The sequence below is a fragment of the Anaerobacillus sp. QJM3NY_17 genome (assembly GCF_056173665.1).
Genome location: NZ_CM149685.1, coordinates 4,084,703 through 4,198,121 on the forward strand (window position 1 = coordinate 4,084,703; position 113,419 = coordinate 4,198,121).

126 protein-coding genes (2 of these 126 cut by a window edge) are annotated in these 113,419 nt (G+C 42.7%); 19 read left to right on the forward strand and 107 right to left on the reverse strand.

Going from position 1 to position 113,419, the window contains the following annotated elements; all coding sequences use genetic code 11:
* On the forward strand, positions 1-102 hold the end of the coding sequence (locus AC0VYV_RS20805; protein ID WP_194218416.1) for a helix-turn-helix domain-containing protein. 234 nt of this gene lie to the left of the window's left edge; only the last 102 of its 336 coding nucleotides appear in the window; its start codon lies off the left edge, out of view; it ends in the stop codon at positions 100-102.
* 194 nt (positions 103-296) lie between these two features.
* On the opposite strand, the gene AC0VYV_RS20810 is transcribed toward AC0VYV_RS20805, so the two are convergent.
* From AC0VYV_RS20810 to AC0VYV_RS20820, 3 genes are read right to left on the reverse strand one after another with little or no spacing between them, the layout of a single operon-like run.
* Entirely contained in the window at positions 297-434 is a 138-nt protein-coding gene (locus tag AC0VYV_RS20810; RefSeq protein WP_475367532.1) for a DUF5658 family protein, read from the reverse strand.
* Between the two features lie 28 nt (positions 435-462).
* Positions 463-726 carry a hypothetical protein gene (locus tag AC0VYV_RS20815; protein ID WP_475374250.1) on the reverse strand — a complete coding sequence of 88 codons (264 nt, stop codon included), beginning with the start codon at positions 724-726 and terminating at the stop codon, positions 463-465.
* A gap of 12 nt (positions 727-738) precedes the next feature.
* Positions 739-861 carry an anti-repressor SinI family protein gene (locus AC0VYV_RS20820; protein ID WP_226615716.1) on the reverse strand — a complete coding sequence of 41 codons (123 nt, stop codon included), beginning with the start codon at positions 859-861 and terminating at the stop codon, positions 739-741.
* 312 nt (positions 862-1,173) lie between these two features.
* Between AC0VYV_RS20820 and AC0VYV_RS20825 the strand changes: the two genes are divergently transcribed.
* On the forward strand, positions 1,174-1,506 hold the full coding sequence (locus AC0VYV_RS20825) for a helix-turn-helix domain-containing protein (protein WP_475374251.1): 333 nt from the start codon (positions 1,174-1,176) through the stop codon (positions 1,504-1,506).
* Between the two features lie 71 nt (positions 1,507-1,577).
* Here AC0VYV_RS20825 and AC0VYV_RS20830 read toward each other — a convergent pair whose 3' ends face one another.
* The 6 genes from AC0VYV_RS20830 to AC0VYV_RS20855 all read right to left on the reverse strand — a co-directional run bounded on the left by AC0VYV_RS20830 (position 1,578) and on the right by AC0VYV_RS20855 (position 5,562).
* Positions 1,578-1,751 carry a hypothetical protein gene (locus tag AC0VYV_RS20830; protein WP_475374252.1) on the reverse strand — a complete coding sequence of 58 codons (174 nt, stop codon included), beginning with the start codon at positions 1,749-1,751 and terminating at the stop codon, positions 1,578-1,580.
* 221 nt (positions 1,752-1,972) lie between these two features.
* Positions 1,973-2,395: a 3-hydroxyacyl-ACP dehydratase FabZ gene (gene fabZ / locus AC0VYV_RS20835; protein ID WP_194218411.1), complete on the reverse strand. Its 423-nt coding sequence runs from the start codon at positions 2,393-2,395 to the stop codon at positions 1,973-1,975.
* An 18-nt stretch (positions 2,396-2,413) separates the two neighbouring features.
* Positions 2,414-2,698 (reverse strand): DNA-directed RNA polymerase subunit beta, encoded by a 285-nt coding sequence (locus tag AC0VYV_RS20840; RefSeq protein WP_475374253.1) that lies wholly within the window; start codon positions 2,696-2,698, stop codon positions 2,414-2,416.
* A 36-nt stretch (positions 2,699-2,734) separates the two neighbouring features.
* Complete coding sequence (gene mreB, locus AC0VYV_RS20845) at positions 2,735-3,736, reverse strand: rod shape-determining protein (RefSeq protein WP_194218409.1); 1,002 nt, start codon at positions 3,734-3,736, stop codon at positions 2,735-2,737.
* A 139-nt stretch (positions 3,737-3,875) separates the two neighbouring features.
* Positions 3,876-4,148, reverse strand: coding sequence for a sporulation transcriptional regulator SpoIIID (gene spoIIID / locus AC0VYV_RS20850; protein ID WP_048311390.1), 273 nt, complete (start codon positions 4,146-4,148; stop codon positions 3,876-3,878).
* 502 nt (positions 4,149-4,650) lie between these two features.
* A complete protein-coding gene (locus tag AC0VYV_RS20855) occupies positions 4,651-5,562 on the reverse strand; it encodes a M23 family metallopeptidase (RefSeq protein WP_194218408.1) in 912 nt (303 codons plus the stop codon).
* Between the two features lie 301 nt (positions 5,563-5,863).
* Between AC0VYV_RS20855 and AC0VYV_RS20860 the strand changes: the two genes are divergently transcribed.
* Positions 5,864-7,351 (forward strand): glycosyltransferase, encoded by a 1,488-nt coding sequence (locus AC0VYV_RS20860; protein WP_475374254.1) that lies wholly within the window; start codon positions 5,864-5,866, stop codon positions 7,349-7,351.
* Between the two features lie 53 nt (positions 7,352-7,404).
* Here AC0VYV_RS20860 and spoIID read toward each other — a convergent pair whose 3' ends face one another.
* The 15 genes from spoIID to AC0VYV_RS20935 all read right to left on the reverse strand — a co-directional run bounded on the left by spoIID (position 7,405) and on the right by AC0VYV_RS20935 (position 21,803).
* On the reverse strand, positions 7,405-8,409 hold the full coding sequence (gene spoIID, locus AC0VYV_RS20865) for a stage II sporulation protein D (RefSeq protein ID WP_430245333.1): 1,005 nt from the start codon (positions 8,407-8,409) through the stop codon (positions 7,405-7,407).
* Between the two features lie 184 nt (positions 8,410-8,593).
* Entirely contained in the window at positions 8,594-9,922 is a 1,329-nt protein-coding gene (gene murA, locus AC0VYV_RS20870) for a UDP-N-acetylglucosamine 1-carboxyvinyltransferase (RefSeq protein ID WP_194218405.1), read from the reverse strand.
* A gap of 29 nt (positions 9,923-9,951) precedes the next feature.
* Positions 9,952-10,698, reverse strand: a complete 747-nt coding sequence (locus AC0VYV_RS20875) for a YwmB family TATA-box binding protein (protein ID WP_430245329.1) — start codon at positions 10,696-10,698, stop codon at positions 9,952-9,954.
* 492 nt (positions 10,699-11,190) lie between these two features.
* On the reverse strand, positions 11,191-11,424 hold the full coding sequence (locus AC0VYV_RS20880) for a DUF1146 family protein (protein ID WP_098445370.1): 234 nt from the start codon (positions 11,422-11,424) through the stop codon (positions 11,191-11,193).
* A gap of 205 nt (positions 11,425-11,629) precedes the next feature.
* A complete protein-coding gene (gene nuoN, locus AC0VYV_RS20885) occupies positions 11,630-13,156 on the reverse strand; it encodes an NADH-quinone oxidoreductase subunit NuoN (protein WP_475374255.1) in 1,527 nt (508 codons plus the stop codon).
* A gap of 3 nt (positions 13,157-13,159) precedes the next feature.
* Positions 13,160-14,659 (reverse strand): complex I subunit 4 family protein, encoded by a 1,500-nt coding sequence (locus tag AC0VYV_RS20890; RefSeq protein ID WP_475374256.1) that lies wholly within the window; start codon positions 14,657-14,659, stop codon positions 13,160-13,162.
* A complete protein-coding gene (gene nuoL, locus AC0VYV_RS20895; RefSeq protein WP_475374257.1) occupies positions 14,659-16,500 on the reverse strand; it encodes an NADH-quinone oxidoreductase subunit L in 1,842 nt (613 codons plus the stop codon). Before nuoL ends, AC0VYV_RS20890 begins: the two co-directional genes overlap by 1 nt.
* Before the next feature lie 16 nt (positions 16,501-16,516).
* Positions 16,517-16,831 carry an NADH-quinone oxidoreductase subunit NuoK gene (gene nuoK, locus AC0VYV_RS20900; RefSeq protein ID WP_475373071.1) on the reverse strand — a complete coding sequence of 105 codons (315 nt, stop codon included), beginning with the start codon at positions 16,829-16,831 and terminating at the stop codon, positions 16,517-16,519.
* Positions 16,828-17,346, reverse strand: a complete 519-nt coding sequence (locus AC0VYV_RS20905; protein WP_430245320.1) for an NADH-quinone oxidoreductase subunit J — start codon at positions 17,344-17,346, stop codon at positions 16,828-16,830. Before AC0VYV_RS20905 ends, nuoK begins: the two co-directional genes overlap by 4 nt.
* Positions 17,343-17,762 carry an NADH-quinone oxidoreductase subunit NuoI gene (nuoI, locus tag AC0VYV_RS20910; RefSeq protein WP_194218398.1) on the reverse strand — a complete coding sequence of 140 codons (420 nt, stop codon included), beginning with the start codon at positions 17,760-17,762 and terminating at the stop codon, positions 17,343-17,345. The genes AC0VYV_RS20905 and nuoI overlap by 4 nt, the downstream gene beginning before the upstream one ends.
* A gap of 19 nt (positions 17,763-17,781) precedes the next feature.
* A complete protein-coding gene (gene nuoH / locus AC0VYV_RS20915) occupies positions 17,782-18,789 on the reverse strand; it encodes an NADH-quinone oxidoreductase subunit NuoH (RefSeq protein ID WP_475373072.1) in 1,008 nt (335 codons plus the stop codon).
* A complete protein-coding gene (locus AC0VYV_RS20920) occupies positions 18,789-19,889 on the reverse strand; it encodes an NADH-quinone oxidoreductase subunit D (RefSeq protein WP_475373073.1) in 1,101 nt (366 codons plus the stop codon). The genes nuoH and AC0VYV_RS20920 overlap by 1 nt, the downstream gene beginning before the upstream one ends.
* Positions 19,890-19,891: 2 nt before the next feature.
* On the reverse strand, positions 19,892-20,920 hold the full coding sequence (locus AC0VYV_RS20925) for an NADH-quinone oxidoreductase subunit C (protein WP_475373074.1): 1,029 nt from the start codon (positions 20,918-20,920) through the stop codon (positions 19,892-19,894).
* Positions 20,917-21,435: a NuoB/complex I 20 kDa subunit family protein gene (locus AC0VYV_RS20930; protein WP_194218394.1), complete on the reverse strand. Its 519-nt coding sequence runs from the start codon at positions 21,433-21,435 to the stop codon at positions 20,917-20,919. The genes AC0VYV_RS20925 and AC0VYV_RS20930 overlap by 4 nt, the downstream gene beginning before the upstream one ends.
* The gene (locus AC0VYV_RS20935) at positions 21,426-21,803 is read right to left on the reverse strand and encodes an NADH-quinone oxidoreductase subunit A (protein WP_194218393.1); all 378 of its coding nucleotides are present in this window, start codon (positions 21,801-21,803) and stop codon (positions 21,426-21,428) included. Before AC0VYV_RS20935 ends, AC0VYV_RS20930 begins: the two co-directional genes overlap by 10 nt.
* Positions 21,804-21,923: 120 nt before the next feature.
* Here AC0VYV_RS20935 and AC0VYV_RS20940 point away from each other — a divergent pair, with 120 nt between their 5' ends.
* Together AC0VYV_RS20940 and AC0VYV_RS20945 are read left to right on the forward strand one after the other, a co-directional pair.
* Positions 21,924-22,397 carry a YbgA family protein gene (locus AC0VYV_RS20940; RefSeq protein WP_475368183.1) on the forward strand — a complete coding sequence of 158 codons (474 nt, stop codon included), beginning with the start codon at positions 21,924-21,926 and terminating at the stop codon, positions 22,395-22,397.
* A 103-nt stretch (positions 22,398-22,500) separates the two neighbouring features.
* Positions 22,501-23,061 carry a DUF1697 domain-containing protein gene (locus AC0VYV_RS20945; protein WP_475368184.1) on the forward strand — a complete coding sequence of 187 codons (561 nt, stop codon included), beginning with the start codon at positions 22,501-22,503 and terminating at the stop codon, positions 23,059-23,061.
* Positions 23,062-23,118: 57 nt separating this feature from the next.
* Here AC0VYV_RS20945 and AC0VYV_RS20950 read toward each other — a convergent pair whose 3' ends face one another.
* From AC0VYV_RS20950 to AC0VYV_RS21020, 15 genes are all read right to left on the reverse strand, one after another.
* On the reverse strand, positions 23,119-23,520 hold the full coding sequence (locus AC0VYV_RS20950; protein ID WP_194218390.1) for a F0F1 ATP synthase subunit epsilon: 402 nt from the start codon (positions 23,518-23,520) through the stop codon (positions 23,119-23,121).
* Between the two features lie 102 nt (positions 23,521-23,622).
* Positions 23,623-25,032 (reverse strand): F0F1 ATP synthase subunit beta, encoded by a 1,410-nt coding sequence (gene atpD, locus AC0VYV_RS20955; protein WP_194218389.1) that lies wholly within the window; start codon positions 25,030-25,032, stop codon positions 23,623-23,625.
* A gap of 311 nt (positions 25,033-25,343) precedes the next feature.
* Complete coding sequence (locus tag AC0VYV_RS20960) at positions 25,344-26,207, reverse strand: F0F1 ATP synthase subunit gamma (protein ID WP_194218388.1); 864 nt, start codon at positions 26,205-26,207, stop codon at positions 25,344-25,346.
* A gap of 49 nt (positions 26,208-26,256) precedes the next feature.
* Complete coding sequence (gene atpA, locus AC0VYV_RS20965) at positions 26,257-27,765, reverse strand: F0F1 ATP synthase subunit alpha (RefSeq protein ID WP_194218387.1); 1,509 nt, start codon at positions 27,763-27,765, stop codon at positions 26,257-26,259.
* Between the two features lie 19 nt (positions 27,766-27,784).
* On the reverse strand, positions 27,785-28,339 hold the full coding sequence (locus tag AC0VYV_RS20970; protein ID WP_194218386.1) for a F0F1 ATP synthase subunit delta: 555 nt from the start codon (positions 28,337-28,339) through the stop codon (positions 27,785-27,787).
* Positions 28,336-28,845, reverse strand: a complete 510-nt coding sequence (atpF, locus tag AC0VYV_RS20975; RefSeq protein WP_194218385.1) for a F0F1 ATP synthase subunit B — start codon at positions 28,843-28,845, stop codon at positions 28,336-28,338. Before atpF ends, AC0VYV_RS20970 begins: the two co-directional genes overlap by 4 nt.
* Positions 28,846-28,951: 106 nt before the next feature.
* Positions 28,952-29,164, reverse strand: coding sequence for a F0F1 ATP synthase subunit C (gene atpE / locus AC0VYV_RS20980; RefSeq protein WP_121681967.1), 213 nt, complete (start codon positions 29,162-29,164; stop codon positions 28,952-28,954).
* Positions 29,165-29,231: 67 nt separating this feature from the next.
* The gene (gene atpB / locus AC0VYV_RS20985; RefSeq protein ID WP_194218384.1) at positions 29,232-29,942 is read right to left on the reverse strand and encodes a F0F1 ATP synthase subunit A; all 711 of its coding nucleotides are present in this window, start codon (positions 29,940-29,942) and stop codon (positions 29,232-29,234) included.
* 19 nt (positions 29,943-29,961) lie between these two features.
* Positions 29,962-30,330: an ATP synthase subunit I gene (locus AC0VYV_RS20990; protein WP_194218383.1), complete on the reverse strand. Its 369-nt coding sequence runs from the start codon at positions 30,328-30,330 to the stop codon at positions 29,962-29,964.
* Entirely contained in the window at positions 30,331-30,561 is a 231-nt protein-coding gene (locus tag AC0VYV_RS20995; RefSeq protein ID WP_475366149.1) for an AtpZ/AtpI family protein, read from the reverse strand.
* Between the two features lie 378 nt (positions 30,562-30,939).
* Positions 30,940-31,569 (reverse strand): uracil phosphoribosyltransferase, encoded by a 630-nt coding sequence (upp, locus tag AC0VYV_RS21000; RefSeq protein WP_159786319.1) that lies wholly within the window; start codon positions 31,567-31,569, stop codon positions 30,940-30,942.
* A gap of 209 nt (positions 31,570-31,778) precedes the next feature.
* Positions 31,779-33,026 carry a serine hydroxymethyltransferase gene (gene glyA, locus AC0VYV_RS21005; protein WP_194218381.1) on the reverse strand — a complete coding sequence of 416 codons (1,248 nt, stop codon included), beginning with the start codon at positions 33,024-33,026 and terminating at the stop codon, positions 31,779-31,781.
* 137 nt (positions 33,027-33,163) lie between these two features.
* On the reverse strand, positions 33,164-33,736 hold the full coding sequence (locus AC0VYV_RS21010) for a TIGR01440 family protein (protein WP_276511787.1): 573 nt from the start codon (positions 33,734-33,736) through the stop codon (positions 33,164-33,166).
* A 14-nt stretch (positions 33,737-33,750) separates the two neighbouring features.
* Complete coding sequence (gene rpiB / locus AC0VYV_RS21015) at positions 33,751-34,194, reverse strand: ribose 5-phosphate isomerase B (RefSeq protein WP_283153341.1); 444 nt, start codon at positions 34,192-34,194, stop codon at positions 33,751-33,753.
* A 2-nt stretch (positions 34,195-34,196) separates the two neighbouring features.
* Entirely contained in the window at positions 34,197-34,826 is a 630-nt protein-coding gene (locus AC0VYV_RS21020; protein WP_242057271.1) for a low molecular weight protein arginine phosphatase, read from the reverse strand.
* Positions 34,827-34,980: 154 nt separating this feature from the next.
* On the opposite strand from AC0VYV_RS21020, the gene hflK reads away from it, so the two are divergent.
* A complete protein-coding gene (hflK, locus tag AC0VYV_RS21025) occupies positions 34,981-35,946 on the forward strand; it encodes an FtsH protease activity modulator HflK (protein WP_194218378.1) in 966 nt (321 codons plus the stop codon).
* A complete protein-coding gene (hflC, locus tag AC0VYV_RS21030) occupies positions 35,939-36,868 on the forward strand; it encodes a protease modulator HflC (protein WP_194218377.1) in 930 nt (309 codons plus the stop codon). Before hflK ends, hflC begins: the two co-directional genes overlap by 8 nt.
* A 110-nt stretch (positions 36,869-36,978) precedes the next feature.
* Here hflC and AC0VYV_RS21035 read toward each other — a convergent pair whose 3' ends face one another.
* The gene (locus AC0VYV_RS21035) at positions 36,979-37,536 is read right to left on the reverse strand and encodes a manganese efflux pump MntP (protein ID WP_475366150.1); all 558 of its coding nucleotides are present in this window, start codon (positions 37,534-37,536) and stop codon (positions 36,979-36,981) included.
* Between the two features lie 143 nt (positions 37,537-37,679).
* Here AC0VYV_RS21035 and AC0VYV_RS21040 point away from each other — a divergent pair, with 143 nt between their 5' ends.
* A complete protein-coding gene (locus AC0VYV_RS21040; RefSeq protein WP_194218375.1) occupies positions 37,680-37,946 on the forward strand; it encodes a DUF2533 family protein in 267 nt (88 codons plus the stop codon).
* Positions 37,947-37,984: 38 nt separating this feature from the next.
* Here AC0VYV_RS21040 and AC0VYV_RS21045 read toward each other — a convergent pair whose 3' ends face one another.
* The 5 genes from AC0VYV_RS21045 to prfA form a co-directional block, all read right to left on the reverse strand.
* A complete protein-coding gene (locus tag AC0VYV_RS21045; RefSeq protein WP_475367533.1) occupies positions 37,985-39,025 on the reverse strand; it encodes an L-threonylcarbamoyladenylate synthase in 1,041 nt (346 codons plus the stop codon).
* 188 nt (positions 39,026-39,213) lie between these two features.
* Positions 39,214-39,645, reverse strand: a complete 432-nt coding sequence (locus AC0VYV_RS21050) for a GNAT family N-acetyltransferase (protein WP_226615742.1) — start codon at positions 39,643-39,645, stop codon at positions 39,214-39,216.
* 84 nt (positions 39,646-39,729) lie between these two features.
* Entirely contained in the window at positions 39,730-40,335 is a 606-nt protein-coding gene (gene spoIIR, locus AC0VYV_RS21055; protein WP_194218373.1) for a stage II sporulation protein R, read from the reverse strand.
* 93 nt (positions 40,336-40,428) lie between these two features.
* Positions 40,429-41,277, reverse strand: a complete 849-nt coding sequence (gene prmC, locus AC0VYV_RS21060; RefSeq protein WP_475366152.1) for a peptide chain release factor N(5)-glutamine methyltransferase — start codon at positions 41,275-41,277, stop codon at positions 40,429-40,431.
* A gap of 4 nt (positions 41,278-41,281) precedes the next feature.
* Complete coding sequence (prfA, locus tag AC0VYV_RS21065; protein WP_194218371.1) at positions 41,282-42,352, reverse strand: peptide chain release factor 1; 1,071 nt, start codon at positions 42,350-42,352, stop codon at positions 41,282-41,284.
* A gap of 148 nt (positions 42,353-42,500) precedes the next feature.
* On the opposite strand from prfA, the gene AC0VYV_RS21070 reads away from it, so the two are divergent.
* Positions 42,501-43,835 (forward strand): CoA-disulfide reductase, encoded by a 1,335-nt coding sequence (locus tag AC0VYV_RS21070; protein WP_475366153.1) that lies wholly within the window; start codon positions 42,501-42,503, stop codon positions 43,833-43,835.
* A 32-nt stretch (positions 43,836-43,867) separates the two neighbouring features.
* On the opposite strand, the gene AC0VYV_RS21075 is transcribed toward AC0VYV_RS21070, so the two are convergent.
* The 9 genes from AC0VYV_RS21075 to AC0VYV_RS21115 all read right to left on the reverse strand — a co-directional run bounded on the left by AC0VYV_RS21075 (position 43,868) and on the right by AC0VYV_RS21115 (position 52,245).
* Positions 43,868-44,242: a hypothetical protein gene (locus AC0VYV_RS21075; RefSeq protein ID WP_475366154.1), complete on the reverse strand. Its 375-nt coding sequence runs from the start codon at positions 44,240-44,242 to the stop codon at positions 43,868-43,870.
* Positions 44,243-44,362: 120 nt separating this feature from the next.
* Positions 44,363-44,980, reverse strand: a complete 618-nt coding sequence (locus AC0VYV_RS21080; protein ID WP_194218368.1) for a thymidine kinase — start codon at positions 44,978-44,980, stop codon at positions 44,363-44,365.
* Positions 44,981-45,288: 308 nt separating this feature from the next.
* Positions 45,289-45,495 (reverse strand): 50S ribosomal protein L31, encoded by a 207-nt coding sequence (gene rpmE / locus AC0VYV_RS21085; protein WP_303532428.1) that lies wholly within the window; start codon positions 45,493-45,495, stop codon positions 45,289-45,291.
* 150 nt (positions 45,496-45,645) lie between these two features.
* Complete coding sequence (gene rho, locus AC0VYV_RS21090; protein ID WP_194218366.1) at positions 45,646-46,911, reverse strand: transcription termination factor Rho; 1,266 nt, start codon at positions 46,909-46,911, stop codon at positions 45,646-45,648.
* A 504-nt stretch (positions 46,912-47,415) separates the two neighbouring features.
* Positions 47,416-48,384, reverse strand: a complete 969-nt coding sequence (glpX, locus tag AC0VYV_RS21095; protein ID WP_194218365.1) for a class II fructose-bisphosphatase — start codon at positions 48,382-48,384, stop codon at positions 47,416-47,418.
* A gap of 93 nt (positions 48,385-48,477) precedes the next feature.
* Positions 48,478-49,767 carry a UDP-N-acetylglucosamine 1-carboxyvinyltransferase gene (locus tag AC0VYV_RS21100; protein ID WP_194218364.1) on the reverse strand — a complete coding sequence of 430 codons (1,290 nt, stop codon included), beginning with the start codon at positions 49,765-49,767 and terminating at the stop codon, positions 48,478-48,480.
* Positions 49,768-49,880: 113 nt separating this feature from the next.
* Positions 49,881-50,534 carry a fructose-6-phosphate aldolase gene (gene fsa, locus AC0VYV_RS21105; RefSeq protein ID WP_475366155.1) on the reverse strand — a complete coding sequence of 218 codons (654 nt, stop codon included), beginning with the start codon at positions 50,532-50,534 and terminating at the stop codon, positions 49,881-49,883.
* 188 nt (positions 50,535-50,722) lie between these two features.
* A complete protein-coding gene (gene fba, locus AC0VYV_RS21110) occupies positions 50,723-51,586 on the reverse strand; it encodes a class II fructose-1,6-bisphosphate aldolase (RefSeq protein ID WP_159786369.1) in 864 nt (287 codons plus the stop codon).
* Between the two features lie 290 nt (positions 51,587-51,876).
* Positions 51,877-52,245 carry a response regulator gene (locus tag AC0VYV_RS21115; protein ID WP_194218362.1) on the reverse strand — a complete coding sequence of 123 codons (369 nt, stop codon included), beginning with the start codon at positions 52,243-52,245 and terminating at the stop codon, positions 51,877-51,879.
* Positions 52,246-52,496: 251 nt separating this feature from the next.
* Between AC0VYV_RS21115 and AC0VYV_RS21120 the strand changes: the two genes are divergently transcribed.
* Complete coding sequence (locus AC0VYV_RS21120; RefSeq protein WP_475366156.1) at positions 52,497-53,027, forward strand: DUF2529 family protein; 531 nt, start codon at positions 52,497-52,499, stop codon at positions 53,025-53,027.
* A 55-nt stretch (positions 53,028-53,082) separates the two neighbouring features.
* Here the strand turns inward: AC0VYV_RS21120 and AC0VYV_RS21125 are convergent, their stop codons facing one another.
* The 10 genes from AC0VYV_RS21125 to AC0VYV_RS21170 form a co-directional block, all read right to left on the reverse strand.
* Positions 53,083-54,696, reverse strand: a complete 1,614-nt coding sequence (locus AC0VYV_RS21125) for a CTP synthase (RefSeq protein ID WP_194218360.1) — start codon at positions 54,694-54,696, stop codon at positions 53,083-53,085.
* A gap of 420 nt (positions 54,697-55,116) precedes the next feature.
* On the reverse strand, positions 55,117-55,608 hold the full coding sequence (rpoE, locus tag AC0VYV_RS21130; protein WP_430245258.1) for a DNA-directed RNA polymerase subunit delta: 492 nt from the start codon (positions 55,606-55,608) through the stop codon (positions 55,117-55,119).
* A gap of 296 nt (positions 55,609-55,904) precedes the next feature.
* Positions 55,905-59,168 carry a fused isobutyryl-CoA mutase/GTPase IcmF gene (icmF, locus tag AC0VYV_RS21135; protein WP_475366158.1) on the reverse strand — a complete coding sequence of 1,088 codons (3,264 nt, stop codon included), beginning with the start codon at positions 59,166-59,168 and terminating at the stop codon, positions 55,905-55,907.
* 13 nt (positions 59,169-59,181) lie between these two features.
* Positions 59,182-59,796 (reverse strand): TetR/AcrR family transcriptional regulator, encoded by a 615-nt coding sequence (locus tag AC0VYV_RS21140; protein ID WP_430245337.1) that lies wholly within the window; start codon positions 59,794-59,796, stop codon positions 59,182-59,184.
* Between the two features lie 17 nt (positions 59,797-59,813).
* Entirely contained in the window at positions 59,814-60,773 is a 960-nt protein-coding gene (gene meaB, locus AC0VYV_RS21145) for a methylmalonyl Co-A mutase-associated GTPase MeaB (RefSeq protein WP_475366159.1), read from the reverse strand.
* Between the two features lie 8 nt (positions 60,774-60,781).
* Complete coding sequence (locus AC0VYV_RS21150; RefSeq protein ID WP_475366160.1) at positions 60,782-61,924, reverse strand: acyl-CoA dehydrogenase; 1,143 nt, start codon at positions 61,922-61,924, stop codon at positions 60,782-60,784.
* A 101-nt stretch (positions 61,925-62,025) separates the two neighbouring features.
* Positions 62,026-63,168 (reverse strand): acyl-CoA dehydrogenase, encoded by a 1,143-nt coding sequence (locus AC0VYV_RS21155; RefSeq protein WP_194218355.1) that lies wholly within the window; start codon positions 63,166-63,168, stop codon positions 62,026-62,028.
* Between the two features lie 20 nt (positions 63,169-63,188).
* Positions 63,189-64,043 (reverse strand): 3-hydroxybutyryl-CoA dehydrogenase, encoded by an 855-nt coding sequence (locus AC0VYV_RS21160; protein ID WP_475366161.1) that lies wholly within the window; start codon positions 64,041-64,043, stop codon positions 63,189-63,191.
* A gap of 14 nt (positions 64,044-64,057) precedes the next feature.
* Entirely contained in the window at positions 64,058-65,236 is a 1,179-nt protein-coding gene (locus tag AC0VYV_RS21165; protein ID WP_475374258.1) for an acetyl-CoA C-acetyltransferase, read from the reverse strand.
* 146 nt (positions 65,237-65,382) lie between these two features.
* Positions 65,383-67,491 carry a (Fe-S)-binding protein gene (locus AC0VYV_RS21170; RefSeq protein ID WP_283153329.1) on the reverse strand — a complete coding sequence of 703 codons (2,109 nt, stop codon included), beginning with the start codon at positions 67,489-67,491 and terminating at the stop codon, positions 65,383-65,385.
* Between the two features lie 241 nt (positions 67,492-67,732).
* Between AC0VYV_RS21170 and cls the strand changes: the two genes are divergently transcribed.
* Complete coding sequence (cls, locus tag AC0VYV_RS21175) at positions 67,733-68,920, forward strand: cardiolipin synthase (protein ID WP_475366163.1); 1,188 nt, start codon at positions 67,733-67,735, stop codon at positions 68,918-68,920.
* Positions 68,921-69,006: 86 nt separating this feature from the next.
* Positions 69,007-69,963, forward strand: coding sequence for a UV DNA damage repair endonuclease UvsE (gene uvsE, locus AC0VYV_RS21180; protein WP_283153327.1), 957 nt, complete (start codon positions 69,007-69,009; stop codon positions 69,961-69,963).
* Positions 69,964-70,004: 41 nt separating this feature from the next.
* Here the strand turns inward: uvsE and AC0VYV_RS21185 are convergent, their stop codons facing one another.
* From AC0VYV_RS21185 to bacA, 6 genes are all read right to left on the reverse strand, one after another.
* On the reverse strand, positions 70,005-70,175 hold the full coding sequence (locus AC0VYV_RS21185) for a XapX domain-containing protein (protein ID WP_194218349.1): 171 nt from the start codon (positions 70,173-70,175) through the stop codon (positions 70,005-70,007).
* A 158-nt stretch (positions 70,176-70,333) separates the two neighbouring features.
* A complete protein-coding gene (argS, locus tag AC0VYV_RS21190) occupies positions 70,334-71,995 on the reverse strand; it encodes an arginine--tRNA ligase (protein WP_475366165.1) in 1,662 nt (553 codons plus the stop codon).
* Positions 71,992-72,420: a YwiB family protein gene (locus AC0VYV_RS21195; protein ID WP_194218347.1), complete on the reverse strand. Its 429-nt coding sequence runs from the start codon at positions 72,418-72,420 to the stop codon at positions 71,992-71,994. The genes argS and AC0VYV_RS21195 overlap by 4 nt, the downstream gene beginning before the upstream one ends.
* A 332-nt stretch (positions 72,421-72,752) precedes the next feature.
* Entirely contained in the window at positions 72,753-73,631 is an 879-nt protein-coding gene (gene speB, locus AC0VYV_RS21200) for an agmatinase (RefSeq protein WP_475374909.1), read from the reverse strand.
* 2 nt (positions 73,632-73,633) lie between these two features.
* On the reverse strand, positions 73,634-74,461 hold the full coding sequence (gene speE / locus AC0VYV_RS21205) for a polyamine aminopropyltransferase (RefSeq protein ID WP_226615764.1): 828 nt from the start codon (positions 74,459-74,461) through the stop codon (positions 73,634-73,636).
* A gap of 205 nt (positions 74,462-74,666) precedes the next feature.
* Positions 74,667-75,449 (reverse strand): undecaprenyl-diphosphate phosphatase, encoded by a 783-nt coding sequence (gene bacA / locus AC0VYV_RS21210; protein WP_475373083.1) that lies wholly within the window; start codon positions 75,447-75,449, stop codon positions 74,667-74,669.
* Positions 75,450-75,658: 209 nt separating this feature from the next.
* On the opposite strand from bacA, the gene AC0VYV_RS21215 reads away from it, so the two are divergent.
* Positions 75,659-77,716, forward strand: a complete 2,058-nt coding sequence (locus AC0VYV_RS21215; protein ID WP_475374259.1) for a transglycosylase domain-containing protein — start codon at positions 75,659-75,661, stop codon at positions 77,714-77,716.
* 38 nt (positions 77,717-77,754) lie between these two features.
* Here AC0VYV_RS21215 and AC0VYV_RS21220 read toward each other — a convergent pair whose 3' ends face one another.
* Positions 77,755-78,000 carry a DUF2164 domain-containing protein gene (locus tag AC0VYV_RS21220; RefSeq protein ID WP_194218343.1) on the reverse strand — a complete coding sequence of 82 codons (246 nt, stop codon included), beginning with the start codon at positions 77,998-78,000 and terminating at the stop codon, positions 77,755-77,757.
* 196 nt (positions 78,001-78,196) lie between these two features.
* On the reverse strand, positions 78,197-78,724 hold the full coding sequence (locus AC0VYV_RS21225) for a YwhD family protein (RefSeq protein ID WP_303532471.1): 528 nt from the start codon (positions 78,722-78,724) through the stop codon (positions 78,197-78,199).
* Between the two features lie 186 nt (positions 78,725-78,910).
* Between AC0VYV_RS21225 and AC0VYV_RS21230 the strand changes: the two genes are divergently transcribed.
* Entirely contained in the window at positions 78,911-80,227 is a 1,317-nt protein-coding gene (locus AC0VYV_RS21230; RefSeq protein ID WP_303532473.1) for an NCS2 family permease, read from the forward strand.
* 34 nt (positions 80,228-80,261) lie between these two features.
* Here AC0VYV_RS21230 and AC0VYV_RS21235 read toward each other — a convergent pair whose 3' ends face one another.
* Complete coding sequence (locus AC0VYV_RS21235; RefSeq protein WP_475374261.1) at positions 80,262-81,293, reverse strand: oxidoreductase; 1,032 nt, start codon at positions 81,291-81,293, stop codon at positions 80,262-80,264.
* A gap of 175 nt (positions 81,294-81,468) precedes the next feature.
* Between AC0VYV_RS21235 and AC0VYV_RS21240 the strand changes: the two genes are divergently transcribed.
* Positions 81,469-81,900 (forward strand): hypothetical protein, encoded by a 432-nt coding sequence (locus AC0VYV_RS21240; protein WP_430245224.1) that lies wholly within the window; start codon positions 81,469-81,471, stop codon positions 81,898-81,900.
* Between the two features lie 81 nt (positions 81,901-81,981).
* On the opposite strand, the gene AC0VYV_RS21245 is transcribed toward AC0VYV_RS21240, so the two are convergent.
* From AC0VYV_RS21245 to AC0VYV_RS21255, 3 genes are all read right to left on the reverse strand, one after another.
* Positions 81,982-82,476, reverse strand: coding sequence for a YwgA family protein (locus tag AC0VYV_RS21245; protein WP_194218338.1), 495 nt, complete (start codon positions 82,474-82,476; stop codon positions 81,982-81,984).
* Between the two features lie 188 nt (positions 82,477-82,664).
* The gene (locus AC0VYV_RS21250) at positions 82,665-83,948 is read right to left on the reverse strand and encodes an HD domain-containing protein (protein ID WP_194219552.1); all 1,284 of its coding nucleotides are present in this window, start codon (positions 83,946-83,948) and stop codon (positions 82,665-82,667) included.
* Positions 83,949-84,163: 215 nt separating this feature from the next.
* The gene (locus AC0VYV_RS21255) at positions 84,164-85,396 is read right to left on the reverse strand and encodes a dicarboxylate/amino acid:cation symporter (protein ID WP_475368196.1); all 1,233 of its coding nucleotides are present in this window, start codon (positions 85,394-85,396) and stop codon (positions 84,164-84,166) included.
* A 409-nt stretch (positions 85,397-85,805) separates the two neighbouring features.
* On the opposite strand from AC0VYV_RS21255, the gene lipL reads away from it, so the two are divergent.
* Positions 85,806-86,642, forward strand: a complete 837-nt coding sequence (gene lipL / locus AC0VYV_RS21260; RefSeq protein ID WP_475373087.1) for an octanoyl-[GcvH]:protein N-octanoyltransferase — start codon at positions 85,806-85,808, stop codon at positions 86,640-86,642.
* 43 nt (positions 86,643-86,685) lie between these two features.
* On the opposite strand, the gene pta is transcribed toward lipL, so the two are convergent.
* On the reverse strand, positions 86,686-87,660 hold the full coding sequence (gene pta, locus AC0VYV_RS21265; RefSeq protein ID WP_194218335.1) for a phosphate acetyltransferase: 975 nt from the start codon (positions 87,658-87,660) through the stop codon (positions 86,686-86,688).
* Positions 87,661-88,090: 430 nt separating this feature from the next.
* Here pta and hemQ point away from each other — a divergent pair, with 430 nt between their 5' ends.
* The 3 genes from hemQ (at position 88,091) to gerQ (ending at position 89,906) form a co-directional block, all read left to right on the forward strand.
* The gene (gene hemQ, locus AC0VYV_RS21270; RefSeq protein WP_283153320.1) at positions 88,091-88,837 is read left to right on the forward strand and encodes a hydrogen peroxide-dependent heme synthase; all 747 of its coding nucleotides are present in this window, start codon (positions 88,091-88,093) and stop codon (positions 88,835-88,837) included.
* Between the two features lie 167 nt (positions 88,838-89,004).
* A complete protein-coding gene (locus tag AC0VYV_RS21275) occupies positions 89,005-89,436 on the forward strand; it encodes a cell wall hydrolase (protein WP_283153319.1) in 432 nt (143 codons plus the stop codon).
* Between the two features lie 20 nt (positions 89,437-89,456).
* Positions 89,457-89,906 (forward strand): spore coat protein GerQ, encoded by a 450-nt coding sequence (gene gerQ, locus AC0VYV_RS21280; RefSeq protein ID WP_283153318.1) that lies wholly within the window; start codon positions 89,457-89,459, stop codon positions 89,904-89,906.
* A 126-nt stretch (positions 89,907-90,032) separates the two neighbouring features.
* On the opposite strand, the gene AC0VYV_RS21285 is transcribed toward gerQ, so the two are convergent.
* The 30 genes from AC0VYV_RS21285 to fliF form a co-directional block, all read right to left on the reverse strand.
* Complete coding sequence (locus AC0VYV_RS21285) at positions 90,033-90,401, reverse strand: DUF423 domain-containing protein (protein ID WP_194219551.1); 369 nt, start codon at positions 90,399-90,401, stop codon at positions 90,033-90,035.
* A 115-nt stretch (positions 90,402-90,516) separates the two neighbouring features.
* Positions 90,517-91,746, reverse strand: coding sequence for an ABC transporter permease (locus tag AC0VYV_RS21290; RefSeq protein ID WP_475374262.1), 1,230 nt, complete (start codon positions 91,744-91,746; stop codon positions 90,517-90,519).
* Positions 91,743-92,441: an ABC transporter ATP-binding protein gene (locus AC0VYV_RS21295; RefSeq protein ID WP_475366172.1), complete on the reverse strand. Its 699-nt coding sequence runs from the start codon at positions 92,439-92,441 to the stop codon at positions 91,743-91,745. Before AC0VYV_RS21295 ends, AC0VYV_RS21290 begins: the two co-directional genes overlap by 4 nt.
* A gap of 48 nt (positions 92,442-92,489) precedes the next feature.
* Entirely contained in the window at positions 92,490-92,732 is a 243-nt protein-coding gene (locus AC0VYV_RS21300; RefSeq protein ID WP_430245210.1) for a helix-turn-helix domain-containing protein, read from the reverse strand.
* A 2-nt stretch (positions 92,733-92,734) separates the two neighbouring features.
* Positions 92,735-92,881 carry a YvrJ family protein gene (locus AC0VYV_RS21305; RefSeq protein WP_475374263.1) on the reverse strand — a complete coding sequence of 49 codons (147 nt, stop codon included), beginning with the start codon at positions 92,879-92,881 and terminating at the stop codon, positions 92,735-92,737.
* On the reverse strand, positions 92,878-93,441 hold the full coding sequence (locus AC0VYV_RS21310; protein WP_430245207.1) for a sigma-70 family RNA polymerase sigma factor: 564 nt from the start codon (positions 93,439-93,441) through the stop codon (positions 92,878-92,880). The genes AC0VYV_RS21305 and AC0VYV_RS21310 overlap by 4 nt, the downstream gene beginning before the upstream one ends.
* A gap of 156 nt (positions 93,442-93,597) precedes the next feature.
* Positions 93,598-94,035 (reverse strand): YaaR family protein, encoded by a 438-nt coding sequence (locus AC0VYV_RS21315; RefSeq protein ID WP_194218327.1) that lies wholly within the window; start codon positions 94,033-94,035, stop codon positions 93,598-93,600.
* Positions 94,032-94,469, reverse strand: a complete 438-nt coding sequence (locus AC0VYV_RS21320) for a DUF6115 domain-containing protein (RefSeq protein WP_475374264.1) — start codon at positions 94,467-94,469, stop codon at positions 94,032-94,034. The genes AC0VYV_RS21315 and AC0VYV_RS21320 overlap by 4 nt, the downstream gene beginning before the upstream one ends.
* A gap of 14 nt (positions 94,470-94,483) precedes the next feature.
* The gene (locus AC0VYV_RS21325) at positions 94,484-95,269 is read right to left on the reverse strand and encodes a FliA/WhiG family RNA polymerase sigma factor (protein WP_371017854.1); all 786 of its coding nucleotides are present in this window, start codon (positions 95,267-95,269) and stop codon (positions 94,484-94,486) included.
* Positions 95,270-95,299: 30 nt separating this feature from the next.
* On the reverse strand, positions 95,300-96,163 hold the full coding sequence (locus AC0VYV_RS21330; protein WP_475374265.1) for a MinD/ParA family protein: 864 nt from the start codon (positions 96,161-96,163) through the stop codon (positions 95,300-95,302).
* Positions 96,156-97,325 (reverse strand): flagellar biosynthesis protein FlhF, encoded by a 1,170-nt coding sequence (gene flhF / locus AC0VYV_RS21335; protein ID WP_475368203.1) that lies wholly within the window; start codon positions 97,323-97,325, stop codon positions 96,156-96,158. Before flhF ends, AC0VYV_RS21330 begins: the two co-directional genes overlap by 8 nt.
* Complete coding sequence (flhA, locus tag AC0VYV_RS21340) at positions 97,322-99,355, reverse strand: flagellar biosynthesis protein FlhA (RefSeq protein WP_303532516.1); 2,034 nt, start codon at positions 99,353-99,355, stop codon at positions 97,322-97,324. The genes flhF and flhA overlap by 4 nt, the downstream gene beginning before the upstream one ends.
* A 2-nt stretch (positions 99,356-99,357) precedes the next feature.
* Positions 99,358-100,458, reverse strand: coding sequence for a flagellar biosynthesis protein FlhB (gene flhB / locus AC0VYV_RS21345; protein ID WP_475374266.1), 1,101 nt, complete (start codon positions 100,456-100,458; stop codon positions 99,358-99,360).
* Between the two features lie 4 nt (positions 100,459-100,462).
* Positions 100,463-101,239 (reverse strand): flagellar biosynthetic protein FliR, encoded by a 777-nt coding sequence (fliR, locus tag AC0VYV_RS21350; protein ID WP_475374267.1) that lies wholly within the window; start codon positions 101,237-101,239, stop codon positions 100,463-100,465.
* 2 nt (positions 101,240-101,241) lie between these two features.
* Entirely contained in the window at positions 101,242-101,511 is a 270-nt protein-coding gene (gene fliQ, locus AC0VYV_RS21355) for a flagellar biosynthesis protein FliQ (protein ID WP_098445458.1), read from the reverse strand.
* Between the two features lie 11 nt (positions 101,512-101,522).
* Entirely contained in the window at positions 101,523-102,206 is a 684-nt protein-coding gene (gene fliP / locus AC0VYV_RS21360) for a flagellar type III secretion system pore protein FliP (RefSeq protein ID WP_475374268.1), read from the reverse strand.
* Positions 102,206-102,784 (reverse strand): flagellar biosynthetic protein FliO, encoded by a 579-nt coding sequence (locus AC0VYV_RS21365; protein WP_475373093.1) that lies wholly within the window; start codon positions 102,782-102,784, stop codon positions 102,206-102,208. Before AC0VYV_RS21365 ends, fliP begins: the two co-directional genes overlap by 1 nt.
* Positions 102,785-102,799: 15 nt before the next feature.
* Positions 102,800-103,930 (reverse strand): flagellar motor switch phosphatase FliY, encoded by a 1,131-nt coding sequence (gene fliY / locus AC0VYV_RS21370; protein ID WP_475373094.1) that lies wholly within the window; start codon positions 103,928-103,930, stop codon positions 102,800-102,802.
* Complete coding sequence (gene fliM, locus AC0VYV_RS21375) at positions 103,920-104,903, reverse strand: flagellar motor switch protein FliM (protein WP_475373095.1); 984 nt, start codon at positions 104,901-104,903, stop codon at positions 103,920-103,922. Before fliM ends, fliY begins: the two co-directional genes overlap by 11 nt.
* A 22-nt stretch (positions 104,904-104,925) precedes the next feature.
* Positions 104,926-105,117 (reverse strand): flagellar FlbD family protein, encoded by a 192-nt coding sequence (locus AC0VYV_RS21380; RefSeq protein ID WP_303532536.1) that lies wholly within the window; start codon positions 105,115-105,117, stop codon positions 104,926-104,928.
* A gap of 41 nt (positions 105,118-105,158) precedes the next feature.
* Positions 105,159-105,911, reverse strand: a complete 753-nt coding sequence (locus AC0VYV_RS21385; protein WP_226615797.1) for a flagellar hook-basal body complex protein — start codon at positions 105,909-105,911, stop codon at positions 105,159-105,161.
* Positions 105,912-105,984: 73 nt separating this feature from the next.
* Entirely contained in the window at positions 105,985-106,347 is a 363-nt protein-coding gene (locus AC0VYV_RS21390; protein WP_303532542.1) for a TIGR02530 family flagellar biosynthesis protein, read from the reverse strand.
* Position 106,348: 1 nt separating this feature from the next.
* Positions 106,349-106,765: a flagellar hook assembly protein FlgD gene (gene flgD, locus AC0VYV_RS21395; RefSeq protein WP_475373096.1), complete on the reverse strand. Its 417-nt coding sequence runs from the start codon at positions 106,763-106,765 to the stop codon at positions 106,349-106,351.
* 10 nt (positions 106,766-106,775) lie between these two features.
* Positions 106,776-108,050, reverse strand: coding sequence for a flagellar hook-length control protein FliK (locus AC0VYV_RS21400; protein ID WP_475374269.1), 1,275 nt, complete (start codon positions 108,048-108,050; stop codon positions 106,776-106,778).
* A gap of 14 nt (positions 108,051-108,064) precedes the next feature.
* On the reverse strand, positions 108,065-108,910 hold the full coding sequence (locus AC0VYV_RS21405; protein WP_475366183.1) for a MotE family protein: 846 nt from the start codon (positions 108,908-108,910) through the stop codon (positions 108,065-108,067).
* A 12-nt stretch (positions 108,911-108,922) separates the two neighbouring features.
* Complete coding sequence (fliJ, locus tag AC0VYV_RS21410) at positions 108,923-109,375, reverse strand: flagellar export protein FliJ (protein ID WP_475367535.1); 453 nt, start codon at positions 109,373-109,375, stop codon at positions 108,923-108,925.
* Between the two features lie 2 nt (positions 109,376-109,377).
* Positions 109,378-110,697 (reverse strand): flagellar protein export ATPase FliI, encoded by a 1,320-nt coding sequence (fliI, locus tag AC0VYV_RS21415; protein WP_475366184.1) that lies wholly within the window; start codon positions 110,695-110,697, stop codon positions 109,378-109,380.
* The gene (locus AC0VYV_RS21420; protein WP_430245162.1) at positions 110,687-111,484 is read right to left on the reverse strand and encodes a FliH/SctL family protein; all 798 of its coding nucleotides are present in this window, start codon (positions 111,482-111,484) and stop codon (positions 110,687-110,689) included. The genes fliI and AC0VYV_RS21420 overlap by 11 nt, the downstream gene beginning before the upstream one ends.
* Complete coding sequence (gene fliG / locus AC0VYV_RS21425) at positions 111,477-112,490, reverse strand: flagellar motor switch protein FliG (RefSeq protein WP_430245159.1); 1,014 nt, start codon at positions 112,488-112,490, stop codon at positions 111,477-111,479. Before fliG ends, AC0VYV_RS21420 begins: the two co-directional genes overlap by 8 nt.
* Positions 112,491-112,499: 9 nt before the next feature.
* On the reverse strand, positions 112,500-113,419 hold the 3' portion of the coding sequence (fliF, locus tag AC0VYV_RS21430; protein WP_475374270.1) for a flagellar basal-body MS-ring/collar protein FliF. It continues 721 nt past the right edge of the window; the window shows 920 of its 1,641 coding nt (coding positions 722-1,641); its start codon lies beyond the right edge, outside the window; the stop codon is at positions 112,500-112,502.

Genomic DNA, 113,419 nt, shown 5'->3' on the forward strand with positions numbered 1-113,419 from the left:
AAGATCGTTAAAGAAGCAATGGAGTCTGGTATAAGTAAGGACCAGTTCAGGGAGTTTCTGGAGTTTAATAAGTGGCGTGCCAAACAGGGGTCTGATCAATAAATTGTTTTTTTTAAGAGCCGACATCTTCCAGTAGGCTCTTATCTATTTAGTTAACAGGATATATACCCAATAGCCGTGGATACACAATATGAAAGAATATAATGTTGAAGCCACCACGATTAATAAAATCCGTATTAAACCGGATTTAAAGTGATGAAATTTTAAAAGTAAGGCGATCAAAAAAAGAGACAAACCTATTTATACATTAGGATAACAAGTGGATCCATTTGAAATAGCATTCGCATTAATGGATTCACTTCTCCGATCCATCCATTTTGAACTCCACAATATGTGATAAATCCATCAAGAGCGTTAATCCATGCTAAATAAATAACAAAAAACTGCTCCTACGTTTTCCCTTTATTCATAATGAGACGATATATTTTGGTTTTGTATAACCTCCCTAAGTTCATCGTACATTTTCTGTTCATCTCGGATTATTCCTTTGATGTCTTGTTCTTTATTTTCAAGTCCGTGGATTTTCTCTAGAATAAAAGATAAATCGCACTTCCCTTTATATTCGTCATTGATGTAGAGTTTGGCGATCTGTTTATCAACCGCAATGATTTTAATCCTCTTCCCTAAAATATAAGAGACAAAAGTCCCTTCCCCTAATTTGATCACCATCATTCCTCCTTATTTTTTTGAGGAATTGATTAGAAAATCCTTCACTTCCTCCTTAGATAATCCCATTCTTCTTGCAATTGAAATAAGGGTCACCCATTCCTGATCCAATTTTTCGTCAGTATACGTTTTCATTCCCCATCCCCCTTATATAATTCAGCAATAAACGACATTAATAAAGAACGTTTTGTTCTTTATTTAGAATGTACATCTAATATAGTCTTATTTTGGAAGATTAAAAAGACTGAAAATTCTTTATATAAGGCTGTTACCAGCTTATAATCTTCTATATCCTACCAAATACTCTCTCGTTCTTAAATTTTAATTATTTTGTTCAAAGAGACTTTTAGAAAATTAATATAAAAACACGACATTTGTTCTGTTTACAGAACAAATTGTTCTTGATAAAATTAACACAATAAATAATGATAAAGTCGAGGTAAAGGGATGATAGGGGAAAAAATTAAACTTTATCGGAATCGTATGGGACTGTCTTTAACTGAACTCGCTAAACGGGCAGGGGTTGCCAAATCTTATTTAAGTTCGATTGAACGAAATCAACAGGCTAATCCTTCTATTCAATTTCTTGAAAAAATAGCGGCAGAATTAAAGGTTCCTATTGAAGTGTTCATATTAGAAGAAGATCACGAGGAGCCGGCACTCGACACGGAGTGGAAAGAATTAATCGAAGAAGCGATGCGCTCAGGTATTACAAAAAAAGATTTCGCAGACTATTTAGAGTTTAAGAAGTGGCAACTCCATCATGGCAATGATGAATAAAACAACTACTTAAAATCGAATTGCTATTGAAATAAGAAACTCCTGTCCACGAAGGACAGGAGAGAAAGTTCTTATTCAGCAGAGTTCTCAGAGTTTTCGTTAGCCGCTGGCTCTTCGGTGTTGGCTCCATTGTTCATAGAGTTATTGCCGTTCTCAGAATCATTTTCACCGCTGTTACACGCTGTGATTAACATTACAGCTACTAACGAAGTTGCAATTTTGAGCATGAATTTCTTGTTATTCATTTCCAAAATTCCTCCCTGAACTCGATAAGTTTTACCGCTATGGAGCGGTTGAGTAAATCATAGCAGGTAAAAAAGGGTATTTGTTAGAATTTACATAGTCTCTATGATCGTTTAACATTACATCAACATTTGAGTCATCATCGAGCCTCTACTAAAGTGAACTTCACACTCCAAAAAACCCCTATTTCCGTATAAATTACGGAAATAGGGGTTTGCTTGTCCTACTTCAATGCAAACATAATCTCGGCTTCAGCTGCAACTTCGCCGTCCACTGTTGCTGTTGCTTTACCTTTGCCGATCGGTCCTTTGATACGAATGATTTCAACTTCGAGACGAAGCTGATCTCCCGGTTTAACCTGTTTTTTAAAGCGACATTTGTCAATACCAGTAAAGAAAGCTAGCTTGCCTTGATTATCTTCCTTCTTCAGCATCGCGACAGCACCTACCTGAGCAAGTGCTTCAACGATTAACACACCTGGCATAACAGGGTAATCTGGAAAATGTCCATTAAAGAACTCTTCATTCGCTGTTACGTTCTTAATACCAACTGCTCTTACTTCTTCTTCTACTTCAAGAATTCGATCAACGAGCAGAAAAGGGTAACGATGCGGGATAATCTTCTTAATGTCCTGACTATCTAACATAATTCATTCTCCTAACTGTTACTCTTCTTTTTTGACGATATCACTAATCTTTACCCATGTACTCTTCTTAAAGACGTCTGCAGGGCTTCCGTCTCCAATGACACCGTAACCGATCATCGCACCTGCTACAAGTGAAGCGACGAGCAATAGGGCAACGAGAAGAAGGCGTAGCCAGATTGGAATTAACCGGATCCTTGGCTTACGCTCTTTCATTTCTTTATTCTTATTCGTTTTTATGGCCTCTTCATTAGGAAGTTCCTTATGCTCTGAGGTCTGGTTCACCTTTTCATGGTTGTTCGCCATTATGATTACACCCTTACGAATAGTTTCCGTTCTAATTTAGACTAATTTTTTCTTTGCAATTTTGTCAATATGCTCAAGCATGAGGCCTGTCCCTTTTGCAACGCAGCTCATTGGCTCTTCGGCAATGAGTACAGGTACCATTAGCTCTTCAGCGAATAGCTGATCAATACCGTGAAGCAAAGCACCCCCGCCTGTCATGATGACACCACGGTCAATAATATCTGCTGAAAGCTCTGGAGGAGTTCTTTCAAGTACGCTCTTCGCGGCCATTACCATATGTGTAATTGGCTCCTGAAGGGCCTGCTGAATTTCATCAGATTTCACTGTGATCGTGCGTGGAAGTCCTGAAACCATATCTCGTCCACGAATATCAAGTTCTTCTTTCCGGCCGCCTGGAAATACCGTTGCTACGTTAATCTTAATTTGTTCTGCTGTCCGCTCCCCTATGAGAAGCTTATACGTTTTCTTGATGTAATCCAGGATTTCGTAATCGAACTTGTCCCCTGCCATTTTAATGGAAGAGGCGGTGACAATATCGCCCATTGAAAGAACTGCGATATCCGTCGTTCCACCGCCAATGTCCACAACCATATTACCGCTTGGCTGAAATATATCCATGCCAGCGCCAATCGCTGCTACTTTTGGTTCTTCTTCAAGGAAAATTTGTTTTCCACCGCTTTTTTCAGCAGCTTCTTTAATCGCTTTCTTTTCAACAGACGTAATGTTTGTTGGCGTACAAATTAGAATACGCGGTTTAGATAGAAAGCTTTTTACATTAATTTTGTTCAAGAAATGTCTCAGCATAACTTCTGTAATATCGAAGTCTGCAATAACGCCATCTTTCAATGGACGTGTTGCAACGATGTTTCCAGGAGTCCGGCCAACCATTTGTCTTGCTTCTTCACCTACAGCAAGTGCTCTTCCAGTACCAGTGTCTAATGCCACGACAGAAGGTTCATCCAACACTATGCCTCTGCCTTTCACATAAATCAGTACGTTCGCGGTACCTAAATCAATCCCAATATCACGTGAAAACATGACTTATCCTCCCTGTATTCTTTCACTCATCTATTGTCTCAGTCCTAGTATGTTTAAACTACTTATCCATTAGTATATTGTACCACAAATAAAGAACCAGGAAGAAAGTATTTAGAAAAAAATGTCGTTTTTAGGCGTATTATTTGACAGCTTCTTCTTTTTCCGTATCCTTTCTATATTTTATTCTCGTCGCTTCGCCGCCGCGGAGATGGCGTATCGATTTATGATACTCGAGAATCCCCTTCACCTCATTGGCGAGGTCCGGATTAATTTCGGGAAGCCGTTCTGTTAAATCCTTATGAACGGTACTTTTGGACACTCCAAACTCTTTGGCGATCACCCTCACCGTTTTCTTAGTCTCCACGATGTAATTTCCAATCTTGATGGTTCGCTCTTTGATGTAATCGTGCACACCACTCGCCTCCCTAAATTGGATGTGAGAGATGCGAAATGAGACTGATAAAGTGATCATGCTACGAAGCTCTAGTCATCAGGTCGACCTACATGATGTCAGGAGTATTGCATGCAAGAATACTTCGAAGCCTTACCACAACTTCTCACCTCTGCCCCTCATTTACTAAGTTTTGTAACATTTTATTAAGGCAAAGGTGGTTATATACCAAAAAGTCAAGAGGGACAAGGGATTTTATTTAAATTTTCTTATAATGAGCGATTTTTGCCTTTTTTGTATGCTAAATCATTTCCTAAAAGAACCTCTTCTATAGAATTTCTCTTCGCATCTTTGCATGCGATTATTTACTAATTGATTTCTTTAATCCTCAAGATTCAGAGCAATTTCAATGCTTTTTTAAGCAATAAAACTGGAATTAGCATGCTATTTCCCGGGAAAGGTCGAACGATGTCATGTTGAATTGTAAACAAATAAAAAAACCCCGATTGCTCGGGGATTTCTGTTACTCTGAATCCTTTGTATCTGATTTTTGATCATCCGATTTCTGCTCATTGTTATTTTGCTCGTCGGATTTATCCTCGTCAGCACTCTTTGCATCATCTTCGGCGTCTTTCTCAGCATCCATTTCGGATTCTGTACTGTTGTCTTTGTTCTCAACATCAGTACCTTCTGAGGCTGATGGGTTGGAAACTTCATTTCCAGCTTTTTCTGGACCTTCAATTGCTGAAGAAGGTTGATTAAAAACATCAAGTGGGTTAACTGGAGTACCATCTTTACGAACTTCAAAGTGTACGTGTACACCAGCGTCTGTATCAAATGTGTTTGTTCCAGCCTTACCAAGCTTATCGCCTTGCTTCACTTTATCGCCTTCTGCCACTTCAACTGCTTCAAGCGATTCATAGACAGTAACAACCCCATCTGCATGTTCTAAATGAACTACATTTCCTAGCAGCTGGTCGTCTGATACTTTAACAACCTTTCCACTCATAGCAGCTTTAACTTCAAAGCTTGCTCCATCTTCACTAGCGTAGTCAATTCCTGCATTTTGGTAGTAGGTATTATTATAGAAAACAAGGGCTGCTTGTTGTTCTTGCGTGCTAGCTGATGTGTCATAGAATTGTTTCTGCACAAATACACCACTATCTTCGGATGCAGGTACTTTAAAGACTTCTGAATCACCAAGGACTGGAACGGACTCGTCATTAGTGTCAAAGGCACTTCTTTCTTCATCAATTCCGCTTAAATCTTTCGGGCCAGCATTTTCTTGCCCACCTTGCATCCAAAGAACGGCTGCAAGAACAATTGCTGCAAAACCAAGATAGACTGCCGGATAGATCCAGCGTTTCCTTGCTAGCTTCTGCCATTTAGAAGCGCTTTTTTCAACAGGATGAGATCGTTGTTTTTCGTCTCCCATTTGTTCATCACCTCAGCAACATTGTGGTCAGGTTGCGAGATTTATATACATGTTCCTAAAAAAATGTCTATTTATTTTTTGATAAGGGGGATGTTTTTATTCATGAATTCGGTTTTCCCAGTATTTACTTACGATTTTAGGCGTATTTTTCTATATATGCCATTATTTCTTGTTTTATATTTTGTTATCTGTTTGTAAGAATGATTACTTGAATATGAGGGTATATAACCTTTAACAACACTTTTGGCACTAAAATCCGTTTTGATTTATTCAAGACGAGAATGAAGGGGATTACTCTATTATGAATTACGTCATTACATCAACACTGCCCGAGCAATTTGGAGGCAGAACAAAGTCCCTCCTCGATCGTACTAAGAAATTAGTAGAACAGGCTGACCTAAACTATACCATTATTACAACAAATTATAATCCTTACTATGGGGACATATATGAGCAATATTATAGTGAAAACAAAGTACCGCGTTCGGTGAAAATGATGAACATCTACGACTATCTTGCCGATCGTTCTTATTCTGGTGATAGAGTCGAACAACCACTTGAGGAAGAAGGACTTACGTATCGTGAAATTAAAAAGAATAAAGCCTATCGCTATTTTGAAAACGGCGAATACGTTCTTTATAAGAGTTACGATTCGGAAGATGGATCACTTAAATTCATTGATTTTATGGATCCTTATAATCGCAAACGTGCGTGTCGAAAGGAATTTAATAAACGAGGAAAATGCCATCGGAAGATCAATTACAAACAAGGGACGACAAATAAGCTTGAAGAAATCTATTATGATGATCGCGGACATGCTTATGTTAACCAAACATACAATGGGACGAGTGACAACAAGATTATCCGTATCCATCATTTCACTGAAAAAGGCATCCTTGAATTTAAAACAGAAAAAGATTTCTTCCGCTATTGCCTGGAGCAGATGATTGAGGATTCTTCTACCATTATCAATGACGCTCGTCTTCTTGATAAACCTATGTGTGAGCTGAAAGGTAACGATCTTACGAAAATCGCAATTCTTCATAATACACACTTACAAAGTGAAGATATCAATGATATCAAATCATCTTATCAATATATTATCGACCATGCAGATGAAGTTGATCATATCGTCGCGTTAACCCAAGAGCAAAAAAACGATCTCTCTCATTTAATTTTTAACAATGAAAAGATTTGCATTATCCCGCATTCTATCGCGCCATCAACCTTAAATCTGAAGGGAGAGCGTGAAAATAAATTTGTTTTCATCGGTCGCTTAACTGATGTGAAGCAACCTGACCATTTAATCGAAGCCTTCCAATTGGCTAGAGAACAGCTGTCTACTTTCACTCTTGATATATATGGTGAAGGCCCGATGAAAGAAAAGCTCGAAGAAAAAATCAAAGAATATCAGCTTGAAAAGCACATTTTCTTAAAAGGGCTAACAGATGACCCAGAAAGCGTATTTGCTACTGCAAAAGCATCTTTCCTGCCAAGTCAGTACGAAGGGTTTGGACTCGTTATCATGGAAAGCCTAAACAATGGTTGCCCAGTTGTAGCTTATGATATTAAATACGGACCAAGAGATTTAATAAAAGACCAGGAAAACGGACTTATGGTTGAAAAAAATAATATTGAGGCTTTGTCTGAAGCAATGGTACAAGTTAAGGATAAATTATTTGGCAAGATCGAAGTAGATAAGGAGTACCGTGAGCCAGCTTTCGTAAAAAATTGGACAACACTTATCGGAAAACAAGAGAAAAAATTTAAGTTACCCTTCTTCAAATAATAGCTATTCACAAAACTTACCCAAAGATAAAAGGCCGCATTAAATGCGGCCTTTTATCTTTGGGCTGTAAAATTCGTCACGTATTTTTCCATTTCACTAATGGCAACACCTTGATAATAATATTTAACGATATCAGAGTAAGCACTGCCGTCCTCAGCCATTCCATTAGCTCCATATTGACTCATGCCTACGCCGTGCCCAAATCCTTTCGTGGAAACAGTAATCGTATCGCCGCTCCGGTCCCATGTGAAGTCAGAAGAACGAAGGCCAAGAAGGTCCCTGACTTCTCTTCCTGTAAACTGCTTCCCATTTATTGAAACTTCCGCAACTCTTTTACCTTCCGTCAAGTTTTTGATCGTTCCAATCGATTGGTCATTAGTGAGCGTGACTCCTAACTTCTTTTCGAAGTCGGCTACTGTAAACGTCGCTTTGTCTTCATACTTTGGAGAATCAACGTCCCAAGGACTTTCGACACTTCTTAAGTACGGAGCTTTATTTTCCCAATAATCTTCCGAATTCTCGGTATAGCCGTTGCTTGTTGAGAAAAAGGAAGCATAAATCGGATTCCCATCATACGTTAAAATTTGCCCTGCCGTGGCTTGAACTGCTTCTTCTATTCTTGCATATTTCTCTTCAAAGTCTTTGCCCCATGCTTTCTTAAGCTCGGCTTCATCTCTATATACCTGATCCTGAACCGTATCCGTTACAACCGCTTGATCGGGAAGGTCCGCAGGAGGGTTTGTGAGCTTTGTTACGACAAATGTTCTCGCTGTGAGAGCTTGAGCCTTTAAAGCTTCCATATTGAAATCTGTAGGCATCTCAGCAGCAACAACGCCTTTTACATAATCTTCGATCGGTATGCTCGTCGTCACAGTCTTTGCTGAACGATAGACCGGAACTTCCACTTCCACCACTTCTGCCACCTTCTTCTCAGCCATCTGATTTCCTTCACTTACTGGTTGCTTCATCTCCGTTGTTCCAAAAGGTAAAACCAGGATAGATGGAAGAAGGATTAGAATCGCTGCAAATAGAATAAGTGAACCTACCATTCGCTTCATCCGCATGCCTCCTTCTCGATTGTTTACCCCTATCATCGTATGGAGTTGGACAACCATTTAGAACAGAAATGCTAGCAGCCAAAACGTTTTTTCCCAATAATCTGTCAGTCATTAAATATAGTATTTATTTTGGTTGCATACAAAAAAGGAGGCCAGTGGCCTCCTTTTTTTCTTTATTATTAGATTATGCAAATTTTGGTTTCATGTTAACTGATTGCTCTTCAGTTGATTCTGTTGCAGGCTTTGCATCTTCATCAACTGTTACGCGTTCAACGTCAGCTCCAAGACTTGCAAGCTTTCCGGAGAAGTTCACGTAACCGCGATCCAAGTGCTTAAGCTCATCAACGCGAGTGTAGCCATCAGCTACAAGGCCAGCAAGAATCAAAGCAGCTCCAGCACGCAAATCAGTAGCGGATACTTCTGCACCTTGAAGTGTAGAAGGCCCTTCGATAATAGCAGCGCGTCCTTCAATCTTAATGTTACCATTCATGCGGCGGAATTCTTCCACGTGCATGAACCGATTTTCAAATACTGTTTCAGTAATCACACTTGTACCCTTCGCTTGAAGTAGCAACGCCATCATCTGGGATTGCATATCCGTCGGGAATCCAGGGTGAGGCATTGTTTTCAAATCAACAGGCTTGAGCGTTTCAGGTCCAACAATACGAAGTCCCTGACCTTCTTCTGTAATTTCTACGCCCATTTCTTCCATTTTCGCAATAAGTGGACGAAGATGTTCAGATACAGCATTCTCGATCAGAACGTTACCACCAGTAATTGCAGCAGCTACCATGAATGTTCCTGCTTCAATACGGTCTGGAATGACAGCATGCTCTGCTCCAACTAGTTTCTCTACGCCTTCAATGCGGATTGTAGCAGTACCTGCACCGCGAACTTTCGCACCCATAGCGTTCAAATAATTTGCAAGACAAACGATCTCAGGCTCTTGAGCAACGTTTTCCATTACTGTTGTACCTTCAGCAAGTACAGCAGCCATCATAATGTTCTCAGTGGCGCCTACACTTGGGAAATCAAGATAAATCTTTGCTCCTTGAAGTCTTCCTTTGATGCCTGCTTCAATAAAGCCGTTACCAATCGTAACTTCTGCACCCATCGCTTCAAACCCTTTAAGGTGTTGATCAATTGGTCTTGAACCAATTGCGCAACCCCCAGGTAGTGCAATACGAGCATGACCCACACGGGCCAAAAGTGGTCCCATTACAAGAAACGAAGCTCGCATTTTACGAACTGCTTCAAATGGTGCCTCTGTTTCCAAAGGTTTTGTTGCGTCTACTTTAATCGTGTTGCCTTCTATTTGCGTCTCAACATTAAGATAGCTTAATACTTCACTTATCGTGTGTACATCTGAAAGGGCAGGCACATCTTTTAACGTGCTCGTGCCTTCTCCTGCTAAAATAGATGCTGTGATGACGGGCAAGACTGCATTTTTAGCTCCTTCAACTTTCACAGAGCCAGACAATCTCCTGCCACCTCGGACGATGATTTTTTCCAACGTATTCCCCTCCGCGTCCTATTTGTATATTAATATTCAGTCGTAATTATTGGTGTGCCAATTGTTGCGGTTATTCCGCCGCCTATTCCTGTATTGCGTAATGCTATTTGTATGTTCATTCTCTTGTTGTTCGTTACAAGATCTTCTTCCCACTCTTCATGGTATGCGGAAAGAGATACAAACGTCTCTTCATTGATTTCTTCTACTTTTGAAGCGGAAAAAGCTCCTAACAGCTTGTCTGCTTCATTGTACAAAACAATGTTCATTGTATCATTTTTCTCGCCTACAAAACAAGTGAAAACTGGTGATTCTTGCGGATATAATTGTGTCTTTTGTGCCTTAAAACGTTCGTACGTTGTTCGCCATTCCTCCTGAGAAAATCCTGTTATTTCCATTTTGTAAATAAGATAAGAGCTAATGCGATTGTTTTCTGGATAAGACACGAGTGTCAGTGTTTCTTTCGTACCTAGCTTAGAATCAATTCTTGTCCCACTTACTTTTACATTTCCATCGTTTTTTACCAGATCACCCCATGAAAAACCGGGTGCTCTTTCTGTAAGCTTAGACGTAATACCTTTGTACCCTAAGGACTCCTTGATGAAACTCACTTTTTCTCGTGTGTAAAGAGACCAGCCCTCAATTGAATAATTGTGGGTTAATAAAACATTCGCCATTTCGGTTACTTTTACTTCCGTGTCATCTTCAATTGAGACCGATGTACCATTTGAAAAACTCGCTAAAAGTAAAATAGATAATACTCCGATTAGAAGCTTCATCTTAACCCTCTCCCCGTTCAGGTCTTCTTATCTTTCAGTGTGACCACGAGGAGGGAGTGCATACATGGAAGTTGTAGTCAGTTCCCGACAAATTCCGTACGAAGCTTCTGTATGTTAACGCTGGTGTGTTTGTTTAGCTGCTGCGCCCACAGTCCCTTAAGTCGCTTTGGGCTTTCAGATTGAACGCATGTGTTCATGCTGAATGGTTCCAGCGCTTGTCGGGTTGAAACGGGCGCATTCGCTTTTCATTGTCTAGCTACAACCCCCAGTCCCTCGATCGCTTCACCATTTAGATTGAACACAAAGACCGTGTTCATTCTAAATGGCTCCAGCGCTTGTCGGGCCTAAACGGGGGTTTTCGCTTTTCTTTGTCTAGCTACAACCCCCAGTCCCTCGATCGCTTCACCATTCAGAATGAACACAAAGAACGTGTTCATTCTGAATGGTTCCAGCGCTTGTCGGGCCTAAACGGGGGTTTTCGCTTTTCATTTTTCAAAAGAAATATTGTAGACGGAGTGACCAGTTGTAGTAATCTAGGAAGAAACTGCTTGCGAGGGAGCCGATGCTTAGGGTTAGTAAAATCATGAGGACTTTCGCCTGTGGACTGTTCGGCTTTTTAAAGAATACATCGAACCGAACGGTTTGTAGCGCCCACCAGGTGATCATAATGAAAACCAGGTTAATGACAATCGTTAAAATCGATTGTTGCGCCAGTGCTTCTGTCATCTTCTCTACCCCCCATCTGCAAGTGCACCATTCGACAAACGTACATTTTTCCATCTAAGAGCCTATTATAAAAGATTTCCACTCAAATGAATACCCTACTTTCCCACTATAAAAGGGATTATTTCAATTCAAAATAAGTCATTTTCGTCATAATCTGGTAGGAATGCACTCATTCATGAAAAAAACAGCAGAATGATCTGCTGTTCTAAGGATTAAAAATCTCTAGAAATTGAAAATGATCATGTATAAAGGATAACGCAATGGAAGGGAAAACCCCAAGCAAAACGGTTCCAGCTGCCGTTATGGCTAGCACGGTGACGATGCCATTTGATGCCAAAACCGGCCTTTTTGTTTGGGAAGGTCGAAAGTACATTTGAATAAACAGCCCAAAATAATAAACATAGGAAAGCACTGTGCCCGCTAGCATAGCCACCACTAAAAAATATCGCTTCGGTTCGGTACCAAGAGCACTCATGAAAATCTCAAACTTACCGATGAAACCAGCTGTGAGCGGGATACCAGCGAGAGATAGAAGATAGATCGTCATAGCAATGGTTACATACGGCGCTCGCTGAAATAGTCCTGCAAACGAAGCCACCGTGACCTCCTCGTCATTTTCCGCCAAGGCATGGATGACAGCGAAAGCCCCCAGATTCATCAACAGATAAGCGGCGAGATAAAACCACACAGCATCAAAGACTAACTCAGAAAGAGCGGCAAACGGTACGAGAAGATACCCTGCGTGCGCAATGCTGGAATAAGCCAAAAGTCGTTTTGCGTTCAGCTGTCTGAGTGCCATCACATTTCCTATAAGAATCGTTAGAACAGCTAATAGAACAAGATAAGGTCGAACCGATACAAGTAGCGTTTCATAGCTGATTCCCTCTGGCGTAATCACTTTTCCTGTACCAGGTGCAAAGACAAACGGTACCATTAGCAGTCTAAGTGTGATTGCAAATCCAGCTATTTTAGAAACAACACTAAGATAAGCTGTAATCGGTGTTTCGGCTCCCTGGTATACATCTGGTGCCCACATATGAAACGGAGCAGCCGTAATTTTAAAGGCTAGACCAACGAATATCATGAGAAAAGCAAAAACGGCAAGATAACGATTTTCCGTTACTACTTCGCTTCCCATTAGCGCTTGAATTTCATATATATTCGTTTCTCCAGTAAGTCCAAATAAATAGCTCATCCCAAACAGCGTGATCGCAGTCGCTATACCGCCATTAACGACATATTTAAACGCCGCTGCATTTGCGAGCTTATCTTTCTTTCGAATTCCCACTAGAACATATGAAGATAAGCTTAATAATTCTAGACCTACAAAAAGCGTAATCAGATCTGCACTCGAAGCCATCATCATACCACCTAGTAAACCCGTTAGAAGAAGGTAGTGGTACTCACCTTTCACTTCGCTTAGATCATTCGTTTTCAAGCCTAGAAGCATAACGAAACCAGTTCCAATTAGCATAAGAAGCTTAAACGCTTTCGCAAAAGAATCCAGTCGGTAAGTTTGATTTAGAATCGTGACAACTCCATTATCAAACTGAAAAATAAGAAAGACAATGGCCAGTGCGATGCCGACGATTGCGAGCCAAACGAGAATAGACCTATCTCGCTTTTTATCCATAAAGAGATCGATCAACGAGAGTGCAACTGCTGTTACTAGTATAGTGAATTCCGGCATCATACTGCTCCATTGGTACGCTAGCAACGTATCGATATCCATTCGTTAACCTCCGATCCCGAGTGTACGAGCGATTTGAAGTGTGTTAGATAACACTGCAGGATAGACACCAATCCAAATAATCATACTGAGTAGAATAGCTGATGGAACAAGCTCAACGGCAGATAGATCTCTTTCCTTATCAAACGTTGGGCGTCTTTCACCAAAGGTAACCGCAAGAACGGCGCGAAGCATATAAACCGCTGTTAAAATGAGACCAATTACGCCAATGCTTCCGATTACAGGCATCGTTTCAAATAAGCCTAAAAAAGCTAGAAATTCACTGATGAAACCGCTCATTCCAGGTAATCCAAGTGATGCCAGCCCGGCTGCCAGGAAAAAACCTGCAAAAAGGGGCGTCTGACTTGCAATACCACCTAATTCTCCAAGTTTTGTCGTGTGAAAACGGTCGATCAGTACACCAACAAGCAGGAACAGCAGCGCTGCAATAAGACCATGAGAAATTGTTTGGAACACTGCCCCTTGAAGACCCGCGGTATTAAATGAAGCAACGCCCAGAATGACGATTCCCATATGCGAAATCGAGGAATAGGCTAGAATAGCGCGAAGTTCTGTTTGAACTAGGGCAATAAAAGCACCATACAGCAAATTAATGACGCCAAGAATAGCTAGAAGAACTGCCGTTTCTTTTAGCTGCTCTGGAAAGAATCCCGCTCCGAAACGTATGAGCCCATATGCGCCTATTTTAAGTAATACACCGGCGTGAATCATCACAATGGCGATTGGAGCCTCCACGTGTACTCGTACCATCCACGTATGTAGCGGTACGATTGGAAGCTTTGTACCAAATGCCAGTAACAGCAGGGCAAACAGCCACATTCTAGTGTTTCCAGATAAAATTTCATAGGACTCTGTCTCTTGTAAGAGCGAGGTTAGCTCACTAATATTCGTCGTTCTCGTCTCAACAAAGAGAACGATAATGGCAATCAACAATAGGATCGAGCCTATCCCGTTGTAAACTAAGAAAGAGAAGGCTGCTTTTTCCCGCTCATATCCGCCCCATTTCCCTACAAGTAGAAACATCGCAACAAGAGTCATTTCAAAGAATAAGAAAAACAAAAACAAGTTTTCGCTTGAAAAAACGCCGAGAATGCCAAGTTCCAGTATCAAAAACAGGATATAAAAGCCTTTCACACCTTCTTGAATGCGAAGGGCTGCAAGTGAGGCGAGAAACGTAATCAATGAAGATAGCATTAGAAAAAGAAGCGATAGCCCTGTCACCCCAAGGTCATAAGTCACTGGGTAAGGCTCGTTGGGACTAATCGCGGTCATTAACTCAAACCATTGATGTGTTTCCGCAAATTGAACGCCTGATAATGTTCGATCGTATAAGCTAAATACAAAAATCGTTAACGTTAGTGGTAGCACTGTGCCAAGAATACCAACTGTTTTGATTGATTGATGCTGTGAGGGCATCATAGCAAGAACGATGACACCAAGTAGTGGGGAGAAAATCAAGATCGTTAGCAAGTAAGACTCATCCATTAGAAATACCCCCCAAATACTGCAATTAATAGGAGCACGACCACTAAACCAGAGAATGCTACGGTGCCGTATGTTTGAACTTGACCGGATTGAATTCTTGCTCCTACTTTTCCTAAGTGCTTTACAATTCCCGTTATGCCTTGAGCGCCTCCTTCAATAATAAAGCGATCAAAATACAACCAGAAATAACCGATCACGCGGGTTCCTTTTATAAAGGTAGCTTCGTATATTTCGTCGATATAATATTGATGCGTTAACAGCTTATGCACTTCGCTCCCTCCAACTGGAGCCATGCCTTTTCTTACATACATGAACCAGGCGAGTCCAATTCCTGCAATGGCTAACAAACTCGCACTGACCGGAATCCACGAGGGTGCTGAATGATGATTGGCTAATATCGGATACGGGCTCGTTTCTAGCCAGTCACCAAGAAACGAACCGAACCACGTTGTCTGAATATACCCTGCAACAATAGCCAAAGCCGAAAGGACAATCATTGGAATCAACATCACCCGAGAAGACTCTTTCGCTTCACTCGAACCTGTGCCAGAAAAGACGAGGAAGTAAAGGCGAAACATATAAAACGCTGTCAGAAAAGCGGTTACTAAAGCAATCGCAAATAAAATGTAGCGCCCATCCGCATAAGTCGAGACAAGTATCTCATCCTTACTAAAAAAACCTGCAAATAGCGGAAACCCAGAAATGGATAAGCAACCTATTAAGAAGAGAACTGCTGTGATAGGCAGTTTTTTTCGAAGTCCCCCCATTTTATGGATGTTTTGTTCATGGACCGCATGGATCACACTTCCTGCAGCAAGAAAGAGTAAGGCTTTAAAGAACGCATGAGTTGTCAGGTGGAAAATTCCTGCTGTGTAGCCCGCTGCACCTAGGGCAAGCATCATATACCCTAGTTGACTAATGGTTGAGTAGGCAAGTATGCGTTTAATGTCTTTCTGGACAAGGGCGATTGTCGCTGCAAAAATGGCGGTGAATCCACCTGTTATGGCAACGGTTGTCATAGCCGTTTCTGTACTTGCGAAGAGTGGATACATGGCAGCAACTAGATAAACACCCGCAGCAACCATTGTCGCTGCATGGATTAGAGCCGAGACTGGAGTTGGACCTTCCATCGCATCAGGAAGCCATGTGTGGAGCGGGAACTGACCAGATTTCCCTATCGCCCCTACGAAAATAAGGATCGCTATGAGCGTGACCATTGAAGGGGCAATATCACCTGCCTGAGCCGCTTCAAAAATGACATCGAGTTCAAAGCTTCCTGTTTGCCAAAAGAGAAGAAAAATCGCAACAAGCAGACCAATATCTCCAATCCTTGTGACGATAAAAGCTTTTTTTGCAGCTGCCTTTGCTTCTGGTTTATAGAAATAAAAACCTACTAGTAGAAAGGAACAAACACCAACAAGCTCCCAGAAAACATAAAGTTGAAGAAGGTTTGGTGAGAGAACGAGAGCCGTCATTGCAAAAGTGAACAGACCAAGATAACTAAAGAACGTTGCATAGCGCTCGTCATTCGCCATATAACCGATCGAATACATATGTACGAGAAAGCTGACAAGCGTGACGATCACGAGCATCAAAGCATTTAGCGGATTCACTTCAAGGCCCACCGTAATCACCACTAAATCGATGGAGAGCCAGTTGTGTTCTACGAGATAGTTCCCTTGAACGAAATGACTGTAAAGCACGAGAAGGGAACAAATAAAGGCAGCACCAGCGAGAACGGTGCCCACAACGCCGGCTTTTCGATAAAGAATCGGCCTAGTGAATAGAATGATGAGAAACGATAGAAGCGGCAACATTGGTATAAGCCAGACATAGTCCACTTTTATACCCCCTTCGCTACTTTTTGAGTGTATTCATTTCATCTACATTGACGGTAGCCCTGTTCCGATAAAGCGCCATAAGAATGGCAAGGCCGACAGCGGCTTCCGCTGCAGCGACTGTAATGGTAAAAAGAGAAAATACCTGACCCCGAATCGAAGCACCTACGCCATATTTTGCAAAAGCTACAAGATTTAAGTTCACTGCATTCAGCATTAACTCGATCGAGATGAGGACGATGACGGCGCTCCGCTTCGTTAACGCCCCGTAGAGACCGATACAAAAAAGAATCAACGCCGTTAATAGAAAAGCCGAAAGCGGGATTGAGCTCATGACTGCTCACCTTCTTTATCATCGGGATCATCTTTCTTTGCAATAATGATTGCTCCGACAAGAGCGACGAGTAGGAGCACAGATACAAGTTCAAATGGAATAACGTAATCTGTGAACAACATCATACCTATTTGCTCCGTATTATTTTCGTGCAAGCTCTCTGCTTGTGGCCCGAGAGAAACAGTACGAATGCCTTTAAAGACGATCAGAAAGAATACGGTGATCCCAGTTAAAACGAGCCCTTTCTTTGCCCAGCTTGTTTTCGTTTCTTCTTCAGAATGTTTCGTCAGCATGATGCCAAATAACATGATGATCGTAATAGCGCCAGAATAAATCAGAACTTGCACAACAGCCACGAATTCTGCTGAAAGCATCACGTAAAGTCCAGCAATGCCGAGAAAAGTTAGCACTAACGCCATCATCATATGAATCACTTTCGTTAGATTAATCATCAGCAAGCCGCCAGTAATCGTCACAAGAAATAGGAAAAGAAAGACGAGCAGCTCTCCGGTCATACTTTATTTTCCTTTCGAAGGTTCGTGTCATTTTCATCGAGCCATTCTAAATTCTTAAAAAGATCATCCCGGCTATATTCGGCAAGCTCGAAATTATTCGTCATAATGATCGCTTCGGTCGGGCATACCTCTGTGCAAAGGTCGCAAAGAATGCAAATTTCGAAGTTAATATCATACGTGTCGATGATTTTTCCTTTCTTGCTTGGGTCTGGATGCTTCTTACCTGATAAGGTGATGCAGTCAGTTGGACATATGGCGACGCATTGATTACAGACAATACACTTTTCAGGATAAAACTTCTGAATGCCACGAAATCGATCTGGTAAGGCTAGTGGCTGATCCGGATAGTTATAGGTTACTTTCTCTTTCGTCATATTTTTGAGGGTGTAAGCTAAACCTTTCGCAAGTCCTCGCATGTTGGGCTTCCTCCCTTATCTAGAATGAACGAATGATTTCAATGACAACGGTCGTTAGAAAAATGTTCAATAGTGCGAGTGGCAATAGTACTTTCCAGCCAAAGGACATGAGTTGATCCGCTCTTAGTCGAGGGAATGTACCGCGAATCCAGATCATCACGAAGACGACTAGGATAAATTTCAGTGCAAACCAGACTGGTCCTGGAATAAAAGATAAGTAAGGAATCGCCTGCCAGCCGCCAAGAAATAGAATCGTCGTTAGCGAAGCCATAGCGAATAAATATACGTATTCTGCAAGCATGAAGAACGCCCAGCGGAAGCCAGAATATTCAACATGATATCCGGCTACGAGCTCGGATTCCGCCTCGGGTAAATCAAACGGCGTACGGTTCAATTCAGCAACAGAAGCGATTAGAAAAATCACAAAGGCGAGCGGTTGCTTAAAAAGAAATGCCACACTCTCCTGCTCGGCAATAATCGTGTTTAAATTAAGCGAACCTGTCAAAAGCACGATGCCGATCACACTCATGACAAGTGGAATTTCATAGGAAATCATTTGAGCCGCTGAGCGCATGCTACCAAGAAGAGCGTACTTATTGTTTGATGCCCATCCACCTGCCAGGATTCCGATCGTAGAAATGCCAGAAATCGCAATATAATAAAGCAAGCCAACGCCAATGTTCGCAAACGAAACCCGTTCTGTTAATGGAAGGGCGGCAATCACAATGAAGGCTGGGGCAAACGCGACAACCGGTGCAATGATAAACAATGGACGATCTGCATCCCTCGGGATGGTATCTTCTTTAAGTAACAGCTTCAGCACATCCGCTACCGTTTGCAGTAAACCGAACCTTCCCCCTACTCTGTTTGGACCATGGCGGAGCTGCATGAAGCCAAGTACTTTTCGCTCTGCCAAAATAGCGTACGTTACAAAACCGAGTACGACCATCAACATCGCAGCACCTACAAGGAAAAATCCAAGTGTCTGCCAGTAGCTCGGTGTAGATCCAAGCATGTCGTTGATCATTACCCATCCACCTCCCCGAGCACAATATCAATACCCCCGAGGATCGCAATCAAGTTCGAGATGTTTTCCCCTTCTAACAACTCAGGTAGTATTTGTAAGTTATAAAAGGAGGGACGGCGGAACTTTAGTCGATAAGGCTCCTTCTTTCCTTTTGATGCGATATAGCACCCGATTTCGCCACGTGGTGATTCAATTCGAACGTAAGTCTCTCCTGCAGGCGGTTTAATAATCCGCGGTACTTTTGCCATAACAGGACCTTCAGTTGGAATTTGCTCTACCGCTTGTTCTACAATCTTCAATGCTTCTTCGATCTCAGCCATGCGACAATGGTAACGCGCTAGCGCATCGCCTTCACGGAAGACTGGAACATCAAATTCAAAGCGGTTATAAAGCGAATACGATTCGTTTTTTCTAAGGTCCCATTTCACACCCGTACACCGAAGGTTCGCCCCACTCAAGGAATACGAAAATGCTTTTTCTTTCGAATAAGCACCTACTCCTTTGATTCTTGCCATAAAAATTTCATTCCCCGTCACAAGATCGTGATAGCCAGCAAGCTGTTCTCTCATATAAGGAACAAAAGCACGAACTTTATCAAGCCATCCATCTGGCGCATCCCACTTCACTCCGCCTACGCGCATATAATTAAAGGTAAGACGACCACCTGAAATTTCGGTTAGTAGGTTAATGATGACTTCTCTCTCTCTGAACGCATATAGAAATGGGCTCATCGCACCAATATCGAGAAGGTATGTTCCGAACCAAACGAGATGACTCGCTACTCGTCCAAGCTCCATGACAATAATGCGAAGATAATCTGCCCGCTCTGGAAGCTCCATTGCCATCATCGTCTCAACGGCATGACAGAGGATGTAATTATTCGTCATCGCAGCCAAATAGTCCATCCGGTCGGTATATGGGATGATCTGCGTATATTGAAGGTTCTCCGCAATTTTTTCTGTTCCCCTGTGCAGATAACCAATAACCGGCTTAGCTTCCTTAATGATTTCTCCATCAATTTTGAGAACAATGCGAAAGACACCATGAGTGCTCGGATGCTGAGGTCCTACATTCAAAAGCATTTCCTCTGTCCGTATCATTGCTACACCTCCACATCATACGGCTCATAATCTTTTCGAAGGGGATGCCCTACCCAGTCATCAGGCATCATAATTCGTGTTAAATTGGGATGCCCTTTAAACACGATGCCAAGTAAATCAAATCCCTCACGTTCGGGCCAGTCCGCCCCTACCCAGAGGGACGTGAGGGAATCAATAACTGGTTCGTCTCGATCTATCTTCACCTTGAGCGCTACGCTCTGGCTGTTCTGATAGGAGTAAAGATGATTGTAAATTTCCATATGCGATTCAAAATCTGTTCCATGTGTTTCTGAAAGATAGTCAAAAGCGAGAAGCTCATTGTGTTTAAGAAATTGGGCGAGCTTCAAGTACGTGTGTTTTTTAGCAACGAGCGTCGGAACGTCTTTTGCAAGACGATTAATATAAGCGTCTTCTAAAAGATCGTCACCAAGATTTTGTTGAATGATGTGAAGATAGCGGTCAAGGACAGGTTGATTCGGTGAAGGGGTCTCTTCTACAGGCTCTTCGTTTTCTTCAGATGCTTTTGCTTTCGCCTTTGCAGCCGCTACTGCTTTCTTTTTTGCTAGATCGGCATCGGTATCCCCATCTTTGCTTATTGCTTCATTCTGCTGCATTTCTTTTTGCTTTTTGATAGCCGCCGCTTTCGCCTTTGCGGCTGCTACTGCTTTCTTTTTCGCTAGATCAGCGGCTCCATCTTCGCTAGTTGTTTCATCCTTCTTCAATTCTTTTTGCTTCTTGAGAGCTGCTGCTTTGGCTTTTGCTGCTGCGACAGCCTTCTTTTTCGCTAACGCTAGGTCGTCTGACTCTTCACTTACTGATTCATTTTTTTCCAGTTCTTTTTTCTTCTTGAGGGCAGCTGCTTTGGCCTTTGCAGCAGCCACTGCTTTTTTCTTCTGAAGCTCTAGGTCGTCTGCAGGTTTCTCAGCTTCAGCAGCCTTCTTTTGTCGTAACTCAGCGGCTTTCCGTTTTGCCTCTTCGACCGCTATCCGCTTTTCTTCTGCTAGCTCTTCAGGTGTTTTGCCATCTGTCATCGATTGGTCACCCGCTTTCCGGTTCGAGCTTCATAGCGAATTTTTTCCTGTAATTTATTAATTCCATAGATAAGTGCTGCTGGATTAGGTGGACATCCAGGTATATATACGTCGACAGGTACGATTTGATCGACCCCTTTGACGACCGCGTAGGAATGAATATAAGGGCCACCAGCTGTGGCACACGAACCCATGGCGATAACCCATTTAGGTTCAGGCATTTGGTCATAGAGACGCTTTAGCACAGGAGCCATTTTCTTCGTTACGGTTCCTGATACAATCATGACATCAGACTGTCTTGGCGATGTTCGAAAAAATGTTCCAAAGCGATCAAGGTCGTAATGGGAAGCCCCTGAACCCATCATTTCAATTGCACAGCATGCGAGACCAAAAGTAAGCGGCCAAAGCGAATTACTCCTGGCCCAGGCCTTTACGTTTTCAAGCGTTGCCAGGAACACATTCTGCTTCATTTCTTCATATTCTTCCGGTGTAATATTCTCTAAATTTATATCCATTTCAGCACCTTCTTTTTCCATGCGTATAGTAAGCCAATTAAGAGCATGACAATAAAGATCATCATTTCGATGAACGCAAAGAAACCAAGCTTTTGATAAGCTACCGCCCACGGATATAAGAAAACGGTTTCGACATCAAATATCACAAAAAGCAGTCCGAATAAATAATAGCGAACGTTATACTGGATCCAGCTTTGGTGAAACGGCTCTATGCCGCTTTCATAGGTTGTTTGTTTCTCAGGTGTTGGTTTTGAAGGACGAAGGAATCTTCCTGCTGTTAGGGCAACAGCTGGAAGGAGAAGGCCAAGTAAAAGAAACATCATTACGAAGAGATAACTATTTTGGTACACGTTAAGCGATTCACCCATTCAGGTCTCTCCTCTCATCGTGCTGTAAAGTTGCTAGTCTTGTATACTAATTCAACATCCCAACTCTTATTCTTGCTTTTATTTGTAAGTTTTTTTAAAATTTCGAACAGAGGTGATCGTATGCCAGACAAAAGAATCAGAACGCTTACAGAGAAACTGTGGGCAAAAAACAAATATACCGTGATGGCAAAGGGATATGAACATTATCAAAAGGTGGGAGAAGCATTAAAAAACGCTCAGTCTCATGAAGAGCTAGTTGATGTTTATGATCTCATCAGTGAAAGCTTAACTCTCCCCTATACTAAAAAAGGTATGCGGACAACACTCCAACATATGTGGGGCTATTTCAAAAAACAGGCAACAAGTGAGGAAAAAGAAGATTTTTTTATAACGTTGAATCTACGAATCACTCCATCATCGCCCCTAACCGATCAAGACATTGAAAGCATTCGTAGCCATCTTGCCGTATTACTTAAAAAGTACCCATCCGATTACTTGTTACAAAGCAGCTTTGTGCAAACGAGCAGGAAGTGGAATGAAGTATATGATCAAAAACAACTAAAAACAATTTCTAGAAATGATTATTCTGAATGAAATAATTGAAATTGTGGAGGATTATCGCTTTAGCACATCGTAATTAAATCATGACTAGTTTCAAATCTGAGGCATATCAAAGTGAATAAAGGGTGGGACAAGAATGACGAGCTATATTGGATTATTAAGAGGGGTTAACGTTGGTGGAAAAAACAAACTAAAGATGGCTGAGTTACGAGATGCCCTGACAAAGGAAGGCTTTCTACATGTGAAAACGTATATACAAAGTGGAAATGTCTTTTTTGATTCAGAAGAATCGGAAGATGGTTCAAGGAGAAGAATGGAACAAATCATCAGCACCGAGTTCGGATTGAAAGTGCCTGTATTAATAAGATCTGCAACAGAGTGGCAAAGCATGATCGAGAGTTGTCCGTTTCACGAGGAACAAATTGCAAAAGCGCAAGAAAAGGCTGTTGGAGAAAGCCTTTATGTAGCTATGTTAGCGGAACCACTCCGGGCAGATGCTAAAGAAAAACTTGTTTCATATGCTTCTGAGAAAGAAGAATGTGAGCTGATCGGAAGAGACGTTTTCCTTCTGTTTCATGATAGTATTCGAAATTCAAAGCTTGCGACCTACTTAACTCGAGTCAATGAGTATGCAACAATTCGAAATTGGAAAACCATTAATAAGATAGCTGACATGCTCCCTAATAATGTAACTTAACACCTATATTTCCGCGAAAAAAAGCACCAGAGGAACGTCTCCTCTGGTGCTTTTTCCTTATTTACCTGCCAAATCCAGGCGGTTGATTGCACGCTTAAGCGCTAGCTCAGCACGCTTGAAATCAACATTATCCTGCTTCGCTTGATTTAAGCGTTCTTCTGCTCGTTCCTTCGCAGCACGTGCACGTTCCACGTCAATATCGGAAGGTAGCTCTGCAGACTCAGCAAGGATCGTTACCTGCTTTGGTCTTACTTCAACAAACCCACCGCTAACGGCCAGTACATGCGTGTCAGCTCCATTTTTGAAGCGAACTGCATTGATTGTAAGAGGGGTAACTAGTGGAATGTGTCCTGGTAAAATTCCTAGCTCACCGCTAGTTCCTTTTACGCTGACCATTTCAGCTTCCCCTTCGTATACCGGGCCGTCAGGGGTGACTACACTGACATCCAATGTATTCATTGTACCCCTCCCTGGGTGTGATCGTAATTAGAAAAGCTGGCTTATCGCCCAAATAGCCAAAAGTGGGAGCGAAGGCCCATAGGTCTCCACCCTACTTTTTATTTACGCCATTTGTTTCGCTTTCTCAACTACTTCTTCAATTGTTCCAACAAGACGGAATGCGTCCTCTGGAATATCATCGTGTTTACCATCAAGGATTTCTTTGAATCCTTTGATCGTTTCTTTAACTGGTACGTAAGAGCCTTTTTGTCCAGTAAACTGTTCAGCTACGTGGAAGTTCTGAGAAAGGAAGAACTGAATGCGACGAGCGCGGGAAACAGTTAGCTTATCTTCGTCAGAAAGCTCATCCATACCAAGGATAGCGATGATATCTTGAAGTTCTTTGTAGCGCTGAAGTGTTTGTTGCACTTCACGCGCAGTATTATAGTGCTCGTCCCCAACGATTTCCGGAGAAAGCGCACGGGAAGTTGAAGCAAGTGGATCCACCGCTGGGTAGATACCTTGCTCAGAAAGTTTACGTTCAAGGTTAGTTGTTGCATCAAGGTGAGCAAACGTCGTTGCCGGAGCCGGGTCAGTATAATCATCGGCTGGTACGTAGATTGCCTGAATTGAAGTAACAGAACCTTTGTTAGTTGAAGTAATACGCTCTTGAAGTTGACCCATCTCAGTAGCAAGTGTAGGCTGGTAACCTACTGCTGATGGCATACGTCCAAGCAATGCCGATACCTCTGAACCAGCTTGTGTAAAGCGGTAGATGTTATCGATAAAGAGAAGAACGTCTTGTCCTTGCTCATCACGGAAGTACTCTGCCATTGTAAGACCTGAAAGGGCAACACGCATACGTGCACCTGGTGGTTCGTTCATCTGACCGAATACCATTGCTGTTTTCTTAATAACGCCAGAATCAGTCATCTCGTAGTAAAGGTCATTACCTTCACGCGTACGTTCACCAACACCTGCGAATACCGAGATACCGCCGTGCTCTTGGGCGATGTTGTTGATCAGTTCCTGGATAAGTACCGTTTTACCTACACCGGCACCACCAAATAGACCGATCTTACCACCTTTAACGTATGGTGCAAGAAGATCTACTACTTTGATTCCTGTTTCAAGGATATCAGTAGTTGTTGAAAGTTCATCAAATACTGGTGCTAGACGATGAATCGGATCGCGGCGAACTTCGCCAAGTTCTTCATTAAGGTCAATTTTCTCACCTAGTACGTTAAATACACGTCCTAGTGTAATATCCCCAACTGGAACGGAGATTGGTGCACCTGTATCTAGAGCATCAACTCCACGTACAAGACCGTCTGTTGAACCCATTGCTACGGTACGAACAGAGTTATCGCCAAGGTGAAGCGCGACTTCAAGCGTCAATTCGATGCTCTCTTCGGCACCAGTTTGAGCGATATAGTTAACTTTAAGGGCGTTGTAGATTTCTGGAAGCTTTCCGCTCTCAAACTTAACGTCTACAACCGGACCCATAACCTGGGTAATGTATCCCTTGTTCATCCTGTTCCCTCCTAACTTGCTTTAAGCTGCCTTTGAAAGTAAGTCTTTCAAATAGCATTTATGGTTTATCGTAGTATTGTCCAGCTACACGAGCCAAATCCTCCGGCTGTTTCACCCATTCGATTGAGACATAAACCGTCTCATTCTCATGGCTTCCAACAACCTGCGGATTTAAACGGGCTCGTTCCGCTTTTCGTCTGTCCAGCTACAGTGGCCAGGCCCTCGAGTCGCTTCACCTTTTCGATTGAACACAAAGTGCGTGTTCATTCCAAAAGCCTCCAGCGCTTGTCGGGCCTAAACGGCCACTTCCGCTATTCTAACGCTGCCGCTCCACTTACAATCTCAGTAAGTTCCTGAGTGATTGAAGCCTGACGAGCACGGTTGTAAGAAAGTGTAAGATCGCCGATAAGATCGTCCGCATTGTCCGTCGCACTTCTCATCGCTGTCATACGAGATGCATGCTCGGCTGCTTTCGCATCAAGAAGCGCTCCGTAGATCAAGCTTTCGGCATATTGAGGAAGTAGTACTTCAAGAATTTCTTCTTCAGATGGCTCATACTCATAGCTTGCGAGTGATTTGCCTTCGCCCGTCTCAATATCCGTTAACGGAAGAAGTTTCTTCTCCGTTAAATCCTGCTGAATGGCACTTACATAGTGGTTGTAATAAAGATAAAGCTCATCGAAAGCTCCGTCTTCAAACATACCTACTGTTCGAGATGCAATATCCTTAATGTCTGCGAAGGCAGGCTGATCTGAAAGACCAACAATGCTTTCTACGACAGGCATTCCGCGCTTTTTAAAGAAGGAAAGTCCTACTTTACCAGCTACGATAATTGCGTACTCATCTGTAGAGTTGTGACGCTCATTAATTGTTCTATACACATGACGTAGTACCGAGCTATTGTACGCTCCAGCAAGTCCACGGTCTGATGTGATAACCACATAGCCCGTTTTCTTCACTTCACGGCTTTCTAGCATCGGATGACGTACGCCACTTGATCCATTTGCAATGCTTCCGACAACCTCTTGAATTTTCTCCATGTATGGAACGAATGACTTCGCATTCATTTCAGCACGGTTCAATTTCGCAGCGGAAACCATCTGCATCGCTTTTGTAATCTGCTTTGTTTTCTTAGTCGACGTAATTCTCGACTTAATATCGCGTAAAGATGCCACTCATTTCACCACCTTTTAAGCTGGCCACGGCGTTTCCGCCGCATCCCTCTTATTCAGATACTGCGAAGCTCTTTTTGAATTCTTCGATTGCACCGTTGAATTCTTTTTCATCAGGAAGAGCTTTTGTTTCACGAATTGTATTGAAAATGTCTTTCTTATTGTGTTCGATCCATGTCATCATTTCAGATTCAAAACGCTGAATGTCGCCAACTGGGATATCATCAAGGAATCCACGAGTTAGTGCGTAAAGAATAGCAACTTGCTTCTCAACTGCAAGTGGCTTGTTTAGTCCTTGCTTTAGAACTTCAACCGTACGAGCACCACGGTTCAGCTTCGCTTGAGTTGCTTTATCAAGGTCAGATCCGAACTGAGCGAATGCTTCTAGCTCACGGTATGATGCAAGGTCAAGACGTAGTGTACCCGCAACCTTCTTCATCGCTTTAATCTGAGCGGAACCACCTACACGGGATACAGAAAGACCGGCGTTAACCGCTGGACGTACACCCGAGAAGAAGAGATCAGATTGAAGGAAGATCTGTCCATCTGTGATGGAGATTACGTTAGTTGGGATATAAGCTGATACGTCACCAGCTTGTGTTTCGATAAACGGAAGGGCAGTTAGTGAACCTGCTCCTTTTGCATCACTAAGCTTCGCTGCACGCTCAAGAAGACGTGAGTGAAGATAGAATACATCCCCTGGATATGCTTCACGACCTGGAGGACGACGAAGTAGTAGGGAAAGTTCACGGTAAGCAGAAGCCTGCTTTGTTAAGTCATCGTATACAACAAGAACGTGCTTGCCGTTATACATGAATTCTTCACCCATTGTTACACCAGCATATGGTGCTAGGAAAAGAAGCGGAGATGGCTGAGATGCACCAGCTGTTACAACGATTGTGTAATCAAGGGCACCCTGCTTACGAAGCGTTTCAACAACGCCACGTACCGTAGATTCTTTCTGACCAATCGCAACGTAGATACAAATCATATCTTCGTCTTTTTGGTTCAAAATTGTATCGATCGCAATTGAAGTCTTACCAGTCTGACGGTCACCGATGATAAGCTCACGCTGTCCGCGTCCGATTGGAATAAGAGAGTCAATTGCTTTGATTCCTGTTTGAAGTGGCTCATGTACTGATTTACGATCCATAACCCCTGGTGCTGGGCTTTCGATCGGACGAGTTTTTGTTGTTCCAAGTGGGCCCTGTCCATCAACAGGTTGTCCAAGTGGGTTTACAACACGGCCAAGAAGCTCTTCACCGACTGGAACTTCCATGATGCGTCCAGTACGACGTACTTCATCGCCTTCACGAATTTCAGTGTATGGTCCAAGGATAATGATACCAACGTTGCTCTCCTCTAGGTTCTGAGCCATACCCATAACACCGTTTGAAAATTCAACAAGCTCTCCTGCCATCACGTTATCGAGACCGTGGGCACGAGCAATACCATCACCAATTTGGATAACGGTACCAACATCATCAACTTTAACATCAGTTTGATAATTTGCGATTTGCTGCTTGATCAGCGCACTGATTTCTTCAGCATTGATGCTCATGCATATTCACCCCTATCTTCTAGCTCTTCGCTGAAACTAATTCTCGTTCCATGCGTTTAAGTTTTCCGCTAATGCTACCGTCAAAGATGCGATTGCCAATACGTACTTTAATACCACCGATTAAAGTAGGATCGATCACATTCTCGATCAGAAGCGTTGTTTTGCCTACTCGTTTCGCAAATACTGCAGAGACCTTCATCTGCTCCTCTTCCGTTAGAGGCTTCACAGAATAAACTTTCGCTGCCGCTTTTTGCTGCTGCTCATAAGTAAATCTTTCAAATTGACTAACAAGATCAAAAACGATTGCAACACGCTTTCGTTCGATCAATGTAAGAAGCGTATTCATAACAGGTGCTGATAGAGAAGATCCAAAGCTTGTTTGGATAAGCTCTTTCTTCTGTGCTTCTGTAAATTTCGGATGTTCAAACACGTTCATTAGGTTCGGTGTTTGATGAAAAACATCCTTTACTACGACAAGCTCATTCTTGACTTGCTCGACGTTATCGTTCTCACGAGCGATGTCAAAAAGAGCACCGGCATAACGCTTTGCGATTACTTCAAGATCTCTACTCATTTCTGATCGCCTGCCTGATCAAGGTACTCATCGATCAGCTGCTTTTGAGCGCGCTCATCCAGTTCCTTCTCGACAACTTTTGAAGCGATCATAACGGATAGTGATGCAACCTGCTCACGTAGAGAGGCAACTGCACTTTCACGCTCACGCTTGATTTCAGCAGTAGCTGCTTCTTTCAAACGCTCAGACTCAATACGAGCCGCTTCGATCAATTCCTGACCTTTTTGGTCAGCCATTTGCTTTTGGTTCTCAAGCATAGCTTTTGCTTCCTGACGAACACGCTTCATTTCGTCGCGCTGCTCATTCAAGAATGCTTCCGCTTCTTTGCGGTTCTTCTCAGCCGCATCAATTTCGTTCGCAACGTGCTGCTCACGCTCTTTCATGATGCCCATAAGAGGTCCCCATGCAAACTTCTTTAATAATGCAAGAAGCACTAAAAATGCAAAAAGTTGGAAAATAATATCTCCTGCAGCAAATCCTGCTCCTAGAATTAAACTATTGAACACCGTGTTCACTCCCTTCAGAGGTCATACAAAACGAATGGCGAAGGTTTCATTTCGAAACTTTCTCCGCCATCATGAAACGATCCAAAATTACTATAAAGTTCTTAAATTATTGACCTAGTACGATGAAGGCAATAACAACACCGATGATCGGCAATGCTTCAACTAGTGCGATACCGATGAACATTGTTGTTTGAAGAGTTCCGCGAAGTTCTGGTTGACGAGCGATTCCCTCTACTGTACGTCCTACGATAAGACCGTTACCAATACCGGCACCTACTGCCGCTAAACCTACTGCAATTGCAGCTGCAATTAAACCCATGCTAAACTTCCTCCTTATAATTCATAAAATAGTTTTTTATATAATGAAAACTCATTGATACCTTTTTTTAATGGTCATCTGCCACTTTGTGTGCCATGTAAACCATCGTTAGCATTGTAAAGATAAACGCTTGAATTGTACCGACAAAGATACTGAATCCTTGCCATGCGAGCATAGGAAGAAAGGCTCCAAGCGCTCCAGCGAATGATGCTCCACCAAGTCCTGCGAGAAGTCCAAGCAGAATTTCACCGGCGTAAATGTTTCCGTAAAGACGTAGACCAAGTGTTAATGTATTGGAGAATTCCTCAATTAACTTAAACGGGAATAAGAATTTAAGAGGACTGAAAAATCCTTTTCCATATTCCTTAGGTCCTTTCATTTTCACACCGTAATAGTGTGTAAGAACCACGACCATCGTTGCTAGTGTTAGCGTGATTGTCGGATCTGCAGTTGGAGACTTCCACCAGAGTTCTGAATCGACTGCAATGGCGAATGGAAGACCAAGCATATTTGATACAAAAATGTACATGAGTAGCGTCATCCCAAGAAACAGGAAGCGCCCACCGGTTTTCCAGTCCATCGTACTTCCAATAAGTCCTTTAACAAAGTCCATCACCCACTCAATGAAGTTCTGCAATCCCGTAGGACGCATTGCTAACGAGCGAGTTGCTACAACAGCAAGGATAAATACAATAGCAGAAGCAATTGTAATCATAAGAACATTGGAAAGATTGAAAGTAAGTCCTAGAAAGTCATGTGTAGGTGCATGATGTTCCAACAGCTTTTCACCTCTCTTCCTACTTAAAGCGTATTTTGGATATTGAATCTATGAGAATGATAATGTAGGTGATCATTAACCCAATTACCACACCTAGCAAGCTGAAGTGTTCCGGATATCTTGTTGCAATTGCAACGGCTAGTCCAGCAACGGCCAGTCTCGTTAAAAAACCGAGTGACTTTGCCTTCTTACCCTCTGCAGCCGCTTCACCAAGACGATTAATCTTTCGGAACATATTGAATAGGTTGTAAATACTGAAAATAGTGCCAAGAATTAACCCGAGGAATAATGCTTTATATGAGGTAATTCCCCAACCCATCACGAAAATGGCGAGCAAATACAGGGTGAGTTGCATGTAACGGCGGAAACTTTGAGTATATTCTGTCATCTAATCTTCCCCTGTAAACTTATGTAGAAGACGAACCAATCCATAAATCCCTCCGCCCAAACCGAGCAAAAGGCCAATAATAAGAAAAAGTGGAAAGGTGTCGAATAGGCTGTCCATCCACTTGCCTAGGAACACCCCAGTAAGGATCGATCCAACTAGATAAGATAGAATGGTTGTATAGAGTGCCATCGCCTTCAAATCAAGCGCCCCTTTGCTATAAAGGTGAGTCATTGAAAAGCATATTTTGAGCAAATGAAAACCTTATCACTATACCCTTTGTAAGTCTACAATAGGGTGTACTTGATGTCAATGCGTTTAGGGGAAATGGTGTGATCAAATTCACAAATAGAAAAACACTCAAAAAACCCAGTAATACCAAGGATAGTAACGCTTACACGAGCAGAGATGTGTTATTTAGACGAAACAGGGAATCATTCCCTATTAAATACAGCGGAATTTGTCACCTTTTTTTCACATTTGTCGTCATCCGCACATTATTTCACCGATTCATTGAACCATTCTTGACCTTTCAGACACTCCTCTTAAATCGTGTTTCCTTACTTCCAATCAAAAAACCCCTTCCGTTTAGGGAAGAGGTTTTGGAATCCTTTATTTCGTTCCGTATAAGCGGTCTCCTGCATCACCAAGACCTGGAACAATGTATCCTTTTTCGTTTAGCTTCTCATCAAGACCAGCAATGTAAATATCAACGTCAGGGTGAGCTTCGTTCAGAAGTTCCACGCCTTCAGGTGCTGCGATCAGACACATCATTTTGATGTTTTTAGCTCCGCGCTTTTTAAGGGAGTTGATGGCTTCAACAGCTGAACCGCCTGTTGCAAGCATTGGGTCGATCACGATAAATTCGCGCTCTTCAATGTCAGCAGGAAGTTTCACGTAGTATTCTACAGGCTGAAGCGTTTCAGGGTCGCGATATAGCCCTACGTGTCCAACTTTTGCAGCTGGGATTAGTTTCAGAATGCCGTCTGTCATGCCAAGACCGGCTCTTAGAATTGGAACAAGTCCAAGCTTCTTACCAGAGAGAACTTTTGATTTCGCTTCTGTTACAGGTGTTTTCACCATCACTTCTTCAGTCGGAAGTTCTCTTGTAATTTCATAAGCCATAAGTGCTGCCACTTCGTCTACAAGTTCACGGAACTCCTTCGTTCCTGTTTTCTCATCACGAATGTATGTAAGCTTATGCTGAATCAACGGATGATCGAACACGTATACTTTACCCATCGTATGCACTCCCCTTTTCGTTTTGGTTTCGTTCCTAAATCTTCTTCGCAATTCTACATAAAAACACGGTTTGATTCAAGGCTTTATAAGATGATGAAATATTCACGCTCTTCCTATTAAGTTAGCAAGACTCTTTCTTGGTGTCGATTCGTCGTTTTTTCTCTATAAAAACGCCGGAAGTTCATAGGCTCCCGGCGTGTACATCTATATTAGTAGGAAATACTTTCGTACATTGGAAATTTATCCGTAAGTTCCTGAACACGTTTCTCTGCTTTTTGAAGCTCGTCTTCGTTCTCATGATGCTTCAATACGTCACCAATAATACTAGCGATTTCTTCCATCTCTGCTTCACCAAAGCCGCGTGAGGTAACAGCTGCTGTTCCAATACGGAGACCGCTCGTTACGAAAGGACTTTGTGGATCAAAAGGAATCGTATTCTTGTTTGTTGTAATCCCGATATCATCAAGTGCTTTTTCAGCTACTTTCCCTGTCATATCAAGACTCTGTAGATCTAGAAGAACAAGGTGATTATCGGTACCATTAGAAACAAGATTAATCCCCTCTTTTTCAAGTGCTGAAGCGAGTTTCTTCGCATTCGCAATCACTTTTTCGGAGTAAGTTTTAAACTCTTCAGAAAGTGCTTCACCAAATGCTACGGCTTTCGCTGCAATCACATGCATCAACGGACCGCCTTGAATTCCTGGGAAAATAGACTTATCAATTTTCTTCGCGAATTCTTCTTTACAAAGAATCATTCCTCCACGAGGTCCACGAAGGGTTTTATGTGTTGTTGTTGTAACGAAATGAGCATGTGGTACAGGGTTTGGATGATGACCTGTCGCCACAAGACCAGCGATATGAGCCATGTCGACCATAAGGTAAGCATCCACTTCATCCGCAATTTCACGGAAACGTTTGAAATCAATTTCGCGTGGATAAGCACTTGCACCTGCTACAATTAATTTCGGACGATGGGTTTTGGCTTTCTCAAGAACGTCATCATAGTCAATACGCTGTGATTCTTTATCTACACCATACTCGACGAAGTTATATTGCACGCCACTGAAATTAACAGGGCTTCCGTGTGTAAGATGGCCACCATGAGAAAGGTTCATTCCGAGAACAGTATCTCCCTGCTCAAGAATCGTGAAATAAACAGCCATGTTCGCCTGTGCCCCTGAGTGAGGTTGAACATTCACATGCTCCGCGCCAAAGAGCTGCTTCGCACGGTCTCTTGCAATATTTTCAGCGACATCGACATATTCACAGCCACCATAGTAACGACGACCGGGATAGCCTTCCGCGTACTTGTTCGTTAGTACTGATCCTTGCGCCTCCATAACGGCTTCTGATACAAAATTCTCTGATGCGATAAGTTCAATCTTGCTGCGCTGTCTACCAAGCTCGTCTTTCATTGCCTGTAAAAGTTCTTGATCCTGCTTTGCTAGGTTTTGCATTGATATCCCCTTTCCATCCCACACATATTTCCATTCGTCAACACGAACAGTTGTGATGCAATCTCGATTGCATTGTACCACAGAAGTTTGGATCCGTATATTACTTAAACGAACTAATTTATTGTTCGGTTTTGAGGCTAAAAGCAATGCTCATTTTTCCCAAGATATGAGGCGCGTTCTCCCCCAATGAGCTTCGGTCTTGAGCGAACCATTGTTAAGTGAGCTTCACCTATTGACGTGTGCCTACCTCGAACTGGTACTGCCACATGCCTGATGTGCATACCAATAAACGTATCGCCAATATCGATTCCTGCGTCCGCTGAAATAAACTCAACGAGAACTGGATCATTCATTTGAGCATAAGCATGCGTCGCCATCGAACCGCCTGCTCTCGCAGTCGGGATAGCCGCTACAATTTCATAACCCTTGTCATAAGCCGTTTCTCGCTCAACGACAAGCGCTCGATTTAAATGCTCACAACATTGAAAAGCAAGCTGAACACCTGTTTCTTTTTGAAACACATCAATACTTTCATAAATAGCCTCCGCTGCCGAAACGGTCCCAGCAGTCCCAATGCGCTGACCGATCACTTCGCTAGAGCTCATCCCAATGACGAGCAAGTGACGATCTGTCAGACGGGCATCTTTCTGAAGGTCTGAGAGCGCTTCAAGCGTATGCCGAGTAATTTGACGCGCTGTTTGTTCATCCACAGGTAACGCCCCCCTTATTCTTTTACTTCGTATTCTGTAATTTTGCCGACTCTTCTAGCATGGCGTCCTGCTTCATAGTCGGTTTCAAGCCAGACCTTGGCAATCTCCGTGGCAAGGCCAGGGCCAATGATACGTTCGCCCATCGCAAGAACATTGGAATCGTTGTGTAGTCTAGTCGCTTTCGCACTAAAAAGATCATGTACGAGCGCACATCGGATACCATTGACTTTATTTGCTGCAATCGACATTCCAATCCCTGTTCCGCAAATCAATATGCCGCGATCCGCTTCTCCTGAAGCTACTTTTTCTGCGACAGGAATCGCATAATCGGGGTAGTCCACGGAATCGTGACAATCACACCCAAGATCGATGACCTCCATACCAAGCTCCTGAATTACTTTGATGATGTCACCCTTAATGTTAACGCCCGCATGATCTGCACCTATGGCTACTTTCATTCTTACCCCTCCATGTCTTCTTGACGGATCCGTTCCATCATTTGCTCAATCGCTGTCTCAATTTCTGTATAAGTTGTTCGATACTGTTCTATTGTACCGCCAAATGGATCGGATATATCCATTGAAGGCAAACCTTGTTCAAGCGCTTGCAATTCTCCAAGATCTTTTTTCATTTCCGCTTCGAATTGATTGCGCTTCTGCTGTTCATCTTCTCCTGTAACGTTTTGAATCTCATGATGAAAAGCCGCTCGCTTCATTTCAATCTCAGCCGCTTTCTCTTGATAAGAATCGTATTTCTTCTCATCTTCTGTTGCTGCATATTCTTTTAATGTATAAACCTTATCAGCTAGCTCTGGAAAATCACGAAGTACAAGTGCTTTGTGACTACTAGTCATCGTAAGAAGGAGATCGCTCCATTCTGCTAACTGTCGATCTAGCATTTTTGCCGTATGGGCAAATGGAACATTTTTCTCTTCTAGAAGTATTTCAACCTGACGACTCGCAGGAGCACCGTTCGCTGCAAAAACACCTGCTGATTTCGCTTCAACTTCTTTGCTTTTATTTTTTAGAATCACTTCCGCCATTGGACTGCGGCATGTGTTACCTGTGCATACAAATAAAACTCTCACCATGTCCACTTCCCTTCTCCTCCTATTATGAGAGATGAAGGGGGATAAATCCACCCTCTATCGCCCAACCGTTATTGTGAAAAAATATGGGAATTACGAAACCTTTTTGTTATCTGCACGTAATACTTGTTATAAGAAAATCGAGGGGGGAAGTTAGATGTCACAAAGAAAAATTGTCATCCTGTCAGGTGCGGTTGTTCTATTTCTTATCCTGGGGGTCATTCTAGTTACAAGCTGGTATACAGTGGATGAATCAGAGCAAGCTGTCATTATGACATTTGGGAAAGTAGATGAAGAAATAAGCGAGGCTGGTCTTCATTTTAAACTGCCATGGCCGATCCAACAGGTGGATATTTTACCAAGAGAGACGTTCAGCTTAACGTTTGGATATGATGAGGAAGATGGAGAAATTGTGGATTTTCCAGAGGAAACAAAAATGGTAACTGGAGATGAAAACATCGTACTCGCCGACCTGGTTGTGCAATGGCGAATTACGAATCCTAAACAATATTTGTACTACTCTGATGAACCGAAAGAAATTCTCTATAATGCTACATCCGCTTCATTAAGAGGTGTGATCGGTAGCTCAGAAATAGACGAAGCCCTTACGTCAGGTAAAGCGGAAATCGAAGGAAATGTTCGCGATATTCTCACCCAATTAATTGATCGTTACGAAATAGGAATTTCCATTCTTGATGTGAAGCTTCAAGACGTTGAACTGCCAAATGATGAAGTACGTAAAGCGTTCACAAACGTCGTCGATGCCCGTGAACAAAAAGAAACGACAATCTACGGTGCGAAGAAATACAAAAACCAGGAGCTCAATGTTGTAGAAGGTCAAAAGGATGCTCGTATTTCGAAAGCTGAGGGTGAAAAGGCTCAGCGAATCGAGCAAGCCCGTGGTGACGTTGCTACCTTCAATGCTCTTTATAATGAATATAAAACCAATCCTGATATTACAAGACAGCGCCTTGTGTTAGAGACGTTAGAAGAAGTTCTTCCTGATACGAAAATTTACATTACCGACGAAGGTGGAGACACCGTCAAATACTTACCGATTCAGCCAGCAAAAGAAAAAACAGCTGAAACCCCAAAGCCAAAGGAGAGTGAAAAGAATGAGTGAGAACGTTTTTAATATGGATGAACACCGGCGTAAGATGAGTCCTAGAAAAATTGTAAAAACCGCAATACTTATCGTTCTCCTTCTCATTATGATTGGCGGGCTTTTCAGCACACTATTTGTTGTAAAGGAAGGCGAGTACAAGGTCATTCGTCAATTTGGTGACGTCGTTAAAATCGAAACAGAACCCGGACTAAAATTTAAAGTACCGTTCATTCAGTCAGTTACGACGCTACCAAAGTATCAAATGCTTTACGATGTCAATCCAGAGGAAATTACAACGAAAGATAAAAAGAGGATGACTGTGGATAACTACGCCGTTTGGTCTGTCAGCGATCCACAAGATATGATCACTAATGCACGAACAATTGAAAATGCCGAAGCGAAAATGGGTGAATTTATTTTCTCAGTCATCCGATCTGAGCTCGGTCAGCTTGAATATGAGGAAATCATAAACGAAGAGAAATCTAACCGTGGTAGCTTCAACGATAACGTTCGGGAGCGAGTAAATGAACTCCTCGATCGCGATGCGTACGGCATTCAGGTAACGGATGTGCGCATGAAGCGCACCGACCTCCCTGACGCAAACGAACAGTCCGTTTTCCAGCGAATGATTTCAGAGCGTGAATCCAAAGCACAGGAGTATTTATCTCAAGGTGACGCGGATTCCGATCGAATCAAGGCGGAAACAGATAAAGAGGTCGATACCATAATTGCTAAAGCAGATGCCGATGCGGAAGAAATTCGCGCAGAGGGAGAATCTGAAGCGGCTAAAATCTACAACAAAGCATTTAGTAAAGATCCTGAATTCTACGAGCTTTATCGCACGCTTGAGTCGTATAAAACGACTTTGAACGACGAAACAGTGATCATGCTCCCAGCAAACTCTCCTTATGCGAGGCTTTTACAGGGGATAACGGAGTAATTCAGCTTATCTTAAGCTTCAGGGAGGGTGTCCGCAAGTACCTTAGCCTTCCCTGGAGCTTTTTATTGGCTGAAATTTGGATTTATTGGCCAAACACACTTAACTGCACATTACAAAATCAAAAGCTTCAGCCCAAACCCAAATAGTATGCAACCGCCGAGAAGTTCGCTGTACGAGCCGATCCAGCTCTGAAATTTCCGACCCATCATTAAGCCTGACCACGTTAAGAGCATGCTAATAAGCCCAAATAATAAGATCGTGATAACCACTCTTGCACCGTAAATGCCAAGACTTAGCCCAACGGAAAAGCTATCAAGACTAACGCTTAAAGAAAAAATAAGTAAACCAAACCCCACTGGAGTGACAAATGGTTTATCGCTCGATGAAAGTGATGATAGTCCCATTTGAATACCTAGTAAAAGCAATAGACCGCCGCCGATCATTGTTGCAATCGTGCCAAAATGCTCGGAAAGCACGCGCCCGATGATCATGCCGGCAAGTGGCATCCCCATATGAAATAGTCCGATCACAACGCCGATTTTGGCAATTTGGCGAAGCCGGAGCGGGATCATACCCATGCCTAGTCCAACTGAAAAAGCATCCATGCCGAGAGCAAATGCCATTATACTTAACGTTGCGAGCTCACCAATTAATGCAGTGGAAAACATTTCATCTCCTCCCGGGACGTGCTATTCAACTTTTATGCACGTCCTCTTGAAAATAGAAGGGAAAGGAGGAATAATAGGTTAAGAAGGGCTCGTTAAGGGTAATGTTCTAGTATGGAATGAGCCGAAATGGAGGAACTAATTAGATGAGCGTTCACAAAGGTATTTCAAATCAGCTTAATGAAAAAAATCGTGAAATTAAATTGTTTATTCAGTTAGATAAAGAGCGCGAAGCAGCGATTGCTCATGCTGTTGAACAATGTGAAGCGAACAAATCTTATACAACTGAACGGATCAATGAACTTTCACTTCAAATTAATGAACTTGCTAAACAAGGAAGTATCCCTACACGAACTTACGTAACAACGAAAATGGTAGAAGAGTTTGTGGAAAAGAAACGCAATAATAATTAGCCTCGATGAAAAAACCCGCTCAAATGAGCGGGTTTTTACTATTCTTTCATCACACGATTGTTTGCAGCTTTTGATAGCCGGTTCATAACCGCTGCTCCTACTCCCTCATGTGTGAATATTTCGCTATAAATTTCATCCACATCGGATTCATCGAACTGCCTCAATACATCATAAAGACGATTCGCTACAGAAATAAGGTCATCTCTTGATCCACATGGAATGATGATATCTGCTTGATATAATGACTTTGATTCCTCTGTTGCGAGGATGCCTATTTTCAATCCTTCTGCTCTACGCTTGTCCACGATCGTTTGCAAATGCTTTTCTGAGCCATCCACAAGCGTAACAGGAGCTGTCGGTGCATAGTGTTTGTACTTTACACCAGGAGACTTTGGCTTTTGGCCATCATCACTTAATGCTGGATCAACCTTCACTTCGCCGACCACTTCTTCTAACTGCTCCTTCGTGACACCACCTGGACGGAGAATTGTCACGACATCTCCAGAACAGTCCACAACAGTAGACTCAAGACCAACACCAGTTGACCCTCCATCCACAATGCCAGCGATCCTTCCGCTCAAATCATGAATGACATGATCGGCTGACGTCGGACTTGGTTTGCCTGATAGATTCGCGCTTGGCGCTGCAAGAGGTAAGTTCGCAGCTTTTAATATGGCCAGTGCTACAGGGTGATTTGGCATGCGAATGGCTACCGTATCGAGTCCTGCTGTTACATTTCTAGCCACACTCTGTCCACCAGGTAAAACAATTGTTAGAGGTCCCGGCCAAAATGCATTCATCAGATCATCCGCTTGCTTCGGAATACTCGTTACTAACTTTTCCACATGTGGACGAGAGGCAACGTGCACAATAAGCGGATTATCTGCAGGTCGTCCCTTCGCTTGGAAAATTTTTGCGACGGCTTCTTCAGATAAAGCATTCCCACCAAGCCCATAGACCGTCTCAGTAGGAAAAGCAACGACTTCATTTTGTTTTAAACATTCTGCTGCTTCCGCAATTTGTGGATAACTTTTTTCGCTATCCACATTTTCATCCACATACCAAACATTTGTGTGGATACCTTCCATGTTATACACCTTCTTATATCATAAATACTAATAAGCCCGGTTATTTCGGGGAGATATGTGATCTTTCCACAGGATTCTACACGATTCGTAAAAACGCTTCCTTCGTCTTATTACGCTAATATCCACATTGTGTGGATAAGGAATGCTTATTTTGTGTATAACCTTGTTGATGAGATCCCCTACGTTAACCGTTTTCTCATAATCACTCGCTGATCTGAATGATTTGTAAATAACTCATTTGTCTTCAACGTTGTTGGGATATTTTCTACAGGAATTGTCGAGAAACCGAAAACTTGAAAGAAAAAGGATTCTTCTTTTGACGTAAGGTATAACTCGTCCAATTGGTTTTTCTTCGCCAATTGAATCACCTGATCAAAGAAACGTAGCAAACGCTCTGAGGTGGATTCGGAGCTGTTTAAGACGAGAGCTCTAAGTAAACCTGCATTACCAAACGTTTCAAGGGCAATGACACCGAATAGCTCCTTCTCTTCTGATTCTGCGATAAGGAAGGACTCAATCTTAGGTAGCCCGTCCACTTCGAGTCCAGAGCGTTTCACAAAATCCCAAACTGCGGCGACATCTTCAGTAGTTGCTTTTCTAACTAGAAACAATTGAATCTTCCTCCTTCAAATTCTTTTTTGAGCACAATACCGTTCTGTTATGGTCTTATGCTTTGAAGGAGGAAAATAGACCTTTTAACTGAAAATCCCTTTAAACCATTCAACAATCGTATCAATAATTTTGACGAGGAAGAATTCAACTTCTACTTCTTCAGATGGTTCTTCCACTACATCACTTTCAGCTTGGACGGCATCACCATTTGAGAAATCAAGAAAGCAAAGCGGTGGAAACAATACGCACCACCAGTTATCCCCAAGTCCTTCCCCAATCGTAATGAGCACAGCTTCATAATCACCTGCTGGATACACGAAGTCGCCATAAAGCTTCGTTGGAAAAGCCACTTCTCCGAACGTAACGGAAAAAGATTCACGACTACCGATCATTTCTAATTGCTTGCTTACGATGGCTTCAATCTCGGCTAGACGACTTTTAATCACATGACGAGATTCTTCAATAGAAGTTAGATCAGCAACCCATTCATTAATCGATTCATTGACTTCATCACGAATGCTGCGTTTCACGGTTTGATCTTCATTGCTATTGCTATTGGCTAAAATGCGAAGACGAATCGCTTCGTCTGGAATAACCTGTTGATTTGCTGTTACTATTCCCGAACTCTGGAGACTTGAAGCAAGAATAAAAAATGAGATTAATAGATTAATAAGTCCTCTTTGATTCATCTTGTATCCCGTCCCTTCTAGCTCTCATTCTGGCCAGAATCGAACGTTTTAAACGTAGAACTCTTCACCAGAATGCGAGTAGAATCGACAGGGTTATTTTACAACACCAAATACCATCCGTTCTTTCCCACTAATATCTTTCACAACTTCCACTTCAATGTCCTCACCAAAAGAGGATTCAAGCATTGTAGCAACGGTTCTCGCCTGCTTTTCTCCTACTTCAAATCCAATTAATCCTGGAGACGAGATCAAACTAGGGAGACCTTCCGCAAGTCTTCGATAAAGCTCATATCCATCTTCTCCTCCAACGAGTGCCTGAATAGGTTCATGATCTCGAACCAACGGGTCAAGAGTTGCGTATTCTTCTTCAGAAATATACGGAGGATTTGAGACAACGATATCAAGCTTACGTCCTGCTAACGGCTGAAGTAGATCGCCATGAAGAAACGAGATTGGCGCCTTAAGCTGTCGCGCATTTTCCTTCGCAACTTCTAGAGCATCTTCAGAAATATCGACCGCAGTGACTTCTCGATTTTGAAGTTCAAGCGCTAGACTAATTGCAATTGCCCCACTTCCCGTTCCAATGTCAGCAATCGTTGCCTTTGTCGGATCAAGAAATAGCTTCTTCGCTCTTGTAAGGATGCCTTCCACAAGCTCTTCTGTTTCAGGTCTTGGAACGAGAACATGATGGTTGACCCGATACGTTCTACCATAGAACTCTTCCTTTTCGACAATGTGCTGAACAGGAATGCCGCTTGCATGCTCCTGGATTTTTGCTTCAAAACTTTCATAATCAGGCATTTCGTCTTGCATTCGAAGGAGCAATTCCGTTCTTGTTACATTTAACTCATGCTTAATCAGCCATTCAGCTGCTGACGCTTCACGTCCATGCTTCTCTAAAAAAGAAGAAGCCCATTTAAGGGCTTCGAATACAGTCTTCATAAGGTCACTCTCCAGCTTCTGCCATTAAGCGCGTTTGCTCTTCTGTAATTAGCGCATCAATGAACTCATCAAGCTTCCCTTGAAGAATCTGGTCAAGTTTCTGAATCGTTAAGTTAATTCTATGATCCGTCACGCGGTTTTGAGGGAAGTTATACGTACGGATTCGTTCAGAACGGTCGCCCGTTCCAACAGCGGATTTACGGTTATCGTCATACTCTTTCTGTGCTTCTTGTTGGAACTTATCATACACACGAGCACGAAGAACCTTCATCGCTTTTTCTTTGTTCTTAATTTGTGACTTCTCATCCTGACACGATACAACAACACCTGTTGGCGTATGGGTTAAGCGAACAGCTGACATCGTTGTATTAACACTTTGTCCACCTGGTCCACTTGAAGTAAATGTATCAACACGAATGTCTTTGTCATGGATTTCAACTTCCACTTCTTCCGCTTCAGGAAGCACGGCTACTGTGGCCGTAGACGTGTGAATACGTCCACCTGATTCTGTTGAAGGAACACGCTGCACTCGGTGTGCGCCGTTTTCATACTTCATTTTGGAATATGCGCCGGCACCGTTGATCATAAAGATAATTTCTTTATAACCACCTAGTTCTGTTGAACTATATTCGATGACTTCAGACTTCCAACCTTGCATTTCAGCAAAGCGGCTGTACATTTTGTACAAGTCACCAGCAAATAATGCGGCTTCGTCTCCACCCGCTGCTCCTCGAACTTCGATAATTACGTTCTTCTCATCGTTCGGATCTTTAGGAAGAAGTAGCACTCGTAAGCGCTCTGCATACTCTTCTTCTTGTGGTGTAAGCTCTGAAAGCTCTGCCTTCACCATTTCACGCATTTCTGCATCTTTTTCTTCCTCAAGCATCGCCTTCGCGTCTTGAATGCCTTCGAGAATTTCCTTATATTCACGATACACCTGAACGGTTTCCTCAAGGCTAGCTTGCTCTTTGGAATATTCGCGGAGTTTCGTCGTGTCATTAATGACTTCTGGATCACTCAACAACTGATTTAACTTATCATAACGTTCTTCTACAATTTCTAAACGGTCTAACAAGATCTTTCACCTCGTTTTCGTTGCATAACATTCTAATTATAGTATAGGACATTTCGCCAGTCAAAAGCAAAAATAGCTTTAACATCATTTTTTAAGGGTAAACTGAAAGTAGGCTAGACTGAACGATTAGGAAAGGGGCTGCTTATAGATGAAGTTTGTTATTATTGGCGGAGATGCGGCTGGTATGAGTGCAGCAATGCAAATTATTAGAAACGATGAGGAAGCGGAAGTTGTGACGCTCGAAAAGGGAGATATTTATTCGTATGGCCAATGCGGGCTACCTTATGTCATTAGCGGAAAAATTGAATCTACGGATAAACTGATTGCAAGATCCGTCGATACATTTCGAGAAAAGTATGGAATTGACGCACGTGTCTACCATGAGGTTACAAACGTTGATACTGAAAACAAAATTGTAAAAGGAATCAATTTAAAAACGAATGATCACTTTGAAGAAAATTACGATAAGCTCCTGATCGCTACAGGAGTAAGTCCTGTTAAACCAAACTGGGAAGGCATCGACCTTAACGGCATACATACATTAAAGACCATTCCCGATGCTGAAAAAGTGATAAAAGATCTTGATGATTCCGTACAAAATGTGGCGGTCATTGGCGGTGGATACATTGGACTTGAAATGGCCGAAACGTTCCGTGAACTCGGTAAAAATGTACGCATCATTGAGTTAGGACCGCACCTTGCCAGTATTTTTGATGACGATATGGCTAAGCTTATACACGAAGAAGCCAAGCAAAACAATGTTTCGGTTCATACAAATGAAGGCGTTCAGTCTTTCAAAGGGGATAAGCGCGTCAAAAAAATCGTGACTGACAAAGGAGAATATGATGCAGACCTTGTTCTCGTCTCAGTCGGCGTCAAACCGAATACTGGTTTCCTCAAAGAATGCGGTCTTCATACAACTTCTAACGGTGCTATTCAGGTGAACCGCTACATGCAAACAAGTAAAGAGGACGTATATGCAGCTGGAGACTGTGCAACCCATTATCATCGCATTAAAGAACGAGATGACTTTGTTCCTCTTGGCACAACGGCAAATAAGCAGGGGCGCATTGCTGGCCTTAACATGATTGGGCAACCAAATACATTTAAGGGGATTGTCGGCACTTCTGTTATTAAATTTTTCGGATTAACTCTTGGCCGCACAGGCCTTTCTACTAACGAAGCAAAAGAATTAAATTTACCATTCTCAAGCTGCTCAACCGAGGCAACTGACATTGCGGGTTACTACCCAGAAGCTCGTGAACTTTGCGTGAAAATTATTTTCCGAGATGATAACGAACGAATTATCGGTGGACAGTTTATTGGAAAGTACGGCGTTGATAAGCGAGTTGATGTGCTTGCAACGGCTCTTTACCACCAGATGACGCTTCATGACATTGAGGATCTTGATCTCGCATATGCTCCCCCTTACAATAGCGTTTGGGATCCATTGCAACAGGCAGCGCGACGCGCCCAGCACTAATAAAACAAAACAACCCTCTCGCATGAGAGGGTTTATCTTGCTCGTACATGAATTTTGTACCTCGGTACGGCTTGATAAATTTTAGCAGCGAGGTTTTTTTTCTGTTCATTTAAACTCGCTTCATTTTTATTGCTAAATTTCACATTGACCCACGCGTGATTTCCTGTAATTGAAACGACTCCAGCATCGAAACCTTCTGTCTCGACGACTTCACGAATCTTATCTTGATCGTCACTAATTGTTGGCTTATCAACACTCATATTGCGATAGGACTGAGGATTCAAGTTAATATCTGTGTTTAAATTCTGGCCTTCTCCCGCTTGTCCATCCGCCTCTGGTGGCTTTAATGGCGAACAAGCAGCTACAAGTAAAAGGAATGCAATCATCATAGTTGAAACCTTTCTCATCAGTCAGTCACCTCCTCGTTTTAAGGTGCCCAAAGATGACTGGTTAGATTCTCGTTCTCCTCTTCTATGGAAATGAAACCAGATGTTTTCGCGCATTAAAAAAAGCCCGGTTTCCCGGACTTATTTTGATATTTGCTGCTCTTTATTGTCTCGCGCCGTTGGTTTCCCTGGTACTTTGTGACAATGACGACAGCGTGGTTCATAGGATTCTGACGCACCAACAAGGATAATCGGATCCTCATAATGCGCGGGCTTCCCATCAATTAAACGCTGGGTACGGCTTGCTGGAGAACCACATACAACACAGATTGCTTGTAGCTTCGTAACTGATTCAGCAACCGTAAGAAGCTTAGGAACTTGCCCGAATGCTTCGCCACGAAAATCCTGGTCGAGTCCTGCGACGATTACACGAACGCCTTCATCAGCAAGCTGCTGAGCCACATCTACGATTTCTTCATCAAAAAACTGTACTTCATCTACCGCAACCATATCTGTATCCTCTGAGACGCGGTCCAGGATCGCTTGTGAATGATCAACTGGGACAGCGATAACGGACATTCCATTATGAGACACAACAGATTCTTCGCTGTATCTATCATCAATTTTAGGCTTGAACACCTGGACTTTTTGCTTTGCATAAGTCGCTCGCTTCACTCGACGAATCAATTCTTCCGACTTTCCGGAAAACATACTTCCGCAAACAACCTCAATCCAGCCGCTGTGCTTCATGACATGCATTCAACCGCTTCTCCTTTCTCCAGCATAAGCATTAAAAAATGACTGATCAGCACAGTCTTTATTTTGCGTATACTTTCATCCAATTATTGATTTTAAACGTTTATAATTTCATCGGGTATGATCTCACTCATTGACTTACTCACTTGTAGGAAGAAACGAGTGAGCAAATTTATTTGCTCGAGCCGTTTCTTCCTACAAGTGCGGAGGTGAGTCAAAAATCTTCCCCTACCTTATAAAAAGTGCGTTGTTTCCACTAAGAATATTGAGTAAAAAAACAGGCAAGGAGTAAAAACTTGCCTGTTCTATCATTAACCTTTTAGGTTGTATTTTCTTCTAAACTTATCTACGCGTCCACCAGCGTCATTAAACTTCTGACGTCCAGTATAGAACGGGTGACATTCAGAGCAAACCTCTACGCTGACGCCGTCCTGTTTTGTAGATCCAGTTTCGAATTCGTTACCGCAAGCACATCTAACTTTGATGTTTTCATAACCAGGATGAATTGCTTGTTTCATGAATTTCATCTCCTTCCGCCCTGATTCCTGAGGAACCAGAGTTAAATGAAGCTAAAAGGCATTACCTTTTAGCTTCTGCACACATAGAAGTATTATAGCAGGGAGGTAGAGACAATGCAATTGATCATCCTGTGACGAAACAATCCCTAATTAGCGAGATGAACCGCTTTTTTCTTTCTCAAATAGATCGAAAAATTCTTTGTTTTCCTTTGTTTTCTTAAGGCGTTTCAAGAAATTATCAACGAATTCAAATGAGTCATCCATGCTCTTACGGATTGTCCAAAGCATTTCAAGCTGTTCTTTTGGAAGAAGTAGCTCTTCTTTACGCGTGCCAGAGCGACGAATATCAATCGCTGGGAAAACACGTCGTTCTGCAAGACGTCGATCAAGATGCAATTCCATGTTGCCTGTTCCTTTGAATTCTTCATAAATAACGTCATCCATACGAGAGCCTGTTTCCACAAGAGCTGTCGCTAAGATCGTCAAGCTTCCACCTTCTTCGATGTTTCTTGCCGCACCAAAGAATCGTTTTGGACGATGGAAAGCAGCAGGATCAATACCACCTGAAAGTGTACGTCCACTTGGAGGAATAACAAGGTTATAAGCACGAGCAAGACGTGTAATACTATCAAGAAGAATCACAACGTCTTTCTTATGCTCAACAAGACGCATAGCTCGCTCTAGCACAAGCTCAGCTACTTTTATGTGATTATCCGGTGTTTCATCAAAAGTTGAATGAACAACATCCCCATCAACAGAACGCTCGATATCCGTTACTTCCTCAGGACGCTCATCAATGAGAAGCACGATAAGTTCTGTGTCAGGATGATTCGTTGTAATGCTGTTAGCAATTTCTTTCAGCAACATTGTTTTCCCTGCTTTTGGGGGAGCTACGATTAAACCACGCTGTCCAAACCCGACAGGCGAGATCATATCAATGATACGCGTTGAAAGATTGCCTGATTTGTTCTCAAAGTTCATTCTCTTCTCAGGATACAGCGGCGTAAGCGCTGGGAAATGCACGCGTTCTTTAGAAGAATCAGGGTCTTCTCCATTTACTGCGGCTACGTGTAAGAGACCGTAGTAGCGCTCATTTTCTTTAGGGGGTCTTACTTTACCCGATACGCGATCACCGTTACGTAAATCGAATCGACGAATTTGTGAAGCGGAAATATAAATGTCTTCTGCACTAGCTGAGTAGTTAATCGGTCGTAGGAATCCAAATCCTTCAGAGGAAATAATCTCTAGAATACCTTCCATGAAAAGAAGGCCTGATTGTTCAGCCTGCGCTTTCAATATGGCAAATACAAGTTCTCGCTTATTCAACTTGCTATAATATGAGACTTTGTATAGTCTTGCCTGTTCGTATAGATCTTTTAACGTCATTTGTTCTAATTCTGATATATTTACTGCCATGTTGACACCACACTTTTTATATAATAATAGGTTTGACCCTAACGGCTGGAAAATGATATGAGTGCGCAAAGAGGTTTGCTTTCACAACGTAAGTACGTTGTATAGAGTTGACCAATTTGACGGTTGAGAAAATAAATAAAGAGAGAAAGAGTTTGTTGAGATCCTGTGAGAGGCTATCCATTCAGGCATCTCTTAAGTGAGAGTAGAGGAAGTGCACAACGAAGGTGTTGCTTAGCAATCGTTACTCTGATAATTCTCGGCTTGTTCGAGCGTCATCTTTGGCTCATGATCAACTTGCAAAAGAAAGCACGGCGAGTATAAGTACCTCTTCTCCACAGATCGAATGAGCCAGGATTAGTTTACTATCTATTTCGTTCACATTATAGTTTCGGTAACTAAACATACTAACAATAATACAGCACCTTATAGTTTTACCAGATTCCTTAGGAATATTCAACATGTAAAAACCAATGTTGCATGAGATCTCGCTTCCTTTATAGTGATTTAAGGTCGAATGACCAGATCAGGCTTCTTTTGTAAACTATGTTTTCCGTCGATGAAACGAACTGTTCCTGACTTTGCACGCATGACAACGGATTGCGTTGTACCAGAAGTTCCCTGGAACCTAACTCCCTTTAACAATTCACCATCAGTAACACCTGTCGCTGCAAAAATGGCGTCATCGCCCTTCACAAGATCTTCCATATGAAGAACGCGGGAGACGTCTTCAATTCCCATTTCTTTACACCTGTTTAATTCTTCCTCATTTTGCGGTAGCAGCTTACCCTGTATTTCTCCACCAAGGCATTTCAGTGCTACTGCAGCAAGGACACCCTCTGGTGCTCCACCAGATCCAAACAAAATATCGACGCCCGTATCATCAAACGCTGTGTTAATTGCTGCTGCTACATCTCCATCAGAAATAAGCTTAATTCTAGCTCCGGCAGAACGCACTTCTTCTATAATCTTTTCGTGGCGCTTACGGTCTAATATGACCGCCACGCAGTCTTCAATATTTTTTCCTTTTGCTTCAGCTACTGCTTTTAGATTCTCGTGTACGGAGGCATTAATATCGATTTTCCCTACTGCTTTTGGTCCAACTGCGATTTTGTCCATATACATGTCAGGAGCATGAAGAAGATTTCCGTGATCGGCTACCGCTAGAACAGCGAGGGCATTCCATGTTCCTGCCGCAACAATATTTGTTCCTTCTAAAGGATCGACAGCAACATCGACACGCGGACCATATCCAGTTCCAAGCTTTTCACCGATATAAAGCATTGGTGCTTCATCCATCTCGCCTTCCCCGATGACAACTGTTCCTTTCATCGGAACCGTATCAAAAACGTCACGCATAGCAGTCGTTGCAGCATCATCTGCTTCTTCTTTCTTGCCTCTTCCCATCCAACGCGCTGAAGCAAGCGCAGCTGCCTCGGTCACTCTAACAAGTTCCATCGATAAACTTCTTTCCATCATGCTTCCCCCTAAGTTTACACGATCTCTATTTTTTAAACGCTTACACGAAAAGATGACAGAATGGCGGTTTTCACCGCCTGTTCTGCATTCTTAAGAGCTTTCCACTTCTTTAAGCTCTTCTTGATCTAATTTCTCACGCCAGACTCTCGCGCCAAGATTGCTCAGCTTTTCTACAAGTCGTTCATACCCACGATCGATGTGCTCAAGTCCTGAAACTTCCGTAACGCCTTCTGCCATTAATCCAGCAACGACAAGGGCCGCACCAGCTCTCAGATCAGAAGCACGTACCTTCGCACCTTGAAGCTTAACAGCTCCATTAATGATGGCAGAACGTCCTTCCACCTTCACATTCGCACCCATTCGGCGAAGTTCATCAATGTGCTTAAATCTTGCACCATAAATTGTATCGGTCACAATGCTACTACCCTCTGCGTTTGTTAAGAGCGATGTAAACGGCTGCTGTAAGTCTGTTGGGAAACCAGGATAGACGAGTGTCTTGAGGTCAACGCCTTTCCAGCCTTCGCGTGGTGAACGAATATAAACCTGGTCTTCATTCGTCTCTACCTTTACACCCATCTCACGCAGCTTTGCGATAAGTGACTCAAGATGTTGCGAGATGACATTATCGATGACGACTTCGTCTCCCATCGCCGCTGCCATAATCATGTAAGTGCCCGCCTCTATGCGGTCAGGTATGATCGAGTGGTAACAGCCACTTAGCTCGTCAACACCATCGATACGAATGACGTCTGTCCCTGCTCCTTTGATCTTCGCTCCCATACTAGATAACAGTGTGGCAACATCAATAATTTCTGGTTCTTTCGCTGCATTTTCAATGACTGTCCGTCCTTTTGCACGAACGGCTGCAAGCATAATATTAATCGTAGCTCCTACACTTACAACGTCAAGGTAAATACGGGCCCCTCTCAGTTCATCAGCACGAAGGTAAATCGCACCTTGCTCATTTGTTACTTTTGCACCAAGAGCTTCAAAGCCTTTAATATGCTGATCAATCGGACGCGGTCCAAGGTTACAACCGCCTGGAAGTCCGATAACCGCTTTATTAAAACGACCCAACATCGCACCCATCAAGTAATAAGAAGCACGAAGCTTCTTTACTTTTCCATTCGGCAGTGGCATGGCAATCATGTCCTGTGGATTCACAGTTAATGTATTTCCATCGAGCTCAGCTTGTCCTCCGATTTCCTCTAGTAAATCACGGAGAATTCCCACGTCAGAAATGTTCGGCAAATGATCAATTGTGACAGTGGAATCTGCTAGAATAGCCGCCGGAATTAATGCAACCGCACTATTTTTGGCGCCGCTCACTTGAACTGTACCGCTTAATCGGTGGCCTCCAGCGATCATCAACTTTTCCATAACGGTCTCCCTTCTTCGTCCGCATCTCATTCCTGTTCATGTTTCTGTCGAATTTTGATACTTCTTAAGAATAGTATGGGCAAAAACAGGAAGTTCATGCCAATTTAATAAGACTATTTATTTGCTTTCTTCGCTTCTTCCCAGTCAGAAAGGAATTGATCAATTCCTTTATCAGTTAGCGGGTGTTCTAGCATCTGAAGAACGACCTTAAGTGGCATTGTGCCAATGTCAGCGCCACGAAGAGCCGCTTCTGTTACATGCATTGGGTGACGAATGGACGCAGCAATAATTTCAGTCTCAATTCCATGTACCGCAAACAGTTCGGAGATTTCAGAGATGAGATCAAGACCATTTTGACCAATATCATCAAGACGTCCAAGGAATGGCGAAACGTAAGACGCACCAGCACGTGCTGCAAGCAAAGCCTGGTTAGCAGAGAAAACAAGCGTTACGTTTGTTTTAATTCCTGCTTCGTAGAATGCTTTGACCGCCTTCATCCCTTCACGATTCATTGGAACCTTTACGGTAATGTTTGGTGCGATTTCAGCTAGTTGTTTTCCTTCTTCAATCATTTCTTCAGCAGTTGTTGAAACAACCTCTGCACTAACAGAGCCAGTTACTAGGCTTGTAATTTCACGAAGACGATCATGGAAATTCACCTTTTCTTTCATAACAAGAGATGGATTCGTAGTTACTCCAGCTACTACTCCCATATCGTGTGCTTCTTTAATATCATTCAGGTTTGCAGAATCTATGAAAATTTTCATTATGTTCGTCCTCCTTTGATTTTAGAAAGCGGTTACGAGAAAGATTTTAACATATTTTGTTTTAAGTTAGCTGATTTGATTGTAAATAAATGAAAAATAGTCGCAAGGTAGTAGTTAGGGGATTAAAAAACGGAAATCAGAAACCGCTCATAATAGAGCGGTTTTGATGATCCGATTTTAAGAAGTTATTACGCTTTGTTAGAAGAACCAAACTCACGCATTTTGCCGATTACTGTTTCTTTAATCGCGTCACGTGCTGGTCCCATGTATTTACGAGGATCGTAAAGATCTGGCTTTTCTTCAAGTACAGAACGAACTGCTTTAGCAGAAGAAAGTTGGCTCTCAGTGTTCACGTTGATTTTAGCATGTCCAAATTTGATCGCTTTTTTAACGTCAGCAGTTGGAATACCAGTACCACCGTGAAGTACTAGAGGAACACCAGTCATTTTGCTGATTGTTTCCATGCGGTCGAATCCTAGGTTAGGCTCGCCTTTGTAAGGGCCGTGAACAGAACCAAGTGCAGGTGCGAAGCAATCTACACCAGTTTCGTTGATAAGGCGCTCACACTCTTCAGGGATTGCGTATGCAGCTTCAGCATCGTCAACGATAAGATCGTCTTCTTGTCCGCCAATGCGTCCAAGCTCAGCTTCAACAGAAACACCAACTGCATGTGCAGCTTCTACTACTTTTGTAGTTAGAGCGATGTTTTCGTCTAGTGGGTAATGAGAACCGTCGATCATAACAGAAGTGAATCCAGCGTTGATCGCTTGCATACACTTCTCGAAGCTAGAACCGTGGTCAAGGTGAATAGCAACTGGTACTGTAACCTTGTACTCTTCCATAAGCGCTTCTACAATTGTAACAATTGTTTTGAATCCGCCCATGTAACGAGCAGCACCTTCAGAAACACCAAGGATAACTGGTGATTGTTCTTCTTGTGCAGCTTGTAGGATAGCTTGAGTAAACTCAAGGTTGTTAAGGTTAAATTGGCCAACTGCGTAGCCTTCTGCTTTACCTTTTTCGAGCATTTCTTTCATAGAAACTAAAGGCATGGTAAATCCTCCTCAATATAATTTAAAATTGCCAGGATGATACCTGGAACATCTTAATAACGAATACTTGTCATTGAAGCATGCAGATGTATCCAGAAAAACTGTCTTCTTCAAGATGGCACAAACGCGATGTTTTTATGTATGCCGTCGTCCAAGAACTTCCCGCTAAACTGAATTCATTTGCTCTACAATTTCTCCAAAAACACGGTTCTATTATAGCATATCACTTTCATAAAAGAAGGGGAAAAGCTTGATTTAATGGGATTTGTTTATGTAAGCGTTACCTTTCTTTATGAAAGCGACGCTAATTCTTTTTTTACTGCTGCTCGTATCTCGTCAATGTCAAAAGGCTTCGCAAAATGGGTAATTGCTCCTAGATCCATCGCTTCGTGGATCATATCTAGTTCACCGTAGGCAGTCATAATAATGACAAGCGCCCTTGCTTCCATTTTTTTGATTCTCTTTAGAATTTCAAGTCCGTCCATTCCTGGTATTTTCATATCGAGAATGACTAAGTCGGGATCCTCACTTTTTACGATCGATAGTGCTTGAACGCCATTCGCTGCCTGGAATGTTTGATATCCTTCTTTTTGGAAGATTTCATTTAGAAGAATTCGGATTCCATATTGATCATCTACGATTAAAATTTTTTCATTCATGTGAGAGCACCTTCTTTTCAGTTAGTCTTACTGTTTATGTTCGCTTCAAATTGTTGAATCCCTTCCTGATTATACATCGAGGGCTGTAATTCGCAAGTGTCATGTAGTTTCGTTATAATAGGAACCTGCAATGAGCAAAAAAATTGTTCATCTCCTCTTTAGATATAATGAGATTTATTCATATATTTATATCAAAATACAACCAAAAATCAGTTCTCTTTTTTATAAAAACTTTGAAAGGCAGTGATAAGATGCTTAAGATTTTTACGACTCAGCTGATGGGGAAGTTTAAGATTATTCAAGATCAGCATGAGATGGTGATTGAAGATATATCCCGATTGTTCGCACAGACGATAACAGGAGGCGGGACGGTTTATTTTTTTGGCGAGCATGAGCTCCAGGGTACTGCTCTTGAAGCAGTGTACGGATCTGAGAAGCTTCCTTCAAGTGCGATTCTCCATGACCATGCCACATTAACTGAAAATGACTGCGTGATATTATTTTCACGGTTTAACGATGACAAACTAGCGGCTGAGCATGCTGAGAAATTCAAAGCAACAGGAGCTCAGGTTGTAGGCATATCAGCAACAAAGAAAGAAACTGATCCTCTGCTTGAGCAAAGCGTTCATTTTCACATTAACACCGGGCTTACTTCCGGTCTCGTGCCAAATGATGATGGGGAACGAATCGGTTACCCTTCTCTACTCACTTCTTTATACATTTATCATGCTCTTTATTTAACTACGAGGGAAATATTAGAAGAGCATGGCTACGAATTCTAATGCTACTTTCTCCTAAAAAAGCCTCTTCTCCGAACGGAGAAGAGGCTTTTTGTAATTATTTGCTGTTAGCGATAGAAGCGCCAATAAATTCTTTGAATAACGGCTGTGGACGAGTTGGACGTGATGTGAATTCAGGGTGGAATTGTGATGCAACAAACCACGGGTGATCCTTCACTTCTACGACTTCTACAAGACGGCCATCAGGGCTAGTTCCAGAGAAGATGAAGCCTGCTTCTTCCATTTCAGTACGATACTGATTGCTGAACTCATAGCGATGACGGTGACGCTCATAAATTACTTCATCGTTATAAGCTGCATATGCTTTCGTACCTTCCGTTAGCTTACATGGATAAAGACCGAGACGGAGTGTACCACCAAGATCTTCAACATCCTTCTGTTCAGGGAGAAGGTCAATGACTGGATATTTCGTTGTTGGCTTAATTTCAGCTGAATGAGCACCTTCTAGATTCAGAACGTTACGTGCAAATTCAACAGAAGCAAGCTGCATACCAAGACAGATTCCTAAGAAAGGTACTTTGCTTTCACGCGCGTACTGAATCGCAGTGATTTTACCTTCAATTCCACGATCGCCGAATCCACCTGGAACGAGGATGCCATCTACGTCAGAAAGAAGTTCCTCAACGTTTTCCTGCGTAACTGTTTCAGAATTAATCCACTTAATGTCAATGTCAGCATCAAATGCATAGCCTGCGTGCTTGAGCGACTCTACAACGGAAATATAAGCATCTTGAAGAGCGACATACTTCCCAACAAGCGCAATTTTTGTTTTGCCTGAGAGGTTTTGAACTTTCTCAACAAGCTCATTCCATTCAGTCATATCCGCTTCTTGACAGTTCAATTTCAAATGTTGACAAGTGATCTCATCAAGCTTTTGTGCTTGTAGAGCAAGAGGAACTTTATAAAGCGTATCAGCATCTTGCGCTTCAATTACCGCATGCTCATCAATATCACAGAACAAAGCGATTTTGTCTTTCATTTCTTGTGGAACTGGCTGTTCCGCACGAACAACAATAACATTTGGCTGGATACCAAGGCTGCGAAGCTCTTTCACACTATGCTGTGTTGGCTTTGTTTTCATTTCACCAGCTGCTTTAAGATAAGGAAGAAGCGTACAGTGAATGTACATAACGTTCTCCTTGCCGATGTCACTCTTGATCTGACGAATCGCTTCTAGGAATGGAAGACTCTCGATGTCTCCAACCGTTCCACCGATTTCAGTAATAACTACATCAGCGCTTGTTTCGTTACCTGCGCGGAAGATGCGCTCTTTGATTTCATTCGTAATGTGAGGAATTACCTGTACTGTTCCTCCAAGATAGTCGCCACGACGCTCTTTACGAAGAACCGTAGAGTAGACTTTACCTGTTGTTACGTTTGAATTTTTAGAAAGGTTAATGTCAATAAAGCGCTCGTAGTGTCCAAGGTCAAGATCCGTCTCAGCGCCATCATCTGTTACGAATACTTCACCGTGCTGATAAGGACTCATTGTCCCTGGGTCAACGTTAATGTATGGGTCGAACTTTTGAATCGTTACGCTCACGCCGCGATTTTTCAAAAGTCGTCCTAATGAAGCTGCTGTAATTCCTTTACCAAGCGAAGAAACAACACCGCCTGTTACAAAGATGTACTTCTTATGTTTTGCTGTCATCTTTCTGCCCCCTCATGGTTTGTATTCTGCCCTTCAAGAAAGGAAGGGGATTCATCTGAAACGAGAGATTTTATGTTTTTTAATAAAATCAATGCAGATGGTTACATTTTTCTTAACTTAATCGGAAGGTCCACTCGTACTGGCTAAATTCCAGCTTCTCAATGCATTTCATCAATGAGCTCATTAGAAGAACTTGCCCTCAGGTTCTAACAGAAGCCATCGTTCTTCTTATACTTTAGCCCTTTAAAAAGCTTAAAATCCTTAAAGTATAAAAAACAAAAAAAACAAAAGTGGCACCTATCCCATAAATGAGGGGGCACTTTTGTTTTCATATCGTATCTATAAATTAGTTTAGTATTTTGGTGAAGCCCAAAAATGATTCTACCGATTTCACTACCGAAAGTCAAGAAGCGACAGAAATTATTTCTTTTCTTCTTCGTCGTCTTCCACGTCGTCATCATCGTCATCATCAATGTCTTCATCGTCCAAATCTTCTGTATCATCATCGAAGTCATCATCGTCAAAGTCGTCAAGATCATCTACTTCTAGATCTTCAAGATCGTCTTCATCATCTTCATCGAAACCAAGCTCATCGTCAGTTGATTTCTTGCGTTTCTTTGGTTTAATTGTCGTTGCAAGCTCTTCTTGAGATTGCTCAACAGGATACCAGCCCTTAAGGCCCCACTGGTTATCTCCAAGCGTTACGAAACGACCGTCTGTGTTCAAGTTTGTATAAACTTCTGCAAGCATGTCCTGAAGCTGAGAAGAAGTTAGACCTTTCATTTTTCCAATTCGTTCCATTAACGTATAGAAAGAAACAGGTTTTTTCTCGTCCTGCAGGATGAAATACATAATATCAATCATGGATGTTTCTTGGATGTCTTCAGCAGACAGCTGCTTTAAGCTATTCACGATATCGGCACTCCCTTTCAATTATCTCCTATGAATAATAGCTGCTAATTTGAGAAACTAGCTTATCACTATTTTTAAACGATAGCATTTATTTCAAGCTACTTGTAAATCCTAATACAAAACATACCATTCATTATAAACAAAATTACGCAATCTATGCTACGATTTTCAAACAAATCTATTGAAATAGAAGGATTTCACCTTCAAATGATGTACCTTTTCGTACGAAAAGGAGGAAGGCTACTCCTTCCTCCTACAATAATATGAACGCTTGCATTTGACAAGTTCTTAACGGTCTACATATTTCGACGGTATTTTCCACCAACTTCATAGAGTGCGGTTGTAATTTGTCCTAGACTTGCTACTTTCACCGTCTCCATTAATTCTTCGAAAATATTCCCTTTACTTAACGCTGCTTTCTTTAAGCGATTCAGCGCATCTTCTGTCGTATCCGAATGTGTTTCTTGGAACTGCTTTAAGTTTGTAATTTGCTGTTCCTTTTCTTCCTTACTCGCTCTTGCAAGCTCCATGTTCCACTCTTCTTCTGCAGGTGGATTTGGATTCTTATACGTGTTCACTCCAACGATCGGAAGCTCACCGCTATGCTTTAGCATCTCATAATGCATAGACTCTTCTTGAATTTTACCGCGCTGGTACTGTGTCTCCATTGCACCCAATACACCGCCACGCGCGTTAATCTTCTCAAATTCACTAAGAACAGCTTCCTCCACAAGGTCTGTTAATTCTTCAATAATGAATGAACCTTGTAGTGGGTTTTCATTCTTCGTCAGTCCATGCTCTTTCGTAATAATCATTTGAATTGCCATAGCTCGACGAACGGATTCCTCTGTTGGTGTTGTGACAGCTTCATCGTAAGCATTCGTATGAAGCGAGTTACAGTTGTCATGAATCGCCATTAAGCCCTGCAATGTTGTGCGTATATCATTAAAGTCCATCTCTTGCGCATGCAAAGAACGTCCTGACGTTTGCACATGATACTTTAACTTCTGGCTACGAGCATTTGCCCCGTACTTCTCTCTCATTACCGTCGCCCAAATTCTGCGCGCCACTCTTCCAATAACGGTATATTCTGGGTCAAGTCCATTACTAAAGAAGAAGGAAAGATTCGGTGCAAACTTATCGATATCCATACCGCGACTTAAATAATACTCGACATACGTAAAGCCATTCGCAAGCGTGAACGCCAGCTGTGAAATAGGATTCGCACCCGCTTCGGCAATATGGTAACCGGAAATTGACACTGAATAATAGTTGCGCACATTCTCATTGATGAAGTACTCCTGAATATCCCCCATCATCCGAAGCGCAAATTCTGTTGAGAAAATACATGTATTTTGACCCTGATCTTCTTTTAAAATGTCCGCCTGAACAGTACCACGAACCGTGCTAAGCGTGATTGCCTTAATATCAGCAAGCTCCTGCTCGTTTGCTTTACGACCTTCTTTTTCTTCAAACCCTTGAATTTGCTGCTCAATCGCCGTGTTCATAAACATTGCGAGTATGATCGGCGCAGGGCCATTAATCGTCATAGATACTGAAGTCGATGGTGCACATAAATCAAAGCCTGCATAAAGCTTTTTCATATCGTCGAGTGTACAAATACTCACGCCACTCTCGCCAACTTTTCCGTAAATATCAGGACGATAGTCAGGATCTTCTCCGTAAAGCGTCACAGAATCGAAAGCGGTGCTTAAGCGCTTCGCATCTTCGTTCTCAGAGAGGTAATGGAACCGTCGATTCGTTCGCTCAGGCGTTCCTTCGCCTGCAAATTGACGCTTCGGGTCCTCTCCTTTTCGTTTAAATGGAAAGACGCCAGCGGTATACGGGAATGAGCCCGGCACGTTCTCTTTCAATACCCAGCGCACAATTTCTCCCCAATCTTCATACTTCGGTAGAGAAACCTTTGGAATATCCAATCCTGAAAGACTCTTCGTCGTTAGTTCTGTTACAATTTCTTTCTCGCGGATAACGGAAATGAATTCTTTTCCACTATATTTCTCTTTCACTTCAGGCCAGCTTTCGATAATCTTACGCGTTTCCCCATGCATATCGTCCATGTTTTCATCTTTCATCTTAGAGAGCATTGCAATCGTCTCGTCATTGTCTCCCGCACTCTCTAGCATCTCAATCGTCCCTTGAAGCTGGAATGCTTTCCTTGCAAGCTGAACCTGCTTTTCAACGTATTCATGGTAACGACGAACGGAACCAGAGATGTCCTGTAAATATTGCTGACGCTGCGGTGGAATAATGAGATTCAGCTTTTCTACGATGTCACTTGTTTCAATGTTTGTTGCCCAGTCATTTCGACATTTACGATGAATCGTATCAACCAATGCTTTAAAAAGCGTATTCGTGCCCGGATCATTAAACTGACTTGCGATCGTGCCGTAGACAGGCATGTTATCTAGATTTTGCTCAAACAGCATGTGACTACGCTGATATTGCTTCTTCACGTCACGCAGAGCATCTTCAGAGCCTTTGCGTTCGTATTTATTAATCACAATCAAATCCGCAAAATCGATCATATCAATTTTCTCAAGCTGTGAAGGCGCACCAAATTCACTTGTCATCACATACATCGAAACATCAGAAATTTCAACGATCTCGGCATCCCCCTGGCCGATTCCGCTTGTTTCAATAATGATCAAGTCATATCCAGCCGCTTTCACAACGGTTAACGCTTCACGTATTGAAAGTGAAAGCTCAGTTTTTGATTTTCGCGTTGCGAGACTTCTCATAAACACGCGGTCATTGTGAATAGCGTTCATACGGATTCTGTCACCGAGCAGTGCGCCGCCAGTCTTTTGTTTTGTCGGATCAATGGAAAGGATCGCTACCGTCTTATCATCAAATTCATTAATGAAACGGCGTACGAGCTCATCAGTTAAGGAGCTTTTCCCAGCTCCACCAGTACCAGTAATCCCAAGAACTGGAGAGTCGGTTGCCATATTCTTAAGCTTATCAAACACTTGCTCAGCAGCGGCCGCCGTCTCTTCTGTACGTTCTCCTCCATAGCTTTCAGCAAGGGTAATGAGACTCGAAACAGCCTGCGGATCGCGCTCATGCAAGCGATCAATCTGGTTATCAATTTGTTTAAACGTCGGAAAATCACATTCCTTGATCATCATATCGATCATCCCTTGTAGACCAAGATCACTTCCATCATCAGGTGAAAAAATGTGAGAAATTCCGTAAGCATGCAGCTCTTTAATTTCCTTAGGAATAATAACGCCGCCCCCACCGCCATAAATCTTAACGTGTGAAGCGCCTTTTTCTTTTAAAAGGTCATACATATATTTAAAGTATTCCATATGACCGCCTTGATAAGACGAGATTGCAATTCCCTGCGCATCTTCCTGTATGGCAGCGTTCACGACTTCCTCAACAGAGCGGTTATGTCCGAGATGAATAACTTCTGCACCGCTCGCCTGTAGAATGCGGCGCATAATGTTAATAGATGCATCATGACCATCAAACAAACTTGAAGCGGTTACAAAACGAACATGGTTCACTGGTTTATACGTTTCGACTACACTCACTGCTGTTCCTCCTCTATCGGTTCGTAGTTTCTACAGGATTTAAAGCTTGAATCAAAAAAGCCTCCTGCATTCTTGTATACTCTTCAATGGAATAATGAGACCGAAGCGCCCAGCGCCTGAACACCCACATCTGTCCCTGCACGAGAATGTTATGAGCAGCTCCGTAAATTTCCTCTTCTGTAAGCCGAAGTTTTCCTTCTGCTACACATTCTTCAATCAATCGCTCAAAAATTTCTGCCATGCCTAGCTCTTTTTTCAATACATAAGGGAGCGTTTCCCGCGGAAGGGACTTTGCTTCCTGGTACATAACAAGCACTTCATCCTGCATATCGTCCATCACATGATAAAACGCATGAAGGGCCTGCCTTAAACGCTCGATTCCTGTTATGTCAGGCTTAAGCTGATCTTCTAGACGCTCTCTCACTTCATCATAAATGCTGTCACAAACGAGATATAACACATCTTCTTTTTTGCGAATGTATTCATACAGCGTACCAATGCTAAAGCCAGCAACACGCGCAATTTCTCGCGTTGTCGTACGATGGAACCCTTTTTCCTTAAAAAGGGAGACCGCTGCTTTAATCATTTGCTCACGTCGTTTCTGAATGAGCTTTTCATCCTTTACCATCGAAGGAACGTTTTTCTTCACCTTCCCATCCCCTTCCTCTCAAGGCTGCCCATATAATCCTGAAGCAGCTTCACAGCGGCTGAGTAAGGGTCGATGGCGCCACTTTTCACTTCATCAATCCAGCCATTATCCTCTGCTTCGCGCTCCATAAGCTGCTTCATCATTTCATCATGCACCACTTCGATCACTTCTCGTTCAAGTGAGGTTTTGCGTCTAGCATCGCGCTCACCAGACTCCTTACTGTATTCAAAATGCTCCTTCATTCGTTTCCAAACATTCTCAAGACCTAGATTTTGAACAGAGATCGCCTTCACAATCGGTGGACGCCACGGCGCATCATGCTTCACCAGATCGAGCATGCTTTCAAGCTCAGCCAGTAGCTTGGGGACACCTGGTAAATCTGCTTTATTGACGATAAAAAGATCCGCAATTTCCATAATGCCAGCTTTAAAGACTTGCACAACGTCCCCGCTACCTGGGTTCAACACTACGGCAATCGTATCCGCGATCTTCATAATATCGAGCTCTGATTGCCCAACCCCAACCGTTTCAATTAAAATGACATCGAATCCAAACGCGTCCATTAAGCGAACCGTTTCCTTCGTCGTTCGAGAAAGCCCCCCAAGGCTCCCTCGTGTTCCCATGCTTCGGATAAAGACACCAGGATCGGTAAAATGCTCCGCCATCCTGACACGATCTCCTAAAAGGGCACCCCCGCTAAACGGACTCGTTGGATCAACGGCCACAACACCAACAGTGAGATCCTGTTTTCTAAGGTGGGTAATCAGCCTGTTAACGAGCGAACTTTTACCGGCACCGGGTGATCCGGTCATCCCAATATAGTGGGCACGCCCCGTCATCGGGTGGATATCCTTCAGTAATTCCAGTTTGTCTTCAGCATCATTTTCAACAAGACTGATCGCCTTTGCGAGCGCACGTTCATCCTGATTTGAAAGTCGTTCTGCGAGTGGATGCATAGCGCTTCTTAATCAGCCATCAGCATTCTTGAAATAACAAGACGCTGAATTTCATTTGTACCTTCATAGATTTGCGTAATTTTCGCATCACGCATATAGCGCTCAACTGGATAATCCTTCGTATAGCCATAGCCACCAAAGACTTGCACCGCTTCTGTTGTTACTTCCATCGAGATATCTCCAGCGTATAGCTTAGACATCGCCGATTCTTTACCATACGGAAGACCCTGACTTTCTTTCCATGCTGCCTGGTAAGTTAATAGTCTAGCTGCTTCAATTTTCGTTGCCATATCAGCGAGCTTAAAGCCAATGCCTTGATTTGCGCCGATCGGCTTGCCAAACTGCTTACGCTCCTTCGCATATGCTGTTGCTGCATCAAGCGCACCTTGTGCAATGCCAACAGCTTGAGCCGCAATTCCGTTACGCCCACCATCAAGCGTCTTCATCGCGATTTTAAATCCTTGTCCTTCATCGCCAAGACGATTTTCAACAGGTACACGGCAGTCTTCAAAAATGATTTCGAGCGTAGGAGAAGAGCGAATACCGAGCTTTTTCTCTTTCTTACCCATTGAGAAACCAGGCGTTCCTTTTTCAACGATAAACGCCGTAATCCCTTTATGACCCTTTTCTTTATCGGTCTGAGCAAACACGATATAAATTTCCGCTTCGCCGCCGTTTGTAATGAAAATTTTCGAGCCATTTAAGATGTAGTGATCGCCATCAAGCTTCGCCGTCGTTTTCATCCCACTCGCATCCGATCCTGACCCTGGCTCTGTGAGTCCGTAAGCTCCCATTAGCTTACCTTCTGCCATTGGACGCAAGAACTTCTGCTTCTGCTCTTCTGTACCAAATGCATTCAACGGCCAGCCTGCAAGGGAGGTATGTGCAGAAAGCGTTACACCTGTAGACGCACAAACGCGTGATAGCTCTTCCACTGCAATCACATAGCTTAAGTAATCTGAGCCAATGCCACCGTACTCTTCTGACCATGGGATGCCCGTTAAACCAAGCTCAGCCATTTGATCAAAAAGCTTTCGATCAAAGCGCTCTTCTTCATCACGCTCAGCCGCTGTTGGTTCTACTTCTTTCCTCGCAAAGTCGCGCACCATTTTCCGTAGCATTTCATGTTCTTCTGATAGTTGAAAATTCATCCTGTTTCTCTCCTTTTTGGTGGTTTGGACAATAAAACGGATATACCTGGCTTTTCTGATCCAGCTGCTGTGACCAGACCCTCTGTCACTTCCGCTTTTCTCTATTTCATCAAGTTCCGACTAATGACGATTTTCTGGATTTCGCTCGTTCCTTCGTAGATTTCGCATACTTTCGCGTCTCGGAATAGGCGTTCTACTGGGTAATCTTTCGTGTAACCGTAACCGCCATAGACTTGAACCGCTTCAATCGAGGCTTTCACGGCTGCTTTCGATGCAAAGAGCTTCGCCATCGAGACTTCCTGCATGCAAGGGATCCCGTGGTTTTTCAGGTCAGCCGCACGATAGGTTAGGAGTTTCGCTGCCTCTACTTCTGTTGCCATATCGGCAAGCTTGAAGCCGAGACCTTGATTTTGCCCGATCGGCTTACCAAACTGGTGACGCTCTTTCGCGTAAGCCGTCGCGTAATTTAGCGCCGCTTCAGCAATTCCTAGTGACTGTGCCGCGATCCCGATGCGGCCGCTCTCAAGGTTTGCCATCGCAATTTTGAATCCCTGACCTTCTTCGCCGAGACGATTCTCAACTGGCACACGGCAATCTTCGAAAATGATTTCAACCGTATTCGAGCCGTTTAGCCCCATTTTCTTTTCTTTCTTCCCAACGCTAAATCCAGGCATGTCACGTTCGATAATAAAAGCAGTTACGCCTTTGCTTCCTTTTTCCTCAGGATTTGTTCTTGCGAAGGCAACATACGTATCCGCCTCGCCGCCGTTTGTAATGAAAATCTTTGAGCCGTTCAAAATGTAGTGATCGCCATCTCGGACAGCGCGCGTTTTCATGCTGCTTGCATCTGATCCTGAACTCGGTTCCGTCAGCGCAAACGCACCAAGGTATTCTCCGGTTGCTAGCTTCGGAATGTAGCGCTTTTTCTGTTCTTCTGTACCAAACGCTAGTATCGGCAGTGTCCCAACGGATGTATGAACCGATAGAATTACGCCGACCGTGGCGCTCACTTTTGAGAGCTCATGGATTGCAATGATGTATGACGTATAATCCATTTCCGCTCCGCCATAAGCTTCTGGAATCGGAATCCCCATTAAACCAAGCTCGCCCATTCGTTTAATCACTTCGCGTGGAAAACGATCCGTCTCTTCCATTTCTTCAACGATTGGCGCGATTTCTTTTTCCGCAAAATCACGCACCATTTTCTGCATCATCTTCTGCTCTTCCGTAAATACAAGCTCCATGCTCGTTCCTCCTCGTGGTGTTAATCCTGGTATTGGTAGAAGCCTCTTCCTGTCTTACGTCCGAGCCAGCCAGCTTTTACATATTTACGTAATAGCGGACATGGGCGGTATTTATCATCGCCGAATCCTTCTTGAAGCGTTTCCATAATATAAAGACACGTATCAAGACCGATAAAATCTGCGAGAGTTAATGGTCCCATTGGATGATTCATGCCGAGCTTCATCACGCTATCGATATCCTCAGGGGATGCCACACCTTCATAAACGGTGTAGATCGCTTCGTTGATCATTGGCATCAAAATTCGGTTGGAAACAAATCCTGGGAAGTCGTTTACTTCAACCGCTGTCTTACCGAGATCCATCGCTAGCTTTTCAACGGCCTGGTAGCTTTCGTCTGTTGTTGCTAGACCGCGAATAATTTCAACAAGCTTCATGACAGGCACCGGATTCATAAAGTGCATACCAATCACTTTCTCAGGGCGCTTTGTTGATGCTGCAATTTCCGTAATTGGGAGAGAGGATGTATTCGTTGCAAGAAGCGTATGATCTTGCGCAATTTCATCCAGCCGTGCGAAAAGGTTACACTTCACTTCCATGTTCTCAACAGCTGCTTCAATGACGATGTCTACATGCTTTGCATCCTGCAGATCTGTCGTCGCTCTCAAACGTTCCATCGTTCCGCTTAGATCTTCCTGCGTAATCCGCTCTTTGGAAACTTGTTTCGAGAGGTTTTTCTCAATTCTCTCAAGTCCTTTATCAAGAAACTCCTGCTTCAAATCATTTAAATAAACTGTATAGCCAGAAGCTGCACACACCTGTGCAATTCCAGCTCCCATTTGTCCTGCACCAATCACCATAATTGTTTTTATTTCCATCATCATGCTCCCTTCTATACCTGAACCATAATAGCGTCGCCTTGACCACCGCCGCTGCAGATCGCTGCTATTCCGATGCCACCGCCGCGTCGCTTCAATTCATAAATAAGTGTTATTAAAATGCGTGCACCACTTGCTCCAATTGGATGACCAAGCGCCACTGCACCACCGTGCACATTGACCTTTTCTTCATCGAGTGAGGCAATTTTTCCGCTCGTTAGCGCTACAGCTGCGAACGCTTCATTGATTTCAAATAGATCAATTTCTTCAATTGATTTTCCTGTTTTCTTCAATAGCTCATTGATCACGAGACCCGGCGTCTTAGGAAAATCCTTTGCTTCAACAGCAATTGCTGTATGAGAAAGAATTGTGGCCATGACTTCTTTGCCTTCTTTTGAAGCACGTTCTTCAGACATAAGGACAAGCGCCCCAGCTCCATCATTTACACCTGGTGCATTCCCAGCTGTAATCGTTCCGTCGGCACCGAAGACTGGCTTTAGCTTTCCTAACTGCTCCTCTGTTGTGCCTTTTCTAGGTGCTTCATCATGTTCAACGACGAGAGGATCTCCTTTTCGCTGTGGCACGTTAACAGGGATAATTTCTTCTGCAAAAATCCCCGATTCCATCGCTTTCACAGCACGCTCCTGACTTCTTGTCGCCCAGCGATCCTGCTCTTCTCTAGAAATCTCATACTCTTCCGCTGTCGTGTTTCCATAAACGCCCATGTGACAACCATCAAACGAGCCCGTTAAGCCATCATGCACCATGAGATCAACCACTTGTTTGTCGCCCATTCGCATGCCCCAGCGCGCGTCCTTCATGATGTATGGGGCGTTGCTCATCGATTCCATTCCGCCGGCAACAATGACTTCTTCATCACCAGAGCGAATGATTTGATCAGCGAGCGTCACGCTACGAAGACCTGAAGCGCATACTTTGTTAATCGTTTCCGTCTTTACTTCCCAAGGAATACCAGCGTGTCTTGCTGCCTGACGAGATGGAATTTGACCTTGACCACCTTGAAGGACAGACCCCATAATCACTTCTCCTACATCCGCAGGATCAATTCCAGCGCGAACCAAAGCTTCTTTAATCGCTGTTCCACCAAGCTTAGATGCTTCTATTGATTTAAGAGCCCCACCAAATTTTCCAAACGGCGTTCTCACACCGCTAACAATGACCGTTTTGCCCACAAAAACCTCTCCTCTCATTTTTGAAAACGCTACCATAATTGATTAAATTGCGACTGAACGCTCGCTCACCTTACCGACAAAGTAACAAAGGAAAGAGCTCATGCCGGTCGTAAAAACCAGCATAAGCTAACCCTTTGCCAAACAGTCTATTGGAGAACAGTTTCTTTTTGAACAATGGAGCGTTCTAAAATCTCGACAATATCTAGTGTTGCTACTTCTTCTTCTACTTCCTTCGCTTTCGTACCATCACTCATCATCGTTAAGCAGTAAGGACACGCACTTCCGATAACGGATGGCTTCACGCTAAGTGCCTGTTCCGTTCTCGTTACGTTAATGCGAGATCCTGTATCTTCTTCCGTCCACATCAAACCGCCGCCTGCGCCACAGCACATACCATTTTCGCGGTTGCGGTCCATCTCGATCACTTCAACGCCTGGAATACTGCGAAGAATTTCACGTGGTGGATCGTATACTTCGTTGTAACGTCCGAGATAACAGGAATCATGATACGTGATTCTCTCGTTTACTTCGTGTTTCGGCTTCAGTTTTCCTTCTTTGATCCAGTCATACAATAATTCGGTATGGTGATAAACCTCTGCTTCAAGTCCAAACTCAGGATACTCATTTTTAAGTGAGTTATAAGCATGAGGGTCGATTGTAACGATTTTTGAAATATTATGCTTTTGGAACGTTTCAATATTTTTCTGTGCAAGATCCTGGAACAAGAACTCGTTTCCTACACGTCGTGGCGTATCGCCAGAATTCTTTTCTTTGTTACCAAGAATAGCGAACGAAATGCCAGCTTCATTCATGATCTTCGCAAAGGAAGCGGCAATCTTCTGGCTACGATTATCGTAAGAGCCCATCGAGCCAACCCAGAAGAGATATTCGAATTCTTCGCCTGCTTTTTCTTTTTCTTTTACTGTTGGAACAACGATATCATCACGCATATCGCGCCAGTTCTCACGCTCTTTACGGCTAATCCCCCACGGGTTGCCCTGACGTTCGATGTTCGTAATCGCACGCTGTACATCGCTATCCATCTTCCCTTCCATTAAGACAAGGTGACGACGCATATCGATGATTTTATCAACGTGCTCGTTCTCAACTGGACATTGATCTTCACAGTTACGGCACGTTGTACAAGCCCAAATTTCTTCTTCTGTAATCACGTTACCAATTAATCCATCGCTCACAAGCCCTTCAGCTGCTGCAGCTGTTTCCTGCTGAGCACGTGATTGATAAGCAATTTGATTTCCTGCTGTGTTAGAAAATGCATATGCAGGAACCCACGGCGTTCTTGATGTAACGGCTGCGCCTTTTTCTGTCAGGTGATCACGAAGCTTAACGATCAAATCCATCGGAGAAAGGATTTTTCCTGTTGCCGTTGCTGGACACATATTCGTACAGCGTCCACATTCCACACAGGCATACAAATCAACAAGCTGCTTCTGATTGAAATCTTCAATCGTATTCACGCCGTAAGTTTCTTGACTTTCATCTTCAAAGTTAATAGATGCAAGCTGCCCTACTTTGTTTGTACGACCCAAGAAAACGTTGACTGGTCCTGCAATTAAGTGAGCGTGCTTGGATTGCGGTACATACACCATGAACGTAAGAAGCACGAGCAGGTGAATCCACCAGAAAAAGAAGAATAGCGCAATCGCTGCTGTTTCATTAATCCATGAGAATAAGAAAGCAATTCCCGAAGCAACTGGCGCACTCCAAGAATAACCAGCATCATGCCAGATAATTTCCATACCGCCTGCAAAAAGAACGGATATCATTAAAAGTCCAATGAACAATAGTACAAGTCCCGCTTTAAAACCTTTCTTTAAACGAGCGATCGCCTCAATATAGCGACGGTAGAATGCCCATACAACTGCTGTTAAAATCATTAGCGTCACGAGCTCCTGGAAAAACGTAAACGCTGGGTAAAGCGGTCCAAGAGGAAGATGTGACCCCGGTGATAAACCTTTCACAATCATATCGATTGCACCGAATTGAACGAGAAGGAAACCGTAGAACATCATCACATGGATGGTTCCACTCTTCTTATCTTTAAGTAATTTCTTTTGCCCAAACACTTTGACTACAATAGCTTCTAGTCGTTCTTTCATGGAATGATCAAATTCTGCTTTCTTTCCAAGCTTAATGTATTCATATCGAGTCTTCACAACATACCCAAACAAGAAGAACGCGTAAGCGGTTACAAGAATGAAAGCAATCCAGTTAGCGATCAATAAAACATCCATGCTGGCAAACCTCTCCTTTCGTGTCATTCCTTCTTAGCCGCTTCGTGATGCTTGAACAAAGATGCTCCCCGACAGTTCAAACAATTTATGAAAACGCTTTTAAGTCAGAATGAAAGTAATTTTCTGACTTCAGTATAACACATAAATAACTGAATGAGCATTCAGTCAGAGATTTTTTTTTACTTTTTTTAAGTTTAGGACAAACTAAGTCAACAGTAACTATTGAAAGGAGGGGAAAATCGTGGAGATCTTTTTAACAGTCCTACTCGCACTCATATTGTGGTTAATAACCGACCTTCATACAGGCAATAAGAAAAGAAAACTCGCTCCTTCCTCTTCACGTCAAAAAATGACGGGAAACCTGACTTTCATTAATGATGGAGATGATTTTTTTAGAGCACTAATAAATGATATTGATGCTGCAGTCTATCAAATTCATATGATGTTTTATATTTTTCGAGATGACGCCACGGGACATATGGTTATCGAGCATCTTTGTCAAAAAGCAACCTCTGGCGTCTCTGTCTATTTACTCGTGGACTATGGAGGTAGTCACAGCTTAAAGAAAACCACCATAAGAAAAATGACCTCCTGTGGCATCGTTTTTTCCTATTCCAGAAAAATTTCTTTCCCTCGATTTTTCACTTCCATAAATGAGCGTAATCATCGAAAAATCACTGTTATTGATGGAGAGATTGGCTATGTTGGTGGCTTTAACGTGGGAAACGAATATGTAGGGAAGGATCCTAAGTTTGGATATTGGCGAGACTATCACCTTCGCGTGACTGGCGAAGCCGTTCAAGGACTTCAAGATCAATTTTTCCTTGATTGGGAAGAGAGTCACTCCCCTATTAATAAGGATAACGTTTATATACCGCCGCTTGAAACAGGTCAGCATAAAGTCTCGTTTCATATTACGAATGGTAATAGTGTAGAGGAAGCTTTTGCCTCCTATATTGATAAAGCTACAACATCTATTATCATTGGCTCCCCCTATTACATTCCAGGACAAACTGTTCAAACAAGCCTGCTACGCGCCCTGAAATGCGGTATTAAAGTCCAGGTTATTTTGCCAATGCGTGCCGACCATCCTCTCGTAAAAGAAGCTTCATATGATTACCTCGTTGAACTGATTCGTGCCGGTGGAGAAGTTTATCAATATATGAACGGCTTCTACCACGCTAAAGTTATGATCATTGATGAGACATTGTGTGACATTGGTACAGCGAATTTTGATCAACGAAGCTTCCACATTAATGGCGAAATCAACTGTATTATTAGCACTCCTTCTCTCATCGTTGAAATCAAAGAAGCGATCCAAAAAGACATTCTTCAATGTGAACGTCTCGACTTGAAGAGGCTTCAAGATCGAACGATCGGAAACCGAGTGCTTGCTCCACTAGCAAGACTCTTCAGTCCGTTTCTTTAAAAAGTTCGATGTGCTTTCCTTTGTTTCAATTCGCTTGCACAGGGAAAGAAATGACCAGCCCTTTTTTTGAAAGGAGACCACTTATTATGAAGCTCAGATTTGGATATGTATCAAACGCACTTGCGTTGCACGAAGCTTCACCGGCGCGTACAATGACTTTTTCCACCTGGTCAAAGCTTTCTGAAGAAGAACGTTCAGAGAAGCTTCATACAATTACAGAAACGAATTTAAAGAGTACGTTACGTGCGCTGCACTACAATATTGCACATGAAATTGATTTGTATCGTATGTCTTCTTCCATTGTTCCGCTTGCGACGCATCCTGAAGCAAAGTGGGATTACATTACGCCTTTCCGTGACATGTTTGAAGAGATCGGTGAGCTTGTTCAAAAGCACCGCCTTCGTGTGAGCTTTCATCCGAACCAATTCACTCTTTTTACAAGTCCAAAACAACACGTAACGGACAATGCTATAGGTGACTTGGACTATCATGTTGCTATGCTAGATGCGATGGGACTAGACTCTCGCTCCATCGTTAATATACATATTGGTGGAGCTTACGGAGATAAAGAGGAAACCCTTAAGCGTTTTTACGCGAATTTTGATTCCATTCCTTCTCATCTTCGCTCGCATGTGACGCTTGAAAATGATGATAAAACATACAATGCGAAAGAAACGCTCGAGGCATGTGAGCAAACAGGCGTCCCGTTTATTTTCGATTACCATCATCATCTTGCGAATCCAGGCGACGGACTACCTGAGCGCTTTTTTGAACGCGTTCATGAAACATGGAAGCCAAAAGGACTTCTACCGAAATACCACCTTTCCTCTCCCAAATCTGCTAGCGCCTACCGGAGTCATGCAGATTATGTGGACAGTGAGTTTGCCATTCCATTTATAGACATGTTGAAAGAATACGGAGAAGATGCTGACATCATGATTGAAGCAAAGAAAAAAGACCTCGCAGCTCTGCAGCTTGTCGACGATCTTTCAGCGATACGTGGCGTCAAAAGACTTAGTGGAGGTTCTGTATTATGGAAATAAAAAATTATTTCGCTATCGATGCAGCTATCAAAAATCTCAATTTACAGTGACCAGAACCCTGATAACCATTCATACGCCTTAAATCCAAGGTATATCCCAACAATCCCAGCAATGCCTGCGAATGCAGGTGGAGCTGGGATGGGTAGCTTCAAAAACGCAAAAATTAACCCGACCAAAAATCCTGTTAATGTTGCAATCAAAACTGTCTTCATCACATCACCCCTTTTTTAAAGTATGACCGAATGACCGATTCATTATAAAAAATGTGAACGTGTAAGAGTTTTTAACCTACGAAATTAGTTTAAAATTAATCAACGTATCATTCGCATAAATAAAAAAATCCTATCGCTCATGCGATAGGATTTTTTTATTACATTTTCTCTGGTGCAGTTACGCCAATGATTTCAAGGGTGTTTTGAATCGTTTGACGAACGGCTTTCATAAGTTTGAAACGAGCCGCACTTTTCGCAAGATCTTCTGGATCAAGAACTCGTTCAGCATTGTAGAAGCTGTGTAGTGCTTGAGCAAGTTCAAATGAATAGTTTGTAATGCGATGCGTCATACGCTTATCCGCTGCTTCCGCAATCGCTTCAGGCAATTCACCGAGCTTCTTAAGAAGGTCCATTTCTTTCTCAGATGTAATGAGAGATAGATCCGCATCTTCTGTTAGCCCCATCTCTTCTCCCTGACGAAGAATACTGCATACGCGAGCGTGCGCATATTGCACGTAATACACAGGGTTTTCATTCGAGCGTGATACGGCAAGGTCCATATCAAAATCAAGGTGAGAATCTGAGCTGCGCATTGAGAAGAAATAGCGCATTGCATCGATACCGACTTCATCCATCAATTCACGAAGCGTAACAGCTTTACCTGTTCGCTTACTCATCTTCATTTTTTCACCATCTTTAAAGAGGTTCACCATTTGAATAATTTCCACTTCTAGCTGCTCACGCTTATAACCAAGTGCTTCGATTGCCGCTTTCATTCTTGGAATATAGCCGTGGTGGTCAGCTCCCCAAATGTTAATCAGCTTATCGAATCCACGAGAAAGTTTATCTTGGTGGTAAGCAATATCCGGAGTTAGATACGTATAAGAACCATCGCCTTTAATCAAGACGCGATCTTTGTCATCGCCGTAAGTAGTCGAGCGGAACCACGTAGCACCGTCCTGCTCAAATGTTTCACCGCGTTCATTTAGCTTCGCAAGAACATCATCGATTTTGCTTGATTGATAAAGAGAAGTCTCAGAGAACCAGACATCGAATTCAACACCAAATTCTTTCAAATCCTTCTTTAGCTTCTCAAGCTCGCGCTCAAGACCGTACTCGCGGAAGTAAGCATAGCGCTCTTTCTCATCGAGTTGAAGTAGACGGTCGCCTTCCTTCTCGACAAGATCTTTCCCGAACTGAACGATATCCTGACCTTGATAGCCATCTTCAGGCATGTCCTTTTCTTTTCCAAGTGCTTGCATGTAGCGAGCTTCAAGAGAAACCGTTAAATTATGAATCTGGTTCCCAGCGTCATTGATGTAATATTCACGCGAAACATCATAACCGGCACGATCAAGCACATTACAAAGCGTATCACCTACAGCCGCTCCTCGTGCATGACCAAGGTGCAGGCTTCCAGTCGGGTTCGCTGAAACGAACTCTACTTGGATTTTTTCATTCTTGTCTGCAGATCGGCCATAGTTGTTTCCTTTATCAAGAATCGTTGGAATGAGCTCTGTTAAATAAGCAGTATCCATAAAAAAGTTAATAAACCCAGGACCAGCGATATCAATCTGCTTAATCCCTGCTTTTGTCATATCAAGATTTGCTTTAAGATCCTTAGCAATAGCTCTCGGCGCTTTTTTCGCGATACGAGCAAGCTGCATCGCCATGTTCGTCGCATAGTCACCGTGAGCCTTGTCTTTAGGTGATTCCAAAATCACTTCCGGCATTTCACTCTCTGATGCAAGACTAGCCTTTAATACGGCCTGCTTGATTTCTTCTTTTAGCTGTTCTTTCTTTTGTTCCACACTGTTCATTGACTTGCTCCTTTCCAGCTTAGCGACAGTTCGTGTCGCTGCGTTTCATCTTCCTCGAGGTTAAGCAAATAGCGAAGCGTTAGGCGTCCTTTGTGCTTCTCCTTGTCCACCAATTGCTCAATTCGTTCCGTCCGAATTTGCATCGGCATCGATCCGAACGGTGTTTTATATAGAGATTCTGACACTTGTCCTGGCGCAAATTGCTGACGCATCGATAGCGCTCCTCTTCGAATCACGGTCACTTGCTCTTTATCTATTTTAACAGTAGTTGAAACCTTGCCAATCTCAAGGCTTTCTTCATAGCGTAAATAAAGCGCCTCTCCCTTTTCAACGAGGTTTCCCTGCACGGAATAGTTTGTAGATTCTTTTTCTTTTCCCGATTGGATACGGGAATCAATGGTTATTTCAATCGGATGATCACTCATCACTTCACGTCCTTACTAAATCATTAACTTTCTTATTATAAGAAAAGCGGCAGCGCCTTGTCCACCCCCGACCAGCTTAAGGCGACTCTCAATGTGACGTTCTTTGTCACAATGAGGGGCGACTTAAGACCTCGAGGGGGTAGGCGCTGAAGCTAGATCATCAGAAGCGGAAGCGCCTTGTCCACCCCAGCTCATTTTCTGTGTTGATTTTTAGCTCATATATACAGTGTGAAACTAAGGTTTCACTCGAATAAGCTAAAAGTCGCGCACGGAACATACAGAGCATCCAAACAAAAAAAGACTGTATTCAAAATGAATACAGCCTCTCTGGATTATTTTTTGTGAGTCCAGCCGAGAAGCATTTCACGGATAAATTTACTAGCCGCAATCGGCGTTTGTTCGGATGGGTCATAAGCTGGTGCAACTTCAACAAGATCCGTACCAACGACGTTTATTTCAGAACCAGCAATGGCTGAGATCGCCTCAAGCAACTCTTTGGATGTGATCCCACCTGCTTCAGCTGTGCCTGTCCCAGGCGCATGAGCAGGGTCAAGAACATCGATATCAATCGTTACATACACATTGCGTCCTTTAAGCGTTGGTAGGACTTTTTTAAGTGGTTCTGCTACTTCAAATTTGTCCATGTGCATACCGGATTCTTTGGCGAATTGAAACTCTTCACGCATACCAGAACGAATGCCGAATGAGTATACGTTCTCAGCACCAATCAATCCACAAATTTTACGAACAGGTGTGGAGTGAGAAAGAGACTCTCCTTCATACTCTTCACGCAAATCCGCGTGTGCATCGATATGGATCAACGCAAGATCATCGTATTTTTTGTGAAAAGCTTTTAGAATGGGCCACGTTACAAGGTGCTCCCCACCCATACCAAGTGGGAATTTTCCCGCTTCAAGCAACGAATCAAGATATTCTTCAATCATATCAATGCTTCGCTGAGGATTACCGAATGGAAGTGGAATATCTCCTGCATCGAAATAACGAATTTCTTCAAGATGACGATCTGCATAAGGACTATATTCTTCAAGTCCTAATGAAGCCTCTCGAATGCGTCCTGGCCCAAAGCGAGATCCGGGACGAAAACTAACTGTCCAGTCCATTGGCATACCATAGATAACCACATTACTTTCGTCGAAGGATGGGTTACTTAGAATAAACACGTTACCTGAATAAGCTTCATCGAATTTCATGCTCATTTTACAAGGTCCTGTACGAATTTCGGAAGTGCGAAGCAAGCATTGTGAAGCTCTTTCGTATAGTACTTAGTCTCAATCTCGTGGAAGCGACTTTCAGGTACTTCAAGCGGATCATTCTTTTTAGATCCAATCGTAAACGTCCACAGGCCACTCGGGTAAGTTGGAATGTTCGCTGTGTATACGCGCGTAATCGGGAAGATTTCTCTTACATCTTTTGATACTTGCGTAATTAAGTCCGCTTTAAACCAAGGGTTGTCCGTCTGTGCAACGAAAATACCATCTTCTTTTAGTGCTTTTGAAATGCCTTCATAGAAGCCACGTTCAAAAAGCTTTGCAGCTGGTCCTACCGGCTCAGTGGAATCAACCATGATCACGTCATACTCGCCTTCGCTTTTCGCGATATGCATAAAGCCATCATCAACAAGAACCTCAACACGCTCGTCATCTAGCGCTCCTGCGATAGTAGGCAAGTACTTTTTCGAATACTCGATCACTTTGCCATCGATTTCAACAAGCGTTGCTTTTTCAACAGATGGATGCTTCAATACTTCACGAATAACGCCTCCATCACCGCCACCAACAACAAGAACGTGTTTTGGGTTTGGATGTGTGAAAAGGGGCACGTGTGCGACCATCTCATGGTAAACAAACTCATCCTTCTCCGTTGTCATAACCATACCGTCGAGTACGAGCATGTTACCGAATTCTTCTGTTTCAATCATATCAAGACGCTGAAAGTCCGTTTGTTCCGTATGCAGCGTCTGCTTAATTTTCGCCGTAATGCCGAAGCGTTCCGTTTGTTTCTCTGTGTACCATAATTCCATGTAAACCACTCCTCTATGTCATTGCTACACTAAGTCCGTTCCCGAACCACATAGGTCCAAACACCATTAGTATGTAGCAAAAAAATGTATCTAAGCATTCTTAAAGTACAAGAAAAGTATAGTCGACTCTGTGTAAAAAGCAAGAGAATTTTATACTTTCAACTGTCGGCTCAAAAAGTTATTTAAGTGAACGACTCTATTAACACTAAAATAAAATCATCCAAACAAAAAAAGCAAGCACAAATCTGTAAATCGCAAAAGGGATGAGACGGACGCGTTCAATGAATTTAATAAATGTTACAATAGCCAAAAGCGCCACTAAAAAGGCTGTTAAAAAGCCTGTTAGGAACACAGGAATGTCGGATACAGATAAATACTGATAACTTTGCAATAAATCATATCCACTCGCCGCCACCATCATTGGTACAGCTAGAATAAATGAAAATTCAGCAGCTGTTTTATGAGTTGTTCCGAGCAAGACGCCGCCTGAAATCGTTGCACCTGACCTTGAAAATCCAGGCCAGAGAGCAAGACATTGAAATACTCCAATAGAAAAAGCCTGCTTCCATGTTAATTCATCCAGGCTCGAGCTAATTGGCGCCTCCTTCTTTAAGTCAGCTACGATCATTAACACGCCACCAATCACAAGTCCGATCACAACCGTGTAAGGGGAGAAAAGATAACTTTTAATAAAGCTATGAAGAAGAAATCCTGCTACGACAGCTGGAATCATTCCAAGCATAAGATGAATCAGGGTTAATCCTTTTCTCTCGCTATTTGGTGATAATAAATCCGCAAATCGATGCCGATACATCACGACCACAGCTAAAATAGAGCCAAGCTGAATCACAATCTCAAATGTTTTTGCCCGTTCACCAGTAAAACCAAGCCAATATCCCGTTAAAATCAAATGACCTGTAGATGAAACGGGCAGAAATTCCGTTATCCCTTCTACAATTCCAAGGATAATCGCAATCATCATCTCCATACTCTTCTCTCCCTGCTCTCAGTAACATTCATTATAGTTCATCCTATTCAAAAGCTGGACAAATATTTTCCCTTGTTCATCTGAAGAAACGCATTCGCCCATTCTAGCCTATCCGCGTTGGATAAAAAGGACAATTACCGAAGAGAAACGTGTTTAAGAGTTTCTAGATTGTCACATACTAGATTTAAGATGATGTGGGGGTGAACCACATGAAATGGCTCAGAACTGAGCGATTCCATTATTGGAAGCGTTGGACAATGCTTCTAAGTAGGCTAATGATGATATGTATTGTAATAATCGGGCTATCCGTTGGATCGCTCTATTTGCTAACTGTTTTCATGGGAGCTCCTGAGCTTCAAGTACCGCAAACAACGATTTATTATGATCATAAAGAAAATGTAATTAGCGAGAGTAATAAAGACGGTCAGAATCGCTACTGGGTTGACCTTGATCACATTTCTCCTCATGTCATAGATGCCACGATTGCCATTGAAGATCGGCATTTCTATGATCATATGGGCTTTGACTTCAAACGCATTGGCGGGGCTATTCTCGCTGATATAAAAGCGATGGCCAAGGTTCAAGGAGCAAGTACGATTACGCAGCAATACGCCCGTAATCTATTTTTGGAACATGATAAAACGTGGACACGAAAAATCGCAGAAGCTTTCTATGCTTATCGACTTGAAGTTCATTATTCAAAGGAAGATATTCTAGAAGGATATTTAAATACCATTTATTATGGTCACGGATCATACGGAATAGAATCAGCCGCAAGAACGTACTTCGGAAAAAAAGCTGAGGATCTTTCGGTTGCTGAATCTGCCATGCTCGCCGGCATTCCAAAAGGACCAGGTTATTACTCTCCATATGCTGATGCAGAAAGAGCAGAGGAACGACAAAGCACAGTCCTTCAAGCGATGGTAACAAATCATGCTCTAACCGAATCAGAAGCAAACCAGGCAGATATGGAACAGATGGCTCTCGAAACCTTTACAGAAGATACTAAGCCTGAAATTGCTCCATATTTTGCACAAGAGGTTAAGAAGCAATTAAAATCCGTACTTTCACTTGATGAACGTGTTATTGAGCAAGGAGGATTACACGTTTATACGACGCTTGATACATCAATGCAAAATGCTGCCGAAAAATGGGTAGAATCAAGTATTGATAAAAAAAGCGACATACAAGCTGCTCTCGTAGCCATGGAGCCTACATCAGGAGCTGTAAAAGTAATGATTGGTGGCCGCGATTATACAGAAAGTAAATTCAACCGAGCAACGATGGCCAAAAGGACACCAGGATCGACGTTTAAGCCGCTGCTTTATTATGCCGCAATCAAAAATGGCTTTACGCCGTCTACGCTTATTCGCAGTGAACCTACAACTTTTTACTATGATAATGAACGCAAAACCTACTCACCTCATAATTATGGGGATGTTTACGCGAATGATGAAATCACACTCGCCCAGGCACTTGCTCTTTCAGATAATATAGTCGCTGTGAAAACACACATGTTTCTAGAAGAAAAAACGCTCGTGAATACAGCCAAATCATTCGGCATTAGAAGTAAGCTGTCTGCTATTCCCTCATTAGCTCTCGGCACTAAGCCCGTAGGTATGATGGAAATGACGGAAGCCTATAGTATGCTTGCTAACGGTGGATATGGCGTCTCACCTTATTATATTGAAAAAGTCACGGATCGAGATGGAAAGGTCATCTACGAACACAAATCTGAATCTGAACTTGTATTGGATCCTGATGCTGCCTTTGTCACGACAAGCATGATGACGGGTGTTTTCGATGAATCCTTAAATGATTATACGCGTGTAACAGGCTCAGGCGTTGATCATCTATTAACACGTCCAGCTGCCGCTAAAACAGGTTCTACTTCAACTGATAGCTGGATGGTTGGATTTACGCCTCAGTTAACAGCGGCCGTCTGGGTTGGTTATGACAAAGGAGAGAAGCTAAATCATCGAAACGATGGTTCGTATACGAAGAAAATCTGGGTGAATTTCATTGAGGATGCACTGGCGGAAGAAAAAGCGACCGATTTTGAGGAGCCTGAAAATGTTGTCGGTGTCGAAATTGATGCGCAAACAGGTTTAATCGCTACTGAAAACTGTCCTGTGAAACGCTTAACTTATTATATAGAAGGAACCGAACCAACTCACCTTTGTGAAGATCATCCCGGAACGGTCCCTAATGGAAAAGAAAATGAACAGAAAGGACTTTTGGAGCGTTTCTTCCAATGGGTCCGTTAAAAAAGACGGATGTGTACATCCGTCTTTTGATTAGCCCTTTATTTTGGATCTGCTTTCTTTAATGCTTCAAGGTCTTGCTCAATACTCATCCACTTCTGCTCTGTCATGCCAATTGCATCTGAAATACCGGCATTGTATAGAGTTGGCCCGATCTCTGCCATAACAAAATGGAGAAAATTCTCTGCTGCGAGCTCACCTATTTCTTCATCACGTTCATCATAGAAATATGATTGAATGCGCTCAATAAGCTCTTTCTTTTTCTCACGAGGGATTTGATTCCACATTTAGCTCACCCTTTCTACATATAAGAGTATAACATGGAAGCGCTCACTTCATTTTCGGAGACAACCAGAACAGCCCGGGGAAGATTCCCCGGGCTGCTTTGGGTCCTAGCTATATGTGTTGCGTATACATAAGTTTACGCTCAGTTTTAGGAAACCTCAAGTGATTTTATCAATTAGTCAGAAAACGATATGAAAGTTAGTCTTGAAGTCCTAATTTCACGTCATCACTTGAACGCTCATAGACGTCTTTATCGAACTCAATCAAATACTCACGAAGCATTTTCTTGGATTTGTCATCCATATGGTCCACGACCACTTTACCTTTCATGGATTTATCCATATTATTCACATGCTCTGGCATGCTTTTCCATGCCCGCTTCGCTTCGGCATTTAAGAAGAATTCACAGGCACCAATGCCGTAATAGAAAGGACCTTCTTCACTTCGTTGAAGGGTAACCCATACGATCCAAGCAGTATGGCCATCAGGTACTTCTTCACGTGTCTTAACGAGCTTCTTCCGTTTCTCAAGGGCACTACGTGCATGCAATGCGCCAACATCAACATAAATTTCATCCGTTGTCGGATCGATAATCACAGGGGAAACGTTATCGAGGTTAATCGTTCCTACTCCGTAACCGCCGTGTCCATCTGTGGAGTCCCCACTTAAAATATTAAAACCTGTTGAAGGCTTCTTTTTTGGTTTTTGTTCTTCTTCATTTGCCATTCTTAGTACCTCCTTCATTCACAATTGTCCGCTATCATTTTATCACAATTGAACTAGTGTATTCATCCGACAGCCATTCACACTTTTATCATCAACTATTTTAGATTACCCCTTGCCAAACAGCTTTATTACGAATATTATAGTATTTGTGTTTAAAAAACGTTCGTATTTAATGGAGGTATTATCATGTTTAACTCCTTTTTCCGGTTAAAAGAAAATGGAACTAACGTTAAAACAGAATTCCTTGCAGGATTAACGACATTCCTGACAATGGTATATATTGTAATAGTTAACCCAATTATACTATCTTCAACTGGCGTGCCATTCGATACCGTCTTCATCGCCACGATTATTGCAGCTGTTGTTGGAACACTCTGGATGGGACTTTTCGCGAATTATCCAATAGCGATCGCTCCCGGTATGGGGCTGAACGCCTATTTTGCGTTCTCCGTAGTAGGTGGACAAGCAGGCGTATCCTACCAGGTTGCCTTTGGTGCCGTATTTATTGCCGGACTACTGTTCATTATTCTTTCATTAACACCGTTTCGTGAAAAGCTTATCGAAGCCATTCCTACGAATTTGAAGCTTGGTATTACAGCAGGTATCGGACTTTTCATCGCGTTTATCGGACTTCGCATGACAGGGATTATCATCGCAGATGAAGAAAACCTTGTTGGTCTAGGAAATCTTCATTCCCCTGAAGTTCTTCTAGCGCTTGTTGGCCTTATGATCACACTTATTCTAATGGCTCGAAATGTTCCAGGTGCACTCTTCTTCGGAATGATCATCACAGCTATCATTGCTATTTTTACAGGACAGCTTGAATTTAAGGAAGGCTTCATGCAAGCTCCATCTGCTCCCGAACTTTTCATCTTCGGAAGTCCACTTCAGGCCTTTAAGGATATGATTGAATACGGATTATATGCCGTTGTCTTCTCATTCCTACTCGTTACACTCTTCGATACGACAGGAACAATGGTCGGTGTGGCAGAACAGGCAGGTTTGATGAAAGGAAAGAAAATGCCGCGTGCACGTCAGGCACTTCTTGCTGACTCGATCGGAACAACTGTCGGAGCGATCTTTGGAACAAGCCCAACTAGTGCTTATCTTGAATCCTCTGCTGGTGTTGCTGCCGGCGGGCGAACTGGCTTAACATCAGTTGTCGTTTCTGTACTCTTTATCGTCTCAGCTTTCTTTGGACCACTTGTCGGTTCTCTATCTGGACTTTCCGCCATCACAGCTCCCACTCTTATCATCGTCGGAAGCTTAATGATTGGCGCCGTTGGTAAAATTGATTGGAGTGAATTTGATGAGGCGTTTCCTGCCTTCTTGATCATTCTCACAATGCCACTTACGGCAAGTATTGCTACAGGAATCGCGCTTGGGTTTATTACGTACCCCATTTTAAAGATCGTAAAAGGGAAATGGCGTGAGGTTCATCCGCTTCTTTATCTTTTCGCTGTGCTATTCTTCTATCAGCTCGCTTTCCTACCACATGCTTAACTAAAAGATCTGCCCATTCAGGGCAGATCTTTTTTCATACCCATTTCACTAATCTTTTCTCTTCACTACTCTTTAATGCAAGCTCGATCACTTTGATCACTGTAAGGGCTTCTCTTGCTGTTACAGGCGCAGTACTTTGTTCATAAATCGCTTGGTGCAGTTCTATGTAGTATGTTTGATAAGAACCAGGTATGGTTGGAATCACTCTATCGCGATTATCTTTCGTTAGTACGCCGTACTGATCGCTCTCGTCTTCTCCCCAGTGCTCATCACCTGGTAATTGTCCCTTTTTCAGCGCTTCTTCCTGAGGATCAATACCCCATTTTATAAATGATCCCTTTATTCCATGAATTTGATAGCGAGGTCCGTGTTTTTTTACGAGAGAGCCAGCGTGGAGAATCACTCTTCTTTTTCCGTAATGCAAAATTAGGTGAAAGTAATCGTCCGTTTTCCCTTCTTCTTTTTGAGTCAAAACATCTCCATATACGCCCTCAGGCTCGCCAAATAGAGTCAGTGCCTGGTCGATTAAATGAGAACCCAGGTCAAAGAGAATACCAGATCCCTTCTTATCCTGCTCTCGCCAACGATCATGCACCTTCGCACTGTACCGATCATAATGCGCCTCGTACGAAACGACCGTTCCAAGCTCCTCTTCTTTTATGAGCTTCTGAATCGTAAGAAAATCATTATCGTATCTCCTGTTATGATACACACTTAGCAATCTGTCATGGTTTTTAGCTATTTGAATTAACTCTTCTCCCTCTTCTACACTTACCGTGAATGGTTTCTCAAGAACAACATGTTTCCCTGCTTCAAGAGCCTGCTTCGCCATTGGGAAATGAAATTCATTCGGTGTCGTAATAATGACTAACTCTATTTCTCTATCCTTTAAAAGCTCGTCTATTGAAGCGACCACTTCCATTTTTGGAAACTGCTCAATTACTTTCTTCGGATTAGAAGAAACCACTTTTGTGATGGTTAACCCCTGTACAGATTCAATCACTGGCGCATGAAAAGTCGCTCCCGAAAAACCAAATCCAACTAACCCTACCTTCACTTCTTTCATCTCCCTCACTCCATTTCAATAATGTAAGACTTTTGAACCCTTTTTGTCATTCGACAAATAAGTTCTATTTTCTCGACTTGTTTTTCCAACTTTTGATATAGAGAAACGATTATACTAATCATCAAACGGGTATTTACGTAGTGAACTCAAAGTATTTGTAAAAGGTGGTATGATTATGAAAAAATATCTTTATTCTTCCCCCGCAATTGGCTTCTCAATTGGCCTACTTGCGTCCCTTATTTATACGATTATTTTAGCAGCCGGAGGCTATCAGTATACGGGACTAGCAGGTTTCTTTTCACTACTTATTATCCTAGTCGGCTACTTTCTACTTTCGACATTCTGGCTTCCTACCCTTCTTAAAACGAGACATACAATTGCATTGATTTCAGGGATAACCTTCCATACCGTCTCTTCTTTTACGCTAGTCTTTATGATGGCAGGAACCTTGCCTAACATATCCGAACTTCTATTTCCTTATATCAGCACACTGGTATTCTCTTTTCTCCAAATGATTGCAATCATTGTTGCTGGTGTCATTCTTTCAAAAGTCGACCTTACAAAACTCTCTGAAATGAGTCAGAAGAAATTTTCGATAAAAAGTTAATTTCCGCAACAAAAGGTGCCCCTAAGGGCACCTTTTGTTTGTAGAAATATCTTATTCTATTAAACTAGATACAAATGACCATTAGCATCCTAGCTTTTCTATAAATGTATAGGCCTCAGTAATTTCATCATCAGAATAATTCTGTTTACGTTTGATGGTATGAACCTTCTCAACCACTTCTTCCTTTGAAAGGCGATCGAAGAAAAGAATGGTTGAAACAAGCTCAAGAAAACGTGAACTTTGACTATTAATTTCATCGATGCATTGATGTAATTCCGGCATTTGGAAATCATAATGACCGAGAAATTCATGACCTTCATCTGTTACCGTGTATTTATATTGGTAATAGCCACCTTTGCTTTCCTTCACCTCTGTAACAAGACCAAGGTTACAAAGCTCTTCCACTCGTAGCGTCAATTCTTCTGAATACGGTCCATAGAAATGGAATTGATACTTCTCGTTAAATGGAAACTGTAGCTTCTTACAAATGTAAATGATTTTCTGTAATTTCTTACGTCCAATGACCTCTCCGGCTTCCTTCAACACAGCTATCACTTTCGCGTGATCTTCTAGCAACCTGCACCCCTCCCATGTACTTTTTACAGGTTGTCCAAAAAGCTTTCTTATCTATTAGAAGATGCTTAAACGTTCAGTTGAAACGGGACCTCACTCCCAAATTAAACTCAACGTTTTAAACACCACTATTTAGCGATACCTGTAGCGGAAGTCGTCTTCATGCCAGGATCACTTTTCTTTTTGAACAGCTAATCGATTTGAAGCAATGACTTAATACGACGAGTAGCATCTGTATTTCCTTCAAGAATGAAATCTGCAGGGAAATACAGTTTGTGGTCTGTTCGCTTCTTACCAGAAATCGCTTCAACCACATCAGATTCACGGGAAAGCTCACGCAAATCCCCACCTGGTTTCAACAAATGGATCGGCAAACGTTCTTCCTCTTCTCCAGGCCGATAGAAATCATACGGTAAATCAGAAGATGAATCAACCTCAAGATAGTAATCTGGATCAATACCTGCTTCATGAAAAGAGTCATAAAGCTCTCTCCACGCATTCATTTGCTGCATTGGATTAAACTCAATGTACTTAAACAGTCTTCGATTCATAAATCGTTCACAGAGGTCTCTTAGAATATCATCCTCTTCCTCCTGCCAAATCTGGAAATAGAACATAACGACAGAATCATCTAGCTTAAGAAAGTCTTCTAGACGAATATCTTCTTTAAATAGTGAATAGAAGTGAATCGGATCGTGTTGAAAATGATACCCCTCTTCAAACAGTCTTTTTGCACGATGGAGAATTTTACTTAGAATCACTTCTGCACTTCGTGTCACGGGGTGGAAATAAATTTGCCAATACATTTGATAGCGGCTCATAATATAGTCTTCAACTGCATGCATACCGCTCTGTTTAATCACAATTTGATCATCACCAGGTCGCATGACGCGTAAAATTCGTTCAATATCAAATTGTCCATAGCTCACTCCAGTAAAATAGGCATCACGAAGAAGATAATCCATTCGATCGGCGTCAATTTGACTTGAAATTAAGCTAACCACAAGTTTGTTGCTATGTGTTTTGGCAATTACATCAGCCACTTCCAACGGGAAATCATCGCTTACTTTTCGAAGCACTTGATTGATTTCAGTGTCCCCAAGGATAACCATCCGAGTAAAGTCTTCATGGTCCAGGTTAAACACTTTTTCAAATGAATGTGAAAAAGGTCCATGACCTACATCATGTAACAGCGCAGCACACATACTTAATAGCCTGTTCTCTTCGTTCCAGCTATCATATTGAGAGAAAATCTCGTTAATACGTCTTACAATCTCGTATACACCGAGCGAGTGACTAAAGCGACTATGTTCTGCTCCATGAAAAGTTAGGTACGTTGTTCCGAGCTGGCGAACCCTTCGCAAACGCTGAAATTCCTTAGTACCAATTAGCTCCCAGATTAAACGGTATCGGACATGAATATAGCGATGGACAGGGTCTTTAAATACTTTTTCTTCGCTTAATCGTTCGAGCATTCCGCGATAGGCTCCTTCCGTCAAAATCATTCATTCATTATATAACACCCATTCCAAAATGAAAACCTTCCCCCACTTTGTGATCAAACACATCATGAGGGAAGGCTCCTGTTGAACGGGCATATGGAAAGAATGGAACGACTAACAATAGCTATATATACGAGAAATTGTTTCCTTTTTTCATTTAAAAGGTTCGAATCTCATACTTTATGATGTTATAGAACAGTCTCTGCTTCTTTTCCTTCACGCTTCTCTTCAGATTTCGCAATATACATCGCACATGCCGCGTCACCTGTAATATTAACAGCAGTACGTGTCATATCAAGTAGACGGTCAACTGCTAGAATCAATCCAATTGGCTCTACTGGCAATCCAACTTGCTTTAGAACCATTGCGAGCATGATAAGTCCTACACCTGGCACACCAGCTGTACCTATACTAGCGAGCGTTGCTGTGACGACAACAATGATGAGTTGTGTAAAGGTAAGATCAACCCCGGTAATTTGAGCGATAAAGATCGTAGCTACACCCTGCATAATTGCCGTTCCGTCCATGTTAATTGTTGCCCCAAGCGGTTGTACAAAACTACTCACCTGCTTAGGAATCTTCAGATTTTCTTGAGCGGTTTTCATAGATACAGGAAGCGTACCGCTACTTGAAGATGTACTGAAGGCAACAGCCATTGCGGGTGCAAAAGCTTTATAGAATTTAATTGGATTCTCTTTACAAAGGAAATATATCGCACTACCATATGTGAAGAGAAAATGGATGAGGAGTGCGCCAAGTACTACTAGGAAATACATTCCCATTGACTGTAACGCTTCTTTACCTTGTCCACCAACAGCGGAAGCAATAAGTGCAAATGCACCATATGGCGCTGTTTCCATAATAATCTTAACAAGATACATCATAACGTCGTTACCCTGTTCAAAAAGATTACTTAAGGCTTTCGTACGCTCGCCAAGAATCGCAAGGGCAAAACCTACGAAGATAGCAAATGCGATAATTTGGAGCATGTTTCCTTCAACCATGGCCGATATCGGATTCGTTGGGATAATATTAATAATAGTATCCAACACAGGAGGTGCTTCTTCTGCTTTAAAATCAGCATTTCCTGAGAATGAACCTTCAACACCCGGTTTAATTAAGTAAGCAAGCGCCATCGCAATGGAAATAGCAATGGTTGTTGTAACAAGGAAAAACGCAACGGTTTTCCCACCCATACGTCCAAGCTTCTTCGGATCGCTTATTCCAGCCGTTCCTACCACGATTGAGAAGAATACAATTGGTACAACAAGCATCTTAATTAAGTTAAGAAAGATTTGTCCAACAGGACCAAATAGATATTGATCGACAGGTCCAAATGCATCTGGTGCAAATAAGTTAAAGATAACACCAACAATAATACCTAGAACTAGACCTGCAATAATTTTAACTGTTAGCTTCATAAACATGTCCCCTTTCGTCAAATCGACGTAAATACCACCGTTTCCTGTTCATGAAGAACGATCCAACGCTGGTTGTTTCTCCTATATGTAGATTCTTCGTATGATCTTAGTCATATATGAAAGCTCTTACATACATTCCCATTTCTTTACTGTATATACCCGCTCGCTCGCTAACTTGAAACTACCGTAATTATGATTATATCATTTTAGACAATTCTCGCAATTTCCTTTTTTTCGTAATAGATATATTTCTTTATAAAATCAAAGTTTTAAAGGGAAAATAAGAAGTAAATTAGGAAAAAAGGACGAGTGTTTTGTCATCACCCGGGAAATACTGTCGGATGATGTCTAATGTCTCATTTCTTCTGCTATAATAAATACGATTAGTTAGTGAAGAAGGGATAAGAAAATGCCAACAAACGATTCCATACTTTTTCAGCCAAAATGGCGAATTATAGATCAATCAACACTAGGCCCATCCTTTGATGCGCTGCAATCTTTTGCAATGGATGATACCCTTTGTAATTCTGCTGGAAGTGGTGAATCCCCACCGATTTTGCGCTCATGGGTGCATCACAATACGATAGTTCTCGGTATACAAGATACACGCCTTCCCAACTTTGAGGAAGCCGTTCACTATTTAGAAAGTTTAGGTTATCGCGTAATTGTGAGAAACTCTGGAGGTCTTGCTGTCGTCCTTGATGCAGGAGTGTTAAATCTCTCACTTGTTTTAGCTGAAAAGCAGCAGCATATTGACATTGATACGGGGTACGAAGCAATGGTCGATTTCATTCAGGAAATTTTGTCGCCATATAACGTAACAATTGAAGATAGGGAAATTGTAGGATCTTACTGTCCGGGTCGATACGACCTAAGCATTAACGGGAAAAAATTTGCCGGCATTTCGCAACGCAGACTTCGCGGCGGAGTCGCTGTTCAAGTTTACCTTTGTGTCGATGGAAGTGGATCAGAGCGCGCATCTATCATTCAGGAATTCTATAAGCGGGGCGTGAACGGAGAACCAACAAAATTCACTTATCCTGAAATTGTTCCCGAAACGATGGCTTCGTTAAGTGAACTCATTGGGGAAGAGCTAAGCGTTTCCGACATCATGATGAAAACTCTTAAAACGCTTAAGCAATATACCGAATCATTAACAACGGCACATCTTTCCATTCCAGAGCTGTCTCTTTACGATTTCAACTACCAGCGAGTGTTTACTCGAAATGAAAAAGCACTTGGCTAATAAATAAAGCCCCTGAAGGCGTGCCTTCAGGGGCTTTCATTTATTATAGGCTCTGCATTGCTGTAATCAATGCTAGCTTGTACACGTCTTCCTCGCTACATCCGCGAGATAGGTCGTTTACTGGTTTGTTTAATCCTTGAAGGACTGGACCAACGGCCTCATATCCACCAAGACGTTGAACCATTTTGTAGCCAATGTTACCTGCTTCAAGACTTGGGAATACAAATACATTTGCTTGTCCTTTAAGTGGTGATTCAGGTGCTTTCTTTTGTGCTACTTCTGGAACAAAAGCAGCATCGAATTGGAATTCGCCGTCGATCACTAGATCTGGCGCCATTTCTTTCGCTAAACGTGTTGCTTCTTCAACTTTCTCTGTTTCAGGAGATTTTGCAGAACCTTTAGTAGAGAAGCTTAGCATCGCTACTTTAGGGTCCATTCCAAACATTTTTGCAGTTTCAGCACTGCTTACACCGATTTCAGCAAGATCATTGCTGTCAGGAGAAATGTTAATTGCACAGTCAGCAAAAACGTACTTCTCATCACCTTTTACCATTACAAAAGCACCAGATGTTTTCTTCACACCTTCTTTTGTTTTGATGATTTGAAGCGCTGGACGAACTGTATCACCAGTAGAATGAGCCGCACCACTGACAAGGCCATCTGCTTTGCCTGTGTGAACGAGCATTGTACCGAAGTAGTTCACGTTAAGAAGAATATCCTGCGCTTGTTCAGCTGTTGCTTTACCTTTACGACGCTCAACAAATGATTCCACAAGGGCATCCATTTCAGAATACGTTGCTGGATCCATAATTGTAAGGTCGCTGTGCAATGTAAGGCTTAGGCTTGACGCTTTATCCTGGATTGCATTTTCTCCTCCAATAACGATTGGCTTAAGGATGCCATCCTCTGCTAGGCGGTTTGCTGCTGCTAATACGCGCTCATCTGTTCCTTCAGGGAAAACGATTGTCGGATAACCTGCTTTAACCTGGTCTTTCATGTTTGTAAAAAGATCACTCATTGGTTTCACCTCATTATTTTTAATATCCAACTCCTACGATAACCCTTTTTCCCGAAAAACGAAAATAAATCCGCAAGTGTAAGCCTTTGCATGCAAAAGTTCTATTTTTCAGACGAATCAAAAGGGACTATAGTAGTTTTCAATCTTAATTCTCTTCTAAATATAAGCTAACGTAATCGTATTTAAACATTGGTACTGATTTACCATCGGATTTCTGAATATCTTTTTCATTCAATCGTCACTCTCAATCGCTTTTAAAGAGGTACAAGTATTGGTATAGTAGGTAGTGGATATAGGGAAACTTCCATCAAAGTGGGCATTGTTTGATTTGCTCTGATGGTTAGTTGAACCAATCGGACCTTTAGGAGCAGTTGCTGTATAAACGTAACCTGCCTTATTGGTGTGATAAAAGATAAGGAGTGAATCAGATATGAATCAAGCAGCAGTTACTCTTGATGGCTGGTATTGCCTTCATGATTTCCGTACTATGAACTGGACGGCATGGAAACAGCTTTCAAGCGAAGAACGTGATCTTGCGATGAATGAATTTCTAACGTTCCTTGAAAAATGGGAAGTCACAGCAGGCCATAAACAAGGAAGTCATACGCTTTATTCCATCATTGGTCAGAAAGCGGACTTTATGTTAATGCTTCTCCGTCCGACTATGGAAGAGTTAAATGAAATTGAAAATGCTTTTAACAAAACGACTTTAGCTGAATATACGGTGAAAGAATACTCTTACGTATCTGTCGTTGAGCTTAGTAACTATATGGCTGGAAAAGATAGCGACCCTGATAATGACCCGCGCATTCAGGCCCGTTTGAAGCCAGAATTAGCAGAAGCTCCTTACGTGTGCTTCTATCCAATGAACAAAAAACGCGAAGGAAACGACAACTGGTACATGCTTTCAATGGACGAGCGTCGTGAAATGATGCGTAGTCACGGACTGATCGGACGTAGCTATGCTGGCAAAGTAAAGCAGATTATCACAGGCTCTGTTGGCTTTGATGACTGGGAATGGGGCGTTACGCTTTTCGCAGACGACGTGCTTCAGTTTAAAAAGCTTGTCTACGAAATGCGCTTCGATGAAGTAAGCGCTCGTTTTGGTGAATTTGGTAGCTTCTACGTTGGAACGCACCTACCGAAAGAGCGCCTGCCTCAATTCCTATACGTTTAATAGAGAAAATCCCTTCTGACACTTTATTGTCTGAAGGGATTTTTTGTGTATTTGAGTGGTCTATGTCAAAGTCATATTCCTTCAAATCGTACATACAATGAGTTACGTAGAGTCATGGCATCTTTCTTACTTCTTGCACATGGGTACAACTGAGATGAGGTGTTGTTATGGCGGTGATTCAGACGAACGAAAATGATGTAAACCTTTTGGCTCGCTTGATGCGTGCAGAAGCAGAAGGTGAGGGGCAGTTAGGTATGCTGATGGTAGGCAATGTAGGGGTAAACCGTGTAAAGGTGAGGTGCCTTGATTTTAAGAACATCAACACGATGAACAACATGGTTTATCAGAGTCCCGGCGGTTTTGAAGCGACTCAGAAAGGCTACTTTTACCAACGAGCACGCGAAAAAGATAAGCGTCTTGCTCGCAAAGCCATCAAAGGGATGAAATACCATCCTGCCAGCAACTCTCTCTGGTTCTTTAAACCAGGCGGCACCTGCCCTGACCAGTGGTATAACCAGTGGAATGCAGGACGCTTCAAATCCCACTGTTTCTACAAGCCTACCGAAAGTGAATGTGCAGACGTGTACAACAGCTTCTAAGAGAATGCTTAAGGAGGGTTATGATGAACAATCAATACTGGAACACTTCACCGTCACAAAACCAGGGGGGCGGCTATGGTCAAATGCCGCAGCAAGGGCAAGGCGGACAGATGGCACAGTATCCTTCAGGCTATCCTCAAGGCCAGCAGGTTCAGGGAGCATCAACACAGGGAGGCGGAGGCTTTCCAGGACAGCTACCCGTCGAGCAATCATACATTGAAAACATCCTGCGCCTAAACCTTGGAAAAATCGCCACCGTGTACATGACTTTCGAGAACAATGAGAAATGGAACGCCAAAGTATTTAAAGGAATTGTAGAAGCAGCCGGAAGAGATCATATTATTCTATCCGATCCTCAAACAGGCAAGCGGTATATTCTACTCATGGTTTATTTGGACTATATTACATTTGATGAAGAGCTTGAATACAACTACCCTCTTCAACAAACGACGCAATATTCTCCGCGTTAGCGGGTATAGAAAAAGCTGCCGGATTTCCGGCAGCTTTTTGTTTTGGCCAATAAACCGCACCGGCCTGCCACGGTTCGACAAATAGCGGGCGGTGACAGGCACCATCAACCGCCGACCGCCGCACCTCTACGCCTTAAACGCAGCCACAACAACCAAAATCCAGGCTGTAATAAACGCGACGCCGCCTAGTGGAGTAATTGCACCAAGGATCTTAATTCCGCTCAAGCTAAGCACGTACAAGCTTCCGGAAAAGAGGACGATCCCAGCAAACATGAGCCATCCAGCCCATTGCATGAGCCCTGCTGATTGAAGCTTGTCAGCAGCAATGGCTACACCAACTAAACCAAGAGCGTGATACATGTGGTATTGTACACCGGTTTTAAACGTCTCTAGCATTTTTTCTGATAGTCTTCCTTCTAATCCATGTGCCCCAAATGCGCCCAGTCCAACTGCAAGTGCCGCATTAATCGCACCAATAATTAAAAATACCTTTATCACATTATCCGCTCCTTCATCTGAATCTACTCTCCCATCATAGCGGAAAGCGCTTGATCGAAGCAACGAAATCTCGAATTGTTCATACACCTTTCGATTTATGATAAAAAACTTTTTATGATTGCATGTTTCTATGAACGATCTGGAGACTCTCCTTAAATACAAACCATCCGCCTAGCGGAAAGAGTACAACTCCTAGCCAACCTGGGAAAGCAACCCCTGTCACGATACACAGTAGAAGAAAACTTGGCATCGACACTAGTTTTAATGCTTTTTTCCCCGCTTCCTCTTGGATCGATTGATGCCATTGAAATAGATTGGCATAGCAGCTAGATGAGAATTCACTCCAGTCTGCCCTTGAAAGGCCAATCAGCGCATAGAGCGCAAATAGAAGCACGACCACTTTGACGATAAGAGGCAACAGAAATATCGCTGCTGTACCCCAGCCAATGACTTGTAAATAGTACTGAACCTTCCCCATTGATCGAAGTAACCATTTTAAATATAGGTCTATCATTCTAACTTCTGGAGACTTTTTCTTACTGATTCGCCTAGATCCTCTAAAAAGCATAGGCTGCTTTCGAGTGAAAAGGGGCATTGGCGCAACACCTACTCGCCCCATCAAAAATTTCGTCACGCTCTGCTTATGCCCGCGCTCCATCACCACATCATGGAAAAAAGTCCCCCGCATATTCATTCGTGCTCGTAACTGAACAAGTAAAAGGAGAAGTAAACTTCCTCCTCCAAGAGCAACTGCCCATTCATACCCCCATCCTATCCCACTCATAAGAAGCAATACGATGATCGAGATCAGGTTCACTAAACCGATCGGGAGCCATTTCACCCAAATAGAAGGAACAAATAACTCTATAAAATACCGGCTAGTTTTTATATTCCAACTGACTAAAAGGACAAATAGGCCTGTGACGGCACATCGCTCTATGCCCCACCCCCATCCTGTAATAAGCAAGGGTAAAACAAGGGTCATTCCAATGATCGTCGCGACCAGTCCCTTTAGAAGAGAATAGCATATTCCCCATTTCTTTAATCCGTCCATAAGACTCACATTTTGCAACAAATAGACTTGATCAGCTTCTTCTGTGTACAGTCGTAATGTCCAGAAAGTTGCAACTATAAATAACGGCAGAACCGCCAACTGTTGCGGTACTTCCGCGAGCCATTCAGGCGGAAGAATCCACCAGGAGCGGTAGTACGCCACTCCAATCACGAGACCTGGGATAAGAATATACAGCCATACCGTCCAATCGAGTGCTGAGCGAAGATCTCGGATTTTATAACGCTGATCGTCACGTTCGCGTTGCCACCATAGCTGGAACGACGTCATATTCGTTGCTCCATAAAGGCATCAACACAATCAAGAAGTGAACTTTCCCGAGCGCCTGACTGCTCACGCATGTCTTCAAGCGTACCTTGAGCAAGAAGCGTTCCGTTTGCGAGCAGAACGAATTGATCACAAATTCGCTCTGCCGTATCAAGCACATGCGTACACATTAAAATACCTGCTCCACGAGACCGCTCCTTTTCAATAAGCGCGAGAAAATCCTTCGTAGCGCGCGGATCTAGTCCAAGAAAAGGCTCATCAATGATATAAATATCCGGCTTGAGCATAAAAGCCGTTATGAGCATCACCTTCTGTCGCATTCCTTTTGAAAAGCTTGACGGTAGGTTATGGATTACGTGCTCCAGTTGAAAATAGCGAATCAGTTCTTGAGCTCGCTCTTCCCATTCCTCGTCTCCAAGAACCGCCGCTGCAGCAAGCTCCAAATGCTCCCACAGCGTTAAGCTATCATAGAAGACGGGTTGCTCTGGCACATACGCATAGCGCGACCCTTTCTCAAACGTCACGCTTCCTTTCCACTCTTTCAGTAGCCCTAATATCGTCTTGATTGTTGTGCTTTTCCCAGCTCCATTTGACCCTAATAACCCCAGAAGTTCGCCGCCTTTCACTTCAAATTCGATCAGACGAATGGCGCTATCTTTCTTTTCATAACCTGCTTGTTCGATTTCAACCTTAAGCATCCGCTTCACCTCTACCTCTTTATACGGAAGAAAAAGGGAAAAAGTTTCTTACCCCTTCCCTTTTTGATCTTCAATAAATTGTTCAAAGTTTGGCACATCCTCCATATTGTATTTTTCCACCGCTTCAAGAACTTTTAATACTAATTCCTGACGCAAATCATCTCTGTTTTGAGGGGAAGTTTGCCTGAGCTCTGCTTCAATTTTCTTCTCAAATTGATGAATAATGGCGCCGAGTTCTTCTTTCTCTTCCTGCTTTGCCTGTTGTAAAAGCGTATATAGTCTTTTCTCCATAGTCATCCCTTCTTGTCAGTTTCCTGATCCGCCACCGCACTTGTTAAATCATCAATTTTCTTTTCTAGCCGCACGAGTAAATATAGTGAAACGACGATCGGAAATCCAAGTTCTCCAATAATGGCATTAATCACCGTAGTTATGCTCATTTATCCCCCTCCTTTCCTGCTTCTCTTAGCTTCTCAAGCGCACGTTTACGCCTTCTGCTCGCTGCCTGTTGAGAAATCCCCGCCATTTTTGCAATCTCCGTATCAGAAGCTTCATATCGGTAAAAAAGTTCAAGAACTTCCTTCTGTTTTGGCGTTAATCGGGTATATCCTAAATAAAGTGATTTCTGCTGAAAACTTTCGGCAAATGAAATCGTTTCACCACACGTTTCCGTACTTTCAATGAAATCAATCCAGGCATCACCAGACATACCTACAGGCTGATCGAGCATAAGAGGAAAGCGAAGATGCCCAAGTCTTCGCTTTCGGTCAAAGTTGATGGCCGTGTAGCGAATCAGCTTCGTGACGTAAGCAATAAAACGAATTTCTGTATAGTACTTTTGAAAAAGTGAATTGAGCTTATTTACCGCCTCACGATCCTCTGATGCATATGCCTCCATAAAGCTTGTCCAATGCTTCTCTTCTTGAATGAATGACTTAAATAGGAGATTTCCTTTTAAATCATCATACATTTGATTTGTTAAACGACATCCATTCTTCATCCTCACCTCTCCTTTCTCTGTCTGTAGGAATGAAAGTATCCTGGAAGCAAGAAATCACAACCATCATTTCGAACGTATGTTCTTGTTTTAATTATAGAAAAAACTCATGCAAATGACCATGAGTCAATACTTCCTTTTTTAGATGGGTCGTTTGAACTAGAGAGAAAGATCAACAAGTAGCCCCTTTATTTCACCAACAAGCGATAACAAGGTCATACCATTCTTCTCTTTTTCTCTCATCTCTTCTTGCAGTTCAACGAGCTTGTTCTCTACTGTTTCCACAAGCTTATACGTTCGATTTCTTCCATAATGGTCCATGCTGTTTTTCTCAGATAGCGTTAGCCCCTGACTTACTGCTTCCTCAAGAAACTGTTTCACCATTCGCTTGTATGCCGATAAGTTCTGAAACGTTCGTTCCTTTCCAAGCAGCTCCCCCTGACGATCAATTTGCTGTAGCAGTCGCTTTAGTTCTGCTCCCTTCAGTTCCTTTGATGCTTCCTGAATCACCGATTGAAACGCTACCTGCTTGTTACCTTTTGGGAGATCCATTTTTAAAGAGTCCAGTGACGTTTGGCCATGCTGCTGAATTTTCATCGCTGTTCAGACCTTCCATGAATATTCACAATCAGCTCAACTTCGCCGACACCACAATTAAGGATTCTTGCAATATCCGTCACCGAAAAACCCTGTGAATGAAGCTGAAGAGCTTTTTGATTGCGTTCGTTGTTAGCAGAAGGGTGCTGGATAATGACCGGCTTCATTTGCTCCTCCACCTCAGGCGATACGGTCTTCCCATGTTCTAACACACGAAGCCGCGTATCAAGCTGGTTTTCACGTTTATCAACGTAAGATTTCACCTCAGTCATCAGTCGATCATTTTCTTCCTCTAGCTGTTCAATATACACTTCCATCCCCGTGGCGATCTCTGCACTTACATCTGAACTCTTCGTTTGCTTTAGAAACAAGAGAACAATACATAGAAAGCTCACGAGATGAAGGGCAATACTTATAAAGATGAATGGATACATGGAAATCACTCCGATTACATTGATTGAACGTGTTCTTTATTAGCTCGGAGGACACCCTTCATCCGAAGGAGCGCTCTCGAGTGTAGTTGCGAAATTCGGCTTGTCGATAAACCTAAGATTCTTGCAATCTCTGTAAGTGTTAACTCTTCAAAATAAACAAGAGAGACAACAAGTTTTTCTTTCTCAGGTAGACGTTCAATCGTTTCAGCTAGTAACTCTTTAATAAAATGTTGGTGCAAATGCTTTTCTGGTAAATCAGCTTGTTCATTTTCAATTACACTATAACGCTCAATTTGCTGCTGATCGTCATCGTGCACGGGCTCGTCTACGGAAACCATTGTAGACAGAGAAGCATCTTGAATCACCCGCTGTACTTCTTCAATTGTCATACCAAGATACTCTGCTACATCATGGTCGCTGCTTGACGTTTGATTTTGCTGTTCTAAAGCAGCGTAGGCTTCTTCAATTTTACGTGCTTTGTCACGAACGGAGCGTGGCACCCAATCATTCTGCCTAAGCCCATCAATGATGGCCCCTTTAATGCGCCAGCTGGCATAAGTTTCAAATTTCAAATCACGTTCTGGCTCGAATTTTTCAAGTGCATCAAGAAGCCCTTGATACGCGAAACTATTAAGATCATCACGCTGAACGGATGACGGAAGAGCTGCCGCATAGCGCTGTACAGCGAAATCAACGAGCGGACGATAAAGGGCAATCAATTTGTTACCAGCCTCTTCATTCTTCTCCTCTTTCCATGCTCTCCAATATTCGATTGTCTGTTTATCCATTTTGGGTTTCATGAAGTTCACCACCTGAAAAATTCTTCCCACTTATTTATGAAACAGCATCTTTGTTAGAAATCCTTTTACACCAAGCTTATAATTTAAAGGAAAATCTAGATAAGCATGAACTAAATCATCTATGGCCTTCGCTGCTCTGGAATTTGGATACTCTAGTAGATAAGGCGACTGAGCAATCACCGCTTTACGAACGATAGGATCATCCGGAATCCATCCGAGTACATCAATCGACTTATTCAAAAATTTTGCAGAGGCTTTTTGGAAATTGCGCGCTGTACGCTCTGCTTCCTCAGTATTAGTAGATCGATTCACAATTAACTTAACAGGTAACTGAGCATTTCTTGTATGTAATGCTTTTAGAACGCCATAGGCATCTGTAATAGACGGTGGCTCTGGATTAATCACAAGAAAAACGTCATCCGCTGCCTGCAAAAACCGGATCCCTTCATAGGAAAGGCCCGCTCCCGTATCGAGAATAATGTAATCGACTTTGCCTTGAAGAGAGCCAAATTCCTGGAAAAAGTGATTCTGCTGATTGCCTGTTAAAGTTAGGATCTTTCCAATTCCGTTTCCACCAGCAATGTATTGAAGACCATTTACTCCTGTTTCAATGACAGCATTTAAAGAGAGTTTTTTTTCCAGCATGGAAATAAGCGTTTCTTTAGGCGTTACACCCATGAGCACATCAATATTCGCCATGCCAACATCTAAATCAAAAATCATCACTTTCTTATTAAGCGCTGCAAGACTGAGGGCAAAATTCAGTGATACATTCGACTTCCCCACGCCGCCTTTTCCACTTGTCACAGCAATAACCTTCGTCTTTTTCCCACTAGCATTCGGATGAATTCGCTTCATCACTTCTTCCCGCAATTGGTTTGCCTGATCAGACATTCACTCGCTCCCTCATGACCAGATCAAGAAGGAAATCCGGTGTTGTTGTCACCATATCATCAGGTACATTTTGTCCTGTCGTTAGAACCGAGATCGGAAGTTTGTATTCTTCCATCAAGTTAAAAATGGGGCCGCGAACTTTTGTTTCATCCATCTTTGTCATCATCACCTCAGAAATACCAAGAGAGTGAAAATTATCGGTGATCGATTTCATATCAGAATAGCGATGTGTGAGGCTTAACATAAGCGTGATCGATAATTCTTGACCGGATAGCAGTTCTTCAAGCTGTGAAACGTAGCTGTACTGCTGATAGTTGCGTCCCGCTGTATCCATTAGAATGACATCACATGATGAAAGGTTCGCTAGAGCTTGACCCAAATCCGCAGGAGACTGAACGACTTCTAGTGGAATACCGAGAATATCAGCATACGTCCGAAGCTGTTCAACTGCTGCAATCCGATAAGTATCTGATGTAATCAGTCCCACAGATTGACGCTCTTTTAATAATAAATGACCTGCTAGTTTTGCGATCGTTGTGGTTTTTCCTACGCCTGTTGGGCCAACGAAGCATCTTAGCTTCTTCTTTTTTATTCCTATATCAGGATAATTCTTGATTCGCTTTGCGAATTCCTGTCTCATCCACTCAAAAGCATCTTCTTTCGTGTAAGTAGGGTATGATTTTGATTTAATCATTAGTTCCGCCATCACTCCTGAACGAATCGCATGAGAGAATTCCTGTGCTTCTAAATACGTTTGAACTGGCTTTAACTGTTTTGGTAGCCGTTCATTTTCCATCAGCTGCATCATGATTTCTTTCATAGACTTCAGCTCATCAAGTACATTGGCTTCAAGCGCCTCCCGTCGTGGCGGCGTTTGTTTCTCTTGAATCACCTCTGGACTTTTTTCAACCCGTTCAGGCGTTTCTTCACGACGCTTTTTTTCAGATTGCAATAGCGTGGCAAATTCTCGAGTTTCTTCCTTCTCTACCTTTTTTTCATCAAGGGCAGCGAGCACTTCTAGACGCTGTTTTTGGAAAAAACCAAAGATCCCGCCCACTTTCACCTTTTTTGTATTTAAAATAACGGCTTCCTGACCAAGCTCCTGCCTTATCAGCGGCATTGCTTCGCGAAGATGGCTGACTACATAGCGTTTAATCTTCATGGTAGATTAATCACTCCTACACTTTGGACTTCTACATCGGGTTCTAATTCACTATAGGAAAGGATCATCAGCTCCGGCATATAACGTTCGAGAAACTGACGTAAATACATGCGTATCGCTGGTGACGTTAGTAGAATTGGCTGAATACCTGACTGCTGCAGGCGGCTTACTTGTTGAAGTACTTCCTGGTAAATGGCCTGTGACGTTTCAGGATCAAGCGCAAGGTAGCTTCCCTGATCAGATTGCTGAACAGATTCTGCGAATCGCTTCTCCAATCTGGCCCCAGCTGTTAACACTTTAACCGCTTCGCCAGGCACGGCGACCTGAGATGTGATTTGGCGTGATAGCGACTGCCGCACGTATTCAGCTAGCACATCCGTATCTTTCGTTCGAACTCCGTTATCAGCTAACGATTCTAGAATCATATCGAGCGAACGAATGGATACTTTCTCCTTCAGTAGTCTCATCAACACCTTTTGAACATCCCCGATTGTAAGGATATTAGGGATTAGCTCCTCAAGCACTGCAGGAGACGATTCTCTCACATTATCAAGAAGATGCTTCACTTCTTGGCGACTTAACAGCTCATGCGCATGACGCTTAATAACTTCCGTTAAGTGCGTTGATACTACAGAAGGTGGATCCACGATCGTATATCCTGATAGCTCAGCGCGATCCTTCATTTCTTCTGTTACCCATAAAGCAGGAAGTCCGAAGGCTGGTTCAACTGTTTCGATCCCTGAGACTGTTTCATCTTCAAGTCCGCTACTCATCGCAAGATATTGGTTTAATAGCACCTCTCCACCTGCAACACGGTTTCCTTTGATTTTAATAACGTATTCGTTTGGTTCAAGCTGAATATTATCGCGAATGCGAATAACTGGAACAACAATTCCAAACTCAAGTGCGATTTGTCTTCGAATCATAATCACGCGATCAAGAAGATCACCGCCTTGCTTTTGATCAGCAAGAGGGATTAACCCGTAGCCAAATTCAAACTCAATCGGATCGACCTGAAGAAGACTTGTGACGCTTTCAGGCTTCTTCATTTCTTCTACTTCTTCTTGACCAGCGGCTAGCTCAACTTCCTTCGTCTGATCAAGATTCTTCTGCATCGTCCAACCGCCATAGACGAGTAATCCTGCTATTGGAAAGGTGAGAAGCGGGTTTATGGGTGTTGCAAGTCCAAGGAGCGTAATAACCGCTCCAACAACGTAAAGCAGCTTTGGATATGCAAAAATTTGTGCAGTAATATCTGAACCTAGATTGCCGTCTGATGCCGCTCTCGTTACGACGATACCTGTAGCAGTCGAAATAAGAAGAGCTGGGATTTGACTGACAAGACCATCACCAATCGACAGCAGCGTAAAAGTAGTTGCCGCATCACCAACTGGCATGCCGTGCACAACCATGCCGATAATCAATCCGCCAATAATGTTAATCAACGTAATGACGATTCCAGCAATCGCATCCCCTTTTACGAACTTACTGGCCCCATCCATTGCCCCATAAAAATCAGCTTCGCGCTCAATTTTCTGACGTCTTTCTTTTGCATCGCGATCTGATATCATTCCTGCATTTAAATCAGCATCAATGCTCATCTGTTTCCCCGGCATGGCATCAAGTGTAAATCGAGCACCAACCTCTGCTACTCGTTCGGATCCTTTTGTAATAACGATAAATTGAATAATAACAAGAATAAGAAAAACAAGGAGTCCGATGACAACACTTCCGCCAACAACGAAAGAACCAAACGTTTCAATAACCTGTCCACCAGTTTTATTTGTCAGAATGGATCTTGTAGTCGAGACGTTCAAACCAAGTCGAAAGAGCGTAGTTAGCAATAATAGCGATGGAAAAATCGAGAATTGGAGCGCTTCTCTCGTATTCATCGCGACAAGGATAATTGTTAAAGCAAGACTAATATTCAGCATAATAAGAAAATCAAGTAGGAGCGGAGGGAACGGAATAACCATCATGATCACAATCATAATGACAGAAACGAGCACGGCATAATCTTTTATTTTCATTGTTAGTTCCCTCCTCCCGGGTAGCCTTTTATGCTATAAACGTACGCGAGCACTTCTGCAACAGCTTTGAAAAGATCCTCAGGGACGCCGTCACCTATCTCTACCTGGTGATAGAGCGCTCGAGCTAGCTGGACGTTCTCTGATGTTATGATGTCATGCTCTTTTGCTTTTTCTTTAATTTTTAGCGCAACGAAGTCCATTCCTTTTGCCACAACTGTCGGTTTATCCATTTCTTTTGGATCGTACTTAAGCGCAACAGCAAAGTGTGTTGGATTTGTAATGACGACGTCAGCATGGGGAATTTCCGAGATCATCCGGTTCATTCCAAGTGCGCGCTGCTTTTCTTTAATTTTTGATTTAATGAGCGGATCGCCCTCGCTCTTTTTATATTCATCTTTAATGTCCTGCTTCGACATTCGGATGTTTTTTTCGAAGTCATATTTCTGATAAACATAGTCTAATAGGGCAAGGAATAATAATAGAATTCCAACAGCTAAGCCCGTTTGAACGATCAATGAACCAACAAGTGCCATTGCTTCACCGATCGACTTTTGCGAAATGAGCATCACTTCGTCTCGTTTATTCCAAAGAACAATAAAGGTGCAAGCTGAGATAAACGTAATTTTAATTAACGACTTTAATAGTTCGACGAGCGTTCGAGCTGAGAATATTCGTTTCGCGCCTTTTAATGGGTTAATTCTTTCAAGCTTTGCCTGAAGGGGATCTGTGGAAACGAGAAATCCCACTTGCATATAGTTTCCTAGAACTCCCATGACGAGCGAAATTCCCATAAGCGGGGCTGCGATCAGTGCCGCCTGCCACACATTTTCTTTAAGCATGCGATCAACATTCTGTTCTGTGAGCGTCCAATCTGTAATCTGAACAAGATTGCCTCGAATCATGGATTCGAGGCTTTCAATCATCCACCCACCAATGAAAGACATAAACAAAAACACACCAATCATCATAAAGGCGGATGGAATCTCAGCACTTCTCGCCACTTGACCCTTTTTACGAGATTCTTGCTTCTTTTGTGGTGTTGCTTTCTCAGTCTTTTCTTGTGAAAAGAATTGGAGATCCATTTGTAAGCGATAAGTTCGCATCGTACTACCCACCCAGTATTTGAATAAGCTGCCCCATCGTAGCGAGCATTTCTTGAAAAACCCCTCGCAGTAAAAAGAAAAATGTAGGAATCGTCACTAGAATAAGCACGAAACCGACAAAGATTTTTAACGGCAAACCGACAACGAAAATATTCACCTGAGGTACTGCTCTCGCAAGAAGGCCGAGCGCCACATCCACAAGAAAAAGGGAAGCAACGATCGGTAGCGCGAGCTGAAATGCTGAGAAGAACATCCCTGCAAATACTTCAGCGATAAACTTTGCAAGGGACTGACTATCCGCCTGACTCAGCAGCTCATCAGCTGGTAGAAGTTCATAGCTTCTAACAAGCCCGTCTAGCATCATGTGGTGACCATCAACGGAGACTAGAAAGAGAAGAGCAAGCATGTATTTGAAATTCCCGATAATCGGTACTTGAGCTCTTGTCTGGGGATCGATTACGTTTGCCATCACAAAGCCCATTTGAAAATCAATAAACGCTCCCGCAACCTGAACTGTATACAGGATAAGGGAGGCAATAAATCCAAGTGATAGCCCGACAAAAAGTTCTTTTAAAATAATGATCACGAACGCGAGATCAAGCGTTAGCTCTGCATCAGAACCTAATCCGGCCGTGACGATTAACGCAAAAAAGAAACCAAGTCCAATTTTGAAGCGGTTTGGAACGCTTCGTGTTGAGAAGATCGGCGCTGTTATAAAAAAAGATGTCGCCCTCATAAACACAAGCAAAAATAAGGGAAGGGCGTTAATGACACTTTCCATATCTAGCCGATAAACCTATAAAGATTTTGATATAAGTTCGTTGTGTAATCGAGTAGCGTTGTGAGCATCCACGGTCCAAACAGAACGATCGTTAACAGAACGGCAACGATTTTGGGAATGAACGCAAGCGTCTGTTCCTGAATTTGCGTCATCGCCTGAAACACACTCACGATTAACCCAACGCCAAGTGCGATTAAGAGAAGCGGAGCTGAAATAATAATCACGGTATAAACAGCATCTTCTGCAAGTGAAATGACCATATCCGGCGTCATCGTCGTCCTCCTTAGAAGCTTAATAGAAGTGATTCGACGACCAAATACCAGCCATCGACAAGCACAAATAGTAGAATTTTAAATGGTAGTGAAATCATGACAGGCGGCAGCATCATCATTCCCATCGCCATAAGCGTTGAGGCCACAACCATGTCAATAATAAGAAATGGAATGAAGATAATAAATCCAATCTGAAACGCCGTTTTCAGTTCTGAAATCGCAAAAGCTGGAACGAGTGCGGTTAACCGAATATCTTCGATCGACTCGGGCTTTTCAAGCTCAGCGTATTTATAAAAAAGGGCAAGGTCTTTCTCTCGTGTTTGTCCTGCCATAAACTCTTTAATCGGAAGCTCTGCGGCATCGAGCGCTTCCTCCTGTCCAATCTCTTCGTTTATATAAGGCTGTAACGCCTCGCTATTAATCTCTGAAAGAACAGGGGACATCACGAAAAAAGTTAGAAAGAGTGCTAGTCCGACCAACACTTGATTCGGCGGCATAGATTGTGTTGCGAGCGCCGAGCGTACGAAGGAGAGGACAACAACAATTCGTGTAAAACACGTCATCAATACAAGAATGGCAGGAGCTAGCGATAGCACAGTTAGAAGCAGGACAAGCTGAATCGTAACGGAAACATCTTCTGTTGCGTTTGAACCGAAATCTAGTCCTGGGATCGTTAAGTTTATGAGTAAATCCATCACTTATCGTCCCTTCCGCTTCCGTCATCCCAATAATCCTTACGTTTGTTTCTTTGCTTCTTCAAACTTGCCTGAATCATCTCTTGAATTCCTGCTTGCTTTTGATTCATAAACGAAAAGCCCGACCGCTGTTCTTCAGCTTGATCTAAAATACGCTTCACTTCTTCACCCTGAATTTCCTTAAGAAGGTTCACGTTATCTCCGACCCCAAGCATGTAGAGGGAATCCCCGACCTTGACCATTTGAACGGATTTATTGTTACCAAGCGGTGTTCCGCCAATTTGAGTGAAAACGGAATGGTGCTGAAGCTTTTGTTGGCGTTTGGACAGAAAGCGAATCAGCAAATAAATGAGGCCAACCACGACGATCGTATAGAAAACGAGCTTGATTAGTAGAAAGAAAATATTTGTGTTTGCTCCTTCTACTTCAGCAGGCTGCTCTTCTATATCAGCAGGGTCATCCCCGTTTTCCGTGAGCCAGTCTTTCACACTTCCATTATCTGCCGCTGCGATGGCGTTAAGCGGCATTACTAAGACAAGGCTGAGGAGTGTCATGATGCCAATCACAAGGTGTCTCACTTTTAAGCACTCCTTCTAACGCAGCTTTGATAAACGCTCTGCTGCACTTAATATATCCGTTACTCTCACACCAAAGTTTTCATCGATGACGACAACTTCGCCTTTGGCAATGAGTTTACTATTGATCAAAATATCAACTGGCTCTCCCGCAAGCTTATCAAGCTCAAGAATCGATCCGTGTGAGAGCTCAAGAATGTCTTTTACAATACGCTTTGTTCGCCCTAACTCCACCGTTACTTGAAGGGGAATATCTAGGAGCATGTTCAAATTTCTTTGTTCCCCGTACGGATGATCTTGCTGGCTAAAATTTGTGAACTGCACGTTTTGGATATTCGGTTCAGGTTCTTTCACGCGCGTCGCAAATGAATCCATCGATTCTCTTTCTTCTTCCTCATGATTCTTTTGTTGATGTGACGATGGGTGCTGTTGCTGCAATTCAGCTTCATGCTCCTTTACCTGCTGTGTCTCTTGTTCCTGCACGGCTTCCCGAAGATCTTCTTCACTTATTAGTAATTCACTCACTTGCTTTGCTACAGATGCAGGAAGGACATGGTGTACAACCGTTTGAACAATCGATCCTATGGAAAGTTCAAACGAAACGTTCATATACACTGATTCAGCGGCTTTTTCCAATAACATAGAATTAGTAGGTTCTGAAACAACTTGAAGATTCGTAAATGTTCCTGTAAATGAAGAACCTGATGCCATGCTCAGTCCTTTATGTATGCTCTCCATCATTCCTGTCATAACAGCAGTTAAACTCTTATCAACACTCTCGTCACCTTCCTCACCCTTTGCCACAAGCCAGATGTCAGCCATATCTTGGGCATCAGGTGGATTGAGCATAATGATCGATTCGCCGGAAGATGCCCCTTCATAGCGAATCGCGGCCTCAACATAAGGAAGGGCTAATTCTTGTTTAAAGCGATCGTCAGGAAGGATGTTCATCTGAACATTTGATACAAAAACGTCCTGCATGAAAACGGAAGATAATGTTGTTGTAAGGCTTCCGATCGCAACGCTAAAAAGTTCATTTAATGCTTCTTCTTCAATTGAATGAAAATACACGTTAGGTTCCTCCCTTCCTGCTGCTGTCTCTTGAAATAATGCGTTGATTTCATCTTTTGAAAGGCGATTATCCGTCATGGCCTACTTCCTCCTCTTCCTTCACTTCTGTAATTTGTACGGCCATCCGACCTTTCGAAGTCCCTGGCTGTCCATGGAACTTCACCCGGTTATCGACCCTCACAATCAATGGATCTGAGACGGTTTGATCCAACCGAATCACATCTCCATCTTCTAGATTTAAAAATTCTTCAATCGTGATTTCAGAGTGGCCTAGCTCAGCGATAATGCCTAAATTAGTTTTCTTCAGTCTCTTCTCAAGTTCCTTACTTTCCTGAGGCTCCCGATCCTTTTTCTGATTCGAAAGCCAGTGATGAGCTGAAAGCCTTGGCATAATCGGCTCAAGTACAACATGTGGAAGACAAAGACGAATATTACCTGTTACTTCGCCTACTTTTACATTCAGTGTCACGGTGACGACTGTTTCATTTGGAGATACGATTTGAAGAAAGTGTGGATTAACTTCAAGCTCTTTAAGCTCAGTTTTTAGCTTCAGTACCGATGTCCAGGCATCTTGAAAGCTTTCTAAGATTTTACCGAAAATCCGCTCAATAACAACCGTTTCAATTTCCGTTAAGTGTGTCAGTTTTTCAGGCTGATTCCCTTGACCTCCAAGCATTCGATCCAGCATTGCATAGGCAAGCTCCGGTGCTACTTCAAGCACCATTTGTCCTTGCAATGGTGAAGCAACAAAGAGACTAAGAATTGAATTCTCTGTAATCGACTGCACAAATTCTTCAAATGGCATCTGATCAACAGAATGAACGGAGGCTTGAATGATCGTCCGAAGCTGAGCCGATGAATACGTCGTCATGAGACGTGCGTAGTTCTCATGGATACGAGTTAAAATTCTGATGTGATCTTGAGAAAAGCGAAGCGCTCTTTTAAAGTCATATGTTTGCACTTTTCTATCCTTCATTGACTTCTTTTGCCCTTTATCGTCGATGGCAGAAAGAAGTGCATCAACTGTTGCTGGCGATAGCATATCAGACAACATGGTCACCCCCGTTCTTCTATTATTTCTCTAATACGTGAATATCACGATAGAATTCCGTAACAAGCTGTTTTACTTCCTCGACTGTCTCCATCACAACGTAGCGTTTTCCATTCGTTAATAGAATCATCGTATCCGGCGTTGACTCAATCGTTTCAATGTAAATGGCATTCAACATCATCGCTTCACGGTTTAATTTAGTTAACGGTATCATATGAACAGAGCAGGCCGAGGAAACTCCTCAGCCCTTACCCCCTATCGTTTTAAATTGACGATTTCTTGAAGGATCTCATCTGAAGTTGTAATCACTCTTGAGTTCGCCTGGAAGCCACGCTGAGCTACAATCATTTCCGTGAACTCTTCGGTTAGGTCAACGTTGGACATTTCGAGTTGACCAGCGACGACGCGTGAGTCTTGAGGAAGCCCTGGTACTGCATCCCCAGATTTTTCTGTTTCACGAAAAAGTGAGTTACCTACTTTATTAAGCCCACCTGGATTTGGCACTGTGCTTATCCCTAGATTCAAAGTTTGTTGTTCATTTCCTTGAGTATCTGTATAAGTGATAACCCCATTACGATCAATACTTTTGATTTCACCGATCTGCTGAATAGGGTTACCTTGATCATCTAACACTGCGTAGCCTTGTGTTGTCACAAGATTTCCTGTCGCATCAACCTGAAAAGACCCAGAACGAGCAAGGTAATCAGTTCCGTCACTTCTTACTGTAAAATACCCATCCCCCTGAATACTCAAATCCGTCTGTACCCCTGTCGTCATAGGTGATCCGGGACTATCTACCATATTAATCGCCGATACGGATGAACCAAGACCTACCTGTTTCGAATTTACGGAGTTTCCTGCCACGCTCTGACTGAGTAGATCTTCAAACAGCACTCTACTTTTCTGGTAACCTACTGTATTTACGTTCGCAATATTATTCCCGATAACATCTAGCTTTGTTTGAAAGCCTCTCATTCCTGAAACGCCTGAGTACATTGAATTTAACAAGTTGTTTCCCCCTCTAATTGTTTCGCTGCTTCAATCGGTCCACAGCGAATCGGCCTCCTGCTCGGTCCGGCCATTATAAAATAAGTGCTGAGTCAATGTTTGTGACGATTTGATTCTCCATACTATCCTGCTTCATAGCAGTAATGACTTTATTGTTTTTGACGCTAACAACAAAGGCGAGATCTTTCATTAACATAAGCGACTCGTTTGATCCTTTTTCTCTCGCTTTTTCTACTCCATCATTTAGCTTTTGGAGCTGATTGTCCGAAAGGGAAATCCCATTTTGCTTAAGTCGAACCTGTGCGTGGTGACTAAATGAAATCTGTGAATCGATCGAATGCTTTAGTTGATCAGCAAAAGAATTTTTTAAATTCTCCTGTTTTGTAGTTAGTTGAATCGGTTGCTTTGGATAATAAACTTGATTGATTTGAACCATACTATTCCCCCGTTTCGATACGCTCTAATAGGGAGATATCTACCTGTTTGCCACTATCAAGTTCTGCGAGTACTTTGCCTTCTTTGTATAAAACAGCTTCTACCTTACCTGCGTTCGCTTCGTTATTCTCCTGCCACTGAACGCTTTTACCAATTAAATGTGCGTAATCCTTCATCGAGCTTTGTAACTGACTATCGAAAAATTTATTCATCGACTTATTCATGTTTGTCATTTGCTCGAGTGAACTAAATTGCGCCATCTGCCCAATAAATTCAGTATCTTGCATCGGCTGCATCGGGTCCTGGTTTGAGAGCTGAGCAACGAGAATTTTCAAGAAATCATCTTTTCCTAACTGACCAGGTGCCTCTGTTTTTGGTGTTTGAACAGCTGATGTTGCTGTGACAGAACCTGTATTCATGTCACCCCTCCTAAATAGCGTAATTAATCCCACTAGATGCGCCTTCTTCTTGCTCATTCGTTACGAGTGGATTCTCTTCTAATTCATATTCACCTTTTCGCCCTTGTCGGTGCTTTCCTTGTTGAAACGCCTGACCCTGCTCCTGGCGACCATCCTGCATGAACGATTGTTGTGAGCCCTGCGGCTGTTGAACGACTTCCACTTTATCAAGTTGGATGCCCTGTTGAATGAGCGTATGACGTAGCTGGTGAAGCTGTGATTCAATCATGTCCTTTGCCCCTGAAGTCGCTGTTATAATGTGCGCTGTCACTTTCCCATCAGAAGTTGTTAGCCGAATATCAAGTTGACCGAGATTTTCTGGAGAAAGCTTAATTCTTATGTTTGTTTCATCTCCATTTTTCGATAGTTGCATGCGCTCGGTAATCATTTCACTTAGCTCCGATGCAACATAACGAGCCGGAACTGGTGTAGTCGATTCCTTGATGGTTGTTTGAGATTCATTACCTTTAGCTAGCGGAAGCGCTTCTGGCTTCTCGTCTATCTGAATTTCATCTCCAGACATTTGATCTGTCACAAGCTTCTCTTGATTATCAGCTACTTCTCCAGATACGCTCTTTTCGACGAGTGCCTTTGTTTCTTCTCCTTCAGGAACACTCTGTTTTGGAGTCTCTACTTGAACTTCAATAACTTCTCCATCTAACTGGACGTTTTGATCGGAGTCCATAACAAGTTTCTGATCTTGTTTCGGTTCAGTCGCCATTCTCTCCATCATTGAAAGAAGCTCTTTCGGCTCTTTCATCTTCAACTCTTGCATAAGCTTCATAACATTAGATGGAAGTTTCGTCTCTACCGCAAACGTTTCAGAAAGAACTTGTTCTTCATTTTGTAAGACTTGCTCGATTTCTACAAACTCACTTTTTGTAAAACCGGGTAGACTTACTTCCTCCTGTATACGATTAGCATTCACTTGTAGTGGTTCACCACTCATGTCAGTTCCTTGTTGGGCAAGCGATTTCGATAAAGAGTTTTGATCATGTTGAACTGGCGGAACATTGACAGCACCCATCATGAGAAGGTGCGCGGGGGCTTCACCACTACTATTTGTTGGCTTATTGTCTCCCTCTTCTAACTCGCTTTCGTTATGTGTCTCTGAATGCTCACTTTCACTCACATTAAGCTTTTTTCCTAAAGCACTTAATAACGTTGAAAATCCAGTTGGACTATTTTCAGTTCGAACCTTAGGCTGAACGATTATGTTTTTTCCAAGTGACTGGATAGCGTTCACTATTTCACCTCCTTTTAATTGGCTAAATCAGCTATGTAACTAGAAGAAATCGATTCTTCCATTTCTCCAAGTAACCCTGTACGCTTCTCTTCATCAAATTCTTTCAGAATGGAAAGCCCTACTTCTTTCTCCTCTTTAGACTGAGCCATCTCCGATAGGATTTGGGCCGCTTCTTCGTCAGTCATTTCTGACAAATTATGAGCTACGTCTGAAACAGAAAGCGAACTATCTTCGCGATCAATCGCATTCATCAGGAGCGTTACTCTCTCTTGCATTGCAGCAATCTCAGGATCGTCTGCTTTTTCAATATCTCTTAACGCGATCGTTAAATCTGCTGCTACAGCTGCATTCATTTTGCCTAGTACAGCGGCTTGCTCTGTGCTTCCCATTGCATCAAGCAGGAGAGCTGCCTCGTTTAACGTAAGGTTTTCCATAATCGTCGCGGACTTCGATGCTGACATTCCTTCATACGTTTTTGCTAACTCCTGAAGCTTCTTCTGACGCTCTTCCTTGTCAGCTAATTCGCTCTTCATTTCTTCAGCTAACGATTCCAGCTCAGACTGTTTTTTCTTCAGCTCGATTTCTTGCTCATCTAACTGCTTTTTCAAGTCTGAGATTTCGCCATCCTTTTGATTGATTTCTTGTTCTAGCACTTCATCTTGATTTTGATCAGTAGCCTCAGCGGTAAAATTATCTTCCACATATGCGATCGGCTTCTTACTAAGTGAAGTGGCCATTGCGAACAGATCGTATCCAAGAAACGGAAGAACAACAAGCATAACCGTAGCGATAAACGCGAGCGGCAAGAGAAAACCGTGGATGATGCGTTCTTTCCATGAACTCTTCTGTCGCTTTCGCATTCCCCTCACCCCTTAGCCGTTTCTTGCAAGCATATACGCACGTACGGTATTTAAATCATCTAGCTCATTTTGTTCAATCATTTTCATATCGTGATAAAACTCTTCTTTTCTCGTCTCTTTGATTGACTGCCACGTTTTCTCTTCTCTTACTTTAGAAGCAAGTGTGTCCTGCTGCTCACTCACTTGATGTTCAACTTGAATCAGCTGATTTCTTTTCTGGTGGAGCTGCCCCTCAAGATAGGTAATATGCTCTTCTTCCTTAAGAAGATCTATAATGGAAACCCCTTCTTGTTGACGCTCTTCCAGTCTCTGACGCATGGAAAGAACCGCTTGCTCAAGATCACGCATGGAATGCTCGATATCCACTTGTGCTTTGAGTGATTCCGCCATGTCTAGCTGTGCCTGTGATTTTTCATTTTCTTTTACATCCAAAATCCGTTGAAATGGGAATTGAAAAGCTGCGATGGTTAGTCATCCTTTCCAAATCGGGATAAAAGCCAGTCCTGACTTTCTTCAAATGAAGCCTGATCATCAATGCCCTGCTTAATATATTTCTCAATCTCCGGATGAATCGAGATCGCTTTATCAATATTGCTGTTCGTTCCAGCTTTATAAGCGCCAATATTAATAAGGTCTTCAGAAGAAACATACACAGCAAGAAGTCGCTTAAATTCTTCTGCAGACTTCATATGCTTTGGAGTCACAATTTCTTTCATCACACGGCTAACACTCTCTGAAACGTTAATCGCTGGATATTGGCCTTTTTGAGCGAGCTTCCGATCCAAAACAATATGCCCATCTAGAATCCCTCGCACCGCATCTGCAATCGGTTCGTTCATATCGTCACCATCAACTAGAACGGTATAAAAAGCTGTAATCGATCCCTGTTCAGCTGTGCCAGATCGTTCCAACAATTTGGGTAAAAGAGCAAATACGCTTGGCGTATATCCCTTACTAGTTGGTGGCTCTCCAATTGCCAGCCCAACTTCCCTCTGTGCCATGGCAAAGCGTGTCACAGAATCCATCATTAGCATGACGTTCTTTCCTTGATCACGAAAGAACTCCGCGATCGCCGTTGCCGTAAGCGCCCCTTTGATCCGCTGTAGTGGAGGCTGATCAGATGTTGCCACAACGACAACCGATTTTTTAAGACCCTCTTCACCAAGATCACGCTCAATAAAATCTCTTACTTCCCGTCCTCGTTCACCGATCAAGGCGATCACATTCACATCGGCTTCTGAATTTCGAGCCGCCATTCCCATTAACGTACTTTTTCCAACGCCACTTCCGGCAAAAATACCGATCCGCTGTCCTTGACCGACTGTTAACAGCCCATCAATAGCGCGAACACCAAGCTGAAAGGGGGTCGTAATGCGGGGACGCGTCATTGGATTTGGTGGCTTTCGATTTGTGGATACGGCCTTCAATCCACCAGGGAGATCCGAGTGATCAAGAGGTCTGCCGCGCCCATCGAGAATCGTTCCAAGCAGTGAATAGCCCACTTTCACTTCAAGTGGCTGTCCTGTCGCCACTACAAGGCAACCTGGACCAATTTCTGATAGGTCATGCATCGGCATGAGCAGAACACGATTTTCGCGAAAGCCAACTACTTCTGCTTCAATTGGTTCCTTTGATGGTCCTGGATAAAGGTAGCAAAGCTCACCAATTTTAACCTCTGGACCAAGTGATTCGATCGTTAGCCCAATAACCTGTGTCACCTTGCCATACTTCTGGACCGTTTCCATCGAATGAAGCTGCGAAAGATATGGCTCAACATTAATGCTCATCGACAGTTCGCTCCTCAAACATAGCAAGCAGCTGTTTCTTCATCTCAGAAAGCTGACTGTTAATCGAAATATCGTACGACCCGCTCGGCGTATGAACAAGTCCTGAACCGACTTCCGAGTCACTCATCGGCACAAGCTTTAAGCTCGCATTCACATCAAGTTGTTTTTCAAGCTCGTCAACCATTGGTATCACATGCTGATAATCTTCTGTTGAAACTTGAACAATGACTTCTCCACGATCCTTTACTTTCTTTAGCGTATCTTTCACCATACCAAGCAGCGTCTCTGGATTTTGTTCCATTTCTTTTAAAATGATTTTCTTCGCAATGGCTGTGCTTAGCGATAGAAGAAACGGTTCAGCATCCTGAATTAATTCTTCCTTCTTGTCATAAGCGCCCTTTACCATGTGTTCCATTTCCTTCTTCTTTTCATCGAGCTCGAAATGAATTTGCTGCATGCCTGCTTCATAACCCGCTGTATATCCGCTTTCTTCTGCTTCTCGATACGTTTTCTTCGTGATTTCCTGCCACTCAAGCTCTTTTTGTTCCTGCTTCTTCTCAAGATTTTGATGAACGTTCGCTTCTTCATCTCCAAGTCTTGTTCGAATTGTATGATAAAGATCTTCTAGCCGGATCATCATCTCAAGAAGCTGCGATTTCTTTTCTTCAATTGTCGTAGTACGAGAAGGCAATATGCGATTTCGCTTTGGCTCTGCGACCGTTCGCTGCTCAATTACTTTCGGAACGGCTCGCTTCTCTCCAGAGGTTTTTCTGATGATATTAGACAATCAGATCATCTCCTCCACCGCGTGCAATCATGACATCACCTGTTTCTTCAAGGTAACGGATGACAGAAACGATGCGTGTTTGCGCTTCTTCCACTTCACGAAGCCTAAGTGGCCCCATCAATTCGATCTCTTCTTTCACCGTATCTACCCGGCGGTTAGACATGTTTCGGAAAATTGTATCCTTCACATCGTCACTCGCTACCTTAAGCGCTATAGAAAGATCTTCATCTTTCACTTCACTAATGACGAGGCGAATGGATCGGTCATCAAGCGTAACAATGTCTTCAAAGACAAACATCCGCTTCTTAATTTCTTCTGCTAGGCTTGGATCATCTTTCTCAAGCGAGCTAAGAATTGTTCTTTCCGTACTTCGATCAACACTGCTTAGAACTTGAACTATTGATTCCACACCACCAGTAAACGCATAGTCCTGCGAACCGCTAGCGTTAAGCTTACCTTCAATGATCTTTTCAAGCTGACTAATCACTTCTGGTGAGGTACTATCCATCAGCGCAATTCTTCTTGCTACATCTGCCTGACTTTCTTGAGGTAGCGAGGATAAAATTTTGGAAGATTGTTTCGCATCAAGATAAGATAAGACAAGAGCGATCGTTTGGGGATGCTCCTGCTGTAAAATGTTTAGAATTTGATCAGGATCTGCTTTTTTTGCGAATGCAAATGGCTTTACCTTTAAATTGATGCTTAAGCGAGACAAAATTTCTTCTGCCCTTTTCGGTCCTAGCGCTTGCTCAAGGATATGTCTTGCGTATTCAATTCCTCCGACGGCAATGTAATCCTTTGCTTTTACCATCTGGATAAACTCATCCACGACGGCTTCTCGCTCATCGGGCTCAACTTTGCGAAGCTCTGAAATGCCAAGCGCAAGTTGATCAATTTCCTTCTCAGATAAGTGTTTAAATGTTTGAATCGAAAGGTCAGCACCTAAAGAAGTGAGAAGGATCGCTGCTTTCTGAGTTCCTGTTAATTCTTCTAAACTACTCACCATCCAATCCCCCTACTCTTCGTTCATCCATAGTCTTAGTAGTTTCACAAACTCTTCCGGATCATTTTTTGCGAGAGTTTCAATTTCATCTTTTCCAATTAGTGCATCAGGTGTCATATCCACTTCACGTTCTTCTTTTTCCCTCGGCAAGTAGTGATCCTCTGGTACACTGTACGCCTGTTCAAATTCCATGAAGTCGTCCTCATCCTTATTTCCTTTTCGGCGGAAGAGAAGAATGATTCCACCAATTAGAAGAATACCAACGCCACCAGCTACCGCATAAATCACCCAGCTTGGAACACTGTCTAGAACAGAAGAAAAGATGTCTGGCTTTGGCTCTTCATAGTCCGCACGCCCTCTAAATTCATTCGCAAATACAGAGATACGTTCTTCAAGAGCAGCATCCTCAAGCGGAACATCACTTTCACTCAAAGACGTACGGACAACATTTTTGAGCACAGTGCGAATATCTTCTATATGAGCTGCTGTTAAACTAGTCATATCGTCAGCGACAGGTGGCTCTACACCAACGTTAATTGTAATATCATCAATCATATAAGGGCTTTCTTCGATTTCTTTATGAATACGATTCACTTCACGATTGATGCGATCTTCTACTTTTTCATAAGAGCCGTCGCCCTTGGCATCTGGGTCATCTGCATTATAGTTTGGAATCTCGCCTTCATCTGTACCCGTTCCATCCTGGGCAGCAGCTTGATCACCGGAATAGGATTCCATGATTTTCTCAACGCTAATATCAATGCCTTCACCTGTTTCTTCATCAACAGGTTCGACAAGGTCTTCCGTGCGCTTTTCTTTTGTGAAATCCACGCTAGCCATTACAGAAACAACCACTTTATCTTGTCCGAGAATCAAGCCAAGCATTTGCTGTAATTCTTGCTGCATGTCTTTTTCGATGCCGTTACGAATGT

Bases quoted from the DNA above. Each gene is read 5' to 3' on its own strand.
- AC0VYV_RS20950 (WP_194218390.1), bottom strand. From the start codon at position 23,520: ATGAATACATTGGATGTCAGTGTAGTCACCCCTGACGGCCCGGTATAC.
- AC0VYV_RS21100 (WP_194218364.1), bottom strand. From the start codon at position 49,767: ATGGAAAAGTTGATGATCGCTGGAGGCCACCGATTAAGCGGTACAGTT.
- flhF (WP_475368203.1), bottom strand. From the start codon at position 97,325: ATGAAGATTAAACGCTATGTAGTCAGCCATCTTCGCGAAGCAATGCCG.
- AC0VYV_RS21185 (WP_194218349.1), bottom strand. From the start codon at position 70,175: ATGAAGACAGTTTTGATTGCAACATTAACAGGATTTTTGGTCGGGTTA.
- AC0VYV_RS21330 (WP_475374265.1), bottom strand. From the start codon at position 96,163: ATGTCTGATCAGGCAAACCAATTGCGGGAAGAAGTGATGAAGCGAATT.
- AC0VYV_RS20905 (WP_430245320.1), bottom strand. From the start codon at position 17,346: ATGACCGGAGAGCTGCTCGTCTTTCTTTTCCTATTTCTTGTGACGATT.
- speB (WP_475374909.1), bottom strand. From the start codon at position 73,631: ATGAAATTCGATGAAGCTTATTCAGGTAACGTGTTTATTCTAAGTAAC.
- AC0VYV_RS20830 (WP_475374252.1), bottom strand. From the start codon at position 1,751: ATGAATAACAAGAAATTCATGCTCAAAATTGCAACTTCGTTAGTAGCT.
- AC0VYV_RS21325 (WP_371017854.1), bottom strand. From the start codon at position 95,269: ATGAAACCCAAAATGGATAAACAGACAATCGAATATTGGAGAGCATGG.
- rho (WP_194218366.1), bottom strand. From the start codon at position 46,911: ATGGCAGTAAATATATCAGAATTAGAACAAATGACGTTAAAAGATCTA.
- AC0VYV_RS21255 (WP_475368196.1), bottom strand. From the start codon at position 85,396: ATGAAGCTAACAGTTAAAATTATTGCAGGTCTAGTTCTAGGTATTATT.
- gerQ (WP_283153318.1), top strand. From the start codon at position 89,457: ATGATGAACAATCAATACTGGAACACTTCACCGTCACAAAACCAGGGG.
- fliP (WP_475374268.1), bottom strand. From the start codon at position 102,206: ATGGATTTACTCATAAACTTAACGATCCCAGGACTAGATTTCGGTTCA.
- AC0VYV_RS21215 (WP_475374259.1), top strand. From the start codon at position 75,659: ATGAAATGGCTCAGAACTGAGCGATTCCATTATTGGAAGCGTTGGACA.
- AC0VYV_RS21250 (WP_194219552.1), bottom strand. From the start codon at position 83,948: ATGCTCGAACGATTAAGCGAAGAAAAAGTATTTAAAGACCCTGTCCAT.
- lipL (WP_475373087.1), top strand. From the start codon at position 85,806: ATGCCAACAAACGATTCCATACTTTTTCAGCCAAAATGGCGAATTATA.
- AC0VYV_RS20855 (WP_194218408.1), bottom strand. From the start codon at position 5,562: ATGGGAGACGAAAAACAACGATCTCATCCTGTTGAAAAAAGCGCTTCT.
- AC0VYV_RS21075 (WP_475366154.1), bottom strand. From the start codon at position 44,242: ATGAGAAAGGTTTCAACTATGATGATTGCATTCCTTTTACTTGTAGCT.
- fabZ (WP_194218411.1), bottom strand. From the start codon at position 2,395: ATGTTAGATAGTCAGGACATTAAGAAGATTATCCCGCATCGTTACCCT.
- speE (WP_226615764.1), bottom strand. From the start codon at position 74,461: ATGGAATTATGGTACACAGAGAAACAAACGGAACGCTTCGGCATTACG.
- hflC (WP_194218377.1), top strand. From the start codon at position 35,939: ATGAGTGAGAACGTTTTTAATATGGATGAACACCGGCGTAAGATGAGT.
- AC0VYV_RS21040 (WP_194218375.1), top strand. From the start codon at position 37,680: ATGAGCGTTCACAAAGGTATTTCAAATCAGCTTAATGAAAAAAATCGT.
- AC0VYV_RS20970 (WP_194218386.1), bottom strand. From the start codon at position 28,339: ATGAGTAGAGATCTTGAAGTAATCGCAAAGCGTTATGCCGGTGCTCTT.
- atpE (WP_121681967.1), bottom strand. From the start codon at position 29,164: ATGGGTTTAATTGCAGCTGCAATTGCAGTAGGTTTAGCGGCAGTAGGT.
- fsa (WP_475366155.1), bottom strand. From the start codon at position 50,534: ATGAAAATTTTCATAGATTCTGCAAACCTGAATGATATTAAAGAAGCA.
- uvsE (WP_283153327.1), top strand. From the start codon at position 69,007: ATGAAGCTCAGATTTGGATATGTATCAAACGCACTTGCGTTGCACGAA.
- flgD (WP_475373096.1), bottom strand. From the start codon at position 106,765: ATGAATACAGGTTCTGTCACAGCAACATCAGCTGTTCAAACACCAAAA.
- AC0VYV_RS21305 (WP_475374263.1), bottom strand. From the start codon at position 92,881: ATGAGCATAACTACGGTGATTAATGCCATTATTGGAGAACTTGGATTT.
- fliY (WP_475373094.1), bottom strand. From the start codon at position 103,930: ATGACGGATAATCGCCTTTCAAAAGATGAAATCAACGCATTATTTCAA.
- prmC (WP_475366152.1), bottom strand. From the start codon at position 41,277: ATGAAGACTGTATTCGAAGCCCTTAAATGGGCTTCTTCTTTTTTAGAG.
- AC0VYV_RS21300 (WP_430245210.1), bottom strand. From the start codon at position 92,732: ATGGAGAAAAGACTATATACGCTTTTACAACAGGCAAAGCAGGAAGAG.
- nuoI (WP_194218398.1), bottom strand. From the start codon at position 17,762: ATGCGAGGACTTGCGAAAGGTTTAGCTTACACCCTCAAAAATATGACG.
- AC0VYV_RS21155 (WP_194218355.1), bottom strand. From the start codon at position 63,168: ATGGAGCTTGTATTTACGGAAGAGCAGAAGATGATGCAGAAAATGGTG.
- AC0VYV_RS21195 (WP_194218347.1), bottom strand. From the start codon at position 72,420: ATGAGTGATCATCCGATTGAAATAACCATTGATTCCCGTATCCAATCG.
- AC0VYV_RS20820 (WP_226615716.1), bottom strand. From the start codon at position 861: ATGAAAACGTATACTGACGAAAAATTGGATCAGGAATGGGTGACCCTT.
- glpX (WP_194218365.1), bottom strand. From the start codon at position 48,384: ATGGAAAGAAGTTTATCGATGGAACTTGTTAGAGTGACCGAGGCAGCT.
- meaB (WP_475366159.1), bottom strand. From the start codon at position 60,773: ATGCATCCACTCGCAGAACGACTTTCAAATCAGGATGAACGTGCGCTC.
- AC0VYV_RS20825 (WP_475374251.1), top strand. From the start codon at position 1,174: ATGATAGGGGAAAAAATTAAACTTTATCGGAATCGTATGGGACTGTCT.
- AC0VYV_RS20945 (WP_475368184.1), top strand. From the start codon at position 22,501: ATGACGAGCTATATTGGATTATTAAGAGGGGTTAACGTTGGTGGAAAA.
- AC0VYV_RS21125 (WP_194218360.1), bottom strand. From the start codon at position 54,696: ATGACAGCAAAACATAAGAAGTACATCTTTGTAACAGGCGGTGTTGTT.
- AC0VYV_RS20860 (WP_475374254.1), top strand. From the start codon at position 5,864: ATGAATTACGTCATTACATCAACACTGCCCGAGCAATTTGGAGGCAGA.
- pta (WP_194218335.1), bottom strand. From the start codon at position 87,660: ATGAGTGATCTTTTTACAAACATGAAAGACCAGGTTAAAGCAGGTTAT.
- AC0VYV_RS21315 (WP_194218327.1), bottom strand. From the start codon at position 94,035: ATGAAAATTCAGCAGCATGGCCAAACGTCACTGGACTCTTTAAAAATG.
- argS (WP_475366165.1), bottom strand. From the start codon at position 71,995: ATGAACAGTGTGGAACAAAAGAAAGAACAGCTAAAAGAAGAAATCAAG.
- AC0VYV_RS21170 (WP_283153329.1), bottom strand. From the start codon at position 67,491: ATGGATGTTTTATTGATCGCTAACTGGATTGCTTTCATTCTTGTAACC.
- AC0VYV_RS20995 (WP_475366149.1), bottom strand. From the start codon at position 30,561: ATGACTCACCTTTATAGCAAAGGGGCGCTTGATTTGAAGGCGATGGCA.
- atpA (WP_194218387.1), bottom strand. From the start codon at position 27,765: ATGAGCATCAATGCTGAAGAAATCAGTGCGCTGATCAAGCAGCAAATC.
- AC0VYV_RS21120 (WP_475366156.1), top strand. From the start codon at position 52,497: ATGCTTAAGATTTTTACGACTCAGCTGATGGGGAAGTTTAAGATTATT.
- AC0VYV_RS21115 (WP_194218362.1), bottom strand. From the start codon at position 52,245: ATGAATGAAAAAATTTTAATCGTAGATGATCAATATGGAATCCGAATT.
- AC0VYV_RS21390 (WP_303532542.1), bottom strand. From the start codon at position 106,347: ATGGTTCAAATCAATCAAGTTTATTATCCAAAGCAACCGATTCAACTA.
- AC0VYV_RS20925 (WP_475373074.1), bottom strand. From the start codon at position 20,920: ATGACAGATGGCAAAACACCTGAAGAGCTAGCAGAAGAAAAGCGGATA.
- atpD (WP_194218389.1), bottom strand. From the start codon at position 25,032: ATGAACAAGGGATACATTACCCAGGTTATGGGTCCGGTTGTAGACGTT.
- AC0VYV_RS21230 (WP_303532473.1), top strand. From the start codon at position 78,911: ATGTTTAACTCCTTTTTCCGGTTAAAAGAAAATGGAACTAACGTTAAA.
- glyA (WP_194218381.1), bottom strand. From the start codon at position 33,026: ATGCAAAACCTAGCAAAGCAGGATCAAGAACTTTTACAGGCAATGAAA.
- rpmE (WP_303532428.1), bottom strand. From the start codon at position 45,495: ATGAAACAAGCAATTCATCCTGGTTATGAAAACATCAAAGTTAGATGT.
- AC0VYV_RS21140 (WP_430245337.1), bottom strand. From the start codon at position 59,796: ATGGTAAAGGATGAAAAGCTCATTCAGAAACGACGTGAGCAAATGATT.
- bacA (WP_475373083.1), bottom strand. From the start codon at position 75,449: ATGGAGATGATGATTGCGATTATCCTTGGAATTGTAGAAGGGATAACG.
- AC0VYV_RS20920 (WP_475373073.1), bottom strand. From the start codon at position 19,889: ATGATACGGACAGAGGAAATGCTTTTGAATGTAGGACCTCAGCATCCG.
- AC0VYV_RS20940 (WP_475368183.1), top strand. From the start codon at position 21,924: ATGCCAGACAAAAGAATCAGAACGCTTACAGAGAAACTGTGGGCAAAA.
- nuoK (WP_475373071.1), bottom strand. From the start codon at position 16,831: ATGAGCTCAATCCCGCTTTCGGCTTTTCTATTAACGGCGTTGATTCTT.
- fliG (WP_430245159.1), bottom strand. From the start codon at position 112,490: ATGGTGAGTAGTTTAGAAGAATTAACAGGAACTCAGAAAGCAGCGATC.
- upp (WP_159786319.1), bottom strand. From the start codon at position 31,569: ATGGGTAAAGTATACGTGTTCGATCATCCGTTGATTCAGCATAAGCTT.
- AC0VYV_RS21290 (WP_475374262.1), bottom strand. From the start codon at position 91,746: ATGACGTCGTTCCAGCTATGGTGGCAACGCGAACGTGACGATCAGCGT.
- AC0VYV_RS21275 (WP_283153319.1), top strand. From the start codon at position 89,005: ATGGCGGTGATTCAGACGAACGAAAATGATGTAAACCTTTTGGCTCGC.
- AC0VYV_RS21160 (WP_475366161.1), bottom strand. From the start codon at position 64,043: ATGGAAATAAAAACAATTATGGTGATTGGTGCAGGACAAATGGGAGCT.
- spoIID (WP_430245333.1), bottom strand. From the start codon at position 8,409: ATGAAGCGAATGGTAGGTTCACTTATTCTATTTGCAGCGATTCTAATC.
- fliR (WP_475374267.1), bottom strand. From the start codon at position 101,239: ATGGAAAGTGTCATTAACGCCCTTCCCTTATTTTTGCTTGTGTTTATG.
- AC0VYV_RS21225 (WP_303532471.1), bottom strand. From the start codon at position 78,724: ATGGCAAATGAAGAAGAACAAAAACCAAAAAAGAAGCCTTCAACAGGT.
- fba (WP_159786369.1), bottom strand. From the start codon at position 51,586: ATGCCTTTAGTTTCTATGAAAGAAATGCTCGAAAAAGGTAAAGCAGAA.
- AC0VYV_RS21020 (WP_242057271.1), bottom strand. From the start codon at position 34,826: ATGGTGAGAGTTTTATTTGTATGCACAGGTAACACATGCCGCAGTCCA.
- AC0VYV_RS21080 (WP_194218368.1), bottom strand. From the start codon at position 44,980: ATGCATGTCATGAAGCACAGCGGCTGGATTGAGGTTGTTTGCGGAAGT.
- AC0VYV_RS21405 (WP_475366183.1), bottom strand. From the start codon at position 108,910: ATGCGAAAGCGACAGAAGAGTTCATGGAAAGAACGCATCATCCACGGT.
- AC0VYV_RS21150 (WP_475366160.1), bottom strand. From the start codon at position 61,924: ATGAATTTTCAACTATCAGAAGAACATGAAATGCTACGGAAAATGGTG.
- hemQ (WP_283153320.1), top strand. From the start codon at position 88,091: ATGAATCAAGCAGCAGTTACTCTTGATGGCTGGTATTGCCTTCATGAT.
- AC0VYV_RS20990 (WP_194218383.1), bottom strand. From the start codon at position 30,330: ATGACAGAATATACTCAAAGTTTCCGCCGTTACATGCAACTCACCCTG.
- AC0VYV_RS21070 (WP_475366153.1), top strand. From the start codon at position 42,501: ATGAAGTTTGTTATTATTGGCGGAGATGCGGCTGGTATGAGTGCAGCA.
- mreB (WP_194218409.1), bottom strand. From the start codon at position 3,736: ATGTTTTCACGTGATATTGGGATTGATTTAGGTACCGCGAACGTACTG.
- hflK (WP_194218378.1), top strand. From the start codon at position 34,981: ATGTCACAAAGAAAAATTGTCATCCTGTCAGGTGCGGTTGTTCTATTT.
- AC0VYV_RS20930 (WP_194218394.1), bottom strand. From the start codon at position 21,435: ATGGATATAAATTTAGAGAATATTACACCGGAAGAATATGAAGAAATG.
- spoIIR (WP_194218373.1), bottom strand. From the start codon at position 40,335: ATGAATCAAAGAGGACTTATTAATCTATTAATCTCATTTTTTATTCTT.
- AC0VYV_RS21235 (WP_475374261.1), bottom strand. From the start codon at position 81,293: ATGAAAGAAGTGAAGGTAGGGTTAGTTGGATTTGGTTTTTCGGGAGCG.
- nuoN (WP_475374255.1), bottom strand. From the start codon at position 13,156: ATGGATATCGATACGTTGCTAGCGTACCAATGGAGCAGTATGATGCCG.
- AC0VYV_RS21240 (WP_430245224.1), top strand. From the start codon at position 81,469: ATGAAAAAATATCTTTATTCTTCCCCCGCAATTGGCTTCTCAATTGGC.
- fliQ (WP_098445458.1), bottom strand. From the start codon at position 101,511: ATGACGCCGGATATGGTCATTTCACTTGCAGAAGATGCTGTTTATACC.
- flhB (WP_475374266.1), bottom strand. From the start codon at position 100,458: ATGCGAACTTATCGCTTACAAATGGATCTCCAATTCTTTTCACAAGAA.
- AC0VYV_RS20935 (WP_194218393.1), bottom strand. From the start codon at position 21,803: ATGGGTGAATCGCTTAACGTGTACCAAAATAGTTATCTCTTCGTAATG.
- AC0VYV_RS20890 (WP_475374256.1), bottom strand. From the start codon at position 14,659: ATGGATGAGTCTTACTTGCTAACGATCTTGATTTTCTCCCCACTACTT.
- flhA (WP_303532516.1), bottom strand. From the start codon at position 99,355: ATGAAAATAAAAGATTATGCCGTGCTCGTTTCTGTCATTATGATTGTG.
- AC0VYV_RS21320 (WP_475374264.1), bottom strand. From the start codon at position 94,469: ATGTATCCATTCATCTTTATAAGTATTGCCCTTCATCTCGTGAGCTTT.
- rpiB (WP_283153341.1), bottom strand. From the start codon at position 34,194: ATGAAAGTAGCCATAGGTGCAGATCATGCGGGCGTTAACATTAAGGGT.
- AC0VYV_RS20875 (WP_430245329.1), bottom strand. From the start codon at position 10,698: ATGAAGCTTCTAATCGGAGTATTATCTATTTTACTTTTAGCGAGTTTT.
- AC0VYV_RS21220 (WP_194218343.1), bottom strand. From the start codon at position 78,000: ATGTGGAATCAAATCCCTCGTGAGAAAAAGAAAGAGCTTATTGAGCGC.
- AC0VYV_RS20880 (WP_098445370.1), bottom strand. From the start codon at position 11,424: ATGACAGAAGCACTGGCGCAACAATCGATTTTAACGATTGTCATTAAC.
- AC0VYV_RS21035 (WP_475366150.1), bottom strand. From the start codon at position 37,536: ATGTTTTCCACTGCATTAATTGGTGAGCTCGCAACGTTAAGTATAATG.
- nuoH (WP_475373072.1), bottom strand. From the start codon at position 18,789: ATGATCAACGACATGCTTGGATCTACACCGAGCTACTGGCAGACACTT.
- fliI (WP_475366184.1), bottom strand. From the start codon at position 110,697: ATGAGCATTAATGTTGAGCCATATCTTTCGCAGCTTCATTCGATGGAA.
- AC0VYV_RS20840 (WP_475374253.1), bottom strand. From the start codon at position 2,698: ATGGCGAACAACCATGAAAAGGTGAACCAGACCTCAGAGCATAAGGAA.
- AC0VYV_RS21380 (WP_303532536.1), bottom strand. From the start codon at position 105,117: ATGATACCGTTAACTAAATTAAACCGTGAAGCGATGATGTTGAATGCC.
- AC0VYV_RS21295 (WP_475366172.1), bottom strand. From the start codon at position 92,441: ATGCTTAAGGTTGAAATCGAACAAGCAGGTTATGAAAAGAAAGATAGC.
- AC0VYV_RS21310 (WP_430245207.1), bottom strand. From the start codon at position 93,441: ATGAAGAATGGATGTCGTTTAACAAATCAAATGTATGATGATTTAAAA.